This window comes from Paracoccaceae bacterium Fryx2, assembly GCA_032334235.1.
Taxonomy (GTDB): domain Bacteria; phylum Pseudomonadota; class Alphaproteobacteria; order Rhodobacterales; family Rhodobacteraceae; genus JAVSGI01.
Map to the genome: position 1 here is coordinate 675,188 of JAVSGI010000003.1, position 112,197 is coordinate 787,384.

Below are 112,197 nucleotides of genomic sequence, written 5' to 3' on the forward strand. Positions count from 1 at the left end.
TTCTGCCACCCCGACGGCTACATCAAGATCACCGACCGCGCCAAGGACATCATCATCTCGGGCGGCGAGAACGTCTCGTCGGTCGAGGTCGAGGGCGTGCTGATGCACCACCCGGCCGTGCTGCTTTGTGCCGTGGTCGCCAAGCCCGACGCGAAATGGGGCGAGGTGCCCTGCGCCTTCGTCGAACTGAAACCCGGCCGCATGGCAACCGAAAGCGAACTGATCGGTTTCGCCCGCGACCGGCTGGCGGGGTTCAAGACCCCAAAGAACGTGGTGTTCTGCGACCTGCCGAAAACCTCGACCGGCAAGATCCAGAAATACGAGCTGCGCGCCGTCGCCCGGCTGATCGGGCCGGATTGAGATGGGATGGCACCGGAATGGCGAAAAAGTCTGCGCGCGTCGGCGATTGTGACCCCGCACGCGCTGCGCTATCGTCGCCCCAGACCGGCGAAAGGCCCTGACCGCCCATGACGGCGCTGAAGAAGTATCTGAAGCTGGAAAGCAACGGCCTGTGGCGCGATGCGCCCGAGGCGCAGCGCCGCGAGGTCCTGGTCAGCTTCGGCGAGGCCACATTGGTGCTTTCCGATCCGCGCAGCGAAGACGCGCTGTCGCACTGGTCGCTGCCCGCGGTGGAACGGCTCAACCCCGGCGAAATGCCTGCCCTGTTCGCCCCCGGCGCCGATGCCGATGAAACGCTGGAAATCGACGACCCGGTGATGATTGCCGCGCTTGATACCGTGCGCGGCGCGCTGGCGGCGGCGCGGCCGCACCCGGGGCGGCTGCGCAACAGCGTGCTGATCGGCTCCACCTCGCTGGTGCTGGCGCTGGCGCTGTTCTGGATGCCGGGCAAGCTGGTGGAACAGACCGCCCTGGTGGTGCCGCCCGCCACCCGGACCGAGATCGGCCTGATGGCACTCGACGACCTGCGCCGCGTCACCGGCGCGCCCTGTGCGGGCGATCTGGGCCAGCGCGCGCTCGACGCCCTGTCCGAACGCCTGTTCGGCAGCCCCAAGCCGCTGATCCTCGTGCTGCGCGACGGCCAGTCCCCGGCGCTGCACCTGCCCGGCCAGATCGTGCTGGTGAACCGCGCCCTGCTGGAAGACCACGACGGCCCCGAGGTGCTGGCCGGCTATGCCCTTTCCGAAATGGCGCGCAATGCCGAAGAAGACCCGCTGCTGCCGCTCTTGCGCCACGCCGGGCTGACCGCGACCTTCCGCCTGCTGACCACCGGGGTGCTGTCGCCCGACGCGGTGGCGGGCTATGCCGAGGTGATCCTGCGCCAGACGCGCGAACCGCTCGACGCAGGCCTGCTGCTGCCAAGGTTCGAGGCGGCGGGCGTGCCCTCGACCCCCTATGCCTTTGCGCTGGACCCGAGCGGCGAGTCGGTGCTGCCGCTGATCGAGGCCGACCCCTTCCGCAGCGGCGCGCCCCGGCCAGTGATGGCCGATGGCGACTGGGTCAGCCTGCAGGCGATCTGTTCCGAATAGCCGCCCCGAGCGGCCAGAAAAAAGCGCCCCCCTGCTGCTGCAAGGGGGCGCAAGGTCGCGTCCTGCCCGACGTCTTGTCTGCTGGTCTTCCTGATCTACCGGATGAAGGCATCCCCGAAACCCGACTGCCGCGCCGCGGCCAGCGCCGCCTGCGCCTGCCCGGCCGAGGCGAAGGGCCCGGCCAGCACGGTCTGCAACGCCTTGCCGTTGCGGCTTTGCCGCTGCGAGGCCACCGGCAGGCCAAGCCCCGCCAGCCGCGCCCGCGCGCCTTCTGCATTCGACGGTTCCCCGAAACTGCCAACCTGCACGTAGAACCGGCCCGCAGCGCCGGTCGCGGCTCTGGCGGGCGGCTCCGACCGGGTCGATACATGCACCTGCGGCTTTGCCGCCGACCGGGTTGAAACCACAACGCGGCGGGTCACCGGCGCGGCCACCAGTTCGGCAGGCACGTCGCGCGTCCAGACCTGATCCTGCGCTGCCTGCCCCGACAGCGTGCCCAGCCCGCGCTGCGGGTTCAGGCGGCCGTCGGTCCAGGCCTGTTTCCAGCCTGCGGGCGCGGGCGGAATGACCGCCACCACCGCCTGCCGACGCGTAACCGTCTGCACGGGCTGGCGATACTGCCCGGCGACCACCACCGGCTGCCCTGCCCCTGCGGCCACGGTGCGGCTGCCCAACGGCTCGGGATAGGGCGCGCAGACAAAGGTCGTGCGCCCGTCGGTCAGTTGGGCGCGCTGGCCATAGGGCGAGGACGCGGGGCAGCCTTCGGTCGCGGGCACCGTCTGCGCCCGCACCACCGGCCGCGTGACGATCACCGGCGGGGGCACCTGCGCCGGGCGCGGGGCGATCACCACCTGCATCCGCGGCGCGGGCATCACGACCGGCGGCGGGGCGTAGCTGGCCGCCGGCACCCGGACGCCGGTCGGCTTCTGCCGGATGGTGGGCGCTGTCGTCAGGCTGGCAACAGTGTCGATCGGCGCACCGACGGCGCGCGGCGCGGGCATCGGCGTCGGCGCGGGCGCCTCTGCCATCACCGGCGGCGCGACCCGCCTCGCCCCGGCCGTGGGCGGGTAGCCGCACAGCACCTTGCGGTCGCGCGACACCCTTGGCACCCAGTTCACCTGACCGCCATAACCGGCCCGCAGGAACACGCAGCCCCGGCTGTCCACGAACATCTGGCCCTGGTAGCCTGCGGGCGGCAGTTCGCGCGGGCCTCCGATCCGGTCAATCGTCTGGGCGTTGGCCGCGCAAACACCCGCAACGGCGGCCCATACGGCAACCGACAACACCTTCAACAGCATGACTACCCCCATGTAGCGTGGGCCGAATCATGCAATGGGATTGTTTCCGAGTAAAGCGGAATGTCCCTCTATTTTGTGCCAAACATCCGGTCGCCCGCATCTCCTAGGCCCGGCACGATGTAACCGTGCTCGTTCAGGTGACTATCCAGCGCCGCGGTGACGATGGGAACGTCGGGGTGCGCCGCCTGCATCCGCGCCACACCTTCGGGCGCGGCCAGCAGACACAGGAAGCGGATGTTCTTCGCACCAGCCCTCTTCAGCAGGTCGATCGCCGCGACCGACGAATTGCCGGTGGCCAGCATCGGGTCGACCACGATGCTCATCCGTTCGTCCAGCCCGTCGGGCAGCTTGCAGTAATACTGCACCGGTTGCAGCGTCTCGGGGTCGCGGTAAAGCCCGACAAACCCGACCCGCGCCGCCGGGATCAGCTCCAGAATCCCGTCCAGCAGCCCGTTCCCCGCCCGCAGGATGGAAATCAGCGCCAGCTTCTTGCCATCCAGAGTCGGCGCGTCCATCTCGCAGATCGGCGTCTCGATCCGCATCGTGGTCATCGCCAGTTCCCGCGTCACCTCGTAGGCCAGCAGCAGGCTGATCTCGCGCAGCAGGCGGCGGAAGCCCGCGGTCGAGGTTTCCTTCTTGCGCATGATCGACAGCTTGTGCTGCACCAGCGGGTGGTCGACGATGGTCAGATGGTCAAGCATGGGCGGGCTCCAGACGGCTGAGGATGCGGGCGCGGGTATCGGCGTCGCAGAAGGCGGCGTCAAGGCTGGTGCGGGCAATGGCGCGGAACATCGGTTCGTCCCAGTCGAAGGCGTCGTGCAGCCGATCATATTCCAGCGCCATGCTGGTGTGGAAGAACGGCGGGTCGTCGGTCGAGACGGTGACCTTCACGCCACGCCGGTGCAGTTCGGCAATCGGGTGGTCACGCCACGACGGGTAAAGACCCAGTGCGATGTTCGACCCGGGGCAGACCTCCAGCACGATGCCGGTTTCGGCCAGCCGGTCCACCAGCGCCAGATCCTCGATGGCGCGCACGCCGTGGCCGATCCGTTCCGGGCGCAGCGCCGCCAGCGCGTCGCTGATGCTCTCGGGCCCGCCCCACTCGCCGGCATGGGCGGTCAGGCGAAGACCCGCTTCGCGCGCCATGTCAAAAGCATAGGCGAAGTCCTTGGGTTTCCCTACCTTTTCGTCCCCGGCAATGCCGAACCCCACCAGCCAGTTCCCCGCCGTTTCCGCCGCGCATCGCGCCGTTTCGCGCGCTTTTTCGGGGCCGAAATGCCGGATGCAGGTCACGATGCCGCGCAGCGTGATGCCATGCGACCGCTCGGCGCTTTCGGCCGCCTCGCGGATGGCGTGCAGGTATTCGCTCCAGGCCCCAAGGTCGCGCCCGCCGCAAAAGTCGGGCGACAGGAAGGTTTCGCAATAGATCACGCCACTTGCGGCAGATTCCTCCAGCACCGCCAGCGTCAGGCGGTGATAATCCATCGGGGTTTTCAGCGTGCCGGTCGCGGCTTCGTAAACCTTCAGGAACTGCCCGAAATCCGTGAAGGCATAGCCGCCCCTGTCATTGAACAGCCCGCCGAGGTCCATGCCCTTTTCCCGCGCCAGCCCGCGGATGAAGGCGGGCGGGGCGGCCCCTTCCAGATGCAGGTGCAATTCCACCTTCGGCAAGTCCTTGATCGTCAAAGGAAAGACCTCCCCGGCCCATGGGCGGGCACGCCAAGATGCGCCGCAATGCTGGCCGCGACATCTGTGAAACCGACGATCCCCAGACTGCCCGTCCCGGCCCCCGCCACCAGCACCGGCACCCGTTCGCGGGTGTGTTCGGTGCCGCGAAAGGTCGGGTCGTTGCCGTGATCGGCGGTAAAGATCGCCAGATCGCCGGGCCGCAACCGCGCCAGAAACCCCGCCGCGACCGCATCGAACCATTCCAGCGCCCGCGCATAGCCCGCCACGTCGCGGCGGTGGCCATAAAGGCTGTCGAACTCGACAAAGTTGGCAAATGTAAAGGAACCGGGCTCGGCATCATCCGCCAGCGCCATCAATTGTTCGAAAAGTGCAGCGTCGGATGTGCCCTTGTGCAGCGTGCCGATGCCCTGCATCGAGAATATGTCACCGATCTTGCCCACCGCATGGGTCGCGCGGCCGGCATCCTGCACCCAGTCGAGCAGCGTCGGCGCTGGCGGCGCGATGGCGAAGTCGCGCCGGTTGGCGGTGCGCCGGAACGCGCCCTCAACCCCGGTGAAGGGGCGCGCGATCACCCGGCCGACCCGCATCGCGTGCAGCGTCGGGGCCAGATCGCTGCACAGCGCAATCAGCCGGTCCAGCCCGAACGCCTGTTCATGCGCCGCGATCTGGAACACGCTGTCGGCCGAGGTGTAGCAGATCGGCCAGCCGGTCCGCAGATGCTCCGGCCCCAGCCGGTCGATGATCGGCACGCCCGAGGCATGGCAGTTGCCAAGGATGCCATCGGTCCCCGCCAGACGGCAGACCTCGGCCACCAGCGCGTCGGAAAAGGCGGGCGTCGTGTCGGGGAAATAGGTCCACTCCCACGGCACCGGCACCCCCGCCAGTTCCCAGTGGCCCGACGGCGTGTCCTTGCCGCGCGACACCTCGGTGGCCGCCCCCCAGCGCCCGGTCGGCACGGCATCGAGCCCCGGCGTGGCATCGCCCGAGGCCAGCCGCACCGCCGCCCCCAGCCCCAGCGCGTCCAGCACCGGCAGGCGCAGCGGCCCGGCGCGGCCCTTGTCGGCCCGGCCCGCCGCACATTCGGCGGCAATGTGGGCCAGCGTGTTGGCACCTTCGTCGCCGAACGCCGCCGCATCGGGCGCACCGCCGCAGCCGACACTGTCCATCACCACAAGGAAGGCGCGGGGCATCTCAGGCGATCCTCTTGTGAACCAGCGGCGGGTCGGGCGGGGCGGTCGCGGCCAGATGGTAGGCGGCCTGCACAGCCCGCACCGCCGCCGCCGCATCGTCTTCGGTCGCGGCATGAACCATCGCCAGCGGCAGGTCGGGATGCACCTCCTCGCCGATCCCGGCCAGATCGGACAGCCCTACCGAGGGGTTGACCCGGTCGCCCTCGCGCAGCCGCCCGCCGCCCAGCCGCACCACGGCCAGCCCCAGCGCCGCGCCGTCGATCGCCTGCACGAAGCCGGTGCCGGGGCAAGGAACCTCGCGCATCACCGGGGCCGAGGGCAGCCGGTCGGGCCAGCGTTCGACGAAATCGGCAGGGCCGCCCTGCGCCGCGACCATGCGTCCGAACCATTCCGCAGCCGCCCCGCTTTCCAGCGCCTGCACGATGCGCCCCGCCCCGTCCTCGGCATCGGCGGCCAGCCCGCCCAGCGCCAGCGCCTCGCCGCCCAGCGCCGCCGTCAGATCCCAGAGGGCGGCGTTCACCGAAGTGCCGGTCAGGGTCTCCATCACCTCGATCACCTCCAGCGCGTTGCCTGCGGCGGTGGCCAGCGGCTGGCTCATGTCGGTGATCAGGGCGGCGGTCATGCAGCCCGCCCCCTGTGCCGCGGAAACCAGCGCCCGAGCCAGCGCCTCGGCATCTTCCATGGTCTTCATGAAGGCGCCCGAGCCGACCTTCACATCCAGCACCAGCGCCTCCAGCCCCGCCGCAAGCTTCTTCGACAGGATCGAGGCGGTGATCAGGTCGATGCTTTCCACGGTGCCGGTGACGTCGCGGATCGCATAGAGGCGGCGGTCGGCCGGGGCGATCTGCGCGCTGGCCGACACGATGGCGCAGCGGGTGTCGCGCAGCTGGGCGCGAAGCTGGTCTTCCGATAGCGCGGTGCGAAAGCCGGGAATGGCTTCCAGCTTGTCGAGCGTGCCGCCGGTATGCCCCAGCCCCCGCCCCGAGATCATCGGCACATATGCTCCGCAGGCCGCCAGCGCCGGGGCCAGCAGCAGCGAGATGCAGTCGCCCACACCGCCGGTGGAATGCTTGTCGAGCACCGGGCCGGGCATGTCCCAGGCAAGCACCTGGCCGGAATCGCGCATCGCGCGCGTCAGCGCCACCCGCCCGGCCTCGCCCAGCCCGCGCAGGCAGACCGCCATGGCGAAGGCCCCGGCCTGCGCATCGGTCACCGCACCCGAGGCCAGCCCCTGCGCGAACCAACCCAGTTCATCGGCATCGGGCGGCGTGCCGTCGCGCAGTCTGACGATGATGCTGCGGGCATCCATCTACGCGCGATCCATGTGCGCGGCGGTGAACACGCCGGGCAGCAGGTCGGCCACGGTGGTCTGGCGGGTCTTGCCGTCGGTGGTGCAGAGGGTGACGACCACGCCGGGGGCGGCAAACTCGGCCAGCTTCTGGCGGCAGCCGCCGCAGGGCGGCACCGGGTCGGGGCTGTCGGCGATCACCAGCACCTCGGCGATGCGGCTGTCGCCCGCGGCGATCATCGCGGCAATCGCCCCGGCCTCGGCGCAGGTGCCTTCGGGATAGGCCACGTTCTCCACGTTGCAACCGGCATGGACCGCCCCCGAGGTCGCCCGGATCGCCGCCCCGACCTTGAAGCGCGAATAGGGCGCATAGGCGTTTTCGCGCACGGCGGTGGCGGTTTTCAGAAGGGACATGCGGGGCCTCCGGGCGATCCTGACCAATTGGTCACGAGTGTGCTGCGCGGTCGGGCGGGATGCAAGCGGGGTTTGGCGCGGGCCCCGGCGCCGGTCACGCGGCCGGCGCCGGGGCGGGGGCTGTCTGCCCCCGCCCCGGACCCCACCCCCGAGGGTATTTGGACCAATGAGAAGGGGTCAGGGCAGACGGGTCGCGAAACGGGCGGGAAGGGAACGGTCCGCAGAGGCGACGCGGCATCATGCGGGGCCTTGCGGCGGCCGCCACATGGTTTGATATTGACCCGGATTGCGGGAGGGCGGAATGGACGAGGCTCGGCACGACACGACGCGGCAGGCGGCGCTGGACTATCACGAATTTCCCAAGCCGGGGAAGCTCGAGATCCGCGCCACCAAGCCGCTGGCCAATGGCCGCGACCTGAGCCGCGCCTACAGTCCCGGCGTGGCCGAGGCCTGCCTCGAGATCAAGGCCGACCCCGGCACCGCCAGCCGCTACACCGGGCGCGGCAACATGGTCGGCGTGGTGACCAACGGCACCGCCGTGCTGGGCCTGGGCAACATCGGCCCGCTGGCATCGAAGCCGGTGATGGAGGGCAAGGCGGTCCTGTTCAAGAAGTTCGCCAACATCGACTGTTTCGACATCGAGTTGAACGAGCCCGACCCCTACCGGCTGGCCGACATCGTCTGCGCGCTGGAGCCGACCTTCGGGGCGATCAACCTCGAGGACATCAAGGCGCCCGACTGTTTCATCGTCGAGGCGCTGTGCCGCGAGCGGATGAAGATTCCGGTGTTCCACGACGACCAGCACGGCACGGCGATCGTGGTGGGCGCGGCGGCGACCAATGCGCTGCACGTCGCGGGCAAGCGGTTCGAGGACATCCGCATCGTTTCCACCGGCGGCGGGGCGGCGGGAATCGCCTGCCTGAACATGCTGGTGAAGCTGGGCGTGCGGCGCGAGAACATCTGGCTCTGCGACATTCACGGTCTGGTCTACCAGGGCCGGACGGAAGACATGAACCCGCAGAAGGCGGCCTATGCGCAGGCCTCCGACAAGCGCCACCTGACCGAGGTGATCGACGGGGCGGACCTGTTTCTCGGCCTCTCCGGCCCCGGCGTGCTGACGCCGGAAATGGTGTCGCGCATGGCGCCGCGCCCCATCGTCTTTGCCCTGGCCAACCCGACGCCCGAAATCACCCCCGACGAGGTGCGCTCGGTTGCCCCCGATGCGATCATCGCCACCGGGCGGTCCGATTTTCCCAACCAGGTCAACAACGTCCTCTGCTTCCCGTTCATCTTCCGCGGGGCGCTGGATGTGGGCGCGACCATGATCAACGACGCGATGCAGATCGCCTGCATCGACGGCATCGCGGCGCTGGCCCGCGCCACCACCAGCGCCGAGGCCGCCGCCGCCTACAAGGGCGAACAGCTGACCTTCGGTGCCGACTACCTGATTCCGAAACCCTTCGATCCGCGGCTGATCGGCGTCGTGGCCTCGGCCGTGGCCAGGGCCGCGATGGAAACCGGCGTCGCCACCCGGCCGATTGCCGACCTCGATGCCTACCGGCTGAAGCTCAACGGGTCGGTGTTCAAGTCGGCGCTGATCATGCGTCCGGTGTTCGAGGCCGCCCGCCACTCGACCCGCCGCATCGTCTTTGCCGAAGGCGAGGACGAGCGCGTGCTGCGCGCCACCAACGCCATGCTGGAGGAAACGACCGACAACCCGATCCTGATCGGCCGCCCCGAGGTCATCGCGCACCGCTGCGAACGCGCGGGCCTGCCGATCCGGCCCGACCGCGATTTCGAGATCGTGAACCCCGAAAGCGACCACCGCTACCGCGACTACTGGGGCAGCTATCACGACCTGATGGCGCGGCGCGGCGTGACGCCCGACATCGCGCGGGCGGTGATGCGGACCAACACCACCGCCATCGCCGCCGTAGCCGTGCATCGCGGCGACGCCGACAGCATGATCTGCGGCACCTTCGGGCAATACCTTTGGCACCTGAACTACATCCGCCAGATTCTCGCCCGCGGCGGCCTGCATCCGCAGGGCGCGCTTTCGCTGATGATCCAGGAAGACGGGCCGCTGTTCGTGGCCGACACCCAGGTGAACGCCGTGCCCACCCCCGAACAGGTCGCGACCACGGTGATCGGCGCCGCCCGCCACGCCCGCCGCTTCGGCGTGACGCCGAACGTGGCGCTGTGCTCGCATTCCAACTTCGGCAACCTCGACACCGACTCGGGCCGCCGGATGCGCGCCGCAATGGAGATTCTCGACGACCGCGAGCCGGATTTCTGCTTCGAGGGCGAAATGTCGATCGACGCGGCGCTCGACCCCGAGCTGCGCGCCCGCGTCTTTCCGCTGTCGCGGATGCAGGGGGCGGCGAACATTCTGGTCTTCGCCTATACCGATGCCGCCAACACCGCGCGCAACATGCTGCGCTACAAGGCCGACGGGCTTGAGGTCGGGCCGATCCTGATGGGCATGGGCAACCGCGCCCATATCGTGACGCCTTCGATCACGGCGCGCGGCTTGCTGAACATCTCGGCGCTGGCGGGCACGCCGGTCGGGGTCTACGGCTGAGACTCCGGGCACGGTCACGCCGGGGCCGCTGTTGCTTCCCTGTGATGTTTCCGCTATGCAACCGCCAGTGCAACTCCGTGCCCGGCATCCGTGCGGGGTGACCGGCAGGCAACACCCGGGCAGGCTCATCGGTTCGCGCCGTTGCCGCCCATGTTGCCGCAACAGGATCATCCATTGCAGCGTTCTGATCTGCCTTCCGGTCATCTGACCGACACCGTTTCCCCCTTGTGGGCTTTCCTTCGGCGTTCGGGCGAGGATGGCCCGGTCGAGGTTCTTGGTGCGGTGGCGCTGGCCGTTGCCGCCGTGGCATGGCTGATGATGTCGCTCAGAAGCGCCAGGGTCAGGCCAGACCATGCGGCGACCTATCTTTCCTTCGGACTGGTCGTCGCCGCCGGTGCCCTGGCCGGCTTCTGCCGTGAGCTTTCGTGGGGCGGGATCTTCGGCTGGTCGGTCGATTCCGTGGCGCAGGCCAAGGTCTTGTCAGCCTGGGTCGTCGGCGCCCTGGTGCTCGTCGCCCTGGTCACCTGGGTGAAGCGCGAGGGGGACAAGACAGCCGGGCTGCGCGCGGTCTTCGGGGCCGATTTCCGGTTGATCCTGCTGGCCCTGGGCATTTTCGCCATGGCGACCCTGGCGGAAAAGCACCTGCTTCCGGTGCCGAACGCGCAGCTTCTGGAGGAGGTTCTCGAACTGCTGGCCTATGGAACACTGGCTGCCGCCGCCCTGAGAATCCGGGCAGAACGAAGGGCTGTCTGACACCGCTCGAACCGCCCTGCACCTGCCGCGCCCCGGTCGGCGCAGATCAGCCGCGACCAACCGCCGCAGGCCTGCGGCAAAACACCCACGCAACAATCTTGTGTAAATGCCTTCCCCGGCGTAACACGACGTAACGTGACCGGGGAGGTATACATTGGCATACGCAAAGATCTACGCAGGCTGGAAAGCCGATCCCGAAACCTTCTGGATGCAGGCCGCCGAAGGCATCGACTGGGTGGAGCGTCCGACGCGCGCGCTCAACGACGAAAAGGCGCCGCTCTACGAATGGTTCAAGGATGCAAAGGTCAACGCCTGCTGGAACGCGGTTGACCGGCATGTGCTGGCCGGGCGCGGCAAGCAGATCGCGATCAAGCATGTCAGCCCGATCACCCATTCGACCAAGGGCATCACCTACGCCGAATTGCAGACCCGCGTGGCGAGCCTGGCCGGTGCGCTGCGCGCGAAGGGCGTCGAAAAGGGCGACCGCGTCATCATCTACATGCCGATGGTCCCCGAGGCGCTCGAGGCGATGCTGGCCTGCGCCCGGATCGGCGCCATCCATTCCGTGGTGTTCGGCGGCTTTGCCGCGCACGAACTGGCGGTGCGGATCGACGACTGCACGCCCAAATGCATCATCGCCGCCTCCTGCGGGCTCGAACCCGGCCGGGTGGTGCATTACAAGCCCCTGCTCGACAAGGCGATCGAAGAGGCGGCGCACAAGCCCGACTTCTGCGTGATCTTCCAGCGCGAGCAAGAGGTTGCCAAGCTGATCGAGGGCCGCGACGTGGCGTGGCTGACGTTCCAGTATGGGGTAGAGCCTGCCGAATGCGTGCCGGTCGAGGGCGACCACCCGGCCTACATCCTCTACACCTCGGGCACCACCGGCCAGCCCAAGGGCGTGGTGCGCCCGACCGCGGGCCATCTGGTGGCGCTGAACTGGACGATGAAGGCGATCTACGATGTCGATCCGGGCGACGTGTTCTGGGCCGCCTCGGACGTGGGCTGGGTCGTGGGGCACAGCTACATCTGCTACGGCCCGCTGCTGGCCGGGGCCACCACCATCGTCTATGAAGGCAAGCCGGTCGGCACCCCCGACGCCGGCGCCTTCTGGCGCGTGGTGCAGAACCAGCGCGTCAAGGTGCTGTTCACCGCCCCCACCGCGCTCCGCGCCATCAAGCGCGAGGACAGCGAGGGCAAGCTGATCGAAGACTACAACCTGCGCTCGCTGAAGACCCTGTTCCTTGCGGGCGAGCGTGCCGACCCCGACACGATCCACTGGGCCCAGCGCCACCTGAACGTGCCGGTGATCGACCACTGGTGGCAGACCGAAACCGGCTGGGCCATCGCCGCCAACCCGATGGGAATCGAGCCGCTGCCGGTCAAGATCGGCAGCCCCTCGGTCGCCATGCCGGGATACGACGTGCAGGTGCTCGATGAAGGCGGCCACCCGGTATCGCCCGGCACCCTTGGCGCGATTGCCGTCAAGCTGCCCCTGCCCCCCGGCACCCTGCCGACGCTGTGGAACGCCGAGGATCGTTTCGTCAAAAGCTACCTCACCCATTTCCCCGGCTATTACGAGACCGGCGACGCGGGCTATGTCGATGCCGACGGCTACCTCTACATCATGGCGCGCACCGATGACGTGATCAACGTCGCCGGTCACCGCCTGTCCACCGGCGCGATGGAAGAGGTGCTGGCGGGCCACCCCGACGTGGCCGAATGCGCGGTGATCGGTGTTGCCGACGCGCTGAAGGGCCAGTCGCCGCTGGGGTTCCTCTGCCTGAACCGCGGCTCGAACCGCGAACCGGCCGAGGTCATCAAGGAATGCGTCGCCCTGATGCGCGACCGGATCGGCCCTGTGGCCGACTTCAAGCGCGCCTGCATCGTGGACCGCCTGCCCAAGACCCGGTCGGGCAAGATCCTGCGCGGCACCATGGTCAAGATCGCGGATTCCCAGCCGTTCAAGGCCCCTGCCACCATCGACGACCCGGCGATCCTCGACGAGATCCGGGCGGCGCTGCAGGCACTGGGGCTGGCAAAGGCATAGGGCGCGCCCGCCCCGCATGACGTTGCGGCATTGGCCCGGGCCCCCCCGCCCAGGCCAATGCCTGCTGGACTTTGCCGCCCCCGCGGGTAACCTGCGGCAGTGATGATCGTCGTGCCCTACCCCGGTCAGCCGACCGACGCCGCCCCCGGGAGCACCGGATGACCCCGAGCCGCCCAGCACCCGCCGACCCGCACTGGCAGCCCCCTGCCGGCCCCGTCCCGCCTGTGCCCGACCCGGGCACCCCGCGCGATGCGGCGGCGCTGGCGCTCCTGGGTCACGACCTGCGCGCCGCCCTGTCCGACGTGGTCGGCGGCCTGCGCCTGATCGCGCCCGAAAAGCTCGACGCCGCGACCCGCGGGCATCTTGACCGGGTCCGGGCCGCGGGCGAGGTTCTGGCCCGCCTGCTGGAAGAGGGCCTTGCCGAGATGCTGGGCGACGGCGGCCGCACCGGCACGACACAGGCCAACCTCCAGATCGCCCGCTTCCTGCGTGATGCCGAGGTGCGCTGGTCGGGCCGGGCGCGCGAAAAGGCGCTGGATTTCCGGCTGACCGTCGCCCCCGACGTGCCCGGCGTGGTGACCGCCGACCGGATCGGGCTGGAACGGGCGCTGTCGAACCTGCTGGCCAATGCGATCAACTACACCGACCGCGGCGCGGTGTGCTGCACGGTCAGCCGCGCGCCCGACGGGCGGCACCTGTGCTTTGCCGTCACCGACAACGGCCCCGGCTTTTCCGATGCGGCGCTGGCGCAGCTGTTCCGCCTTGGCGGCCGCCCGACCGGCACCAACAGGCCCGGCACCGGCATGGGCCTGCACATCGCCAAGGAAATGGCCGACCGGATGCAGGGCCAGCTCAGGGTGCGCAACCGCCCCGAAGGCGGGGCCGAGGTCACGCTGACCCTGCCGCTGCTGCCCGGCTGCGCAAGCCCTGACGAGGGCCCCGACGGCGCGCCCGACATCATGGCCCCCCTGCCCGACCTGTCGTCGGTCAAGATCCTGCTGGCCGAGGATTCGGTGACCAACCAGATCCTGATCAGCCGGATGCTGACCCGGATGGGCGCCGAGGTCGTGCTGGCCCATGACGGGATCGAGGCCCTGCAATGGCTGGAACGCGAGACCTTCGATCTGGCGCTGATCGACATCGAGATGCCGCACCTGTCGGGCATCGAGGTGATCCGCGCCCTGCGCGCCCTGTCCGGCCCGACCGGGCAGATGCCCGTGCTGGCCGTCACCTCCTATGTGCTGCGCGCCAACCGGGCCGCGATCCTTGCCGCCGGGGCCGACGGCGTGCTGGAAAAGCCGCTGGTCTGCCCCGCCATCCTTGGCCAGGCGATCGCGCAGGTGATCGGGCGCAACCTGCTTCCGCCCCAGTCCCGGCCGCCCGCCGCCACCGCCGATCACCTGCCGGTGATGGACGAACAGCGGCTTGACCGCCTGCTGGAGATCGCGGGCCACGACACCGGCCGCGAACTGGTGGACCGCCTGAACACCGACCTGCGCGATGTCGAACGGGCGCTGGTCCGGGGCTTCGCCGGCCCCGACTGGGACGCGCTGCGCGCCCAGACCCATGTCCTGATCGCGCTGGCCGGCGCCGTGGGGGCGCTGCGGCTGCAACACCTGTCCGAAAGGCTCAACGCCATGGCCCACCAGCGCGACCCGACCGGGCTGGCGGCGCTGCGCCATGACCTGCTGGCCCTGCTGGACGCCCTGATACACTTCGTGGCCCGGAAGCGGGCTAAAGGGCCGGGTGACGTGCCATGACCACGCCGCCCCGCCGCACCACCCCGCCGCCGCCCGTGCTGCTGATCGAGGACACACCCTCGCTTCAGATGGTCTACCGCTCGGTCCTGACGGCGGCGGGGCACCGGGTGGCGGTTGCGGGCACCGCCGCCGAAGGGCTGGCCCTGTTCGTCGAGCTTGGCCCGCAGGTCGTGCTGCTCGACCTGGTGCTGCCCGACCGCGACGGGCTGGACCTGATGCGCGACATGCTGGACCGGCACGCCGAGGTCAACGTGATCGTCATCACCGCCAACGGCTCGATCAACAAGGCGGTCGAGGCGATGCGGGCAGGCGCGCACGAGTTTCTGGTCAAGCCTTTCGACGAACAGCGATTCCTCGGCGCCGTCGAGAACGCGGGCGCCCCGGCGGCCACGCATCGCCCCGCCCCGCGCAGGCCCGCGCCGCAACTGCCCGCGGCACCGCCGCCGCCGGGGCCCGAGCCCGCCTTCATCGGCTCGTCCGAACCGATGCAGCGCATCCAGGGCAAGATCGCCTCGGTGGCGCGTTCAATGGCCACGGTGTTCATCACCGGCGAAAGCGGCACCGGCAAAGAACTCTGCGCGCTGGCGGTGCATGAAAACTCGGCCCGCGCCTCGGGGCCGTTCATCGCGCTGAACTGCGGCGCGATCCCGCAGGATCTGCTGGAATCCGAGGTGTTCGGCCATGTGAAAGGCTCGTTCACCGGGGCGATTTCCGACAAGCCGGGGGCGGCGGCGGCAGCCGATGGCGGCACGCTGTTTCTGGACGAGGTCTGCGAGATGGCCCCCGCCCTGCAGACCAAGCTGCTGCGGTTCCTCCAGACCTCGACGGTGCAGCCGGTCGGCACCACCCGGCCGCGCAAGGTCAACGTGCGGATCGTCTGCGCCACCAACCGCGACCCGCTCGATGCGGTGCGGCGCGGGCAGTTCCGCGAAGACCTGTATTACCGGCTTTACGTCGTGCCGATCCACATGCCCCCCCTGCGCGAACGGGGCGGCGACGTGATCGAGATTGCCGAGGCGGCCCTGCACCGCTTTGCCGCCGAAGAGGGCCGCCACTTCGACGGGCTGAGCGCCGAGGTCCGCGCCCAGTTCCGCAGCCTGCCCTGGCCGGGCAACGTGCGGCAGGTGCTGAACGTGATCCGCAATGTGGTGGTGCTGAACGAGGGCGGGCTCGTCACCCCCGACATGCTGCCGCCCGGTCTGGCCGGGCAAAGCCGGCCCGCCCCTGCACTGTCGGCCCCGCCCGGCGCCCCGTCCGACGGGCTGGCGCTGGAAGGGCTGATCGGGCGGACGCTGGCCGAGATCGAACAGATGGTGATCGAGGAAACCCTCGCCCGGCAGGGCGGATCGGTGCCCAAGGCGGCGCGGGTGCTCGATGTGTCGCCCTCCACCCTCTACCGCAAGCTGGAAAGCTGGGGCAAGAGCGCGGGCAAGGGCTGAAATGCTTGACAAAGGGTTGATGCGCCCCGGAATGTCATTTCAAAACAGCATCTTGCCTGCATTTTCACGCGTGAAAACCGCCCCCTTCCCGCCCGGCTTGCGACCGGCAGGGCTTTGCTGGGCCGGTCCTTTCGGCTAGCGTGCCGAAAACCCGCAAATACAGGATGGGCAGGCAGAATGCAGGCAACCAGACGGACAGTCACACTCGGCCTCGCGGCGGCGCTGCTCGCGGCCTGCAGCGGCGGCCCCGGCGGGGGCATTTCGGCCCGCCGGCCGGAACCGCAGATGCGCGCCGTTCCGAACGCCGGCTTCGACGCCTGGGTGGCGAGCTTCCGCGCCCGCGCCGCCGGCAAGGGAATCTCGGCCGGCACGATGGACCGCGCCTTCCGCTCGGCCGGCTTCCTGCCCGATGTGATCCAGCGCGACCGCAACCAGACCGAGTTCACCCGCAGCACCGAGGATTACCTCGCCATCGCCGCTTCCGACGAGCGGGTCTCGAAAGGCCGCGCCGCGCTGGCACGGCAGTCTTCCGTGCTGGCGGAAATCGAGGCGCGCTTCGGCGTGGAAAGCCACGTCGTGGCCGCCGTCTGGGGGCTGGAAAGCTACTTCGGCGAACGCCGCGGCTCGGTGCCCGTGATCTCGGCCCTCTCGACGCTGGCCTACGACGGCAGGCGCGGCGCCTTCTTCGAAAGCCAGCTGGTCGCCGCGCTGAAGATCCTGCAGAACGGCGATGTCGCCCCCGAAGGCATGGTCGGAAGCTGGGCCGGCGCGATGGGCCACACCCAGTTCATCCCGACCTCGTATCTGGCCTACGCCGTCGATTTCCGCGGCGACGGGCGGCGCGATATCTGGTCGGACGATCCGACCGACGCGCTGTCCTCGACCGCCGCCTACCTTTCAAAGTCCGGCTGGACCCGCGGCCAGCCCTGGGGCGTCGAGGTGCGGCTGCCTGCCGGGTTCAACGGCCCCACCGGGCGCGGCACCACGCGCAGCCCGGCCGACTGGGCGGCGGCAGGGGTGCGCGACATGGACGGGCGGGCGGTGCCGAACCATGGCGCGGCCTCGATCCTGACCCCCTCGGGCGCATCCGGCCCGGCCTTCATGGTGTTTCGCAACTTCACCGTCATCACCCGCTACAACAACGCCGAGAATTACGTCATCGGCGTCGGCCACCTGTCGGACCGGCTGCGCGGCGGGCCTGCGATCCGGGGCGCCTTTCCGCCCGACGCGCAGGGCCTGACCATCGCCGACCGGCAGGACCTCCAGCGCCGCCTGACCGCCGCGGGGTTCGACACCGAAGGAAGCGACGGGGTGATCGGGTCCAAGACCGAGGCCGCGATCCGTGCCTATCAGGCCAGCGTCGGCCTGCCGGTCACCGGCGCCGCCACCGCCGCCCTGCTGGCCCGCCTGCGCTGAAAGGCGAACACCGCGCTTTCATCTTGGCCCAAATATCCCCGCCGGAGGCACCCGCCCCCAACGCAGGCACCGCCTCCGGTCAGACGAACTGCTCGTTCAGCAGCCGTTCTTCCAGCCCGTGCCCCGGGTCGAACAGGATGCGGTGCCGCACGCCCGGCTCCGACCTGATTTCCACCGACACCACGTCGCGGACAGACCGGCCGTCGGCATCGGCCATCACCGGGCGCTTGACCGGGTCGAGCACGTCGAAGCGCACCACGGCCGTCTTGGGCAGCAGCGCGCCGCGCCAGCGCCGGGGGCGGAAGGCGGCCATCGCGGTCAGCGCCAGCACGTCGGACCCGATCGGCAGGATCGGGCCGTGGGCGGAATAGTTGTAGGCGGTCGAGCCGGCCGGGGTCGCCACCAGCGCGCCGTCGCAGACCAGTTCATCAAGCCGCACCCGGCTGTCGATGCTGATACGCAGCCGGGCGGCCTGCGGGCCCGCGCGCAGCAGGCTGACCTCGTTGATCGCCAGCGCGTGATGGGACTCTCCGCTCGCGGTGACCGCAAGCATTGCCAGCGGGTTCACCACCTCCTCCACCGCCGCGGCCAACCGTTCGCGCAGGCCCTCGGCGGCATAGGCGTTCATCAGGAAGCCGATGGTGCCGCAGTTCATGCCATAGACCGGCAGGTCAAGCGCCTGGGTCTCGTGCAGGGTGTGCAGCATGAAGCCGTCGCCGCCCAGCGCTACGATCACCTCTGCCTGCCCCAGCGGCGTCTGGCCGTAGGCCGCCGTCAGCACGCCAAGTGCCGCCGCGGCCTCTGGTGCGGTGCTGGCGGTGAAGCCGATCCTCAAGCCTGTCATGGACGTTCCCCCCGATGTGGCGGCAGTCTTGACTGCCGGGGCGGCCAAACTCAAGCCGTCGCAGCGACGATTTCGCGCATTCCCGGACAAGGGTCGTTTTCGGGCCTTTCTGACGCCGCCCCCATGCTCTAGATAACGGTCATCCCCTTTCCTGCTCAGGAGCCTTCCATGGACGCCCCGCACCGCGACTCCGGTTTCTTCACCGAACCGCTTTCCTCCCGCGACCCGGCGCTGTTCGGTGCCATCACCGCCGAACTGGGCCGCCAGCGCGACGAGATCGAGTTGATCGCCAGCGAGAACATCGTCTCGCGCGCCGTGATGGAGGCGCAGGGGTCGGTGATGACCAACAAATATGCCGAGGGCTATCCGGGCAAGCGTTACTATGGCGGCTGCGAATACGTCGATGTGGCCGAGACCCTGGCGATCGAGCGGGCGAAGGAACTGTTCGGCTGCGGCTTTGCCAATGTGCAGCCGAATTCCGGCAGCCAGGCAAACCAGGGCGTGTTTCAGGCGCTGATCAAGCCGGGCGACACCATTCTGGGCATGAACATCGCGGCGGGCGGGCACCTGACCCATGGCGCGGCGCCCAACCAGTCGGGCAAGTGGTTCAACGCCATCCAGTATGGCGTGCGCCCGCAGGACAACCGGATCGACTATGACGAGGTCGAGGCGCTGGCGAAACAGCACCAGCCCAAGCTGATCATCGCGGGCGGGTCGGCGGTGCCGCGCCAGATCGACTTCGCGCGCTTCCGCGAGATTGCCGACATGGTGGGCGCATATCTGATGGTGGACATGGCGCATTTTGCCGGGCTGGTCGCGGGGGGCGTGCATCCCTCGCCCTTCCCCCATGCCGACGTTGCCACCACCACGACGCACAAGACCCTGCGCGGGCCGCGCGGCGGGATGATCCTGACCAACTCGGAAGCGCTGGCCAAGAAGTTCAACTCGGCGATCTTCCCCGGCATCCAGGGCGGGCCGCTGATGCATGTGATCGCGGCCAAGGCCGTGGCCTTCGGCGAGGCGCTGCGGCCCGAGTTCAAGGCCTATGCCGCGCAGGTCATCACCAACGCGCAGGCGCTGGCCGATCAGCTGATGAAGGGCGGGCTGGACATCGTCACCGGGGGCACCGACACCCATGTGATGCTGGTTGACCTGCGCCCCAAGGGCGTGAAGGGCAACGCGACCGAAAAGGCGCTGGGGCGGGCACACATCACCTGCAACAAGAACGGCATCCCGTTCGACCCGGAAAAGCCGATGGTGACCTCGGGCGTGCGGCTGGGCACCCCGGCCGGCACCACGCGCGGCTTCGGTGAGGCCGAGTTCCGCGAGATCGGTGACTGGATCGTGGAAGTGGTGGACGGGCTGGCCGCCAATGGCGAGGACGGCAACGGCGCGGTGGAGGCCGCGGTGCGGGCCAAGGTCGAGGCGCTCTGCGCCCGCTACCCGCTTTACCCGACGCTGTGAGACTTGCAGGCCCCGGGTCAGACCCGGGGCCTGCCTACAGAAATCCGCGCCAGAGCAGCACGCCGATCACCAGCGCCGCCACCGCCATCAAGGATGCGGTCGCCGACGAGGCCATGCCCAGCAGTACGCCGTAGCGGTTGACGCTGCCGAGGTGCCTCACGCAGATGTCGTAGGCTTCGGCCACCTGTTCCTCGTCGATCTGGAGCAGCAGCTTGGGGTTCTGCGCCATGTGTGCCGACTGCGCCAGACCCTCGGCGGCGGTGCGGACCCGGCGGGGCAGCAGCCTGCCGCCGCGCCTGACCTTTTCGCCCAGCCCGCGCCCCTTGACGCGCAGCCGTTCCTCCATCAGGGCCGACACGCGGTCGGCCATCTGCTGTATCGTCACTGCTCCCATTCAGCCACTCCCTGCCGTTGGCGGACTGTAATGCCGGGTGCTGCGGGCTTCAACTGCTCTGGCATGGGGCGGCGCTGCGGGGTAAGGCTGGTGACATGCTGAACACGGTCCTCCACCCCGCCACGGCGCCCGATGGCGCACCCCCCCTGCTGATCGCGCATGGCCTGTTCGGGTCGGCGCGCAACTGGGGGGTGATCGCCCGCCGTCTGGCCGACACCCGCGACGTGATCGCGGTCGACATGCGCAACCACGGCACCAGCCCGCGCGAAGAAAGCCAGAGCTACCCCGACATGGCCGCCGATCTGGCCGAGGTGATCGGCACGCTGGGCGGATGCGCCGATGTGCTGGGCCATTCGATGGGCGGCAAGGCGGCGATGGTGCTGGCGCTGACCGAACCTGCGCTGGTGCGCCGACTGGTGGTGGCCGACATAGCACCCGTGGCCTATGACCACGACCAGACCCGCCACATCGACGCGATGCGCGGGCTTGACCTGACCGGAGTCACGACGCGCAGAGAAGCCGACCGGCGGCTGGCTCTGACCGAGGACGACCCGGCCCTGCGCGCCTTCTTCCTGCAGTCGCTGAACCTGAAGGCCCATCCGCCGCGCTGGCGGCTGAACCTGGATGTGCTGGAGGCCGAGATGCCGAAGATCGTCGGCTGGCCCGGCACGCAAGGGCGGTTCGAGGCCCCCGCGCTGTTTCTGACCGGGGCCGACAGCACCTATGTGCTGCCCGAACATCGCGAAGCCATCCAGCCGCTGTTTCCCGTGGCGCGCTTTGCCAGGCTGATTGGCACGGGGCACTGGCTGCACGCCGACAAGCCCCGCGCCTTCGAGGAGACGGTCAGGGCCTTCCTGACCGCCTGAGACCGATCAGGGGCGCATCCGCGAGATCAGGTTGTCCTTCAGCTTGAACTGGTGGTAAAGCGCCGCGCCGATATGCAGCACGATCAGCACCAGCAGCACGGTCGTCAGAATCTCGTGCGCTTCGCCGGCGGCACCGATGCCGAAACCCCAGGCAAGGATGCCGGAAACCGGGATCAGCAGCATGGTGCCGTAAAGCGACCAGTGCGTGACATTGGCGATCATGCGCTGCCTGGGCGTGTCGGTGGCGGGCAGCGGCGGCACGCCCAGCGTGAAGCGCAGTTTCAGCCGCCAGATCACCAGAGCGAACACGGCGAGGCCGCCGAACACATGCCAGCCGACCAGCGGGCTGTAGGTGTAGGAGCCGGTTTCAACCCAGGACCCGAACGCCTTGGACATGGATTCGTTCAACAGGAACTGCATGAGGATCAGCAGGGCGACGCCCCAGTGCAGGGCAATCTGGATGCGGGAATAGGCGTTGGTAACGGGCATGAAACCTCCGGTGGTTGGGCTGACCCGATAACGCGGGCTGGCCGGATACGTTCCGCCCGGCCGGGGGGCCGGTCAGGCAATCTGCTTCGCCACATACCAGCTTGCGGGGAATGCCAGAAGAAAGCCGATTGCCGCAGCGATCAGGATCGGTTGCAGTGTCGTCATGCCCGACACGAGGGCAATCACGATGCCGCTGCCCATCAGGGTGACGGAAACTATTGAAAACAAAAGCATCATCAGGCGGGTCATGTGCCGTTTCTCCGGGCAGTGCGAACAACTGTCCGGGACCGTGCGCCGCGCGGCCGGGGCGTGCCATGATCCGAATCAAGCGGGGCGCGGTGCGACGATCTGCCCGCTCCCTGCCGGCCGGTCAGTTGCCTGCCGGGGCCGAGGCTGGCGGGGTCGTGGCTGGCGGGGTCGTGGCCTCGGGTGTGGCGGCGTCGGGGGTTGCGGTCTCGGGGGTGGCGGCCTCGGGGGTGGCGGGGCCGGTCAGCACGCCTTCGGACCACTCGCCGCTGGATGCCTGCCCGGTGGCGTAGCGCATGACGCCCTGACCCTGGCGCTTGCCCTTGCGGAAGGTGCCTTCATAGAAATCGCCGTTGGCATAGGTGGCAATGCCCGCCCCGTCGATCTCGCCCGCCGCCCAGTCGCCGCTGTAGCGGAAGCCGTCGGGCATCACGATCTCGCCCTTGCCCTCGCGCTGGCCGCGCACGAACTGGCCGGTGTAGACGGTGCCGTCGGCGTAGGTGGCAACGCCTGCGCCGTGGCGCTGGCCGTCAAGCCATTCGCCCTCGTAGCGGTAGCCGTCGGGGTAGGTCATCACGCCCCGGCCGTTGTTGCGGGCGTTCTTGAACATGCCGTCATAGACGAGGCCATTCGCATAGGTGGCGCGGCCCGGGCCTTCGATCACGCCGGCCTTCCATTCGCCTTCGTGGGTGGCGCCGTCGGGATAGGTGATCTTGCCGGTTCCTTCGGGCTGATCGGCGCGGAAGGCACCGACATAGACCGACCCGTCGGGATAGGTCACCTGCCCCTGCCCCTCGATCCGGCCCTGCACCCAGTCGCCCTCATAGACGTAGCCGTCGGCGCCGGTGAACTTGCCCTTGCCGTGGCGGCGGTCGCCCTCGAAGTCGCCTTCGTAGACGTCGCCGTTGGCATGGGTCACCCGCCCCTTGCCCTGCCGTTCGCCGTTGACCAGCGGGCCTTCGTAAACGTCGCCGTTGGGCTGGGTCAGCTTGCCCGTGCCGTTGATCTGGCCCTCGGCCCAGGCGCCGACGTAGGTCAGCCCGTCGGGCATCGTCAGGGTGCCCTGCCCCGCGCGCTGGCCGAGCACCAGACCGCCCTCGTAAACCGCGCCGTCGGGGTAGGTGATCTTGCCGGTGCCATCCTTCACGCCGTTGACCCAGGTGCCGGCATAGGACGACCCGCCGGGGCTGGTCAGGGTGCCGGTGCCGTGGTGCAGCGCATTCAGAAAGCCGCCGGTGTAGACAGAGCCATCGGCATAGCGCGCCTCGCCCTGACCGGTCATCTGGCCATCCAGCCAGTCGCCGTCATAGGTGCCGCCATCGGAAAAGGTGATCTTGCCGCGCCCTTCGGGCTTGCCCGCCGCGAAGGCGCCCACATAGACCGAGCCGTTGGGAAAGCGCGCGGCTCCCTGGCCGCGGATTTCGCCCTCGACCCAGTCGCCGCTGTATTCATAGCCGTTGGGCAGGCGGTAGGTGCCGGTGCCGTGCTGGCGGCCATCCTTGAACGTGCCCTCGTAGACGCTGCCGTCGTCATACTGCTTGGCGATCACGTCGCCCTGCGCGAAGGCCGCGCTGGCCGCCAGCGTCAGGGCAGCGCCCAGAAGTCCCGCCCGGATAACCTGTTGCAAGCCCGTCTCGATCCGCCGCATCCGCACCGCCCCATTGCCGCCCCGCCGCTGCTTGGCGGGGTCCTGACCCCGGGCAAGACTATCCGCCCGGCCGGGGCGTGACAAGCACCGCAGGCCCCGGCCGGGCGGCACAGGCGGCTGGCAGCGCAGGGGGGGGCGGCGCAGGTGGGGCGGCGCAATCGGCTTTTCCTCGGGCGGCGTTCTGCTAGATGTCGGGGACCGCTCCGCAACCCCACGCCAGCATGAGGCAGACATGGCCGACACCTTCCGCCTGACACTGGCGCAACTGAACCCGGTGGTGGGGGCAATCGCGGCCAATGCGGCGCAGGCGCGCAAGGCCTGGGCTGCGGGGCGGGATGCCGGGGCGCAGATGGTGGCGCTGCCCGAGATGTTCCTGACCGGCTATCAGACGCAGGATCTGGTGCTGCGCCGCGCCTTCGTGGTCGAGGTCGAGGCCGCGCTGCACGCGCTGGCCACCGCCTGCGCCGAAGGCCCGGCACTGGGCATCGGCGCGCCCTGCAGGCGGGGCGGGCGGCTTTACAACGCGTATCATGTGCTTGAGTGCGGGCATGTCGCCGCCGTGGTTCTGAAGCACCATCTGCCGAATGACGGGGTGTTCGACGAAAAGCGGGTGTTCGCGGCCTCGGACGTGACTGGCCCCTACCGCATCGGTCCTCTGCGCATCGGCACCCTGATCTGCGAGGACAGCTGGCACCCCGACGTGTGCGAGACGCTGGCGGAATCGGGGGCGGAGATTCTGCTCGTGCCGAACGGGTCGCCCTACCACCGGGGCAAACGCGACCTGCGGCTGAACCTGATGGTGTCGCGCGTGGTCGAGACCGGGCTGCCGCTGGTCTATCTGAACATGGTCGGCGGGCAGGACGACCAGGTGTTCGACGGCGGGTCTTTCGTGCTGAACCCCGGCGGGCGGCTGGCGGTGCAGATGCCCGCCTTCGACGAGGGGCTGTGCCACGTCGATTTCACCCGGGGCGCCGACGGCTGGCGGGCCGAACCCGGGGATATGGCGCCGCAACCGGGGGAATGGGAGGCGGATTACCGCGCCATGGTGGTGGGCCTGCGCGACTACCTTGGCAAGTCGGGGTTCCAGCGGGTGCTGCTGGGCCTGTCGGGCGGCATCGATTCCGCGATTGTCGCCTCCATCGCCGCCGACGCCATCGGGCCGCAAAACGTGCGCTGCGTGATGCTGCCGTCCGAGTTCACCTCGGACGCGTCGCTGGAGGATGCGGCGGCGGTGGCGGCGGCGCTGGGCTGCCGGCTGGACAGCGTGCCGATTTCCGGGCCGCAGGCGGCGGTGGGGGCGGCGCTGACGCCGCTGTTCGCGGGCACCGAACCGGGGGTGACAGAGGAGAACATCCAGAGCCGCCTGCGCGGGCTGCTGCTGATGGCGCTGTCGAACAAGTCGGGCGAGATGCTGCTGACCACCGGCAACAAGTCCGAAGTCGCGGTGGGCTATTGCACGATCTATGGCGACATGAACGGCGGCTACAACCCGATCAAGGACCTTTACAAGACCCGGGTGTTCCAGACCTGCCGCTGGCGCAACGCCAACCACCGGCCGTGGATGCTGGGGCCTGCGGGCGAGGTGATCCCGCCACGGGTGATCGACAAGCCCCCCAGCGCCGAGTTGCGCGAAGGCCAGCGCGACGACGACAGCCTGCCGCCCTATGACGTGCTCGACGCCATCCTGGACGGGCTGGTGGACCGCGACGCCTCGGTGGCCGAACTGGTGGCGGAAGGCTTCGATCAGGCCACGGTCAAGCGGGTGGAGCATCTGATCTATATCAGCGAATACAAACGCTTCCAGTCCGCCCCCGGCCCGCGCCTGACGCCGCGCGCCTTCTGGCTCGACCGGCGCTACCCGATCGTCAACCGCTGGCGCGACGGGGGCTGAGCCGTGGTGGCCGCACTTTACGGGCTGGCGGCGCTGGCCGAGATTGCGGGCTGTTTTGCCGTCTGGGCGTGGTGGCGGGGGCAGGCGTCGGTTCTCTGGCTGATCCCCGGCGGGGCGGCGCTGGCGCTGTTTGCCTTCGCGCTGGCACTGACGCCGCCTGGCCTGGCGGGGCGCAGCTTTGCCGCCTATGGCGGGGTCTACATCGTGGCCAGTCTGGGCTGGATGTGGGCGGTCGAAGGCGTGCGCCCCGACCGGGCAGACCTGCTGGGCGCGGCGCTGGCGCTGACCGGGGCGGCGGTGATCGTGTTTGCCGGGCATCCGCGGGGCTGAAAGCAACGTCCAACAAGCGGGGGCCGCCAGATCAACGGGCTGTAGCGGAGATCAGACCGGGCTTACCGGGCATTCCGCGATCAGCCGTTCGGCATCCTCGCGGCGGCAAAGCTCGGTCGCTTCGGTCATCACCGCCCCGCTTGCGGCGGCGACTCCACGAGAAAGGGCCTCTGCCGGGGTCATCCCCCGCGCCCGCGCGAGCACGAAGGCGCCGACGAAGGTATCGCCGGCCCCGACCTTGCTGACCACCGGCACATGCGCGGCGGGCGAGAACAGCCGCCCCTCTGCATCGGCAAGAACCGACCCGTCGGCCCCGCGTGCCACAATCACCGCCCGCGCCACGCCACGCGCCACCAGACCGGAGGCGAAGTCGGCCGTCTCGGCGCGCGAGGCCAGGGGGTGACCCGCCAGCCCCTCGGCCTCTTCGCTGTCCATGCGCAACAGTTCGATCCCCGGCACGGGCGTCGACACGATCGCCGCCAGAGGGCCGCCAGAGGTATCGACGAACAGCCGCGCCTTGCCCGCCAGATGCCCGGCCAGATCGCGCGGAAAGCTGTCGGGCACGCCGGGCGGCTGGCTGCCGCTGAGCACGACATAGCCGCGCGCCTCGGCCAGGATCAGCGCCATCGCCGCCGCCACCAGTTCGGGCGGCCAAGGCTCGCCCGGCAGCACGAAGCGGAACTGGCGGCCGCTGTCTTCGGTGACGGCCAGGCTCTGCCGCGTCTCGCCGGGGGCGGTGCAGGGCAGCAGGGCAATGCCCTGCGCCGCGACCAGGCCCGCCACCCGCTGCCCGGTGGTGCCACCCAGCGCCACCAGCGCCCGGCTTTCGCCCCCAAGGATATGGATCGCCCGGCTGACGTTGATGCCGCCACCGCCGGAATCGACCCGGGGCGGCGCGCAACGCAGCTTGAGGCCGGGCAGCACCTCGGGCACTGCGGTCGACAGGTCGAGCGCCGGGTTCAGCGTGAGGGTCAGAATCGGAATCACGGCGACGGGCGTCCTTTGGTCGGGGCTTTTCGGGTGAAAGGGGCCGGGGTCGGCCCGGCGCGACCCTGCCAGAGCGGGCCGACAGGCGCAACCATCCAGGCAGCAGGCCGGCATTGCGCGCCAACGCACAAAGCGACTGCTGATGTGCGTAATTGTCCGGCAGGGGGAAGGCCGCTAGGTAAGGCGCACCCCTCAGGAAGGAATCCCGATGAGCACCGTCAAACTCGCCGTCATCTTCTATTCGACCTATGGCACCAACCACCGCATGGCCGAAATCGCCGCCGGGGCCGCCCGCGCCGCCGGGGCCGAAGTGCGCCTGCTGCGCATCTCAGAAACTGCGCCCGAGGCGGTGGTGAACGGCCAGGACGGCTGGAAGGCGCAGGTGGCGCGTGCCGCCGACCTGCCGGTTGCGACGCCGGAAGACATGGAATGGGCCAACGCCTACCTGTTCTCGGCCCCGACCCGGTTCGGCACCGTGCCGTCGCAACTGCGCGCCTTCATCGACACGCTGGGCGGGCAATGGTTCAACGGCAAGCTGGCCAACAAGGCGGTCAGTGCCATGACCAGCGCGCAGAACGCGCATGGCGGGCAGGAATCGACGCTGCTGGGGCTTTACACCACTTTCATGCACTGGGGATCGGTGATCGCGGCCCCGGGCTACACCGACGCCGCGATCTTCGCGTCGGGCGGCAACCCCTACGGCTACAGCCATACCCAGGGGGCAGAGTTCGACGACAAGGCGCAGGCGTCGATCGCGCATCAGGCCAGGCGCCTGGTCGAGATCGCGGCGAAACTGGCGGCGTGAGGACGGGCGGAGTTTCCGCCTCCAGGCAACGGGCCGGGGGGCGTCAGCCTCCGGCAGCCGGGACGGGCCGGGGGGCGGGACTGGCCTGCCCCCCGGCGTTCGTCGCGTGATTTTTCGTAGAAAAATCGCGGGTGCTCAGCCGTTGAGCATCATCTGATAGCTTGCGGGCACATAGCGAAACCCGTCGTCGCGCGTCTCGACGAATCCCAATGCGGGAAACGGCATGTGGTAGCCGATGAACGGCACCCGGTCGGCGGCGAGCATCCCCAGCACGGTGCGGCGCGCGGCGGCGGCCTGCGCCTTGTCCATGTCGAAGCGCACCTCCCAGTCAGGGTAGGCCAGCGACCAGACATAGTGGTTGGCCAGATCGGCGGTCAGCAGCAGGTTTTGTCCGCCATTTTCCAGCATGAAGGTCATGTGGCCCGGCGTGTGGCCTGGTGCCAGCATCGCGGTGATGCCCGGGGCGACAGTGCCGCCGTCATCGACGAAGGTGATCTTGTCGTTCAGCGGGCGGACAGACTTGTCGAAGCCTTCGTTGCCCGCCGCCATCCAGTGGTTGTGTTCCGCCGATCCGGTGACGTAGCGCGCGTTGGCGAAGGTGGCGCCGGCCTCGCCCATCAACCCGCCGATGTGGTCGCCGTGCATGTGGGTCAGCACCACCACATCGACCTGATCGGGGGTGTAGCCTGCGGCGGCCAGCGCGGCCGTGATGCCTTCGGGGTTCACGCCGGTGTCGAACAGCACGAGTTGCGTGCCGGTGTTGACCACGGTCGGCGTGAAGAAGAACTGCGCCTTGTCGGTGGGCAGGAAGGCCGCTTCCGAGACGGCGGCGAATTCGGCCGGGTCGGCGTTCAGGCCGAAGATCTCGGTCGGCTTCTCGACGGTGCGGGTGCCGGCCAGCAGGGCCGTCACCTCGTAGGCGCCGAGCTTGAACCGGTTGAACGGCGGCGCGGCCGTTCCCAGCATGTCGGCGGCGGCCCGGGCGGGGCGCGGGGCCAGGCCGGCGGTGAACGGCAGCGCGGCGGCGGCCATGAGGGCGTGGCGGCGGGTCAGGGTCGTCATGGGGCTCCTCCGGGTTTTTTCAGGCGGCAAGGATACCCCGGGGCCGCAATCGCACCAGTCACGCTTGGGTCATTGATTGTGCATCCGCGCACGAAGCCTGTGCGCCGCTTCGGGAAGTGCCGCCTATTCCCACCACGGGTCGATGGTGGCGATGTCGTCATCCGACCAGCCGAAGTGGTGCGCCAATTCGTGCACCAGCACATGCGCCACCAGTTCGCCCAGGCTCACGTCGCCCCGGTCGCACCATTCGTCGAGGATCGCGCGGCGGAACAGCCAGATCATGTCGGGCTGCTGCGGCTGGTCCATCACCGACTTGTCGGTCAGCGGGATGCCCTCGTAAAGCCCGGTCAGTTCGAACGGGTCTTCGATCTCCAGCGCCTTCAACACCTCGTCGGGCGGGAAATCGACGATGCGCAGGGCGATGGCCATGGCGGCATCACGGTAGGGGCCGGGCAAGGTGCTGATGGTGTCATGCGCCATCTGTTCGATCAGCGTCAGGTCGGGGGCGATGGCATCGGCGGGAACATGGGTCATGGCGGCACCCTAGCGTGGCCGCGCGCGAACGGAAAGCCGGGGTCTGCCGCCCTGCCCCGCGATATGGACAATTCTGCCCGGCTGTGACACAGGGTCGGGGTTCAGGAGAACCCCAAATGACCGCTGATGTGCCCACCGTCACCCGCTTTGCCCCCTCGCCCACCGGCTTCATCCATGTCGGCAACCTGCGCACCGCGCTGATGAACTGGATGATCGCCCGCAAGTCGGGCGGCACCTTCATCCTGCGGCTGGACGATACCGACCAGGAGCGCAGCACCCAGGAATATGCCGACGGGATTCTGGAGGATCTCGACTGGCTGGGCCTGCACTGGGACCGGATCGAGAAGCAGTCGCTGCGGATGGACCGCTACCGCGAGGCGGCCGACCAGCTGCGCGCGGCGGGGCGGTTCTACGAATGCTTCGAAAGCCCGGTCGAACTGGACCTCAAGCGCAAGAAACTGCTGAACATGCACCGCCCGCCGGTCTATGACCGCGCCAGCCTGGCGCTGACCCCGGCCGAGCGCGACGCGATGCGGGCCGAGCGCGACGGCTACTGGCGCTTCCTGCTGGATCAGCAGCGCATCGAGTGGACGGACGGCATTCTGGGGCCGATCTCGATCGACGCGGCCAGCGTTTCGGACCCGGTGCTGATCCGGGCCGACGGGCAGGTGCTCTACACCTTCGCCTCGTCTGTCGACGACATCGACATGGGGGTGACCAGCATCGTGCGCGGCGCCGACCATGTGACCAACACCGCGACGCAGATCCAGATCATGCAGGCGATGGGGGGCAAGCCGCCGGCTTTCGCGCACCACAGCCTGCTGACCGGGCCGCAGGGCGAGGCGCTGTCAAAACGGCTGGGCACGCTGTCCCTGCGCGACCTGCGCGCGCAGGGGGTGGAGCCGCTGGCGCTGTTGTCGCTGATGGCGCGGCTTGGGTCGTCGCATCCGGTGGAACTGGCGGCGAGCCATGACGACCTGATCGCGGGGTTCGAGCTGGGCAGTTTCGGCGCGGCGCCGACCAAGTTCGACAGCGACGACCTGTTCCCGCTGACGCGCGCCCATGTGCAGGGGCTGCCGTTCGCCGCGGTGGCCGACCGGATCGCGGGGCTTGGCGTGCCCGCGCATCTGGCCGAGGGGTTCTGGAAGGTCGCGAAGGAAAACATCACCGTGCAGGCCGATCTGGGCGGCTGGTGGGAGCTGTTCAGCACCGGCGCCGAGCCGATGATCGACCCCGAGGATGCCGCCTTCGTGGCCGAGGCGCTGGCGCTGCTGCCCGAACCGCCCTTCACCGCCGCGACCTGGGGCGAGTGGACCGCCCGCGTCAAGGAGGCGACGGGGCGCAAGGGCAAGGGGCTGTTCATGCCGCTGCGCAAGGCGCTGACCGGCCAGGCACACGGGCCGGAAATGGCGGACGTGATGCCGCTGCTGCAGGTGGTGCGGGCGAAGGGCTGAGCGCGGGATCGCGGGCGCCGGGGCGGGCTTGCCAGCGCCGGGACTGACGCATTTGCGCGGTGTCGCGTCGCTTGCGGTTTCCTCTTGCAAGCCGCGCGCCGGGCGGGCTAGAGCTTGCGCGTCAGGATCGGGAGAATCCGGCCAGGGGGCGACCCCCGTCCGGTGCCGAAGGAGCAACCGCCCCGGTAAACTCTCAGGCGCAAGGGACCGTTCTGGCAGACAGACTCTGGAGAGTGGCCACCCCGCAGGGGGTTGCCCGCCGAAGGGATAACAATCTCAGGCGCCCCGTCGCGGGGTAGGGACAGAGGGGGCATCGTGGGGCAGGGATTGGCCTGCCCGGGCGGTGCCGGGCTGTGCGGTTTCCGGCGAAAGTGGAAAGGGCGGGATTTGACCGACCATGATGACGCGGGCCTCAAGCGGCTTGGCCTGCACGACCTTCACCTGGAACTGGGCGCCAGGATGGTGCCCTTTGCCGGTTACGAAATGCCGGTGCAATATCCGACCGGGGTGATGAAGGAGCATCTGCAGGTGCGCGCCGCCTGCGGGCTGTTCGATGTCAGCCACATGGGGCAGGTGATCCTGCGGCCGCGGGCCGGGATGGCGGCGCTGGCGGCGGCGCTGGAGACGCTGATGCCGGTCGATGTGGCGGGGCTGGCCGAGGGGCGGCAGCGCTATGGCCTGTTCACCAGCGAGACCGGCGGGATACTGGATGATCTGATGTTCGCCAACCGCGGCGATCATCTGCTGGTGGTGGTCAATGCGGCCTGCAAGGCGGCCGACCTCGCGCATATGACGGCGCATCTGTCGGAGGTGGCCGAAGTGGAGCCGGTGACCGACCGCGCGCTGCTGGCGCTGCAGGGGCCGCGGGCCGAGGCTACGCTGGCGGGCCTGCTGCCCGGGGTGGCGGCGATGCGGTTCATGGATGTGGCGGTGCTGGCGTGGCAGGGGGTTGAGGTCTGGGTTTCGCGCTCGGGCTATACCGGCGAAGACGGGTTCGAGATCTCGCTGCCCGACGCCCGCGCGCTGGAGTTCGCGCAAAGGCTGCTGGCGCAGCCGGAGGTGGCCCCGATCGGGCTTGGGGCCCGCGACAGTCTGCGGCTGGAGGCGGGCCTGTGCCTTTACGGCCATGACATCGACACCACCACTTCGCCGGTCGAGGCCGGGTTGACCTGGGCGATCCAGAAGGTGCGGCGCGCGGGCGGCGCGCGGGCGGGCGGCTTTGCCGGCGATGCCCGCATCCTGCACGAACTGGCCGAGGGGCCCGAGCGGCGCCGCGTCGGCCTGCGCCCGGAGGGCCGCGCGCCGATGCGCGAGGACACCGAACTTTTCGCCCCCGACGCCACGCCGGTCGGCCGGGTGACCTCGGGCGGCTTCGGCCCCTCCTGCGAGGCACCCATCGCGATGGGCTATGTGGCCGCCGCCCATGCCGCCCCCGGCACCGCCCTGCTGGGCGAAGTGCGGGGCAAGCGCCTGCCCGTCACCGTGGCCGAGCTGCCGTTTCACCCCACCACCTACAAGCGCTGAGGAGCGTTCCGATGAAATACACCGAAGATCACGAATGGCTGCGCGTCGAGGGCGATCTGGTCGTTGTCGGCATCACCGAACATGCCGCGACCCAGCTGGGCGACGTGGTGTTCATCGAACTGCCCGAGATCGAGACCGTGGTGGCGGCAGGCGACGAGGTCGTGGTGATCGAAAGCGTCAAGGCGGCCTCGGACATCCTGGCGCCGGTGGATGGCGAGATCGTCGCGATCAACGACAAGCTGATCGATGCCCCGGGTCTGGTGAACGAAGACCCGACCGGCACCGCCTGGATCTTCAAGATGAAGCTCGACGACCTGTCGGTGCTCGATGTCTTCATGGATGAGGACGAGTATCTGGACATGATCGGCTAGGCCGCCGCCGGCCGGGAGGCGGCAAGAGTATTAAGTAAAACTCTTGCAAAATCCTTTGAAGGATTTTGGACGGGCGCGCCTGCGCCCGCGTATATTTCTTGGTATCCGAGGACGGATCATGACCTACACCCCCACCGACTACAATCCCGACGATTTCGCCAACCGCCGCCACATCGGCCCCTCGCCCGAGGAAATGGCCGAAATGCTGAAGGTGGTGGGGGTGGCAAGTCTGGATCAGCTGATCGAGGAAACCGTTCCCGCGGGCATCCGGCAGGCCGAACCGCTGGACTGGGCGCCCCTGTCGGAACATGCGCTTCTGGCGCGGATGCGCGAGGTGGCGGGGCGCAACCGGGTGATGACCAGCCTGATCGGGCAAGGGTATTACGGCACCAACACCCCGCCCGCGATCCAGCGCAACATCCTGGAAAACCCGGCGTGGTATACCGCCTACACTCCCTACCAGCCCGAAATAGCCCAGGGCCGGCTGGAGGCGCTGCTGAACTACCAGACCATGGTGGCAGATCTGACTGGCCTGCCGGTGGCCAATGCCAGCCTGCTGGACGAGGCGACGGCGGCGGCCGAGGCGATGACCATGGCCGAACGCTCGGCCCGCAGTAAGGCGCGGGCGTTCTTTGTCGACCGGGGCTGCCACCCGCAGACCATCGCGGTGATCCAGACCCGCGCGGCTCCGCTGGGGATCGAGGTCATCGTCGGCGACCCGGCGCGGCTGGACCCTGCCGCGGTGTTCGGCGCGATCTTCCAGTATCCGGGCACCTACGGCCATGTGCGCGATGTTTCGGCGCAGGTGGCGGCGTTGCACGAAGCGAAGGCGATTGCCATCGTGGCGACCGACCTTCTGGCGCTCTGCATGTTGAAGGAACCCGGCGCGATGGGGGCCGACATCGCCATCGGGTCCAGCCAGCGTTTCGGGGTGCCGATGGGCTATGGCGGGCCACACGCCGCCTTCATGGCCTGCCGGGATGATCTGAAGCGCGCGATGCCGGGGCGGATTGTCGGCGTGTCGATCGACGCGCGCGGCAACAAGGCCTACCGGCTGGCGCTGCAGACGCGCGAGCAGCATATCCGGCGCGAGAAGGCGACCTCGAACGTCTGCACCGCGCAGGCGCTGCTGGCGGTGATGGCCAGTTTCTACGCGGTGTTCCACGGACCGCTTGGCCTGCGGGCGATTGCGGAGCGGGTGCATTTCAACACCGTCCGTCTGGCCGAGGCATTGCGCGCTGCGGGCGCCAAGGTCAGCCCCGAGGCGTTCTTCGACACCATCACCGTTCAGGTCGGCGTCGGGCAGGCGGGCATTCTGGCCGCCGCCCGGCACGAGGGCATCAACCTGCGCAAGGTCGGGCGCGACCGGGTGGGGATCAGCCTGGACGAGACCACCGACGCGGGCGTGATTGCCCGGGTGCTGCGTGCCTTCGGCATCAGCGATCCGGCGCCGGTGCGGGTGGGTCTCGGCTTTCCGCAGGAAATGGTGCGGCAGTCGCCCTATCTGACCCATCCGGTTTTCCACATGAACCGGGCGGAATCCGAGATGATGCGCTACATGCGCCGCCTGTCGGACCGCGATCTGGCGCTGGACCGGGCGATGATTCCGCTGGGCTCCTGCACCATGAAGCTGAACGCCGCCGCCGAGATGATGCCGATCACCTGGCCGGAGTTCGGCAGCCTGCACCCGTTTGCCCCGGTGGAACAGGCGGCGGGCTATACCGAGGCGATCACCGACCTGTCGGCCAAGCTGTGCCAGATCACCGGCTATGACGCGATGTCGATGCAGCCCAACTCTGGCGCGCAGGGCGAGTATGCCGGGCTGCTGACCATCCAGGCCTGGCACCGCAGCCGGGGCGAAGTGCGCGATGTCTGCCTGATTCCGGTTTCGGCGCATGGCACCAACCCGGCGTCGGCGCAGATGGCGGGGATGAAGGTGGTGGTGGTGAAATCGGCGCCGAACGGCGACGTGGATCTGGAAGATTTCCGCGACAAGGCGCAGGCGGCGGGCGACCGGCTGGCGGCCTGCATGATCACCTATCCCTCGACCCACGGCGTTTTCGAGGAAACCGTGACCGAGGTCTGCCGGATCACGCACGAACATGGCGGGCAGGTCTATATCGACGGGGCCAACATGAACGCCATGGTCGGCCTCGTGAAACCGGGCGAGATCGGCGGCGATGTCAGTCACCTGAACCTGCACAAGACCTTTGCCATTCCCCATGGCGGCGGCGGGCCGGGGATGGGGCCGATCGGCGTGAAGGCGCATCTGGCGCCGTTCCTGCCGGGGCATCCGGAAACTGGCGGTCTGGAAGGGCCGGTGTCGGCCGCGCCCTATGGGTCGGCGTCGATCCTGCTGATTTCCTGGGCCTATTGCCTGATGATGGGCGGGGCCGGGCTGACGCAGGCGACCCGCGTCGCGATCCTCAATGCCAACTACATCGCCGCCCGGCTGCGCGGCGCCTACCCCGTGCTGTTCATGGGCAACCGTGGCCGCGTCGCGCACGAATGCATTCTGGACACGCGGCCCTTCGCCGAGGCCGGGGTGACGGTGGATGACATCGCCAAGCGCCTGATCGACAACGGCTTCCATGCGCCCACCATGAGCTGGCCCGTGGCCGGCACCCTGATGGTGGAGCCGACCGAATCCGAAACCAAGGCCGAGATCGACCGCTTCATCACCGCCCTGCTGGCGATCCGCGAGGAGATCCGCGCGGTGGAGGACGGCGAGATTTCCGCCGAAGCCAGCCCCCTGCGCCACGCGCCCCACACCGTCGAGGATCTGGTGGCCGACTGGACGCGGGCCTACCCGCGCGAACAGGGCTGCTTTCCGCCCGGGGCCTTCCGGGTCGACAAATACTGGCCGCCGGTGGGCCGGGTGGACAATGTGTTCGGCGACCGCAACCTGATCTGCATCTGCCCGCCGGTCGAAAGTTATGCCGAGGCCGCCGAATAAGCGCCCTGCCCTTGCACAGGGGTCGGGGGTTCCCATATATTCGATAACTCGAATATGAAGGAGGCTGCCATGGCCGATGCCGTGAAACTGATCTGCACCACCTGCGGGCAGGCCAATCGCGTGCCGGTGGACAAGCTGTCGCTCGGCCCGAAATGCGGCAGTTGCGGCGACCCGCTGGCCGACGGCCGGGTGGCGGAACTGGAACCTGCCAGCCACGACAAGGCGACCCGCAGTGACGAGCTGCCGCTGCTGGTCGATTACTGGGCACCTTGGTGTGGCCCCTGCCGGATGATGGCACCCGAATTCGCCAAGGCTGCCAAGTCGCTGAAGGGCCGTGCACGCTTTGCCAAGATCAACACGCAGGACCACCCGGCAATTTCGGAACGCCTGGCAATCAAGGGCATACCGCTGCTGATCCTCTATGCCGGCGGGCGCGAGGTGGCGCGGCTGCCCGGTGCCCGCCCCGCCGCCGAGATCGAGGCCTTCGTGGAGGCCCGGCTGGGGCGGACCTGACCGCCCGAGTCTTACCGCCGCAGCCTGACCGCAGCCTGACCGCAGAACATCTTTTCTGTTTCGCTCGCCCCGGCAAAATGATTATTCTGCCGCAGGCAACATGCCACCGGGAGAGCCGCCCTGACCACCCTTCGCGAACTGCGCGCCATGTTCGACTGGCACAGCGGCCGGGCGCGCTGGATCTTCATTCACATCCCCAAGAATGCCGGCGTGGCAATCCGCAAGGCGCCCGAACTCGCCGGAAAGATCGTCTCGGCCGACCCCTATTTCCACGTCAGCCGCACCTATACCCGGGCGCTGGCCGACACCATGCGCGCCAAGGGCGAGCATCACGGCTTTCAGCACGCCCGCTGGCGCGACCTGAACCCCAGGGTGACCGCGCGGTTGCAACCTGTCGCCGTGCTGCGCAACCCCTGGGCGCGCACGGTGTCGCGGTGGCGCTTCGCGCAACTGGCGGCCAGCCAGGGCAAGGCCCCGGCTCAGTATGCCACCCAGCCGCTGGAAGCGTTTCTGGAGGAACGGCACATCTTTGGCGCCGAGCCATTCTTCTGGCACCGCGCGATCCACGGCTGGTATCCGCAGGCCGATTACGTGACCGACGACACCGGCGCCTTGCGCGTGGACCTGCTGCGGCAAGAGGCGCTGAGCGCGGAATCGCAACGCTACTTCGGGCTGACCCGGCCGGTGGCGCGGCGCAATGTCAGTTCCGCCACGGGGTTCGACTACCGCACCGCCTATGACGCCCGCACGATCCGGATCGTCGCCGACTGGTATGCCCGCGACATCGACCTGTTCGGCTTCGACTTCGATACGGCCGCGACGCGGAACACCTTTTTCCCGCCCGAAGACTGCGCCGCAACGCCACAGCCGGACCCGGCAAAAATTCCGGCGCAGGCCGTCGGGGTCGCTTGACATCGCCGCGCCCATGGGCCAAATCGCTTGCAGTGGGGTCGTAGCTCAGTTGGGAGAGCGCGTCGTTCGCAATGACGAGGTCAGGAGTTCGATCCTCCTCGGCTCCACCAATTTACCAATGATATATCTCTCCATGCTCGGCTGGTGGCCGGGGCCGGAGTGTGCGGGGTCTGTGCCGTCAACAGGCTGATGCGGCGATGCGCCTGCGGTCGTAGGACGACGGAATACCCAGCGATTCCCGGTATTTGGTTACGGTGCGGCGGGCGAGCATCGCCCCGGCCTCGCGTGCCAGCGTGACGATGGCGGCATCGCTCAGCGGGCGGGTGCGGTCTTCGGCGGCGACGATTTCCCCCACCAGCGCGATCAGCGCATCCTGCGACTGTGCCCCCGAGACGGTTTCGGCGGCGACCGAGCGGCTGAACAGCGCCTTCAGCGGCAGCGTGCCGCGCGGGGTTTCGATCAGGCGGGTGGCGGTGGCGCGGCTGATGGTGCTGGGGTGCAGCGACAACTCGGCCGCCACATCCTCCATCGACAGCGGGCGCAGGTGGCGGGGGCCGTGTTCGAGAAACGCCGACTGGTGGCGCACCAGACAGGCGGCGGTGCGCAACAGGGTCGCCTGCCGACGTTCCACCGCCCGCACAAGCCAGCGCGCCTGACCTGCGGCCTGCGCCAGATAGGCGCGGGTGGCGGCGTCGGGTGCGGGCAGCGTGTCGTCGGTCAGCCGCAGGCGCGGCAGGTGCGAGCGGTTCAGGTCGACCTCCCATGCGCCGTCGCGGTGGCGCACGCAGAGGTCGGGCGGCTGGACCGGCGCGCGGACGTCGCTGAAAGCCTCGCCCGGCTTGGGATTCAGGCTGCGGATCGTGGCGCGGGCGCGGCGGATGTCGTCGGGGTCGGCATCGCAGAGCGTGGCCAGCGCGTCGATCCGGCCTGCGGCCAGCAGGTCGAGATGGTCGAGGATCGTCTCCATCTCCCAGGTCAGCAGCCCCTGGTCGCAGAGTTGCAGGCGCAGGCATTCGGCCAGCGACCGGGCGAAAAGGCCTGCCGGTTCAAGGCCCTGAAGCCGGGCTAGCACCGCCTCGGCCGCGGGTTCCGGCACGCCGCAGGCCGCCGCGATTTCGGCCACAGGGGTGCCAAGCCAGCCCGAAGGCTCCAGCGCCCCGGTAAAGGCCAGTGCGATGGCGTGGTCTTCGTCGCGGTCGAAGGCCAGCGGAAGCTGCGCCGCGACATGGGCGTAGAGGCTGGGCGGCGCGTCCTGCAACGCGCCGATCTCGTCCCAGTCGATCGCCGGGCCGGTGCGAACGGGGCCCGGCGGGTTTTTCGGGGGGCGCAGGTCGAGGCAGGGATTCTCCAGCGCCTGTTCGGTCAGGTAGGCGGTCAGGTCGGTGTTGCTCATCTGCAGGATGCGCAAGGCGGCCTGCATTTTCGTGGTCATGGCCAGCGATGTCGTCTGGCGCTGGAAGCGATTCATTTCCATCGGATCAGCCTAACAGGGACGCGGCATTCGCCGCATCGCCACATCGTCGCGCCGGCGGCCCGCCCGGTTCAGCCGAACTTGAACAGGATGCCGTAGCCGCCGCGCGGGTAGGACCATTCGATCTCGCCGGTGGCCTGGCACAGGATGCGGCACGAGCCGCATTCCATGCAGCCGTCGGCCACGACCTCGACCCGGCCGGTCTCGCCGGTGCGGTAGCAGCCGGCCGGGCAGATCTGGGTCAGCGACTGCAACGCCGGGCTGTCGCCGCCGGGCTGCGGGTGAATGGTGACATGCGGGTTGCCCTCGTCCACCAGGTAGCGGTTCTGGTAGAGCCGCTCTTCCATCTTGGGCGACGCGGTTTCGGGTTTCTTGTCGGTCATCTCCAGGCCCTCGCGAATTTGAACAGATCGGTTGCCACACGCCACCAGCCGCCGCGCGCGCGTTTCAGGTCGCGCATCGCCTCGGCCTCCTTGCTGCGCTTGTCGGTGCCGTCGACACGCAGCATCGCCTGCATCGCGCGGTTGAGCGCAGCCGGATAGATGTTGAAGAACTGGCGGTTCTTTTCCAGCAGGTGCGGCACCTTGCGGTATTTCTTGAGGTCTTTCATCACGAAGCTGTCGGCCAGCTTGTCGCGGTAGAGCTTCAGGTTTTCCTCGGTCGGCTGTTTGCCTTCGGCGCGAAGCTGGATGATGGTTTCCGCCGCCAGCCGACCGGAGGTCATGGCAAGGTTCGACCCTTCGCGGTGGACCGCGTTCACGAACTGCCCGGCGTCGCCCACGATCAGCCAGCCGTCGCCGGTCAGGCGCGGAATGGCGTCATAGCCGCCTTCGGGGATCAGGTGGGCGACGTATTCCTTCATCTCGGACCCCTTCAGCAGCGGGGCGACCGAAGGGTGTGACTTGAACTTGTCGAGCAGGGCATAGGGCGCGATCCTGGTTTCGGCGAAATCGGCCAGCAGGCAGCCGACCCCGATCGAGATCGATTCCTTGTTGGTGTAAAGGAACCCGGTGCCGACCATGCCGGACGACACCGACCCCAGCACCTCGATCACCACGCCGTCATCCTCGCCCGCCAGGTTGAAGCGTTCGCGCACGGTTTCCTCGGGCAGGAAGTGGGTTTCCTTGACCGCAAGTGCCACGTGGTTCGCCTTGATTTCCGGGCGCAGGCCCGCGCGCTGGCCGACCATGCCGTTGACGCCCTCGGCCAGCACCACGATGTCGGCATGGATCTTGCCGCCATCGCGGTCGGTGACGACGCCGATCACCTTGCCGGACTCGGTCTTGATCAGATCCTTCACCGTGGTTTCGGTGATCAGGATCGCACCCGCCGCGCGCACCTGGCGCGAGAACCACTTGTCGAACTGCGCGCGCAGGATGGTGTAGCGGTTGGGCTTTTCCTCGTTGAAATCGTCCGACCGGTATTGCGCCCCGGTGTGCGAGCGTTCCGAGAGCATCCAGAACCGCTGTTCGATCACATGGCGTTCCAGAGGGGCGCTGTCACGGAAATCGGGGATGATGCGTTCCAGCGCGTCGGCGTAGAGGATGGCGCCCTGCACGTTCTTCGATCCGGGGTATTCGCCACGGTCGATCTGAAGCACGTTCAGCCCGGCCTTGGCCATCACATAGGCGGCAGCGTTGCCCGAAGGCCCCGCCCCCACCACGATCGCGTCGAAATGGTCTGACATCGCGGGTCTCCTCAGCTTGCCAGCGCGCGCACGCCAAGGCGGCGGGCGAAGGCATCGGTCAGCGCAGGCAACAGGCTCAGCGCATCGGCGACGACGCCCAGATGGGCGAACTCGAAAATCTTGGCCTCGGGGTCGGTGTTGATCGCCACGATCAGGTCGGCGCCCTCGACGCCCACCCGGTGCTGGATCGCCCCCGAGATACCGGCGGCGATGTAAAGCCGCGGCCGGATGGTGTTGCCGGTCTGGCCGATCTGGCGGTCGGCCGGGGCCCAGCCCTTCTGCACCACCGGGCGCGAACAGCCCCAGTCGCCGCCCAGCGTTTTCGCAAGGGTCCGCACCAGATGGAAGTTCGCTTCCGATTTCAGCCCCATGCCGCCCGCCACCACGATGTCGGCATAGGCGAGGTTGGAATCTTTCTTGGTGTTGTCGGACACGAATTCCAGCACCTTGGTGATGATGTCGTCCTCTTTCATCCGCAGCGATTCCCAGACCATGCGGCCCGCGCGTTTCGTGTCGGGTTCCGGCATCGCCATCACACGGGGGCGCACCGTCGCCATCTGCGGGCGGAAGTTCAGGGTGTGGATGGTGCAAAGCAGCGTGCCGCCGAAGGTGGGGCGGGTGGCGGCAAGGCTGTCGTCGCTGTCGATGGCAAGCTCGGTCGCATCCGCCGTCAGGCCGGTCTGCAGCGTGGTCGCCACCGACCCGGCCAAGTCGCGGCCCAGCGGCGTGGCACCCAGCAGCAGGATCTCGGGCTTGTGCTTGTTGACGAGGTCGGTCAGCACCTGGGTATAGGGTTCGTTGCGGTAGTCGGTCAGCGCCGCATCCTCGACGACGTAGCAGACATCGGCGCCGTAGTGGTAGGACTGTTTGCTGGCGCGCTTGGTGGTTTCGCACTTCGGGCCGATCACAACGGCGGCAAGCTGGCAGCCCAGCCGGTCGGCCAGCTTGCGGCCCTCGCCCATCAGTTCCCACGACACCGGATGCACCCGGCCACGTTCGATCTCGACGTTGACCCAGACGTGCTTGTAGTCGCGGAACCGCTCGGGCAGTTCCTTCTTCATGCCGGCGCGGCCGGCGGGTTTGGCGGTGGGTTCAGTGGCCATGTCGCGCTCCTTTCAGGTGGCGGTGGCGGCGATAACCGCTTCAAGCTTGGGGTCACGGGCGAACAGCAGATCAAGCAGCGCATCGCCGACCTGATCGGGTTTCTTGCCCTCGACGGTGACCATCTGGGCCTTTTCGGCGCGCGGGGTCGGGGCGAACACCCGCTTGACCACGGTGGGCGAGCCGCGAAGGCCGCATTTCATCGGGTCTTCCACCCCGGCATCCTCGGCCGACCAGATCAGCACCGGGGCTCGGGCGGCGCGCAGCAGGTCCTGGATCGAGCCGCGGCGGATGGTGTTGCTGTCTTCCAGCATGGTGATCAGGCAGGGCAGGCGCGAATGCAGCACCTGCACCCCGCCTTCCGACCGGCGCCGCACGATGATGCTGCGCTCTGCCAGATCGAGCGAGTCGATGGCGGAAACATAGGTCAGCTGGGTCAGCGACATGCGGCGCGCGATGCCGGGGCCGACCTGTGCGGTGTCGCCGTCGATGGTCTGCTTGCCGGTGAAAACGATGTCGATGGGCCGTTCCTCGCCGATCTTGGTCAGGGCCGTGGCCAGCGCAAAGGAGGTCGCCAGCGTGTCCGACCCGGCAAAGCGGCGGTCGGTGATCAGCACCGCCTTGTCGGCCCCCAGCCCCAGTGCGCGGCGCAGCGCATCCTCGGCCATCGGCGGGCCCATCGACAGCACCGTGACCTGCCCGCCGTATTCGTCGCGCAGCCGCAGCGCCTCCTCCAGCGCAAAAAGGTCATAGGGGTTGATGATGGTCGGCACCCCCTGACGCATGATGGTGTTGGTCACCGGATGCACCCGGATCTGCGCCGAATCCGGCACCTGCTTGATGCAGACCACGATGTTGAGGCCGGTCGGCGCAGGCTTCGGCGGCTCCAGGCCTTCGATCACGGGCTCTTCCATGGGGGGCTCCTTTCTGGTCATTCTGCGACCTCGGATGCGGGTGTGGTGGCGGCGGGGGCGATGCCGATGCCCGACAGCGGCACGAAGGCGGGTTTCTGCGGGGTGCGGGCATTGGCCAGCACCTTGAAGACCTTCTGTTCCAGCGGGGTGCTGGTCTCGAAATCCCGGTGCGCGCGGCGCAGGGCGGCGGCGGCGGCGGCGTAGACCGCGGCCTCAGTCTGGCCTGCAAGGCTGGTCGCGGACAGGTATTGCCCCATGCGCTTGAGGATGTGCAGGCGGGCGACGTTCAGCACCTCGGGGCTGTAGGGCACGCAAAGATAATCGAAGATGGCTTCCGCCGAAGGCTGGGCCGCGATCCGGGAAAGGACAGAGGGGTTGGTCATTGCGGTCTCCTGTTGCGGGTCGAAAGGGTGAGGTCGGCCAGCAGGGCGGCCAGGTCGCCCGGCCCGGCCCAGCGTTTCTCGCGCGCGGCCCACAGGCGCAGGCCGGGCAGGATGGCGCGCACCGTGGGCTCGTCGCAGGGCAGTCCGGCCTCGGCCAGCGCGCGTGCAAGGCCCGCAAGGCCGGAATGTTTGCCCGCCACCATGCGGTGCGCGCGGCCGAAGCGTTCGGGCGGCAGGGCCGCGCTTTCGTAGGTGGCGCGGTCCTTCAGCAGCGCATCGACATGGATGCCCGCCTCGTGGGTGAAGACCGCATCGCCGACGATCGGCTTGGCGGGCGGCACCGGGCGGCCCGAGGCGCGCGCCACGAGTTCCGACAGCGCGCAGAGCCGGTCGAGCGCCACGCCGGTCGGGCGGCCCGCGGCGGCCAGCACCGCCGCCACCTCCTCCAGCGCCGCATTGCCTGCGCGTTCGCCCAGACCGTTGACCGTGACCGACAGGTGCGTGGCCCCGGCCCGGGCGGCGGCCAGCGTGTTGGCGGTGGCCATGCCGAAATCGTTGTGGGCGTGAAACTCCAGCGGCAGCGTCAGGCGCGGCATCAGCCCCGCCACCAGATCATGCGCGGCAAAGGGGTCGAGGATGCCCAGAGTATCGGCCAGCCGGAAGCGCATCGCCCCTGCCTTCGCCGCAATCGCGGCCAGTTCGGCCAGGAATGCCGGGTCGGCGCGCGAGGCATCCTCGGCCCCGACCGACACGGCAAAGCCCATCTGCGTTGCCTGCCCCACCCAGTCTGCCAGGGTGCGGCGCAGCCAGTCGGCATCGACACGCAGCTTGCCCGCCATCTGCCGGTCGGACGCGGGCGCGGCCACGTGCAGCCGCTGCACGCCGCAGGTCGCGGCCTGCGCCAGATCCTCGGGGCGCAGACGGCACCAGACCACCGGGGCGGCGCGGGTCAGGCTTGTGGCCATGCTGCGGATGTCGGCAATCTCGGCCGGGCCCATCGCGGCGACGCCAAGCTCGATCTCCGCAAGGCCGGCGGCATCAAGGGCTGCGGCAATCGCGTGTTTCTCGGCGCTGCTGAAGGCGACGCCCGCAGTCTGTTCGCCGTCGCGCAGCGTGGTGTCACACAGGATCAGGGGGGCGCGGGTCATCATGGCACGGCCTCGCCTGCAAAGGGCTGGCCCGCGCCGAAGGGCGACATGTCGCGCAGCCGGGAAATGATGCCGGGCAGCACCGCCAGCAGGTGATCGACCTCGGCCGCCGTGGTCTCGCGCCCCAGCGACAGGCGCAAGCCACCGTGGGCGGCGGTGAACGGCACCTTCATCGCGCGCAGCACATGGCTCGGCTCCATCGCGCCCGAGGCGCAGGCCGACCCCGACGAGGCGGCAATGCCCGCGCGGTCGAGCAGCATCAGCACCGCCTCGCCCTCGACGAAATCGAAGGCCAGCGCAGATGTATTCGGCAGCCGGTCCAGCGGGTCTCCCAGCACCTGCACCCGGTCGATGGCGGCCAGCACGCCCTGTTCCATCCGGTCGCGCAGCGCCCGGATCGGGGCCACGTCCAGCCCCAGCGCCAGATCCGCCGCGCGCCCGAAGCCCGCGATGCCCGGCACGTTCAAGGTGCCCGCCCGCCGTCCGCGTTCCTGGTGCCCGCCGCGCAGCAGCGGCTGGAACGGCACGCCCTTGCGGACATAAAGCGCGCCAACCCCCTTCGGCCCGTGCAGCTTGTGTGCGGAAACCGAGAGCAGGTCGATATCGGTGCAGCGCAGGTCGATGGCGACCTTGCCCGCCGCCTGCACCGCATCGCTGTGGAACAGCGCGCCGGCCCGGTGCGCCAGTTCGGCCAGCCCTTCCACCGGAAAGATCGTGCCGGTCTCATTATTGGCCCACATCAGCGTTACCAGCGCGGTCTGCGGCCCGAGCGCGGCGCGGCAGGCGTCGATGTCGAGCCGCCCGTGACTATCGACGCCGATGCGGTGCACCACGACTCCGGCGGTCTTTTCCAGCCAGGCGCAGAGCGACAGGATCGCGGGGTGCTCCACCGTCGAGGTCACGATCTCGCGCCGCGCCGGGTCGGCTGCCAGTGCCGACAGGATCGCGGTGGTGTTGGATTCGGTGCCGCCCGAGGTGAAGACGATCTCGTCCTCGGATGCCGCCCCGAGCAGGGCGCGCAGGCTGGCGCGGGCGGTGCTGACGGCCCGTGCCGCCGCCCCGCCTTCGGCGTGCATCGACGCGGGGTTGCCGTAGCTTTCCGACAGATGCGGCAGCATGGCCGCGACGACCTCGGGCAGAACCCGTGTCGTGGCGTTGTTGTCCAGATAGCTGCGGATCATCTTGCGCCCCTTCAGCTTTTCGCCACGGGGATGACGCGGATCGGGCGGCCCAGCGCATCTGCGATGCGCTTTTGCAGGCCCCCCAGCGTCAGCGAGGCCATCTGGCAGCCCTTGCAGGCGCCGGTCAGATGCACCTGCACCCGGTTGCCGGAAAACTCCATCAGCTCGACATCGCCGCCATCGGCGCGGAACACGGCGCGCATCTGCTCGAGGATGCGGGTCACTTCCGCCAGTTCCTCGGCCGCCGACAGCGGCACGTCGCGCGCTACTTTCGGGTTGGAGGGGTGGGTGGGCGCAATCGGCACGAAGGACTGGCGCGGCGAGACCGTCAGCGGCACGGCGGCAATCACCGGTTCCGGCTCGCCGGTAAAGGCCGCCAGCGCCGCCCCCAGCGCGCGCCGCCCGGTTTCGGGGCTGGCCATCCGGTCGGAGGGCAGCCCGCCCAGCGCCTGCGCAATGTCGTGCCCTGTCAGGCGGCGGGCCTCGTCGACCGACTTGCCCTGCACCAGTTCGGTCAGCGCCGAGGCCACCGCAATCGCGGGGCCGCCGCCGATGCCCTGGAACCGCGCCGCCTCGATCACCTGCGTTTCCGGGTTGACCCGCAGCATCAGCCGCAGCGCGTCGCCGCCATGCAGCGACCCGGCCTCGCCCACCGCATTGGCATCGGCCAGCGAGCCCACGTTGCGCGGGTTGAAGAAATGGTCGCGGACCTGTTCGGAATAGCCCCACATGCCGCCGCCCCCCTAGCAGAAGGATTTGCCGCAGCCGCAGCTGCTGGTGGCGTTCGGGTTTTCGAACACGAAGCCCGCACCTTCGAGGGTGGAGACGAAGTCGATGGTCGCCCCTTCCAGGTGCGCCTGGCTGTCAGGGTCGACCAGCACGGTCACGCCGGCGGTTTCGATCACCGTGTCGTCGGGGGCGCGGGTCGGCTCCAGCGCCATGCCGTATTTCAGGCCGGCACAGCCGCCGGTCTGCACCATGACGCGCAGGCCCGCGACGGGCTGGGCGGCCCCGGCGATCGCGGTGCGGATGGCGTCCTGGGCGGCGGGGGTGATCTCGATCATCGGGCTCTCCTGTCGTGGCGCAGAGGGTTCACGAGGGGAGAAGCAATCAGCGTGCCAAGTTGCGTTTCAGGGGGAAATCAGCGGCTTGGCGGGGTCTTGTCGGGTGTCATCCAAGGGGATTTCGCGACAATGGCGGGTTTGCGACAGAGGATTACGCGGTTTCCGGGCCGAAGCAGACCGGCCATTCCGGGCAATCGTCGCAGTTGGGCGACAGGCACATCGCAGCCCCGCTGTCAGAGCATATCTGGCGGTAGAAGAACCGCTTCCAGCGCATGTTGCGGCTGTTGGCGGCGTGAAGCTTGGGAAACTCGCGCGCGATCAGGCGGCCGAGGGCGGGCCGGTCGGGCAGGCCTAGGTCTTCCCACAGATGGCGCGGCTCCATCGCGCGGCGGGCGAGGATCTGCGCCAGCCAGAAGCTTTCCTCGGAAATCGCGCCACCGCGCCAACGGATCATCAGCGCGATGTCGGTCTGGTCCTGCGGCACGGGTGCCAGCGGCTTGTCGAGATCGGGCAGCGCCGCGCAGGGCAACCAGCGCGCACCCAGCCGCGCCAGCGCCTTCGGCTCCAGCCCCAGGAGGTCGGGCAAGGCCCCCCTGCCCCGGTCGCGTTCGGCCAATGCATGAGCGATGATCGCGGCCAGATCGGCGCGCAGTTCGTTTGCCACGGGTGCGGGCTCAGGCCGACTCATGGGTCTGGCAGTCCTTCGGGCAGACGCGGTTGCACGCCCCGCAGCCGACACAGGCGCCGGCATTGACCATCACCATGATCTTGCGCAGGATTTCCTCGTCGTCGTCATCGTCTTCCGACACGTCGACCACGTCGCCTTCCTCGGTCACGCCCTTAAGGGTCATCACCCCGCGGCCGCAGACCTTGTAGCAGCGGCCACAGCCGATGCACTTTTCGGCGTCGATGGCGCTGAGGAACAGCGGGACGTATTCGGTTCCGTCGCGGGAGAAGGCGGTCTTCGGCATGGCTGTCCCTTTCAGGCGCGGGCTGCGTCGGGGTAGGTGGCGATGGTGGCGACAGCATCGGCGGTCAGCTTGTCGCCGGCCTCGGCCAGTTTGGCCCAGGTGGGAAAGCCAAAGCGGTGGATGTCGCGCAGGTGTTTCGACACAACGACCAGCCGGCCTGCGATCAGCACCATGCGGCCAAAGCCTTCATGGCTGAACTTGCTCATCGGTGTGGCCATGCAGCCGGTCTGGCGTTCGATCAGCAAACCTATGGCATCATAGAACTTTTCCAGCCGCCACACCGTGTCGGGGTCGGGGTCGCCCATGATCGGCATCTCGCGCCGTTCCTCGGGCGTCAGGATGAATTCGGCCAGCAGGTCGGCGTCGGACTTGTCTTCCCAGCTGCCATGGCCATCCTCGGCGCGCACCACGGCCACCAGTTGGCGCAGGAAGTCGCTTTCGGGCCAGTCGCCGCCGCGCGGCGTGGTCAGGGTGGTGGTATCGGTCACTGGCTGATCTCCTCGTCGAGAAAGCTGGGGTCGAGAAAGCTCGGGGCGGCGCTGCGGCCCATGGCCTTGCGCAGGAAGGGGGGCGGGCCGTCGCGCAGCATGTCGCGGACCTGGGTCAGGATGGCGCTGATCGGTTCGGGGTCTTTCCGCTTGATCGGATGGACGCCCGCCCGCACCACCCGCGCCGCCGACGGCCCGCCGATGGCCAGCACGAACAAGAGTGCGCAGCCGTTTAGCGCCGCGATCTTCGGCCCGATGCGGTCGGCCTCGTCATCGTGGCGGGCGGTCTGGGCGGTCACGTCGTCGAACCCCACCGCCTCGACAAAGCGCGAGGCCGTGGCGCTGACCTCATACACCGCAAAGCTGCGCGCCGACCCGAAATGGGCGTTCAGGTTTTCCATGTCATTGGTGGCAATGGCGATTTTCAGGGCGTGGTCGGTCATCGGGGGCTCCGGGTCAATGAGGCGCAGGCGGCGGGGGGGCATGATCGAACTCCGCATCTGGGGGGCGGCGCCGAAATCCTCGGGCCGGGGGCGGTGGGAATGGGACAGCACGGCGTTGGCAATCTCGTAGTAGAACGCCCGCGTGCCGACATAGCCGGTGCGGCAGACATCCTGCGCGCCCAGCCGGTCGAAGGTCGGAAACCCGGCGCGGACATGGGGCAGGTGCAGGCGGGCGGCGGCCATCCGGCCATGGGCATGGGTCAGGATCAGCTGCGCATCGCCCGCCTTGGCCCCGCGTTCAAGATCGCCCAGATCGCCCAGGATCACCTCGGCCGCCGGGATCAGCGCCGCCGCCGGGTTCAGGGACGAGGTGCTGACAGCCGTCACGATTTCGGCCCCTAGCGCGGTCAAGGCGGTGCCAAGGGCGAAGGCCAGATCAGGGTCGGCCCCCAGCGCCACGCGCAAGCCGCCGATCTGGAAATGCGCATCAAGACAGGCATCGGCCAGCCGCGCCCTGTCGCGGCGGACAAGGGCGGGGGCGGGGTTGCCCGAAAGCTCCATCAGCGCCGTGACAAAGGCATCGACTGCGCGCAGGCCGGTCAGCGACGGGATCACCCGGGCGGGCACCCCGCGCGCTTCCAACAGGGCCGCCGCCGGGCGCATCGCCTCGCCGATGGCCAGCGTCGCCACGCTTTGCGCCATGCGCGGCAGGTCGGCCAGCGGCGTGCCGCCGAGCGAGGTGCCCGACCAGTCGTCGGACAGATGGCCGTCAAGCGAGGTCGAAAGATCGGGCAGGATGATCGGGGTCAGCCCGAAGGCGCGGATCATGCCGGCGGTGGCCTCGACCTCGGCGGGGGTCAGGTGGCTGCCCGCCAGCAGGTTGACCTGGCCTGCGACGCGCGGGCCGGTGTGGGCCGGAACGGTTGCGGTGATGATCGCCTCGACTGCCCGCGCCCAGCCATCCTCCAGCCCGCCCGCGAAATCGGGGGTGGCGGCGTAAACCACCGTTGTGCCGACAAAATCGCTGCGCCGCGCCAGCATCTCGCGCAACTCGCCCGCGACATCCTCGCCCCGGGTTTCGGTCAGCGCGGTGGAGGCGATGCCGATGAACTTCGGGTTCGACCGCTTGCGCAGGTTCTCGATCGCCTCCTCGATCTGCTCTCCGCCGCCGAGGATCGCCGAGATTTCGTTCATCGCGGTGGTTTGCAGCGGGATCGCCTCGCGGAAATGGCGCACCAGATGCACCATGGCGAAGGCGGTGCAGCCCTGCGCGCCGTGGAACAGAGGGATGGCGCCCTCGATGCCGAGATAGGCCATCGCGGCCCCCAGTGGCGCGCTGGATTTCAGGGGGTTGGTCGACAGGGCGCGGTGCGGGTGCGTGAGGCGGGCCATGTCAGCAATCCTCGAAATCGGCGGCGGAACCGGGGACGAGCAGCAGCGGTGCGGCGGCCATCGCTGCGGCGGGCGCGTCCCAGGGTGCGGGGGCGCGCAGGTCGGCCCACATCGGGTTGTTCATCTCGCGGTCGATGGCGCGCACGAGGTTGATCATGCCCATGTAGCCGGCATAGGGTTCGTGCTTTTCCTGATTGACATCGACCCACGGCACCCGGGCCTTCAGCGCCACGAACTGGCTGCGCCCGCCCGACATCAGCACGTCGGCGCGGGCCTCGCGCAGCAGGGTATACATCTCACGCGGGGACATGTTGTCGAACATGTGGCTGTCGTCGCCCATGATCTCGACCACGCGGCCCTTGTCCTCCTCGGTGGCCTTGCGGACCGAGGTGCCGACGACCACCATCCCCAGTTCCTGCAAGGCGGACACCACCGACCAGCTTTTGTGCCCCCCGGTATAAAGCAGCACGCGCTTGCCCGCGACCGCGGGGCGGTAAGGTTGCAGCGCGGCCCAGGTCTTCGCCTCTTCTTCCGCAATCAGCGCCTCGCAGCGGGCGGTAAGGTCGGGCGGCGCGCCGCGGTCCACCAGCATGGCGCACAGGGTGCGCAGCGCGGCCGAGGTGTCGGAAATGCCGTAGAACGATCCTTCGAAGAAGGGGATGCCGTAGCCTTCCTCCAGATGCCGGGCGAGGTTGATCAGCGCCTTGGAACAGACCAGCATCGTCACCCGCGCGCGGTGGGCCATTGCGACCTGCGCGTAGCGCGCATCGCCCGAAATCGATCCGAGGATGCGGATGCCCAGCCGGTCGAGCAGCGGTTTCACCTGCCACAACTCGCCCGACAGATTGAAATCGCCGATGATGTTGATGTCGCACAGGCCCGGCGCCTTGGGTTCCATGGTGCCGATGACATGGGCGTAAAGCGCCTCGCCCGCCAGCTTGTTGCCAAGGTTTTTCGAGCCGACATAGCCCGGCACGTCGATCGGGATCACCGGCGTGCCGAAGCGTTCGGCGGCGGCCTTGCAGACGGCGACGATGTCATCCCCGATCAGGGCCGACACGCAGGTGGCGTAAACGAACACCGCCGCCGGGTTCTGCTCGGCGATCACCTCGCGGATGGCGCGGAACAGCTTTTTCTCACCGTTGCCCATCACGATATCAAGCTCGGTCAGGTCGGTGGTGAAGCCGGTGCGGTAGATCTCGGGGCCGGAGGAGGCGGAACCGCGGTTGTCCCAGCCGTTGCCTTCGCAGGCCAGGGGCGCGTGGACCAGATGCGCCACGTCGACAATCGGTTGCAGGGCGATCTTGGCGCCGTCGAAAGCGCAGCCGCCCGCCGCAGCCCCGGGGGTCAGTTGCTTGGTGCAGCCCTTGCGGCGTGCGCTGTCGTCCTTGGCGCGGTTGGTGTCGCAGGCCGGTTCGTTCAGAACACCCGCGATCTGCGCTTTCAAAGCCTCGGCCATCGCCCGTCCCCTTTCGTCATGCGGCTGCGGCCCCGGCGGGATGCCGGGGCCGCCCGTGATCAGCGGGTCAGGTCGAACGAGATGTCGCCTTCACCCGCGCCGGTGGCGGTGCTGTCCAGCTTGTCGAAGATGGTGTCGAGCAGCTTGACCAGCACGTTGATCGCGCCCTGATAGCCCCAGGTCGGGAAACGGTGGTGGTGGTGCCGGTCGAAGATCGGGAACGACAGGCGGACCAGCGGCGTGTCGGTGTCGCGCTGCAGATACTTGCCGTAGGACGACCCGATCAGCATGTCGACTGGCTCGGTCGCCATCAGCGAGCGCATCGCCCAGAGGTCCTTGCCCGGCCAGACCTTGCAGTTGGCACCAAAGGGTGAGGAGGCGAGCAGCGCCTTCATCTTCTCTTCCCAGTCCTTGCCGCCGTTGGTGGCAAGGCAGTGGATCGGCTCGCCGCCGGTTTCCATCACGAAGCGCGCCATCGAATAGACGAAATCGGGATCACCGAAGATCGCGTAGGTCTTGCCGTGCAGGTAGGACTGGCTGTCGGCCATCGCGTCGATCAGGCGGCCGCGTTCCAGCCGCAGGCTTTCGGGAATCTCCTTGCCGGTCAGTTCGCTGATCTTCATCAGGAACTCGTCGGTGCCCGAAACGCCCATCGGATAGTGGAAGGCCGCCGTGTCATGGCCATGTTCGGCGCAGAACGCCAGCGTCTTGCGCGAGCAGTATTCCTGCATCGAAATCGTCGCCTTGGCGTTCAGCGCGGCCTTGATCTCGTCCTGCGTGGTGCCGCCCGAATACATGCGGAACTCGCCATCCGAGGGCGTGTCGTAAACGTCAGACACATCCGACAGGATGGTGGCCTTCACATCCATCAGCGCCAGCATCCGCTTCATCTCGCGGATGTTGCCCACGGCGAAACCGTCGAAGCCCGGGATGATGTTGATGCCGTCATCGGCAACCCGCACGACATCCTTCCAGAACGGCGTCAGGATGCCCTTCTGCATGTTGTCGTATCCATCGACATGGGAGCCGACAAAGGCCGGGGTATGGGCGAAGGGCACCGGAAAGCCTTCGGGCACCGATTCCTTCTCGCGCGCCTTCAGGATGAAGGAGTTGAGGTCGTCACCGATCACTTCCGCCATGCAGGTGGTCGAAACCGCGATCATCTTGGGGGAATAAAGCGTGTAGGTGTTGTTCAGCCCTTCGACGAGGTTGTTCAGCCCGCCGAACACCGCCGCATCCTCGGTCATCGAGGATGACACCGCCGACGCCGGTTCCTTGAAGTGGCGGGCAAGGTGCGAGCGGTAGTAGGCCACGCAGCCCTGGCTGCCATGCACGAAGCTCATGGTCGATTCGTAGCCTGCGGCGGCGAACACCGCGCCCAGCGGCTGGCACGCCTTGGCGGGGTTGATCGTCACGCATTCGCGGGCGAGGTTCTTTTCGCGGTAGTCCCACGACTTGGTCCATTCGCCGATCTCGGCGACCTTCTCGGCCGAGTGGCCGTTCTCGTAGGTGGCGCGCTTGTTGTCGAGCATCGCCTTGTATTCGGGTTCGTTGAACAGGTCGGCGTGGTCAAGCACCTTGTCTGCCGATTGGGGCATGGTCGGATTCCTTCTGCTGGCCGTCCGCATTCCGGGACGCGCCGCGAGGGTGGAGGGGATGGGGGCAGGCCCGGGAGCGGGGCCGCCCCCCGAAGGGGATCAGGCCGATTTCTTCCACGGCGCGTCGAACAGGCCCCAGACCGGGTTGTTGATCGCAAGGTCCATGTCGCGGGCGAAGATCGCGAAACCGTCGTAGCCGTGGTAGGGGCCGGAATAATCCCAGGAGTGCATCTGGCGGAACGGGATGCCCATCTTCTGCACCGGGTATTTTTCCTTGATGCCCGACCCGACCAGATCGGGGCGGATGGTCTCGATGAACTTTTCCAGCTCGTAGCCGGTTACGTCATCATAGATCAGCGTGCCTTCCTTGACGTATTCGCCGGTGCGCTTGTAATCGTCGCCGTGGGCGAATTCGTACCCCGTGCCGGTGATCACCATGCCGAGGTCTTCGTAGGCCGTGATGACGTGGCGCGGGCGCAGGCCACCGACGTAGAGCATGACCGTCTTGCCTTCGAGCCGGGCCTTGTACTTGGCCTTCACGGCCTCGACCAGCGGCTGATACTTGGCGATCACCCGTTCGGCATTGGCCTGAATGGTTTCGTCGAACTTGGCGGCAATGGCGCGGAGCGAGGCTTCGATCTGGCTGGGGCCGAAGAAGTTGTATTCCATCCAGGCGACGCCGTGCTTTTCCTCCATGTGGCGGCAGATGTAGTTCATCGACCGGTAGCAGTGGATCAGGTTCAGCCTGGCCTTGGGTGCGCGCTCGATCTCGGCAAGCGTCGCGTCGCCCGACCAGTTGCCGATCACGTTCAGACCGATTTCCTCCAGCAGGATGCGGCTCGACCAGGCGTCGCCGCCGATGTTGTAGTCGCCGATCACGTTGACGTCGTAGGGCGTGCCCTCATAGCCCGCCCGCGCGCCTTCGCCCGCTTCCAGCACCCAGTCGCGGATCACGTCGTTGGCGATGTGGTGGCCCAGCGATTGCGACACGCCGCGGAAACCTTCGCAGCGGACCGGCACGATGGTCTTGCCATATTCCTTGTGCTTCTTGCGCGACACCGCCTCGATGTCGTCGCCGATCAGGCCGATCGGGCATTCCGACTGGATGGTGACGCCGTTCAGCAGCGGGAACAGGGTGTTCAGCTCGTCGATCGACTTTTCAAGCTTCTTGTCGCCGCCGAAGATGATGTCGTTTTCCTGGAAGTCGGTGGTGACCTGCATGGTCACGAAGCTGTCGATCCCGGTGGCGCCGGTGTAGTAGTTGCGGCGCTGGCTCCAGGAATACTGGCCGCAGCCGACCGGGCCGTGGCTGATGTGGACCATGTCCTTGATCGGGCCCCAGACCACGCCCTTCGAGCCGGCATAGGCGCAGCCGCGGATGGTCATCACGCCGGGGACCGACTTGATGTTGGATTTCACCGTGTCGCATTTCGACAGGAGTTCGGTTTCGCCCTCTTCCACGGCTCCGGCCACGCCCAGATGGCGGGCGCGCTTCTTCGCGGTCTTGGCGGGATAGGCGGCAAGCACCTCTTCGATCATCTTGGCGTGCTCGGCGGCGGTGTCGGCAATGTCTTTGGGCATCGGACGGGCTCCTTGAGGGATGGGGGGACCGGTGACAGGCACCGGCCCCGTTCGGTCAGGCGCTGGCGGCGGCCGCAGCCTCGGTGGCGGCGATGGCGGCCAGACGGTCGTCCTCGGATTGCATGATGCCGAAATCCATCAGCATCTGCTCCAGCTCGTCCATGGTGATCGGGGTCGGGATCACGCCCTTGCCCGAGTTGGCATGAATCTTGCGGGCCAGTTCGCGGTATTCGGCAGCCTGCGCGCTTTCGGGCGCATACTGGATCACGGTCTGGCGGCGCAATTCGGCGTGCTGCACGATATTGTCGCGCGGCACGAAGTGGATCAGCTTGCAGCCCAGCTTGGCGGCCATGGCTTCGGCCAGTTCCAGTTCCTGGTCGGTCTGGCGCTCGTTGCAGATCAGCCCGCCCAGACGCACACCGCCGGTGTTGGCATATTTCAGGATGCCCTTGGCGATGTTGTTGGCGGCGTAAAGCGCCATCATCTCGCCCGACATGACGATGTAGATTTCCTGCGCCTTGTTCTCGCGGATCGGCATGGCAAAGCCGCCGCAGACCACGTCGCCCAGCACGTCGTAGGACACATAGTCCACGTCCTCGTAGGCGCCGTTTTCTTCCAGGAAGTTGATGGCGGTGATCACGCCGCGGCCGGCACAGCCAACCCCGGGCTCCGGCCCGCCGGCTTCGGTGCACTTGATGCCCTTGTAGCCGATCTTCAGCACGTCTTCGAGTTCGAGGTCTTCGACCGAGCCCATTTCGGCGGCCAGGTGCAGCACGGTGTCCTGCATCTTGGTGTTCAGGATCAGGCGGGTGGAGTCGGCCTTGGGGTCGCAGCCGACGATCAGGATTTTCTGGCCCATTTCGACCAGCGCCGCGAGGGTGTTCTGCGAGGTGGTGGACTTGCCGATACCACCCTTGCCGTAGAAGGCGATCTGCCGGAGTTTGCTCATCTTGGTGTCCTTTGCATCTGGATCAACTGTCAGGAGTAAGGCGTCTCCGCCGATCTCGATGAGAGTGAAGCAGGCAGCGTGCCAAGTGGGGTCTTGTCGGTGGATCTTTGCGTTTACAGCATGTTAGGGGGATGGTGCCGCAGGTGTGTCGGCTGCCGCGCGATGTGGCGAACCCGACAATTCCCCGACAATCGCCCCTGTCGCGCTGAAAACCTGTCGTGCCCCCGGAAACGGCAACGGCCCCCGGGGGTCCGGGGGCCGCCGGCCGCGCGGGGCTTGCGTTCAGGCGGGCACGCCGGCGGGCAGTTCCGCGACCACCGCCGACAGCGGCAGGTTCAGCCGGGTGATGTCCAGTTCCGCCATGAAAAGCCGTTCCATCCGGGTCAGATCACCGTCGATCACCGCGACATGGCCGCCGCCCGATCGTTTGGCGATCTGGCGGGCGAAGGTGCGCAGGGTCTGGTCGTCAAACCGGCAGCCGAGGAACAGGAAGCCCCGGTTTGCGCGCCGCGCCTGCACCTCGTCGGGGATCGGGGTCTGGATGTCGATCTCGGTCAGCACCTCGACATAATCGGAATCCGAAATCAGGAAAGACTGGCCGGGTGCCGCCAGCCCGTGCGGCTTGTAGACCAGCGTCTGCCAGTGACGGTCGGCGCCTTCGGGGCGCAGCGCGCCACCCGCGTCATAGGCGCGGTGCCAGATTTCCGACCATTCGCCGTTGCGGCTGACGCCCTGCACCCAGCCCCAGTTGCCCGGCCCTTCGCGCATCGCGGCGATCAGGTTGCCGTCATACCAGGCATCGACGATCATCGGGCAGCCCAGACCCGCCAGCCACTGGTGCAGCGGGTTCGGCCCGGCGGGGTTGGCAAAGGCGCGGCGCACCAGCGCCTCCAGCGTGGCGCGGAACCGCCGACTTTCGACATATTGCGCCACGGCCCACAGGTTGCCGCGCGCCCGTTTCGGGGCCCGCACCTCCGCTTCGATCAGCGCGCACAGGCCCTGCGGTTCGGTCGGGCCACCCCCCTGCCCCAGCGCCGACACCGACGGCCCGAGGTAGGGCACCAGCCCGCCCCCTGCCACATCGTCCAGAGCGGCGCGCAGCCGTGCATGATCGTCCATCGCCTAATCCTCCGCGCCGGGGCGCTTGCGGGCCTCGACGGTGACGGGCAGCGAGGGCGGCACGTCATAGGCGGGCAGGTCCAGCACCCAGCCGTTGCCCAGCCGCGCCCAGCCGCCCCAGATCGCCGGGGTTTCGGTTTCCACGATCATCTCTTCGAGATCCTTCTTGGGCACATAGCATTCCAGCCCCTTCGGCGTCTGCCGGATCATCACTTTCACAACCCATCCCCTTCGCTTTTCAGTTCGCGCGCGCGCATCCCCACGATGCTGCCCCGGTCGACGAATTCGACCGCATAGACGTAGAATTCCTGCAGGAACGTCCCGATGTCGCGGACATAGCCGATGTCGCCCTTGGTCACGACGACATGGCCGACCTCGACCCCCGGGATGGTGCCATCGTTGCGGATGGTCTTGGTCGAGCGCACCTTTTCGCCGGGGCGGAACGCGGGCGGCCCATAGATCTCGATCGGGCGGTCATCGGTCTGCATCGTCCTCGTCCTTCATCAGGGCCAGCGCGGCAAGGCGCTCGGCGGCGGTGTCGCGGATCTGCGGGTCGGGGTCAGCCTGCATCGCGCGGGCCAGATCGGCGGGCGCGCGTTCGGCCACGGCATGGCGCACGCGAATGTCGGAATCCCGGGCCAGCACGTGCAGCCGCTTGCCGGGCAGGCGCAGGACGGCGGCGCGGCGGACCATCGGTTCGGGGTCGGTCACGCAATGCACCAGCCAGCCCGGCGCGATGCGGGCAGCGACCAGCGCGCGGATCTCGGGGTCGGGGTCGCGCAGCATCACCGGCAGCGCGCCGGGGTCGATGCGGCGCACCGCGATCAGCCGCACATAGGGGTCTTCATCCGACAAGAGCGGCAGCAGATCGTCGGGCGCCAGACGGTGCGCCACGGCGATCCGCACGGTGCGGTCGGGGTCGTGCAGGCGGCGCAGCGCGTGGCGGGCGGGCAGCCGCAGGATCGCCACGGCGCGCACGCCGGGGTCGGGGTCTTCCAGCAGCGGCGGCAGGCGGAACAGGGTCGCGGCCCGTGCCGCCTGGGCGCGGGCCTCGAAATACGGCAGGGTCAGGCAATCGTCGGCCAGATCGGGGTTCAGAAGGAAGAACCGCTCGATCCGCCGGGCATAGCGGTCCTGCACGCAGGCCCAGCCCGGCCCGCATTGACCGGAGGTCTGGCGGGCGCGAAAGCGGCAGGTGCCGCAGTCGATCGTCGCGCCAAGCCAGTCAACCGGGTCCGGGCCATCGGGCATGGCTCAGGCCGGAACGCAGGTCTTGGGCACCGGGCAGACCGAGACGCATTGCGGAGTGTCGAATTCGCCCGCGCATTCGGTGCATTTGACGGGGTCGATCTTGTAGGTTTCACCCTTGAACTTGATCGCGGAATTCGGACATTCGAATTCGCAGGCACCGCAGACGGTGCATTGCGAAACGATGATCTTGTAAGCCATGGTCGGATCTCCTTGAGGCCATTGGGAAAGTGTCAGGCGGTTCTGGCCGCCAGATCGGGGTTGCGGTCGCGGAAAACGGCCGCGATCGCGGTTTCGATGTAGTCCTGCGCGTGGGCGTCGATCACGTCGATGCCCGCCTGCGCCATGCGGGCGCGGGGCGCCTCGCCGATCCGCGCGCACAGCACGACCGGCACGCCGTCGAGCGTGCGGATGATCTCGGCCAGACGGTCATCCTCGCCGTGGCCGCCGAGGCAGTAGTTGTCGGCGCGGCGGTGGGTGACGAAACGCACGCCCGCGCCGTCAACCTCGTAGATCTGGAATTCGGTCGCATGGCCGAAATGCTGGTTGATCCGCCCGCCGCCCTTGGTCGCCACGGCCACCAGCAGCGCCGCCCGGGCGGCAGGCAGGTCGGCGGTGGCAAGGGCGGTCGCGGCGCGGCGGTCCTCGCGTTCGCGCGCGACCCAGGTGCGATAGGCGGCGCGGGCTTCCGGGGCGTCTTCCACCACTTCGGGCAGCTGGTCCAGATTGAACTCCTGCCCGCGGTCCTCGCCCAGCAGGCCCACGGCATCGGCGCGGCACTGGCGGCAATGGCGCATCAGGTTGGCGCCACCGGCGCAGGCATCCTGCACCGCCTTCAGTTCCGCCGCCGTCGGGCCGCGCTGGCCGGACAGGCCGAACACCGTGCCATGCGCCGGGTCGGAAATCAGCGGCATGATGTTGTGCAGGAAAGCGCCCTTCGCCTTCACCGCCTTGTTCAGCGCCAGCATCCCCGCATCGTTGATGCCGGGGATCAGCACCGAATTGACCTTGACCAGAATCCCGTTTGCCACCAGCAGATCAAGGCTTTGCATCTGCCGTTCGATCAGGATAGCCGCCGCCTCGACCCCGGTGTGGCGCTTGCCGCGAAAGAAGATCCACGGATAGATCTGCGCGCCGACCTCCGGGTCCAGCGTGTTGATCGTCAGGGTGACGTGATCGACCTTCATCGCCACCAGTTCGTCGATATGGTCCGGCAGGGCCAGCCCGTTGGACGAGAGGCACAGCTTGATGTCGGGCAGGCGCGCCGACACCAGATCGAAGGTCGCCTTGGTGTTGCGCCAGTCATAGGCGGCATCGCCCGGCCCGGCGATGCCCAGCACCGAAAGCTGCGGCACCTCGGCGGCCACCGCCATCACCTTGCGCGCCGCCTGGTCCGGCGTCAGCCGTTCCGACACCACGCCGGGGCGGCTTTCGTTCGAACAGTCGTATTTCCGGTTGCAGTAGTTGCACTGGATGTTGCAGGCCGGGGCCACCGCGACGTGCATCCGGGCGAAGTAGTGGTGCGCCTCTTCGGAATAGCAGGGGTGATCCTTGACCTTGGCCCAGGTGGCCGGGTCCATGTCGGCGGGGCCGGCCTTGGAGCCGCAGGATGACGCCTCGCAGCCGCCATCGGCCAGCGCCTTGCCCAGATCGTCCCGCGATGCAACCTGAAGCCCACCCAATGCAATGATGTTTGCCGCCATGGAACTTGCCCCTTCGCTTGTCCGTCTGGAGAGGAGAAGCAAGCAGCGTGCCAAGCGCCGGACACCTGTCTTTGCAGGGGGCCGGCGCAGGGAGACATCCGACAGAAGGTCGCAAAGCCGACAAAGCGGGCGGGACTGTCGCAAACGCCACCGCCGCGACAGAGTTGCGCCGGGCACGGCCAGTGGCACGGCCCGGCGCGGGCAGACCTCAGAAACGTTCGATGGTGACGCCGTGCTTTTTCAGCGCATAGCCGATCTGGCGGGGGGTCAGTCCCAGCAGGCGCGCGGCCTTGGCCTGCACCCAGCCCGCGCGTTCCATCGCATCGACAAGCGCGGCGCGTTCGGCGGCATCGCCGGTGGGCACGGGCGCCGGTGCGGCAGCGACCGGGGCAGGCGCCGACTGTGGCGCGGCGGCGGGCATTGGATCAGGCGCCACATCAGGCACCGCCTGCGGGCGGCGGGCCAATACCGGCAGCACCACCGCGCCCGGGGCGAGCCCACCGATCGGTGACCGCGCCCCGCTTTGCAGCCGCCACAGGTCGGCCGACAGGCACTGGTTGGAATGGCAGGCCATGTCGCCGGGGCGGATCAGCGCATCGGGCGACAGGGCCGCCACCCGGCTGATGCAGTTTTCCAGTTCGCGCACATTGCCGGGGAAGTTGCAGTTGCGCAGCGAATCCAGCGCCTCCTGCGACAGCCGCTTGTCCATGCCGTTGCGCTTGTTGAAGCGCTCGAGGAAGCCCTTGGCCAGCATGTCGATGTCGGACCGGCGCTCGCGCAGCGGCGGCAAGGTGATCGGCACGACGCAGATGCGGAAGTAGAGGTCGGCGCGGAAGGCGCCACTGGCCACCGCCGCCTCAAGATCGCGGTTGGTCGCGGTGACCAGACGCACATCGACCCGCAGGGTTTTCGAGCCGCCGACGCGCTCGAACTCGCCCTCCTGCAATATCCGCAGCAGCTTGGCCTGAAACTCGGGGCTGATCTCTCCGATCTCGTCAAGGAACAGCGTGCCGGTGTCGGCCAGCTCGAACCGGCCCTTCTTCTGCGCCAGCGCGCCGGTGAAGGCGCCCTTCTCGTGACCGAACAGCTCCGATTCCAGCAGGCTGGCACTCAGCGCGGCGCAGTTGACCTTGACGAACGGGCGGCCCCGGCGGGCGCTGAGCGAATGCAGGGCGCTGGCGAACAGCTCTTTCCCGGTGCCGCTTTCCCCGCGCAGCAGAACCGGGGCCTGGGTCGGGGCGACGCGGCGGATCTGGGTGATCACCTGCTTGATGGCGGGAGAATCCCCGATGATGCCCGAAATCGGCTCGGCCGGCGGCAGGGTGGTCTGGGTGGCCACGTCGGCGGCCGCATGGATCGCGGCGCGGGCCTCCTGCAGCAGCCGGTCACGGTCGCGCGCCACCACCCGGCGGAACCGGATCGACTGTTCCAGCACCGAGGCGACCATGTTCAGCACCCGCAGATCGGTGTCGAGATGGCGCACGCCGCCGCCGCGCGTGTCGCGGTAGACGCACAGCGCGCCCAGCACGAAAGGCGAATGCATCTGGTCGCGGATCGGCACCGCGATCAGCGCCAGCCGCCCCTGCGTCGCGCCGGGCGGCAGGGCGCCGGAGCCGAATTCCTCGACCACGTCGCGCGACACCAGCGCCACGCCGGTGCGCAGCACATGGTTGGCCGCGGCGGGCGGAATGGCGTGGCAACTGGCGGGCCGGGTTACGCTGCCCTTGGTGGTGGCGGCGATGACATAGGGGTTTACCACCGGCGGGCGCTGGCCGACGGGGGCCGGCCCTTCGCCCTCTTGCAGCAGGGCAAGCGCCGCATGTTGCAGCCCCATGCAGGACGCCAGCACCTGAAACACCGAAGGCATCGCCGCGATAGGATCGGTGGCGCCGGTCAGGATCTTGGCGGCTTCGCACAGCGCGTGCATCGGGTGGTATTCGTCGTCCGCAGGCGGCGGGTCGATCTGGTCTGACGGGACGCTGGCGAGACGGTGCTGCATCTTTCCCCCACGGTTGTAATCCCAGCATGAAGGCTTCGGAAGGAAAGTCCAGCCCGTCGCGGGCGCAGGGGTGCCGGGACGTGGCGCATCGGGCATGGCCGCAATGCTGCGGTGCAGAAAGTAGCAGTTCCGCCGGTGTCGCCACAAAATGATGCAGATTCTATATCGCCAATCCGGCGGGCGCAGCCTTGGGAACCGGGCGCGATTCCGTCCCGGCCCGGGTGGCGGCGCGGGCAACCGGCCAAGCCGCGCGGGTGGCCGCGCCGCGGCAGGCGACACGCGCACCGGCCACGCCGCACCGGGCCCGGGTTTCGGCACGGCAGGGCTTACAACGCGGCCCTTTCCATCCATATAACATCCATGTGGATGGTAAGAGGAGGTCGAGATGGCCGTGGCGAAGACGCCTGACAGCGAAAAGATCACGATCAATCTCGGGTTCGTCGACCTGGGCCAGATCGAACTGCTGGTGCAGGAAGGCTTCTATGCCAACCGCACCGATTTCATCCGGACGGCAATCCGCAACCAGATCGAGCGCCACGCCGACACCGTGCGACAGGTCGTGACGCGCAAGAGCGTCGATCTGGGGCTGCGCACCATCACCCGCGCCGAACTGGAGGCCGCAAGGGACGCGGGCCAGATGCTGGAGATCCGGGTGCTGGGCCTCGCGGTCATCGCCCCCGATGTCGGCGCCGAACTGGCGCGCGCCAGCATCTTCACCTTGTCGGTGCTGGGCGGGTTGCAGGCGGGCGATGCGGTGAAGGCCGCGCTGGCCGACCGCATCACCTGACCTGCCCCGCCCAAGACCCATACATTCACGCATTCCAGAGGTTACAGATGACCAACATGTTCTCGGCCGGCATGGCCAAAGCGACAGAACTGACCCGGCAGGGCAAGCTGCAGGAGGCGACAGACCTGATCCGGGCGTTGCTGCACGGCGGCCCGGCACCGGCCCCCGGCCAGCCGGAAGGCGACGTGATCGACGGCACCGCCACCCGTCTTGACGCGGCCCCCAAGGCCCCGCCGACCGCCGCACCCGACCCGGCGCCGGCACGCGCCGCGGCCCCCCGCAGCGGCCTGCGCGAAACCCTGCGCCGGATCGCGGCCGGGGGTATGCCCGCCGCGGCCTCCGGCCCGCGCCCGCAGGCCGATACCGGCCCCGGGCGGTTCGTCACGCTGACGCATGCCTCGGCGCAGGGTCGGCGCGACTACCGGCTTTACACCCCCGTCGCGCACAAGGCAGAGGGCAAGCCGATGCCGCTGGTGGTGATGCTGCACGGCTGCACCCAGTCGCCCGACGACTTTGCCGCGGGCACCGGCATGAACGCGCTGGCCGAGGAATTCGGCTGCATCATCGCCTATCCGGCCCAGCCAACCGGCGCCAATGCCAACAAGTGCTGGAACTGGTTCAAGCCGGAAGACCAGCGGCGCGACGGGGGCGAACCCGCCCTGATCGCCGGCATCGCCCGCGACATCCTGCGCGACCATCCGGTGGACCCGGCGCGGGTCTACATCGCGGGGCTGTCGGCGGGAGGGGCGGCGGCGGCCATTGTGGCTGCGGCCTACCCCGAGCTGTTTCATGCCGTGGGCGTGCATTCCGGCCTGCCGGTCGGGGCGGCGCGCGACGTGCCCTCGGCCTTTGCCGCCATGCAGCAGGGCGGGGCGGGCAGCACCGCGATCCGCACGCAGCCGACCATCATCCTGCACGGGCTGGCCGATGCCACGGTGCATCCGCGCAATGGCGATGCGGTGGCGCGGCAGGTGCTGTCGGGGCGGCCGGGGCTGGCAAAAACGGTGCAGCGCGGCACCTCGGCGGGCGGGCGCGGCTGGCGCCAGACCAGCCACAGCCTGCCCGATGGCCGCTCGCACTGCGAGCATTGGGAGATCGAGGGCGCGGGCCACGCCTGGGCCGGGGGCAAGGCGGCAGGCAGCCACACCGACCCGGCCGGCCCCGACGCCTCGCGCGAGATGCTGCGTTTCTTCCTGCAGCACCGCGGCGACTGAGCCTTGGGCGAAGGCCGCCCTTCTGCCAATCAGGCAGGCATTGACCGCCCCGTTGTGCTGCAGCGCGGCGACAATGGCGGGGAAAGCGCCGCCCTTGCCTTGACATCGGCCCTGCGGGTTCCGCAATGGCCGCAATACCGGCGCCTGCCTGCGGCAGTCCCGGGCCAGTCCACCAATTGAAAAGGACAGACCATGGATGTCGCGGTGTTCAGCGCCAAACCCTATGACCGGCAATTCTTCAAGGCGGCCAATTCCGGGGGCAATCACCGGTTGACCTTCGTCGATGCCCGCCTGTCGACCGAGACGGTGGGGATCGTGACCGAAGGCGCGGCGATCTGCGCCTTCGTCAACGACGATCTGGGTGCCGGGGTGATCTCACGTCTGGCCGACAAGGGCGTGCGGTTGATCGCGCTGCGCTCGGCAGGGTTCAACCATGTCGATCTGGCGGCGGCCGCGGCGGCGGGCATCGCGGTGGGGCGGGTGCCCGCCTATTCGCCCCATGCCGTCGCCGAACATGCGGTTGCGCTGATGCTGACCCTCAACCGCAACACCCACCGCGCCTACAACCGGGTGCGCGACGGCAACTTCGCGCTGGACGGGCTTCTGGGCTTCGACCTTTACGGCAAGACGCTGGGCATCGTCGGCACCGGCCTGATCGGGCAGGTGCTGGCGGGAATCATGATCGGTTTCGGCTGCAAGGTGCTGGCGTTCGACCCCTACCCGAACAAGGTCTGCCTGGACCTTGGCGTGCGCTATGTGACGATGGACGAGTTGCTGACCTCAAGCGACATCATCAGCCTGCAATGCCCGCTGACCCCGTCCACCCGCCACCTGATCGACGATGCCGCCGTGGCGCTGATGAAACCCGGCGTGATGGTGATCAACACCAGCCGGGGGGGGGTGATCGACACGCAGGCGGTGATCCGCGGGCTGAAAAGCGGGGTGATCGGGGCGCTGGGGCTGGATGTCTACGAGGAAGAGGCCGGGCTGTTCTTCGAGGACCAGTCGGCACATGCCATCCATGACGACGTGTTTGCCCGGCTGCTGACCTTTCCCAACGTGCTGATCACCGGGCATCAGGGCTTCTTCACCGCCGAGGCGCTGACCGCGATTGCCGCGACCACCATCGCCAACATCACCGCCTTCGAGGCGGATGGCGCGCCGCTGCATCCGGTGGTGGCACCTCGGGCCGACTGACCGGGTCAGGAGGGGGCCGCCGCCGCTTTTGCGGTGGCCGCCGCGACCAGCGCGCCACGGGCCGCGATCACCTTTGCGGCCAGCGCCGCACCTTCGGCCATTGCCTGCGCCAGTGGCCGCCCGGTCAGATGGGCGGCAAGGAAGCCGGCGTTGAAACTGTCGCCCGCCGCCGTGGTATCGACGATGGCGGGCACCGGATCCGGCTGAAGGGTCGACAATGCGCCGCGGTCCAGTGCCGTCATCGCCCCGGCTCCGTTCTTGACGACGACCAGCGGCGCCCCTGCCCCGGCATAGCGCCGGGCGGTGGCCTCGGGGTCGGCATCGCCGAAATGCGCGGCCTCGTCGTCATGCGAGGGCAGCAGGATGTCGGCCCGCGCCGCCGCCTGCATGACGGCCCGGCACATCGTCGCACTGTCGGGCCAGAGGCGCGGGCGCAGGTTGGGGTCGAAGGCCACCAGCGCGCCCCCGGCCCGCGCGGCGTCAAGCGCGCGCAAGAGGGTGTCGCGGTCCCCGCCTTCCAGAATGGCCAGCGTGATGCCGGACAGATATACCAGCCCGGCGCCATGCAGCATCCGCGCCAGTGCCGCCGGATCGTCGGCCAGCAGGCGGGCCGCGCTCTGGCCGCGCCAGTAGGCAAAGCTGCGCTCGCCCGCGGCAAGCTCGATCAGGTAAAGCCCGACGCTGCGGCCCGCCAGCCGCCGGATGCGGCCGGTGCCAAGCCCTGCCCCGGCGATGAAACCGGCCATCCGGTCCGACATCGCGTCGGTGCCCAGCGCCGTGGCATAGTCCACCTGCCAGTCAGCCCCCAGCAGGCGGCGCAGATACCAGGCGGTGTTCAGCGTGTCGCCGGCAAAGCCCAGCGCAAAGCGGTCGGTCTGGCCGGTCGGGGCCAGTTCGACCATGGCCTCGCCCAGCGCGACAATCAGATGCGAACGGATCGGGAGTGCGGGCATCAGTTTTCCTCGGTGAAGAAGGCGCGGTTCTCGGCCCGGATGCGGGTGATCTGGTCGCGGATGCGCGACAGGTGCCCGCGCATCGCCGCCGTCGCCGCCTCGGCATCGCGGGCGCGCAAGGCGGCGCAGATCGCCACGTGGTCGTCATAAGCCTGCCGCGAGGCGAACGACAGCGACAGCACCCGCACCCGGTCCATGTGCGCCTTGTTGTCGCTGATCATCTCCCAGGCGAAGCCGAGGTCGGCCCGTTCGCAGATCTCGCGGTGAAAGCTGTCGTCCAGCCGGTGAAACAGCGCGTGGTCCCCGGCATCCGAGGCGGCAAGCTGGGCCTGCAACAGCGCCTCCAGCGCCTGCAGATCGGGTTCGGTCAGACAGCCGCAGGCGGCGCGGACCGTCTCGATTTCCAGCGCGGTGCGGATGAAGCGGGCGCGCATCACCGCGCCGGGGGAAATCTGGCTGACGGTGGTGGCGCGCTGCGGGCGGATCGACAGGAACCCCAGTTTCGACAGGCGGTAGAAGGCGTCGCGCACCGGCTGGCGCGACACGCCCATCTGCCGGGCAACCTCGATCTCCGACAGCTTTGCGCCGGGTGGCAGTTCCAGCGTCAGCACCTGGGCATGGAGCATGTCGAAGACCTGATCGGTCACCGAAGGCCGGCTGATCGGCGCAAGGGGCAGCAGCTGGACAGGATCGGACATGATTGTTCCTCGGGGTCGCCTTGAAGCGCCGACATACTAGCATATTAGCTTATCACAATGGGCTGCACCACGAAAAACCGGCCAACATGGTGGCGAAGCTGCGCGGCCTTTCGGACAATCCGGTCGTGATCCTGCTTCTGATCAATGTCGCGCTGCCGATTTCGGGTACGTTCATGGCCATGTCGCCGCTGATCGTGATCACCACGCCGATCTTCCTGCCGGTCGCAGCGGCCTTCGGCATCGACCCGGTGCATCGCTGGGTGATCGTGATCCCGAACCTTGTCCTCGGGCTGTGCGCGCCGCCGACGGGGGCGGTGCCGTGCGTCCGCTGCGCGCTGGGCAAGATCACCATCCGGCAGGCGATGCCCACGAAGTGGCCGTTCTGCGGCGCGCCGCTGCATCGAGGCGGGGGGGCTGATCGACTGGCCTGCCCCGCGCCGTGACGGTTTCCCCTGACCCATCCGAAAGGCCCTGCCATGCTTGATGTCGAAATCCGCCACGCCATCGACCCCGAAACCGCAAGGGGGCTGGATACCGACGGACTTCGCCGCCATTTCCACCTGGGCGGGATGTTTGTCGGGGGCGAGATCCGGCTGTGCTACACCCATTACGACCGGATGATCATCGGCGGCGCGGTGCCCGACGCCGACCCGATGGTGCTGGACCATGTGCCGCAATGCGGCACCGCCAGCATCCTTGACCGCCGCGAGATGGCCATCGTGAACATCGGCGGCCCCGGCACGGTTTCGGCGGGCAAGACCTATCGGCTGGAACGGGCCGACGTGCTGTATCTGCCGATGGGGTCCGGGCCGGTGACCTTTGGCGGCAAGGGGCGGTTCTACATACTTTCGGCCCCGGCGCACCGCGCCTGTCCGGCCCGGCTGATCCGGATCGGCGAGGCGAAAAGGGTGCAGATGGGGGCGGCCGAAACCTCGAACCTGCGCACCATGTGCCAGTTCATCCACCCCGACGTGATGGAAAGCTGCCAGCTGGCGGTCGGCTACACCCAGCTTGCTCCGGGGTCGGTGTGCAACACCATGCCCGCCCACCTCCACGACCGCCGGATGGAGACGTATCTCTATCTCGACCTCGCCCATGATGCCTGCGTCTTTCATTTCATGGGCAGGCCCGACGAAACCCGGCATCTCGTGATGCGCAACGAAGAGGCCGCGGTGTCGCCGCCGTGGTCGATCCACTGCGGCGCGGGAACCGGGGCCTACAGCTTCGTCTGGGCGACAGCGGGCGACAATGCCGATAACCGCGATGTCGAAATGGTCGCCGTTTGCGCGATGCGGTGACGCCGTTTCCGCTGCACGGCCGCCGAGCGCCGGTCACCGGGTCCGATACCGGAATCCGCGACGCGCTGGCACCGCAGGGCTGGTTTGCGACGAACTGCGCGCCGCTTGCCGCCGCTTGCCGGCCGAAGTGGAGCCCGCCGCCGAGGGTCTGGGCATCCGGCTCTGTGTTCACCCCCAGGCAGCCTCGAACTCCCGCCATTCGCCCTTGCTCATGCCAGAGCTTTCCTGCGTCACCACCTCGCCTGCCAGCCGCCGCTTCAGCACCGCCGCAGCCTTGGCCGACAGGGTCATCCCGTCCTTGCGGTAATCCTCGAAGGCGGCATAGGCGGCGGGCACCCAGTCCCTGACGCAGGCCGCAATCGCCTCGGCATAGACGCGGATTTCGTATTGGGCGTGGATGTCGGCCCGCAGCCGCAGGAAATGGAACAGGTTGTGCAGGTCGGTCTTCCAGTACCACTGGGTATAGGTGTTCATCGGCAGGTTCATCCGGGCCAGTTCGCGGGCAAGGCCCTGCTGGCCATCCTGCGACAGCATCGCCTCGTAGTTGTCGAAGGCGCGGCCCGCATCGGCTTTCAGGGTTTCCAGCACGCGGGCCGCTTCCTCGCCTTCCAGCAGCGCGCCCCGGCCCTGATTGTTCACCGTGGACTGCGCCGCCAGCTGCGACGGGTGGGGAATGTAGAACTCCCGGTCGAGGATCGAATAGCGGGCCGAGTATTCGTTGACGTTGGCGGTGCGGTGCCTGATCCACTGGCGCGCCACGAACACCGGCAGCTTGACGTGCAGCTTGATCTCGCACATCTCGAAGGGGGTCGAATGCCAGTGCCGCATCAGGTAGCGGATCAGACCCTCGTCGTTCTGGACGTGCTTCGTCCCGGCCCCGTAGCTTACCCGGGCGGCCTGAACGATGGCGGCATCGTCGCCCATGTAGTCGATAACCCGGATGAAGCCATGGTCCAGCACCGGATAGGGCCGGTAGAGATGTGCCTCCATTCCCGGAGAGGTGGCACGCAGCGTCTGCTGCGGCTGGGCGCGGGCAGCCTCGATTTCGGCGGTCTGGTCTGGGGTCAGGGGCATCGGTCTGTGGCCTTTCGCGGCAGGGGCGAGTCGGCCGACACAATATCTGGCAAATGCCGCATCCGGAACCGCGATATGCGGCGTGATGCACCTTTGCATCATACATCCGACTGAGAGGCGGATTCCCGGAGTTCCATTGACTATCAAAGGGTTTTCGGACAGTTATCACAGAAAAATGACTGGCAAGAGTGAGCAGACCATGTCGATACGAAAGCTGACGCTGAGCGCCTTGCTGCTGCTTGCTGCCTGTGGCGGCAACCCGTTGGGTCCGAATGATCCGGTTGGCCCGGTCGATCCCGACGACCCGATGGCGGTGCCGGAAGAAGTCGCCGTGAACCTGCGGTCCATCACCTACAACCCCGCCGGTGCGGGCACGCTGAGCGTCAACATGTTCGGGCTGACCGGGTCGGCCCAGACCGTGGACTTCGTGCGCTCCAAATCGCTGGATATCGATGGTTATCAGGCGTTCACCTATCAGGAAACCGGGCTGCAGCGGTCGCATCTGGCCTTTGTCGCCGACAGCCTGCGCGGCAACCTGCGGGCGGGGGTGGTGGCCGACGGCGGGCAGTTCAACCAGCACTATGGCGGCGGCACCTATTCCCGCATCGATGTCTACACGCCGCCGGTGGTGCGGCCGGGCAAGGAGACCGGGCAGTTCAGCTATGCGGGCACCTATGCCGGGGTGTTCCTGCCGGGCCCGGCGACGCATCCGTCGCTGCCCCCCGGACTTCAGCCCTACCAGCCGATGCGGGTGAAGGGCGAAACACTGATCAACGCGAACTTCGCCAACAACCAGGTGAACGGCGGGGTCGAGAACCGCTGGCTGCTGGATGACAGAGGACGGCGGATAGACATGAACGCCGACGGCGTGCTGGATGCCACGGACCAGCTTGAAGCCATCGTGTTCCGCGCCAACACGATCGACGAGAACGGCATGTTCCTCGGCAACGTGGAATTCTCCGGGGAACCGGATTCGCAGATCGGCAGCTACGGGGGCATGTTCGGCGGCGAAGGCGCCAGCGACATTGCCGGGGCCATCGTGCTGAACCCGATCCCGGGCGAAACCGGGATCTGGGAATACGGCGTGTTCAACCTGCCGCGCTGCGATCTGGCGGGTGCCTCGCCGTTGTGCGTTCCCCGTTGATGCGCGCTCTGCGGCGGGTGCTTCTGGCACTGGCGCTGCTGGTGGCGCAACCCCTTGCGGCGGAGCCGGTCGAACTGACGCTGGATCAGGCGCGCATCGTGGCGCGGCAGGCCTATGCCGCCGGCGAATACGGCGTGGCCAACGCGCTGGCGCGGCGGCTGCTGGAGGCCGACGCGCAGGACGCGCAGGCGCTGCTGATCCTCGCCGCGACCGAGCCTGCGCTGGGCAATCCGGCGGCGGGGCGGCGCGCCGGGCGGGCGGCCTGGGCGGCGGCGGGCGACGCGCCGGTGCTGCGCTATGAAATCGCGCGCCACACCTCGGTCGCGGCCTTTCGCGAAGGGCGGCCCGGGCTGGCGCAGTTCTGGCTCCGCCGCGCGGCCGACATGGCGCCCACGCCCGCGCACTACGCCCAGACCGTGGCCGACTACCGCCGGGTGCAGGCGCGCAACCCGGTGCGGCTCGGCTTCGATCTGGCGGTGGCGCCGACCTCCAACCTGAACGGCGCCGGTCAGGGCGGTGTGCTGGAGATCGACGGGCAGGTGCTGGACGGGTTCTACAACCGCTCCCTGCCGCCCCTTTCCGGCGTGCGCGCCGAAGCGCAGGCGCGGCTGAGCTACCGCCTTGCGGCCTCGGAACGCGGCCAGACCACCCTGGGGGCGCAGGTTTACGGCAGCCTCAACATGCTGTCGGAAGAAGCGCGCGCCCTGAACCTCGATGTCAGCGGGTCGGAGTTCAACCAGTTGACGGCCGAGGGCAGCCTGACGCGGGATTTCCTGTGGCCCGGCACGCGGCACCCGGTGCAGCTTGGGCTGACCGCCGGGCAGAACTGGACCGGCGGCGAGGTGCTGGGGCCGCACCTGCGCCTTGGCGGCTCGACCTCCCTGCTGTCGCGCGACCGGGCCGAGATCCGGCTGGCGTCCTCGGTCGAGCGGCAATGGCAGGATCAGGGGCCGGTGGACACGCTGAGCCTGGCGCTGATGGGGCGGCGGCTTGACGCGGCCGGCGGGGAATGGGGCGCCGGGATCTATCTGCGCGAGGTGCAGGGGGCAGCGGTCAATCAGGATTTCCGCGATCTTTCGGGCATGATCAGCTATGCCCTGCCCAGGCCGGTCGGCCCGGTGGCGCTGAGCGCGCGGCTGACGGCGGGCCTGCGCGACTACGACATCTACCGGCTGGGCTTCGTGCAGGTCACCGACGGGCGCCACGACCAGCGGCTGGGCCTGTCGCTTGACATGACCTTTCATCAGGTCAGCCTGTGGGGCCATTCGCCAAAGGCCAGCATCAGCGGCACGCAGACCCTGTCGAACGTCAGCTGGTTCGAGTCGCGCCAGATGGGGCTATCGCTGGGGTTCGAATCGCGGTTCTGACGGTTCGCCTTCGCTGCGGGCTGTGCTAGGTTCGACCCTGCAAACAGGAGACCGCAATGACGATCAGATATCTGCACACCATGGTCCGCGTGCTGGACCTCGACGCCTCGCTGGCGTTCTACAAGCTGCTGGGGCTGGAGGAAACCCGGCGGATCGACAACGAGGGCGGGCGCTTCACGCTGATCTTTCTCGCCCCCCCCGGCCAGCCGGAATGCCCGGTCGAGCTGACGTTCAACTGGGATGGCGACGCGGGCCTGCCGTCGGACTCGCGGCATTTCGGGCATCTGGCCTATGCGGTGGACGACATCTATGCCACCTGCGCGCATCTGCAGGCCAATGGCGTGGTGATCAACCGTCCGCCGCGCGACGGGCGCATGGCCTTCGTGCGCAGCCCCGACAACGTGTCGATCGAGCTGCTGCAGGTGGGCGAGGCGAAGGCCCCGGCGGAGCCTTGGCTGTCGATGGGCAACACCGGGGTCTGGTAAACCTGCCGCCGGGGGCTCTGGCGGGGAAGCCGGAGCCTCCGGCGGGGATATTTGGGCCAAGATGAATGGGTCAGAAGGCCCAGCGGGTGAAGGTATCTTCGCCGCTGGTTCCGGCGGAAAGGCGGCGCAGGCGCGGGGCATCGGCGAGGGATGTCAGGTTCAGCGGGCCAAGGGCGGCGACGCCATCGCCGCCGATCAGCGCGCCCGCGGTGAACAGGGCGAGTTCGTCGACCAGCTTGTCGCGAACCAAGGCGGCGGCCAGCGCCGCGCCGCCTTCGCACAGGATGCGGGTCAGGCCGCGCTGTGCCAGGCGTTGCAGCGCGTCGCGCAGGTTCAGGTGGCCGTGGTCGGTCGCACAGGCGATCAAGGTGGCGCCGGTGGCTTCCCAGGTGGCGCGGGCTTCGGGCGGGGCGGCGTTGCCGTGGCAGATCCAGACCGCGGAGCCTGCGGCGGTCTGGCCAAGGCGGCTGGCGGGGCTGTGGCTCAGGCGGCTGTCGATCACGATGCGGACCGGCTGGCGCGTGGCGCCGAGATCACGCACCGTCAGGTCGGGGTCGTCGGCGCGTGCGGTGCCAGACCCCACCATCACGGCATCATGGCTCAGGCGCAGGGCGTGGGTGGCGCGCCGGGCCTGCGGGCCGGTGATCCAGCGGCTTTCGCCCGCGGCGGTGGCGATGCGGCCATCGAGCGTGGTGGCGAGTTTCAGCGTGACGAAGGGCAGGCCCTGCATCACGCGCTTCAGGAAGCCCGCGTTGGCGGCGGCGCCGTCGGTATGCAGCACGCCTTCGGTCACCGCGATGCCCGCGCCCCGCAGCATGGCGTGCCCCTGCCCCGCAACGCGGGGGTCCGGGTCGGTCAGCGCGGTGACGACGCGCGCGACGCCTGCCGCGATAAGGGCTTCCGCGCAGGGCGGGGTGTGGCCGTGGTGGGCGCAGGGTTCAAGGCTGACATAGGCGGTGGCCCCGCGCGCCGCCCCCCCCGCCTGATCCAGCGCGCGGCGTTCGGCGTGGGGGCGCCCGCCCGGCTGGGTCCAGCCGCGCCCGACGATGCGGCTGCCCTGCACGATCACGCAGCCGACCGCCGGGTTGGGCCAGGTCTGCCCCAGCCCGCGCTGCCCCAGCGCCAGCGCATGGGCCATGAAGCGGCGGTCGGTCTCGGCGTCGCTCACTCTTCCGGCGCGCCGCCGGGCCGCAGTTCGGACACGAACTTGTCGAAATCGTCCGCCGCCTGGAAGTTCTTGTAAACGCTGGCAAAGCGCACATAGGCCACCGTGTCGATCCGGGCCAGGCTTTCCATCACGATGTCGCCGATGGTGCGCGACGGGATGTCGGTGTCGCCCAGGCTTTCCAGCCGCCGCACGATGCCGGAAATCATCTGGTCGATGCGCTCGGGGTCGATCGGGCGTTTCTGCATGGCGATGCGGATTGCACGTTCCAGTTTGGTGCGGTCGAAATCCTCGCGCTTGCCCGATGACTTGATCACCACGAGGTCGCGCAACTGCACGCGTTCGTAGGTGGTGAAGCGGCCGCCGCAGGCCGGGCAGAAGCGACGCCGCCGGATGGCAACGTGGTCCTCGGCGGGCCGACTGTCTTTCACTTGCGTGTCGATGTTGCCGCAGAATGGGCAGCGCATGGCTTCCCCCCTTGTTTGTTCGTGTCCTGCCTCGGGATCAGGGGTTGTTCCCCCATGTTATCCACAAGACTATAGGTCGGGGTCGATGGGTTGAGTAGCGGATTTTCGCAGCCACCAGATAAGGGGGCCGACTGTGGCGCGGCGGACTCACGTCGCGATGACGCGTCCGTGATCCGGCTTTGCAGTCGGCTGCGCTATCCTTGCCGGGAAGCCCACGGCCAACAGGAGGCGCAGATGACCCGGCTGACCGCGAAGGATTTCCACCCCGAACTGCTGGAACTATATGATTTCTACGCCCACGGGCGCATCACCAAGCGCGAGTTCCTTGAAAAGGCGGGGAAATACACTGTCGGCGGCATGACGGCGGTGACGCTGCTGGGGCTGATGAGCCCCGACTATGCGCTGGCCGAGCAGGTCAGCTTCACCGACCCCGACATCGTGGCGGAATATGTCACCTACCCCAGCCCCAACGGCCATGGCGAGGTGCGCGGCTACATGGTGCGCCCGGCCGCCGCCACCGGCAAGCTGCCCGCCGTGGTGGTGGTGCACGAGAACCGCGGCCTGAACCCCTATATCGAGGATGTGGCGCGGCGGGTGGCCAAGGCGGGCTTTCTGGCGCTGGCGCCCGACGGGCTGACCAGCGTCGGCGGCTACCCCGGCAACGACGAGAAGGGGCGCGAGCTGCAATCCTCGGTCGATGGCACCAGGCTGATGAACGATTTCTTCGCGGCGGTGGAATGGCTGCTAGCGCACGAGGACTCGACCGGCAAGGTCGGGATCACCGGCTTTTGCTATGGCGGCGGCGTGGCGAACGCGGCGGCGGTGGCCTACCCGGAACTCGGCGGCGCAGTGCCGTTCTACGGCCGCCAGCCCGCCCCCGAGGATGTGGCAAGGATCAAGGCGCCGCTGCTGATCCACTATGCCGAACTGGACACCAGGGTGAACGAGGGCTGGCCCGCCTATGAGGCCGCGCTCAAGGCCGCGGGGGTGACCTACGAGGCGTTCATCTATCCCGGCGTGAACCACGGCTTCCACAACGATTCAACGCCCCGTTACGATCAGGCGGCGGCGGAACTGGCGTGGGAACGCACGGTGGCGTTCTTCAAGGCCAATCTGGGTTAGAGTGGCGATGGCGGCCATAGCACACCGCGTCCGGCACGACCGGGAAAGCGGCGCTACAGCCACGGGTGGTCGAAGCTGACATCGTAGGTTTCGACGCCGACCCGAATACGCGCCCGGTCGACAGGCGTGTTCAGGAGTGCGGCAATCTCCTTGCCAATCAGCCAGAAATGACCCGGTCTTGCCGTGCCGTTCGTTTCATCGCACATGATGGATCGCGCGTTGTTCGTGGCGTTTCGTCCCTTGAAGGTGCACGTGCCATATTCGTCCGGATTGCCGATGAGGTGGCCGAATTCATGGGCGATGGCCGCGCCGGTATGCCCCCCGTCATCGACACCCCAATAAAGCGTGTTGATCGTTCCGTCAGCCGGAGAGGTCGGAGAGGATGTCTTGACCGCCACCACAGTGTAATCAGCGGTCGTGCTGTCGGTGACCCAGGTGAAATCGAACTCGATCTTGTATTGTTCGAGCGGATCGCCGGTGCCGTCCACCGCCACGAACCAGGCGGCACTCCAGCGTTCCTCGATGCGCGACTTCCAGTTCAGCTTCACGTCTTCCGTCACGCTTGCGCCGACATGCGTGTTCGGGATCGCGGCCGCGGTCATCCGGTTCAGATAGGCGTTGTGCTCGGCGCTTCCCCCGGAAAGCGCACAGAAGGTCAGGCTGACCGCAATCGATCTGTCCTGCTTGCCCACCCCGGCGTGACCGACCCGGAAAGAGGTCGGCCAGTCGTAGGGCGTGCCGTTGTGAAACTGCTGGATCCTGGCGTTCACCGGGCGGCTTGCCGCGACCCGCCGCATCTGGGCCATGCCGCCTCTCTGCGCAGCCGCCTGCACGATGTTCGGGGGAATGACGGGGGGCGGTTCTGGGCGGGACCGCCGCGCTGCATCGGGGCCGGGTTCACCTGGCGGACAGTCGGCTGAACCGGCGTCGGCATCGCGACGCCCTGCGGAAAGAGAATGCCGTTCGCATATTGCCATGCGTTTGCATACTGGCCCTTTTTTCCGGCAGGGACGGCATCCCACGCCGCCTTTATCCGCGCAAGGAACAGCGGGTTGTTCTGGAAGTTCTTGGGTTTCAGGCAATGGGTCAGATTGTGGATCGAGCTTTTGCTCGCCCGTTCATATTGCGGGTTGGCCGCCCGGACGGCCGCCATGTAGGTATTGAACTCCGGCTGCGCCCAAGTGACCATGGCACCCTCCCCAAAATCCCCGAAAAACATGGGCGAAAGGATAGGCAAGGGTGGCGGATTCGGCAAGCGCGGCGATCGGGCCGCCTCTTGCCGGGCCAGAAGACCCTGCGGTTTCCGGCGTCGCGACGGGTGGCTTGGTTCCGCGGGAGCCCGGCTACACCAGCGCCAGCAGCAGCGCGCCGCCGCCCAGCACGCAGGCCAGACAGGGAAGCAGGGTCTGCGAGAGGATGCGGCCCTCCTGCCCTTTCAGGCCGACGGTGGCACAGCCGGCGATGATGTTGTGCGGGGCGACGATGTTGCCGATGCCGGCACCGAAGGTCTGCCCGGCCAGCATCACCGGCACCGGCAGCGCCAGCGCCGTCGCGGTCGTTGCCTGGAATTCGGAAAACAGGATGTTCGATGCGGTGGCCGAACCGGTGACGAAGGTGCCCAGCACGCCGATGCTCGGCGCCAGCAGCGGCCAGGCGGCGCCGGCATGGGCCGCAGCCTCGGCCAGGGTGACGACCATGCCGGAATGCACCATGATCCGCGCCAGCCCCAGCATCACCAGAAGCGCCAGCCCCACCGGCAGCAGGCGGTGCAGCGCCGCCGCGATGGCGGGCAGCAGATAGCCGCCCCGCCCGGTGGCCAGCGCCCCGGCGATCAGGCCCAGCGCAAGGATGGTGCCGGGATGATAGAGCGGCTGGAACGCGCCGCTGAACCCGCCCGGCAGCGCCCAGCGCAGTGCGAGCGAAGACAGCGGTTCCTGCAGCGCCGGGACCAGTCGGCTGACCAGCACCAGACCGAGGATGCAGGCATAAGGCGCAAGGTCGGCTAGGTGGGTGCGCGACAGCGGCACGGTTTGCCGCGACGGGTCGCGCCGGCGCAGCACCAGCACGAAGGCGCCGCAGCCGATCAGCGCGCCGCCCAGCGTCGGCAGTTCCGGCCCGACCAGCGCCGCCAGCGCGACCGACGGCACGAAGAAGCACAGGGCCGCCAGCGCGCCCCAGCCCAGATCGGCGCGGCGCAGCGGTGCGTCATCGGCCAGACGCAGCAGCGTCAGGATCAGCACGATGCCCACCGCGGCGGGCAACACCGCGGCCCACAGGGCGATGTCGGCGGCAGCGACGCCCGTGATGGTCGCCTGCGTCAGCACCGGCGTGCCTGCCGCGCCAAAGCAGACCCCCGCCGCATGGCCGACCAGCGCCAGCACCACCGCACGCACCGGGGTGAAGCCCAGGCCGACCAGCAGCGGCGCGCCCAGCGCCACCGGGGTGCCGAAGCCTGCGGCCCCTTCCATGAACAGCCCGAAGAACCAGGCGATCAGCAGCACGAGGATGCGCCTGTCATCGGCCAGCCCGCTCAGCAGGCTGCGGATGCGGTCGATGGCGCCCGAGCGTTGCTGCACCTCGTAGATCGCCAGCGCGGGCAGGATGATCCACAGGATCGTGGCCGCGGCATGCAGCGCCTCGGCGGCGGTGCCCACGGCGGCCTGCGGCACGCCGATGGTTCCCCCGGACCCCGCGGTCAGATCGAAGGCGGTCGTGGCCAGCAGCAGGGCCGCAGCCAGCCCCGCCCCGCCCGCAACGGCCGCCGACAGCCGCAGAACCCCCATGCCCAGCAGCACGACAAGAATGGGAAGCATCGCCAGCAGAACGGGAATGACGGCAACCTCCGGTTACGGGTGCCCGGGCGCCGGGCTGGGCCGCAACCGTGCCGGAGGATGCGGGGCTTGTCGAGGGCTGCGCGACATTGCGGCGGCGGGTCCGGCTGCTCTGTCGCAGGCGGGTGCGCGGCCCGGACCGCGTCAGGCCCGCGCGGCCTATTCTCCCTGCACCGCCAGCAGGTCGGTGGCGCACAGCCGGTCAAGCGCCAGCAGCCCCGCCCCGAACACCTCATCGGCCCCCGGCGCGCCGATGTCGCGCACCATCACGCCAAGCGCCCCGGCCATCGCCGCAGGCGTCGGCGCCGGGGCACGCGACGCCAGCACCGCCGCCGCCGCCGTGGCGAAGGGCACCGCGAACGAGGTGCCGGTCTTGGCCTTGACCCCGGTCAGCGAGGTGGCGCTCCAGATCCCGACGCCGGGGGCGGCCAGATCCAGATGCGGTCCGCGCTGGGCGCGCCGGTAGATCCGGTCGCGCCCGTCCACCGCGGTGACCGCGACGACCGGGCCATAGCCTGCCGGATAGGCCGGCCCCGCTTCCGGCCCGCCATTGCCCGCCGCCGCCAGCACCAGCGCGCCCCCCGGCCCGGTGATCCGCATCAGCGCGGCCTCCAGCGCGACATTGGGCGGCCCGGACAGCGACATGTTGATCACCCGGACCGAGCGCGATGCCAGAACGTCCAGCGCGCGGATCAGCGCCACCACGCCGGCCCGTTCGTCGCCGCCCGCGCGCCCGAAGACATCGACCGCGATCAGCGGCGCCTCGGGAACAAGCCCCGGCGCCCGCCCGTCCGCCCGCCCCGCCAGCAGCGACACCACCGCCGTGCCATGCACCGCAAGCGAGGGGTCCAGCGCATCATCGGCAAGCCGGATGACCTCGATCCGCGCCGCCGTCAGGTTTTCGTGGTCGCGGTTGATGCCGGTGTCGATCACGCCGACCGGCACCGTGACGCGGCACCCTTCCAGCGCCGCCCGGTCGGCGGGCCAGCCGATCTGCGCCAGTGCGCGGCAGTTCAGATGCGTGCAGGGTTCGGCCACTGCCGCCTCGGGCCCGGCCTGCTCGCTGCGGTAATAGTGGTTGAAGTCGCCCGTGGTGCCGCTGGGCTGCGCCCGCACCCGGTCGCGTGCCGCGATCAGGGTCAGGCCGGGGGGAATCCGCAGCCGGTGCAGCGTCAGCGCCACCTCGGTCAGGGTGAAATCCTCGATCACCGCGAAGCCCTCGGCCAGCAGCAGCGCCAGATCGGCGGCGGCAAGGTCGGTCACCACGATCTCGTCCGGGGCGTTCGCGGGGCGCGGGGCCGCGTCCGGTGCCGCCGCCATGCGCCGCGTTGCTGCGGGGTTTGCCGGGCGGGGCGCGCGCATCTGGCGGTCACGGTCACCGCCGCTCCGGACCGACCCGCCGTCATCATCGTCGTCGCCGTCGTCATCGTCATCGTCCTGCGCATGGGCTGCCCCGTATTGCGCAAACCCGCCGTCGCCAAACCCCGGAGGCAAGCTGCAGGCGACCAGCACCGACAGCAGCAGGATCAGACCGGAACGGCCAAGGCATGGAAACATTGGTCCTTGTCCTTTCTTCAGGGGCAGTCCGGGCGCACGGCCGGGCGTCACCCGTTCGACCTGCAGCAATAACGCGCCACGGAATGACCTATTCCACGGATCGGCCGCCGGGGCGAGGATTCCCGTCGGCAAAAGGTTGCAGCGCCGCCCGCAGGATGGGCGGCCCCATGCGTGATCGCGGTGCGGCACGAACCTGATTTCGCCTTGTTTATGCGCAAGAGTTCGCCATACTGCCCGGATTGGCGGCGTCTTGGCGCGGATCCGGCCCTGCCGGGCCGCGGGGCCTTGGTGCCGCGCCTGCGGCCGCTACGGTCTGCAAAAGACACCTTCAGCGGAGTTTCCTGCCATGTTCCGACCCGCCCTAGCCAGCCTCGCCGCCGCCCTGCTGATCGGCAGCGCCGCCGAGGCCCAGACCGCCATGCCCTTCGCGCTCGACTGGAAGTTCGAAGGCCCCGCCGCGCCCTATTTTGTTGCCATCGACCAGGGGCTGTTCGCGGCCGAAGGGCTGACGGTGGAAATCTCGGAAGGCTCGGGCTCGCTCGACGCCATTCCGAAAGTGGCCACGGGGGCCTTTCCGATCGGCTTTGCCGACATCAACAGCCTGATGAAGTTCCTCGACCAGAACCCCGGCGCGCCGGTCACGGCGGTGATGATGGTCTATGACAAGCCGCCCTTCGCCGTGGTCGGGCGCAAGTCGCTGGGCATTTCGGCCCCGGCCGACCTTTCGGGCAAGGTGCTGGGCGCGCCGCCGCCTGATGGCGCCTGGGCGCAGTTTCCGATCTTTGCGGCCGAGAACGGCATCGACATGGCAACCGTCACGGTGGAACCCGTGGGCTTCCCGGTGCGCGAACCGATGCTGGCCGAGGGCAAGGTGGCCGCCATCACCGGCTTCAGCTTCACCTCGTCGCTGAACCTCAAGCGGCTGGGCGTGCCCGCCGACGACATCTCGGTGATCCTGATGGCCGATCACGGCGTGGCGCTGTACGGCAACGCGATCATCGTCAACACCGATTTCGCCAAGGCCAACCCCGAGGCGGTGACCGGCTTCCTGCGCGCGGTGGCAAAGGGCTGGAAGGCGACGGTGGCTGACCCGGAGACCGCCATTGCCAGCCTCGTGCAGCGCAACCCCGCCGCCGATGCCGCGCTGGAAACAGAACGGCTGCAGATGTCGATCGCCGACAACGTGATGACCGACTGGGTGCTGGCCAACGGCATGGGCGGCATAGACGCCGCGCGGATGGAAAAGGCGATCGAGCAGACCAAATCGGTCTACACCTTCACCAACACCCCCGATGCCGCGCTTTACTTCGACGCCACATGGCTGCCCGCCGACGGCAGCCTGACGATGCCCTGAGCCAAGCGGCTGCCCGGCCCGCCGGGCGGCCCCGCCACGATGCAGAACCTGATAGAAATCAAGGGCGTGAGCCACGCCTACCGCACCCCGACCGGCCCGCTGCCGGTGCTGGACGGGCTGGACGTTTCGGTGCCCGAAGGCGAGTTCTGCGCGGTGGTCGGCCCTTCGGGCTGCGGCAAGTCCACCCTGACCCGGCTGATCGCCGGGCTGATGAAACCCGACCGGGGCGAGGTCTGGCTGCATGGCGAGCGCGTCACCTCGCCGCGCAAGACGGTCGGCATGGCGTTCCAGAACCCGGTGCTGCTGGAATGGCGGACCATCCTTGAAAACGTCATCCTGCCGCTGGAAATCGTCGCCCCCAACATGGCTCGCAAGGACCGGGTGGCCCGGGCCATGCAACTGCTGGAAATGGTCGGGCTGAAGGGCTTCGAGACCAAGCGCCCCAGCCAGCTTTCGGGCGGGATGCGCCAGCGCGCGAGCCTCTGCCGCGCCATCGTCCACAAGCCCGACGTGCTGATCATGGATGAACCCTTCGGCGCGCTGGATGCCTTCACGCGCGAGGATCTGTGGCAGACCATGCGCGACCTGCGCGCGGCCGAACCCTTTACCTGCGTTCTGATCACCCATGACCTGCGCGAAAGCGTGTTTCTGGGGGATCAGGTGATCGTGCTGTCGGGCCGCCCGGCGCGCACCCAGCATGTGCTGGACGTGACCCTGCCCGCCGACCGCACGCTGGACGTGCTTTTCACCCCTGCCGCGCAGGACATGCTGCACCTGCTGCGCGACCAGATCCGGATCGCGCAGGGCCGCGACGGGGGGCATTGATGGACATCCTGCAGAAGATCCTCGTGCCGATGGCCGCGATACTGCTGTTTCTGGGCCTGTGGGAGGCGCTGGTCTGGGTGAATGGCTGGCCGAATTACAAGATGGCCTCGCCCTCGGACCTGCCGCCCGCCTTCTGGAAATTCCGCTGGCTGTTCCTGGAAATGGGCTGGCAGACGCTGTGGCGCACTGTGCTGGGGCTGGGGCTGGCGGTGCTGTTCGGCACGGCCATCGGCATGATCATGGGCTTTTCGCGCATCGCGCGCGACGGGCTTTACCCGCTGCTGGTCGGCTTCAACGCGGTGCCCAAGGCGACGCTGGTGCCGGTGATCTCGCTGCTGTTCATCGGGCAGCACGATTTCAACACGGTGCTGATGGCCTTTCTGATCAGCTTCTTCCCCATCGCGGTGTCGGTCGGCATCGGGCTTTCGACGCTGGAGCCGGAGTATCGCGACATCCTGCGCAGCCTTGGTGCCAGCCGCCTGACCATCTTCCGCAAGATCGCGCTGCCGAAAACCCTGCCGGAGTTCTTCGGGGCGCTGAAGGTTTCGGTCACGCTGGCCTTCATCGGCACCAATCTGGTGGAAATCGTCAGCCCGCACGGGCGCGGGCTTGGCGCGCTGTTCAAGTCGGGCGAAACCAACGGCGACTACCCGCTGATGTTCGCCGTGCTGATCGCGCTCGCGGTGCTGGGGATCGTGCTCTACTACGCGGTTCTGGTGCTGGAACGCATCTTCGCGGGCTGGGCCGAACGCCCGCACGGCTGACCCCGCAAGCCCCTGCGGGCCAGCCCGGAACCGAGGATTGCACGCAGCGCATGGCTACCATGTTATCTGCTCTTGTCATGCATGGTTGCGTTGATGCCTGAAGGGGTGCAGGCCAATCCCGTGCCAGCCTGTCAGCGGAGACCCAATTGACCCAAACACGCATCGCCAACCACGCCCTGCGCGCGCGCATCATGTCGGCCGAGGATGCCGCCGGGCTGATCGGCCCCGGCTCGGCCATCGGGATGAGCGGGTTCACCGGCTCGGGCTACCCCAAGTCGGTGCCGCTGGCGCTGGCGCACCGGATCGAGGCGGAACGCGCGGCGGGCAACCCGTTCCAGGTGCGGGTCTGGACCGGGGCCTCGACCGGACCGGAGCTTGACGGGGCGCTGGCGAAGGCCGACGGGATCGAGTTTCGCCTGCCCTACAATTCCGACCCCATCGCGCGCGAAAAGATCAACTCGGGCCAGATGAGCTATTTCGACATGCACCTGAGCCAGGTGGCGCCGATGGCATGGCAGGGGTTTCTGGGCCCGCTCGACACCGCGCTGATCGAGGTTTCGGGCATCACCGAAGATGGCGCGCTGATCCCGTCGTCGTCGATCGGCAACAACAAGACCTGGCTCGACCAGGCCAGCAAGGTGATCCTCGAGGTCAACCGCTGGCAGTCGCCGGCGCTGGACGGGATGCACGACATCTACTATGGCACCGCCCTGCCGCCCGACCGCCAGCCGATCCCGCTGACGCACCCGAACGACCGGATCGGCCAGCCCCATTTCCGCGTCGATCCGGCCAAGGTCGTCGCCATCGTCGAAACCGACGCCCCCGACCGCAACCTGCCCTTCGCGCCGCCCGATGCCGTGGCCGAGGCGATTGCCGGGCATCTGCTGGACTTTTTCCGTCACGAGGTCGCGCGCGGCCGCCTGCCCCGCAGCCTGCTGCCGCTGCAATCGGGGGTGGGCAATGTCACCAATGCGGTGCTGGCCGGGTTGCAGCACGGCCCGTTCGACCGCCTGACCGCCTTTACCGAGGTGATCCAGGACGGGATGCTGGAAATGCTGGAGGAGGGCAAGCTGGTCATGGCCTCGGCCACCGCCCTGTCGCTGTCGCCCGACGTGGCCGAGCGGTTCAACGACGAGGCGCACCGCTTTCGCGGCAAGATGGTGCTGCGCCCGCAGGAAATCTCGAACCACCCCGAACTGGTGCGCCGCCTTGGCTGCATCGCGATGAACGGGCTGATCGAGGCCGACATCTACGGCAACGTCAATTCCACCCACATCATGGGGTCGCGCATCCAGAACGGCATCGGCGGGTCGGGCGATTTTGCCCGCAATGCCTATGTCTCGATCTTCATGACGCCCTCGACCGCCAAGGGGGGCAAGATTTCCGCCATCGTGCCGATGGTGTCGCATGTCGACCACATCAATCAGGACGTGCAGGTGATCGTCACCGAACAGGGGCTGGCCGACCTGCGGGGGCTGGCACCGAAACAGCGTGCCGCGCTGATCATCGACACCTGCGCCCACCCCGATTTCCGCCCCGCGTTGCAGGACTACTTCGACCGGGCGCTGCGGGGCTCCTATGGCCGGCACACGCCGCACCTGCTGGGCGAGGCGCTGGCCTGGCACGGGCGCTATCTGGAAACCGGCACGATGCGGGTCCGGTGATGACCGGTCCGGAGTCGGCCCGCAGCGCCCGGCCGCCTGTTCGCCATGCTACATTGCAGCAATCGGGAGAATCATCGTGACGACACGGATCGTGGTGCTTGGGGGCGGCTTTGGCGGCATGTATGCCGCGCGGGCCCTGCAAAAGCGGCTGGGGGCCAGGGCCCATATCGAACTGGTCAATGCCGAGAACTACTTCGTCTTCCAGCCGCTGCTGCCAGAGGTGGGGGCAGGTTCCATCACCCCCGCCCATGCGGTTTCGCCGCTGCGGTTCCTGCTGCGCGATGTGGCGGTGCGCAAGGCCCTGGTGGAAAGCGTCGATTTCGACCGCAAGGTGGTGACGGTGTTCCAGGGCATCCAGAAGCGCCCGACCGAAGTGGCCTATGACCATCTGGTGATCGCGCTGGGGCAGTCGGTGGACCTGTCGCGGATGCCGGGGCTGGAAGAACACGCGCTGAAGATGAAGACGCTGGAGGATGCCCGCCGCCTGCGCGGCCATGTCATCGACCAACTGGAACATGCCCAGATCACCCAGTTGCCCGAGGTGAAACGCGCAGCCCTGACCTTCTGCGTGGTCGGCGGCGGCTTTTCCGGCGTCGAGACCGTGGGCGAGATGAAGGAGCTGATCGACCGGTCGCTGAAGTTCTACCCCGAGATCGACCCTGCGGAGGTGCGCGTCGTGGTGCTGGAGTTTGCCCAGCGTATCTTGGCCGAAATGCCGGAAAAGCTGGCGAAATACGCCGCCGACACGCTGGCGAAGCGCGGAATCGAGGTCAAGCTCGGCACCGGCGTGGCCAGCGCCACCGGCACCCAGCTTGTCACCTCGACCGGCGAGGTGATCGACACCCGCACCATCGTCGCCACCATCGGCAACGCGCCCTCGCCCGTGGTGCGCCGCATGGCGCTGCCGTTCGAGCGCGGCCGCATCGCGGTGGAACGCACGCTGATGGTCAAGGGCCGCCCGGATGTCTGGGCGCTGGGCGACTGCGCGCTGATCGCCATGAAGGACGGCGCGTCGGAACCGAGCGACTATGCCCCGCCGACCGCGCAGTTCGCGGTGCGCGAGGCGCAGCTTGTGGCCGACAACATCGCGGCGGGGATCGAAGGCGGCACGCCCAGGCCCTTCGTCTACAAGTCGCGCGGGGCGCTGGCCTCGCTCGGCGCGCAGCGCGGCATTGCCGAGGTGATGGGGGTTCAGCTGACCGGCTTTCCGGCCTGGCTGCTGTGGCGCCTTTACTACCTGGCATTCCTGCCCGGCATCACCACCCGGATTCAGGTGCTGCTGAACTGGTTCATGGACGGGATCAGCCCGCGCAGCGTGGTGATGCTGCGGTCCTACACACCGCCCGCCGCGCGCTATGTGCATTTCCGCGCAGGCGACCGCATCTACGAGGTCGGCAACCGCTCTGACGGGTTCTACACGGTGGTCACGGGTGCGGTGGAAATGACGCGGCCCGACCCCGCGACCGGCGCGCCGGTGCTGCGGCGCATCGGGCCGGGCGAACATTTCGGTGAAAGCATGATCCTTGGCGCCACCCGCCGCCAGACCAGCGTGCGCGCGCTGGAAGATACCAAGGTGCTGGTGCTGCAGCGCGACGAGTTCCTGCGGCTGGTCGGCAGCTTCTCCGCCCTGCACGACTATTTCGAGCCCTACATGGCGCGTCACGGCAGCAAATGGCCGCCCGCCGACCTTGCCGGGCCGCAGGCGGTTCAGCCCGCCACGGCCACGGGCCAGGTGGCGGACAGGCGGTAGCCGCCGGGCCAGGGATCGCCGGGGGGCAAGACATGGCTGCTGCGCCCCGGCGATCCGGACGCGGCCGTTCGCCCTCGGCATGGCGGTTGATGATGTGGACCGACCGGGTGCTGCGCATGGGATGCCTTTCTGGCCGCTCAGGGCTGGTTGCGCCGTTGCAGCAGGCTGAAGCCCGCCAGCAGCGCGCCCGAAAAGACCACCAGCAGCACCGCCGCCGCCGCGATGGCCGGGCTGATCGATTCCCGCACGCCCGAAAAGATCATCCGCGGCAGGGTGCGCTGTTCGGCGGTGGTCAGGTAGGTGGCGATCACCACCTCGTCGAACGAGATGATGAAGGCGATCACCGCCCCCGCCACGACACCGGGCGCGATCATCGGGATCAGCACGCGGCGGAACGCGGTCAGTGGCGGCGCGCCCAGCGACGCCGCCGCCCGCATCAGGCCACGGTCGAAGGCCTGCAGGCTGGCCAGCACCGTCGTCAGCACCACCGGCGCCGCCAGCCCGGCATGGGCCAGAATCAACCCGAAGCGCGACCCGAGCAGTCCCGACCGGGCCTGAAAGCTGAACGAGGCCACCGCGAGGATCACGATCGGCAGCACCAGCGGCGTGGCGATCACCGCCATCAGAACGCCCCGGCCGGGAAACCGGCCCCAGGCAAGGCCCACCGCGGCAGGCGTCGCCAGCGCCACCGCCAGCGCGGTCGACCCGGCCCCGACCAGCAGCGAGTTGCCCAGCGCTGCCGCCCAGCGCGGGTCGGTCAGCACCACCTCGAACCAGCGCAGCGACCAGCCCGGCACCGGGAAGGTCAGGTTGGTGCCCGAGGTCAGCGCCATAGGCACGATCACGAACAGCGGTGCCACCAGATAGGCCAGCACCAGCGCGGTCAGGCCGAACGCGGTCCAGCGGTGCAGCGTCTCGCCCCGCATCACGCCACCCTGCCGCTGGCCAGCCTGCGGATCGCCGCCACCCCGGCCGCCGCCAGCGCCAGCACGGCCAGCAACTGGACCGACAGCGCCGCCGCCAGCCCCCAGTTCAGCGTCTTGTCGGTGTAGAACACGATGAAACTGCTCAGCATCTGGTCGCCCGGCCCGCCGATCAGCGTGGGGGTGATGTAGTAGCCGAGGGCAAACACGAACACGATGCCAGACCCGGTCAGGATGCCGGGCAGGATCATCGGCAGTTGCACGCGCCGCCAGGCGGTGGCCCAGGGCGCGCCCAGCGACCGCGCCGCCCGCATGTAGGTCGGCGGGATGCGGCGCAGAACCGACAGGATCGGCAGGATCATCAGCGGCAGCAGCACCTGCACCATGGTGACCATCAGGCTGCCGCGGGTATAGACCAGCCGCAGCGGCTCTGTCACCGCGCCAAGCCAGATCAGCGTGGCATTCACCGGCCCCTCGCCCTGCAGCAGGATGATCCAGGCCACGGTCCGCACCAGGAGCGAGGTCCACAGCGGCAGCAGCACCATCGCCAGCAGCACCGAGGCCAGCCGCGCCGGGGCGGCCGCGATCACATGCGCCACCGGCAGCGCCAGCACCACGCAAAGCGCGGTCACGGCAAGGCTGATCGAGATTGTCCGCCACAGGATGGTCAGGAACAGCGCCGACTGCGGCGGCACGCGGCCGATGGTGCCATCGGCGCGGCGTTCCAGATCAAGGCTGGTCAGCAGGTAATAGGACGTGAACCGGCCCCGTTCATGCGCGATGACCGACCAGAGCGCGGGGTTTTCCCACCCTTTCGCCTCGGCCAGCACGGCGGGGCGGGTCTCGCCCGCCGCAAAGGCCCCGTCGGCGGCAAGGCGGGCGGTTTTCAGCACGAAGGTCCGCGTGCCCGGCACCGCCTGGTTGAGCCGCGCCGCCAGTCCCCCCGCGCGCCCGGCCGCCTGCGCGGCGGCAAGGTCGGCGACAAGCGCGGCAAAGGCCGGTTCGGGCGGCAGGCCATCGGCCACCGTCCAGCCCGCAAGGGCGGCAGAGGTGGCCGCGAGGTTGGTCTGCAGATCGCGGTTGTCGATGGCGCGGAACAGGAACAGCGCCACCGGAATGATGACGGTCACCACCACGAACAGCACCAGCGGTGCGACCATCAGCAACCAGGGAAGCTGCCCCCGGAGTGCCGCGCTGCGGCTTGCGGGGGCAGCGCCCGGCATTACTGCGACAGCCAGGTCTTGAAGCGTTGTTCCAGAACCTCCTGATTTTCGGCCCAGAAGGCGGAATCATAGGCCGCGCCATAGCCGATCCGGTCGGGCGAGGTCGGCAGGCGGTCGCGCTGTTCGGCGGTCAGGAGGTCATAGACCCGGGAATCGCCGGTGCCATATCCGTAAAGCCGCGGGAAGCCCGCCTGGTTTTCCGGCACGGCAAAGAATTCCATGAAGGCGCGTGCGGCCTCGGCGTTGGGGGCGCCGGTCACCACCGCCCACATGTCGGTGCCATAGAAGAACCCGGCCTCCCAGGCGATCTTGTAGTTCTTGCCGTTGTTTTCATTGTCGAAAGTGATGCGGCCGTTGTACATGTCGGTCATCACGACCTCGCCCGCGTCAAGGTTCTGCACGGCGGTCGAGGAACTGGTCCACCACACCACATGCGGCTTGATCTGGTCGAGCCGGGCAAAGGCGCGGTCAACGCCTTCGGGGGTGCGCAGCACGGTATAGACATCGGCAGGGGCCACGCCGTCGGACAGCAGCGCGTTTTCCAGTGTGTAAAGCGCCTGCCCCAACATGCCGCGCTTGCCGGGGAACTTCTCGACATCCCAGAAGTCGGCCCAGCTTTTCGGGCCATCGGCCAGCCTGTTGCCGTCATAGACCAGCACCGTGGCCCAGGTATCCGAGGCGATGCCGCAGGGGTGGAAGGTGCCGGGCAGGTAGTTGCCCTCTTGCGCCGCGACCGCTTCGGGCAGCTTTTCGAACAGCCCCTCGTCGCAGCCGATGGCCAGCTGCGGCGCCTCGACCGAGACCACGTCATAGCTGACACTGCCGCTTTCGGTCATGGCGCGGATGCGGGCCAGCGATCCGTCCCATTCGTCGATCGTCACCGCCGCGCCGCCCTGCGCGGTGAAGGGGTCGTATACCCCCGCCTTGTAGGCATCGTTCCAGCTTCCGCCCCATCCGACGATGGTGACAGTGCCTTCGGCCTGGGCGCCGGACGCAGCGCCCGCCAGGGCGATCGTGCAGAGCAATCTTGAAAGCCGCATCGGAAGACCTTTCTGTTGGATGAATCGTTTCTGGTTTTCTGGAAATAGTTGATCAACTTACATGGCCTGTCAATCATCCGTTTCGAACCGGGTGACTGCGGGCGACTGCGGCCCGCACTCTGGCAATTTTCACTGCAGTATCGTTCGATTGCCGGTGATGACAGGCATTCCGGCCCCGGATCGCCCGTCCTTTCAGCACATTCCGTTTGACAGGCCCGCCACCCGTTGCCATGATTTGATCAACTTCAGTGAAGGATCGGCCGACATGCTGCGCAATGCCCACCTTGACGACGCCATCGCCGACGCGACCGCCCGCTACATCGCCGCCAACCCGAAAAGCGAAGCGCGGCATCACAAGGCGTGCGAAAGCCTGCCGGGGGGCAACACACGGTCGGTGCTGTGGTACGAGCCGTTTCCGGTAGCCGTGGTGAAAGGCGAGGGCGTGTATCTGACCGACCTCGACGGGCACCGCTATGCCGATTTCGTCAGCGAGTATTCCGCCGGGCTTTATGGCCATTCCGACCCGGTGATCATGGCGGCGATGATCGAGGCGGTGCAGAACGGCGTGGCGCTCGGCGCGCCGAACATCCGCGAGGCGATGCTGGGCGAGGAACTGGTGTCGCGCTTTGCCGCGCTCGACCGGGTGCGGTTCTGCAATTCGGGCACCGAGGCCAACATCATGGCGCTGTCCACCGCCCGCGCCGTGACCGGGCGCGACCGGATCGTGGTGTTCCGCGAAGGCTATCATGGCGGCGTGCTGACCTTTGCCCACGGCGGCTCGGTCCTGAACCTGCCGTTCCCCTGGCTGTTCGCAGACTACAACGACGTGGAGGGTACCGAGGCGCTGCTGCGCGCCAACAAGGACAGTATCGCCTCCGTCATCCTGGAACAGATGCTGGGCGGTGGCGGCTGCATCAGGGCGACGCCGCCCTTCCTTGCGATGCTGCGGCGGGTCACGCAGGACATCGGCGCGCTGCTGATCTTTGACGAGGTGATGACCTCGCGGCTGCACTTCAACGGAATGCAGGCCATCACCGGGGTCACGCCCGACCTGATGAGCCTGGGCAAGTACATCGGCGGCGGCGCCAGTTTCGGCGCCTTCGGCGGGCGGGCCGACATCATGGCGCGGTTCGACCCGGCATCCGATCACGCCTTCGGCCATGGCGGCACCTTCAACAACAACATCATCAGCATGACGGCGGGCCATGCCGGGCTGTCGCAGGTGCTGACGCGGGAAGCCTCGGCCCGGTTCAACGCGCTGGGCGACCGGCTGCGCCTTGCCATGCAGGCGATGATTGATGCCCACGGCATCGCCGCCTGCATGACGGGCTGCGGGTCGCTGTTCAACCTGCACTTCCTGCCCGCCGATCAGGTGACCCCCGCCGCCGTCGAACACGCCGACCCCCGGCCCGGCAAGCTCTGGCATCTGGAGATGATGCTGGCGGGCCAGTATGTCACCCCGCGCGGCATGATCGCGCTGGCGCTGCCGCATGGCGAGACCGAGGCCGACGCGTTCCTTGCGGCGTTCGAGCGGTTCCTGACCGACCACCGGACGATCCTGCCGGGGGTGGCGGGGTGATGCGGCCGGTCATCATCACCTGTGCGCTGACCGGCGACAGCGACACCCCCGGCCGCAGCCCGCATGTCCCGGTCACCCCGTCGCAGATCGCCGCCGATGCGCTGGCCGCCGCCGCGGCCGGGGCCGCGATCGTTCATGTCCATGTCCGCGACCCGATCAGCGGCAAGGGCAGCCGCGATCTGGCGCTGTACCGAGAGGTTGCCGAGGCCATCGCCGCCGCCGGGTCGGATGTGATCGTCAACCTGACGGCCGGCATGGGCGGCAAGCTGATCTTCGGCGGCGAGACGCCGCTGCCTGCCGACCCCGGCAGCGATCTGATGGGGCCCGCCGCCCGGATGGCCCATATCGAGGCGCTGCGCCCCGAGATGTGCAGCCTCGACTGCGGCAGCTTCAATTCCGGCATGGGCGACGAGGTCTATGTCAGCACCGCGCCGATGGTGTTGCAGATGGCGGAGAGGATGCGCGATCTGGGCGTGAAGCCCGAGCTGGAGGTGTTCGATTTCGGCCACATGCGCCTTGCCTGCCATCTGGTGGCGCAGGGGCTCGTCGCCCCGCCACCGCTGTTCCAGTTCGCGCTTGGCCTGCGCTGGGGTGCGCCGTCGGATGCGGCCACGCTGTTGCAATTGCGCGCCATGCTGCCCGCGGGCGCGCAGTGGGTGGCCTTCGGCGCCGGGGCCGAACAGTTCCCGGTGGCGGCGCAGTCGGTGCTGCTGGGCGGCCATGTCCGCGTCGGGCTGGAGGACAACCTGTTCCGGCGGCGCGGGGTGCTTGCCAGCAATGCCGAACTTGTCGAAGATGCGGTCCGTCTGGTGGAAACGCTGGGGAATCGGGCGGCCTCTTCATCGGAGGCGCGGGCGATCCTCGGGCTTGACCGGCCGTCGCGCTGACCTGCAAACGAAAGCCATCCGATGCCCGACGAGCACGCCGACCCCGGCACCACCCACAGCTTCGAGCCGGTCTACCATGCGCTGCGCCGGGCGATCATGTGCGGCGACATCATGCCGGGAGAGCGCATGGTAGTGAAGCGTCTGTCCGAGCGCTTTCACACCAGCGCCCTGCCGGTGCGCCAGGCACTGCAACGGCTGGTGGCCGAGGGGGCGCTGATCGACCGGCCCTACTACGGTGCCGAAGTGCCGGTGCTGGATGTCGAGGCGGTGATGGACCTGCGCCGCGTGCGTTGCGCGCTGGAAGGCCAGGCCGCCGAATGGGCGGCGCAAACCATCACGCCCACCGCCCTGGACCAGTTGCACCAGCTTCAGGCCCGGATGCAGGCCACGACCGACCCGGCCCATGCCGAAGCCTATCTGGCCTGGAACCTCGAATTCCACTTCACGGTCTACAAGGCAGCCGGGTCGCCGCTGATCCTGCCGTTGATCGAAAGCCTGTGGCTCAGGGTCGGCCCCTGCCTGAACGTGATGCGGACAGAGACCACCCTCGGCCTTGGCCTTGACCATCATGACGATGTGCTGGCCGCCCTGACCCGCGGCGACGGCACCGCCGCCCGCGCAGCCGTGGTGGCCGAACTGACAGAGGCCGCCGAGGTCATGGCCCGCTCGCTGCGCAGCTACACGCCGGACCCGGCGCTGCGCCGCCGCAGCGGCCGCAGCCGGGCCGAATGACCGTTGGTGAACCGGCCGGCCACGGCATTGCGCCATGGCCGGGACCGATGCCTCTACTGGTCCAGGAAACTCCGCAGCTTCCGTGACCGGCTCGGGTGCTTCAGCTTGCGCAGCGCCTTGGCCTCGATCTGCCGGATGCGTTCGCGGGTGACCGAGAACTGCTGGCCAACCTCCTCCAGCGTGTGGTCGGTGTTCATCCCGATGCCGAAGCGCATCCGCAGCACGCGTTCCTCGCGCGGGGTAAGGCTCGCCAGCACCCGCGTCGTGGTTTCCTTCAGGTTTTCCTGAATGGCGCTGTCCAGCGGCAGGATGGCGTTCTTGTCCTCGATGAAGTCGCCAAGCTGGCTGTCCTCCTCGTCGCCGATCGGGGTTTCCAGCGAAATCGGTTCCTTGGCGATCTTCATCACCTTGCGGACCTTTTCCAGCGGCATCTGCAGCTTTTCGGCCAGTTCCTCGGGCGTGGGTTCGCGGCCGATCTCGTGCAGCATCTGGCGGCCGGTGCGGACCAGCTTGTTGATCGTCTCGATCATGTGCACCGGGATGCGGATGGTGCGGGCCTGGTCGGCGATGCTGCGCGTGATGGCCTGACGGATCCACCATGTTGCATAAGTGGAAAACTTGTAGCCGCGGCGGTATTCGAACTTGTCCACGGCCTTCATCAGGCCGATGTTGCCTTCCTGAATGAGATCAAGAAATTGCAGGCCGCGGTTCGTGTATTTCTTGGCAATCGAGATCACGAGGCGAAGGTTCGCTTCCACCATTTCCTTCTTGGCCTGCCGCGCCTCCTTCTCGCCCTTCTGGACCTGGTTGACGATGCGGCGGAACTCGGAAATGTCGACGCCGACATACTGGCCGACCTGGCTCATCTCGGCGCGCAGCTCGTCCACCTTGTCGCGCGACTTTTCCATCAGCGCCTGCCAGCCGCGCCCGGCCTTGGCGGCCATGCGGTCGGCCCAGGTCGGATCAAGCTCGAACCCCTGGTATTCGTCGATGAATTCGCGGCGGTTGATCCGGGCGGCATCGGCGATCTTCACCATGCCGGAGTTGATCGCCATGATCTTGCGGTTGATGCCGTAAAGCTGGTCGATCAGGGCTTCGATGCGGTTGTTGTGCAGGTGCAGCTCGTTGACCAGCAGCACGATCTCCGAGCGCAGCTTCTGGTAGGCGGCTTCTTCCTCGGGTGAAAAGCGGCTGGAATCGCCCATTGTGGCCGACATGCGCAGATCCTGCATCTCGGCCAGTCTGGTATAGTCGCGTGCGATGATGTCGAGCGTTTCCAGCACGCGCGGCTTCAGCGCGGCCTCCATCGCGGCCAGCGACATGTTGGTGGCCTCGTCGTCCTCGTCGTCATCCTCGGCGCGCGACAGCGGGTTGCCGTCGGCATCAAGCTCGGGCTCTTCCGAGGCGGGGCGGCGCGGGGCGGCGGCAACGTCCACCTCGTCGAGGCCGGGGCCTTCCAGGTCTTCCTCGCCGTCGAGGCTGCGCCCGAAGGTGGCCTCCAGGTCGATGACGTCGCGCAGCAGGATGTCTTCGTTCAGCAGTTCGTCGCGCCAGATGGTGATGGCCTGGAATGTCAGCGGGCTTTCGCAGAGGCCCGCGATCATGGTGTTGCGCCCGGCCTCGATGCGCTTGGCGATGGCGATCTCGCCCTCGCGCGACAGCAGCTCGACCGAGCCCATCTCGCGCAGATACATCCGCACCGGGTCGTCGGTGCGGTCCAGCGCCTCGGCACTGGTGCCCGATACCGTGATCTCGCGCGAGGACGACGAGGTTTCGACCAGCTCGCCCGCCGGTTCGCCCTCTTCGGCCTCATCGTTCTCGATGACGTTGATGCCCATTTCGGACAGCATCGACATCACGTCCTCGATCTGTTCCGACGACACCTGTTCGGGCGGCAGAACCGCGTTGAGCTGGTCGTAGGTGATGTAGCCACGCTCGCGCGCGTCCGCGATCATCCGCTTGACGGCGGCCTGACTCATGTCGAGCGAGGCTTCGGCCTCCTGCTCTTCGGGTTTGCCGTCGTCGGTGTCTTTGAGTGCCATGGATGCTCCTCGGGGGCCGGTGGGCGAATCAGGTGGGCGCGTTCCGAATCAATAGCGCGAATCACGGGAGGGGGAAGGGGTCAGCCCTTCTTCTTCACCCAGATCTGACCGTCGATCAGGTTTTGCAGGTGTTTTGACAGGGCGGCGCGGTCTTCGCCAAGGTCGGAGGCGTCGTCCATGTTGGATTTGTCGGCACGGTGTCTGGCCTCGGCTGCCTGGCAGAGACGCCATGTCAGCCCTTCGTCGGCCAGGCCTGAAAGATCTTCCATGGCATCCTCGATTTCCTGTCGCGCCCCCCGGCGGGCTTCCAGCTTGGCCAGTTCCTCGGCAAGACACATCATGGCAAGGTCGCTGTCATGCGGGTTGCGCAATGGTGGGGCGATCTGGACATGGGTCAGCGCCAGAAGGCTGTCAAGGGCAGCGCCCGCTGCTTGTCCGATGGCCGAGCGGGCCTCGCCCGCATCCCGCAGGTCGGCATGGGCCAGCAGCACGGCGCGCAGGTGGCGGTGGGCGTCGTCGGTCAGATCCAGCAGTTCCAGCGCGGATTCGAAGCGGCGGATCAGGCCGGGGTGGGTCGCAAACCCGGCCAGGATCACGCAAAGGCGCAGGTGTTCGGTGGCGGCGTCGTCGGGCGCGCGGGCCAGCATCGAGGCGCGGGTGGCCGGTGCCGGGGCCTCGGCCATCGGCTTTTCGCCCTTGCGCCACGGCATCTGCTTGGCGCTGCGCGCGACCGTCTTGCCACCGGAACGGCCGAACTGCTCCCAACTCAGGGACTTGATCGCGCTGTCGTAGTGTTTGCGTATATTGGGATCAGTGATGCGGTTCAGCGTATCCTGCAACGTCTTGTCCAGCGCAGCCAGGCGTTCGGGGCTGTCAAACACCTTTCCTTCGGTTTCGCGCCGCCACAGCAGGCTGACCATCGGCTGTGCCTGATCCAGCACCGCCTGCATCGCGGGTGCGCCTTGCGCGCGGATCAGGTCGTCCGGGTCCATCCCGCCCGGCAGCACGGCAAAGCGCAGGCCCTGCCCCGCCTCCAGCAGCGGCAACGCGAGGTCGATTACCCGCAGCGCGGCGCGGATGCCCGCGGTGTCGCCATCCAGCGCGATGACCGGCTCGGGATGGATGCGCCACATCAGGCGCAGCTGGTCTTCTGTGACCGCAGTGCCAAGGGGGGCCACGGCACCCTGAAAGCCTGCTTCCGAAAGGGCGATCACGTCCATGTAGCCTTCGGCCACGATCAGCGGCTTGCCCTTGCCCGCCGCCTCGCGCGCGGGGGCATGGTTGTAGAGGTTGCGCCCCTTGTCGAACAGTTCGGTTTCGGGGCCGTTGAGGTATTTGGCCTTTGCGTTGGGGTCCATTGCGCGGCCGCCAAGGCTGATGGCGCGACCCCGCCCGTCGCGGATCGGAAAGATGATGCGGCCACGGAACCGGTCGTAGGGCGCGCCGCCATCCTCGGGGCGGGCGCAGAGCCCGGCATCCACGATCAGGTCGGGGGCGATGCCCTTCTGCGTCAGCGCGTGGAACAGGCCCTGCCGGGCGTCGGGGGCAAAGCCGATGTCCCAGCGGTCCTGCGCGGCGGGGGGAAGCTTGCGCTTGGCCAGATAGTCGCGCGCGGCGGCGGCGGCGCCGGTCTGCAATTGCAGGCGGTAGTATTTCACCGCCTCGTCCATTACCTGCACAAGCTGGCTGCGGCGGTCGGCCTTCTGGGCCGCCTGCGGGTCGCGGGCGGGCATCGGCATCCCGGCCTCGCGCGCCAGAATCTCCACCGCCTCCATGAAGCCGACGTTTTCGGTTTCCTTGATGAAGGTGACGGCGTCGCCCTTGGCGTGGCAGCCGAAGCAGTAGTAGAACCCCTTGCGGTCATCGACGTGGAAGCTGGCCGACTTTTCCTGATGGAACGGGCACGGCGCCCACATGTCGCCCTTGCCCTGGTTCGACTTGCGCAGATCCCACGTCACCTTGCGCCCGACCACCTGGCTGAGCGAGGTGCGGGTTCTGAGGTCTTCAAGGAATCCGGGCGGCAGGCTCATCACCCCTTTATCGGGTCTGGCGGCGCGCGAGTCCAGACGCGGTGCGGGCCGATGGGCCGAGCCTCCGGCGGGGATATTTGGGCAAAGATGAAAGGGTCAAGGCAGCGGGCGCATCTCGGGCAGGAAAGCCTGCATCATTCCGGGCAGTTGCGCCCGGCCGGGGCCAGCGACGATGACCACCATGCGGCCGGGGAGCGCCGGGCCCGGCAGCGGCTGCGGCGGACTGGTCAGGTGCTGCACGGCGTGAAAGGCGGTGGAGGTCTGGCGGCCGGTCAGGGTGACGATGGCCTTCAGGCGCAGCAGGTCGGGGCCGAAGCTGGCCTGCAAGGCGCCGATCGCCATATTGACCACCCGTTCCTCGATCGGCGTGTCGGTGGTGAAGCCGAAGGCGGTGATGTCGCCGTGGCGGTTGGGGTCGTGGTCATGGTGGTGGTGCGGGGCAAAGCGCAGCCAGGCCGCGGGGTCGGGTGCGGCAAGGGTGAACAGGTCGGCGGCGGTCACATCGGCAGTGGCGATGACCCGGGCATTCGGCGCCATGCCGGAAAGCCGGGCGGTCAGGGCTGCGGTGTCGGGCGCAAGGTCGGTCTTGGAGAGGATCAGCAGATCGGCCACCCCGACCTGACGGCGTGCCTCGGGAAAGCGGTCGAGCGTGGTTTCGGCGCTGGCGGCATCGACCACCGTCGCCACGCCGTTCAGCGCGAAACTCGCCAGCATGATGTCGTTCGTCATGAAGGTCTGCAGGATCGGCGCGGGGTCGGCAAGGCCGGTGGTCTCGATCACCACGCGGGAAAAGCGCGGGCCGGTGCCGCTGTCGGCCGCCTCCTTCAGACCCAGCAGCGTCAGGCGCACGTCGCCCGAAACCGTGCAGCACAGGCAGCCGGTCGAGGTGGCAAAGGCCCGCTCGCCCGCCGGTTCGACCAGCGCGCCGTCAACGTCCACCGCGCCGAATTCGTTGACGATCACGGCGGTGTCGCCAAAGCCGGGACTGGCGATCAGCCGGTTCAGGAGAGTGGTCTTTCCGGCACCAAGGAAGCCGGTCAGGATGGTGACGGGAATGCGCGTCATGAGCGGCCTTTCAGCGGGCAAGGGCCAGCAGGCCCGCCACGTCGAGATGGGTTTCCAGATGGGCGGCGAGCGCGTCGAGCACGGTCTCGACCCCCGCGCCGTAGCTTTGCCCCGAGGCCGCCGCCCCAAGCCCCGCCAGCCAGGCGGCGCGGAAGGCATCGGCGCGGAACAGGCCGTGCAGGTAGCTGCCGCTGATCCGGCCATCGGCCGAGGTGGCGCCCTCGGGCACGCCCGCGACATGGGCGAAGGGGCGGGCGCGGGCCGGGCCTTCGGTGCGGCCGATGTGGATTTCGTAGCCATCGACGCAAAGGCCGGTGGCGGCGTGAATCGCGGTGGTGCGGGTCAGGCGCTTGTCTGGGGTCATGGTGGTTTCGACATCCAGCAGACCAAGACCCGCGGTCTCGCCCGGCGCGCCCTCGATGCCCTCGGGGTCGCGCACCACATGGCCCAGCATCTGGTACCCGCCGCAGATGCCCAGCACATGGCCCCCGCGCCGCACATGGGCGGCAAGGTCGATGTCCCAGCCCTGCGCCCGCAGATAGGCCAGATCACCCCGGGTCGACTTCGACCCGGGGAGGATCACCAGGTCGGTGTCGCCGGGTATCGGCTGTCCCGCGCCGATCATCCGCAGCGACACGCCGGGTTCCTGGCCCAGCGGGTCGAGGTCGTCGAAATTGGCGATCCGCGACAGGGCGAGGCAGGCCACCTTGAACGCACCGCCGCCGCCGCCTTTGGGCAGATCCAGCGCATCCTCGGCGGGCAGGCGCGACGCATCGGCAAAAAACGGCAGCACGCCGTAGCCGCGCCACCCGGTCTGTGCCGCGATCAGCCGGTAGCCATCATCGAACAGCGAAACGTCGCCGCGGAACTTGTTGATCAGGAACCCGGCGATCATCGCGGCGTCTTCGGCCTCCAGCACTACGCGCGTGCCCACCATCTGCGCGATCACCCCGCCCCTGTCGATGTCGCCCACCAGCACCACCGGCACGTCCGCCGCCCGGGCAAAGCCCATGTTGGCAATGTCGCCGCGGCGCAGGTTGACCTCGGCCGGGCTGCCCGCCCCTTCGACGATCACCAGATCGGCCTGCCGCCTCAGCCGCGCGAAGCTGTCCAGCACCGGCGCCAGCAGGCCGGGCTTCAGCGCCGCATAGTCGCGCGCCTTCACAGTCGCCACCCGCCGCCCCTGCACGATGACCTGCGCACCGACCTCGGACTCGGGCTTCAGCAGCACCGGGTTCATGTCGACCATCGGCTCCACCCCGCAAGCCAGCGCCTGCAGCGCCTGCGCCCGGCCGATCTCGCCGCCGTCCGCCGTGACGGCGGCATTGTTCGACATGTTCTGCGGCTTGAACGGCCGCACCTCCAGCCCGCGCAACCGCGCCGCGCGGCACAGCCCCGCCACCAGCAGCGACTTGCCGACGTTGGAACCCGCCCCCTGGATCATCATTGCCTTCATCGCGCCCCCGCCCGTCCTGCCCCCGCCTCACCCGGCTTCAAGACCGGAGCCTCCGGCGGGGATATTTGAAAACAGAAGAAAGGCAAAGTGCGCCTGCACCTTCTTCTGTTTTCAAATATCCCCGCCGGAGGCTCCTGCTTTTCCGCCAGACCGGCCTCAGAATTCCACGCCCTTCTGTGCCTTGATGCCCGACCGGAACGGATGCTTGACCAGCGTCATCTCTGTCACGAGGTCGGCGGCGGCGATCAGGTCGTCCTTGGCATTTCGCCCGGTCAGGCAGACGTGGGTCAGGGGCGGCTTTTCGGCTTGCAGGAAGGCCACCACCTCGGCCACGTCGAGGTAGTCGTAGCGGAGCGCGATGTTGATCTCGTCGAGCAGCACGAAACGGATGGCGGGGTCGCGGATAAGGGCCTTGGCCTTCTCCCACCCCGCCTGCGCCAGTTCGATGTCGCGGGCGCGGTCCTGCGTTTCCCAGGTGAAGCCCTCGCCCATGGCGTGGAACTGGCAGAGGTCCGCGAAATGCGTCTCGATCAGGCGACGCTCGCCGGTGACCCAGGCACCCTTGATGAACTGGACCACCGCGCAGGGCATCTCGTGCGCGATGCAGCGCAGGATCATGCCGAAGCCGGACGACGACTTGCCCTTGCCCGCCCCGGTGTGGACGATGATCAGCCCCCGGCCGTCTTCCTTGGTCGCCATGATCCTGTCGCGCGCCGCCTTCTTCTTGGCCATCTTGGCGGCATGGCGCGCGTCGGGATCGGGGGCGGCGGCGGCCCCGGCTGAGGCCTCGGGAGGGTCGTTTTCCGGCAGGGTGTCGTTTCCGTCCGTCATGTGACGTCCTCCATCCTTGACAAGGGGGGGCTGGTGCCTCAGGTGAGGCTGCGCTGGTGCCTGTGGTATGACAGGCGAAGAGGGAATGCGACAGGGTTTGCGACACATCGTGCCGGAAACCTCAAGCGCAGCCGCCCCCGCGACCGTGACCGGAGAGGTCCCCATCCACTGACCGCAAGGTTGGGAAGGCGGGGTTCCGTTGGGCGCCCCTGCCCTGATCCGCAAGCCGGGAGACCTGCCAGCGTCGACGACTGAACGGGCGGACGGGGTGTTCCGCGACCGGCAGGGGTGCGTGGCGCAGGCTGCAGCCCCCTTCTGGCGCTGCCCCTTTCCGCCGCAATACCGGAAAGACCGCCATGGCCCCGCGCGCCACGCTGCTTGTCTGCACCACCTGCCGCCGGGGCGACCCGGCCGATGCGGACGCGCCGCGCCCCGGGGCTGCGATGCTGGCCGCGCTGACGCAAGGCCCCCTGCCCGAGGGCGTGGCGCTGCGCGGCGTCGAATGCCTGTCGGCCTGCACCAATGGCTGCGCCGTGGCGCTGTCGGCCCCGGGCAAATGGGCCTACGTGTATGGCAACCTCGACCCCGACCTGCATCCTGCCGCGATCCTTGACGGGGCGGCCCGCTATGCTGCCAGCACTGACGGCATCGTGGTCTGGCGCGAGCGGCCCGAGATCTTCCGCAAACAATCCATCGCCCGCATCCCGCCACTGGAGGCCCCCCATGACTGACCTTGCGAAAATCCCCGTCACCGTGATCACCGGCTTTCTGGGCTCGGGCAAGACCACGCTGATCCGGCACCTGATGGCCAATCCGCAGGGCAAGCGGCTGGCCGTGCTGGTCAACGAATTCGGCACGCTGGGGGTAGATGGCGAGATCCTGAAATCCTGCGCCGATGCCAACTGTCCGGTGGAAAACATCGTCGAACTGGCGAACGGCTGCATCTGCTGCACGGTGGCCGACGATTTCATCCCGACGATCGAGGCGCTGATGGCGCTGCCGGTGCGCCCCGACCATATCCTGATCGAGACCTCGGGGCTTGCGCTGCCCAAACCGCTGCTCAAGGCGTTCGACTGGCCCGCGATCCGCTCCAGGATCACGGTCGACGGCGTGATCACGCTGGCGGATGCCGAGGCTGTGGCGGCGGGGCGCTTCGCCCCCGATCTGGCGGCGGTCGAGGCGCAGCGCCTGGCCGACCCGTCGCTGGACCATGAAACACCGCTGTCCGAGGTGTTCGAGGATCAGATCGCCTGCGCCGACATCGTGCTCTTGTCCAAGGCCGATCTGGCGGGCGTGGCGGGGCTGGCCGCGGCGCGTGCACTGATTTCGGCGGAAAGCCCGCGCCGGGTGCCGATGATCGAGATGACCGACGGTGTCGTTGACCCGAAGGTGATCCTCGGCATCAACGCCGCCGCCGAGGACGACATCGCCGCCCGCCCCTCGCATCACGACGGCGACGACGATCACGAGCATGACGATTTCCTCAGCGTGGTGATCGACCTGGCCGAGGTGGCCGACCCCGACGCGCTGCAGGACGCGATCCGCCGTCTGGCGCGCGAGCAGGACATCCTGCGGGTCAAGGGCTATGTCGCGGTGCAGGGCAAGCCGATGCGGCTGCTGGTGCAGGCGGTGGGCGAGCGGGTGCGGGCGCAGTACGACCGGCCGTGGGGCGACACCCCGCGCCAGACCCGGCTGGTGGTGATCGCCGAGCATCACGACATCGACGAGTCCGCGATCCGGGCGGTTCTGGAGGGCTGAACCATGCACGTCGTCTTCCGCGAAAGCCATGGGCTGGAGGAGACCGGCACACCGTTCGACCTGGGGCAGACCCCGGCCGATCTGGTGGTGCTGTCTTTTTCCGACAGTGACCTTGGCGCTTTCGCGGCGGGATGGCAGCGCGGGCGCGCGGGGCTGCCGACGCTGCGGCTGGCCAATCTGGTGGCCCTGAAGCACCCCCTGTCGGTCGATACCTATGTCGAGGCGACGCTGTCGGCGGCCAAGGGCATCCTGATCCGGCTGATCGGCGGCGAAAGCTACTGGCCCTACGGTCTGGCGCAGGTGCAGGACATGGCGCGGCGGCGGGGCATCGCGCTGGCGGTGCTGCCCGCCGACGGTCGAGAGGATGCGCGGCTGGACGAGCTTTCCACCCTGCCGGTATCGACCCTGCGCCGGTTGCAGGCGCTGTGCGATGCCGGGGGCGCGGTGGCGGCACAGGCGGCGCTGGCACAACTGGCGCTGGCGGCGGGGCTTTATGCCGGGCCGGTCATGGGCGACAAGACGGTGCCCGACTGCGGCTGGTATGATGCTGCGCCCGGCGATGGCCCGACCGTGGCGGTGGTGTTCTACCGCAGCTACCTGACGGCCGCCGATACCGGGCCGGTGGACGCGCTGCTCGGGGCGCTGCGGGAGCGGGGCTTCCGCGCGGTGGGGCTGTTTGCGCCGTCGCTGAAGGCGCCGGGCGCGGGCGACTTCCTGCGCGGTGCGCTGGCAGGGCTTGCGCCCGTCGCCATCGTCAACGCCACGGCGTTTTCGGCGAAGGGCGCGGATGGGGCGACGCCACTGGATGCCCCCGGCTGCCCGGTGTTCCAGGTGGCACTTTCCACCGCGCGCCGGCGCGACTGGGCCGGGTCTGACCGTGGCCTGTCGCCTGCCGACCTTGCGATGCATGTGGTGCTGCCAGAGGTAGACGGGCGGATCTTCGCGGGCGTCGCCAGCTTCAAGTCGCCCGGCGCGCGCGACCCCGACCTGCAATTTTCCCGTTTCGCGCACCGCGCCGATGCGGGGCGGATCGCGGCGGTGGCCGACCGGGTGGCGGGCTGGCACCGGCTGGCGGCCGCGCCTGCGGGTCAGCGGCGGCTGGCGCTGGTGCTTTCCACCTATCCCGGCAAGGCGCACCAGCTGGCCCATGCGGTCGGGCTGGATGCGCTGGAATCGACCGAGGCGATCCTGCGCGATCTGGCGGCGGAAGGGTATAACGTGGCAGCGGGCGAAGGGCTGGGCGCGGCGCTGCTGCACCACACCCTGCACTGGCCGCTGGCGGACTACCGTTCGGCGCTGGAAAACCTGCCGCAGCCCCTGCGCGACACGCTGCACGCGGCATGGGGTGCGCCCGAGGACGACCCCGATTGCCGGGATGGCCTGTTCCGCTTCAGGGCGCTGCGACGGGGGGCGGCGATCGTGGCACTTCAACCCGAACGCGGCGAGGTGGCAAGCCGGGACGCCGAATACCACGACCTGTCGCGCACCCCGCGCCATGCCTATGTGGCCTTTCACCTCTGGCTGCGGGCGCAGGGCGTTCATGCGCTGGTGCATGTCGGCGCGCATGGCACGCTGGAATGGCTGCCGGGCAAGTCGGTCGCGCTGTCGGCCGACTGCTGGCCAGAGGCGCTGCTGGGGCCGCTGCCGGTGATCTACCCCTTCATCGTCAACGACCCCGGCGAGGCGGCGCAGGCCAAGCGGCGGATCGGGGCGGTGACGCTGGGCCACCTGCCGCCGCCGCTGCTCGATTCGGCCACGCCCGAGGGGCTGCACCGGCTGGAACGGCTGCTCGACGAATATTCCACCGCCGACGGGCTGGACCCGCAGCGCCGCGACCGGCTGATCGCCAGCATCCGCGCCGAGGCGCAGGGCGCGGGCGTCGAGGATGATCTCGGCCTGCCCGCCGACGCCAGCCCCGCCGAGGCGATCACCCGGATCGACCGCTTCGTGTGCGACATCAAGGAAAGCCAGTTCGGCGACGGGCTGCACGTCTATGGCGCGGGGATGGGCGAGACGGCGGGGCTGCTGGCGGCGCTGGCCGGGCGGCGGGTGGCGGCAGGGCCTGCGGGTTCGCCCTACCGGGGGCGGACGGACGTGCTGCCGACCGGGCGGAACCTCTATTCGGTCGATCCGCGCGCGGTGCCGTCGCGGGCGGCCCACGCGCAGGGCGTCAAGCTGGCCGAGGAACTGCTGCGGCGGCATCTGCAGGATCAGGGCGACTGGCCGCGCGGGCTGGTGATCGACCTCTGGGGCTCGGCCACCATGCGGACGGCGGGCGAGGAGTTTGCGATGGCGCTGCATCTCGCGGGCCTGGCACCACGCTGGGATGACGGGTCCGACCGGGTGTCGGGGTTCGAGATCGTGCCGCTGCCCCTGCTGCGCCGCCCCCGGATCGACGTGACACTGCGGGTTTCCGGCCTGTTCCGCGACGTGTTTCCGGGGCTGGCGCAGATCTTCGAGGCCGGGGCGGCGGCGCTGTCCCGGCGCGAGGAGGCCCCCGACGACAACCCCTATCTGGTCCAGGAGTCGCGGGTGTTCGGGCCGCAGCCGGGGCTTTACGGCATGGGCATGGCCGAGGCGCTGGAAGACTATTCCGACGCGGGCCGCGCGGCGGCTGGCGAGGCGTGGCTGAAGGGCTCGGAATGGACGATCGACGCGGAAGGCGGGGCGCGGCAGGACCGGGCTGCGCTGGAGGCGCGGGTGCTGGCGGCCGACGGCTTTGCCCATGTGCAGGACCTGACAGAGACCGACCTGCTGCTCGCCTCGGACTATGCGGCGCACGAGGGTGGCTTCGCGGCGGCGGTGGCGGCACTCGGCGGGGCGGCCCCGGCCCTGTATCATATCGACGCAACCCGCCCCGGCGCGCCCCGTGCCCGCAGCCTGGCCGAGGAGATCGCCCGCGTGGTGCGCGCCCGCGCCGCCAACCCGGACTGGGCCAACGGCATGATGGCGCACGGTTTTCGCGGCGCGGCCGAGGTGGCGGCTACGCTGGATCACCTCGCCGCCTTCGCCCATCTGACGCGTGCGGTTCCCGCGCACCTGTTTGATCTGTATCATGACGCGACCATGGGCCGGGATGATCTTGTCGCGTTCATGGAACGGGCGAACCCCGACGCGCTGGCCGCCATGCGCGCGCGGTTCGTCGCCCTGCGCGATGCTGGCCTGTGGGTCACGCGGCGCAATTCGATTGCGGCGGCAATGGAGGTTGGCGGATGACGTCGACACAGTTCAGGGTGCCCGGAGTCCGGGCGCCGTCGCAGGGCGTGAATGGCCCGGCTCCTGGTCCGGTTGGCGGTCCGGTGATCCAGGGCTGGTGCCCCGGGGCGCTGCGCCCGATGCTGTCGGGCGACGGCTATGTGGTGCGGGTGCGACCGCAGGGCGGGCGACTGACGCAAGAACAGGCCGCGGGGATTGCCGCGCTGGCGCTGGCGCATGGCAACGGGCTGATCGACCTGTCCGCCCGGGCCAACGTTCAGCTTCGAGGCGTGACCGAAACCAGCCACGCGCCGCTGATTGACGGCTTGCGCTCGCTGGGCCTGATCGACGACTGCGCAGAGGCCGAGGCGCGGCGCAACATTGTCGTGACGCCGTTCTGGTCGGCCTGCGAGGTGACGCCGGTGCTGGCGGCGGCGCTTGCGGCGGCGTTGACCGCGAAGGATGCGCCCGCCCTGCCCGGCAAGTTCGGCTTTGCAGTCGATACCGGGCCGATCCCGGTGCTGCGGGCGGTGTCGGCCGACATCCGGCTGGAACGCGGGCCGTCGGGGCTGATCTGCCGGGCAGATGGCGCGGGTTACGGGGCGGCGGTCACGGCAGAGACGGCGGTGACCACGGCGCTGGCGCTGGCCCGCTGGTTCGCCGCGAATGGCGGGATACGCGAGGGCCGGGGCCGGATGGCGGCGCATCTGGCACGCGGCGCGGTGCTGCCCGAGGCGTTCGCCAGATCCGAGGCGACGGTGGTCGAGACCTATCAGCCGGTGCCGGGGCGCCTGACCCGGGGCACGCTGGTCGGGTTCGAGTTCGGCCAGATGCGGGCAGAGACGCTGGCTGCACTTGCGGCGCTTGCCCCCCTGCGCGTCACGCCATGGCGGATGCTGTTCGTCGAGGGTGCCGAGGTGCCCGCCATGCCGGGGATCATCCGCGAAAGCCGCGACCCGATGCTGCATGTGCTGGCCTGCACCGGCGCACCGGGCTGCGTGCAGGCGTTGCAGCCGACCCGGGCGCTGGCCCGCGCGCTGGCGCCGCATGTGCCGCTGGGCGACCTGCTGCATGTCGCGGGCTGCGCCAAGGGCTGCGCCCACCCCGAACCCTGCGCCGTCACGCTGGTGGCGCGGGCGCGCGGCTTTGCCGTGATCCGCAACGGTGCGGCGGCGGAAGCGCCCGATGCGCCGGTCTTCCCGGCTGCCACGCTGACCTGCCACCCCGAAACCCTGTTCGACCCCACCCCGACCGACCTGAGCTGACCGACCTGACCTGACCCCGCCACCTGACCCCGCCACCTGAATCGAGACCCGATGCCCCACTTCTACGAAACCGATGGCGCAGCCATTTACCTGCGCTCTTTCGCGATGATCCGCGCCGAGGCCGACCTTGCCCGCTTCACCCCCGAGGAGGAGGTGGTGGTGGTGCGGATGATCCATGCCGCAGGCATGGTGGGGCTGGAGGCGCATGTGCGCTTCACGGACGGTATGGCCGTGGCCGCGCGGGCGGCGCTGGAGGCGGGCGCGCCGATCCTGTGCGACGTGCGGATGGTGTCGGAAGGCATCACCCGGTCGCGGCTGCCCGCGGGCAACGAGGTCATCTGCACGCTGCAGGATGCGCGGGTGCCCGACATGGCGCGGGAAATGGGCAACACGCGCTCGGCCGCGGCGCTGGAGCTGTGGCGGCCGCATCTGGCGGGCGCCGTGGTTGCGATCGGCAATGCGCCCACGGCGCTGTTCCACCTGCTGAACATGCTGGAAGACCCGGTCTGCCCGCGCCCGGCGGCGATCATCGGCTGCCCGGTCGGGTTTGTCGGTGCCGCGGAATCGAAAGAGGCGCTGATGCAGGATGCGCCGGTGCCTGCGATGGTCGTCTCGGGCCGACTGGGCGGGTCGGCGATCACGGTGGCGGCGGTGAATGCCCTTGCCAGCCGGAAGGAATAGCGCATGGCACGGGTGATCTGCGCGGGGCTGGGGCCGGGTGACCCGGATCTGATGTCGGTCCGGTCGGACCGGCTTATCCGGGGGGCGGCGCAGGTTGCGCATTTCCGCAAGGCCGGGCGGGCCGGGCAGGCACGGCGCATCGTCGAGGGGATGCTGATGCCGGGGGTGGCCGAATACGCCATGGAATACCCGGTGACGACCGAACTGCCCTTCGCGAGCCCGGAATACAACGCCGCCCTGTCTGCGTTCTACGACCTCTGGGCCGACCGGCTGGTGGCCTTGCCCGGCGAGGTGGTGGTGCTGTGCGAGGGCGACCCGTTCTTCTACGGCAGCTTCATGCACCTTTACACCCGCCTGCAGGGCCGGGTGGAGATGGAGGTGGTGCCCGGCATCACCGGCATGGCGGGCTGCTGGCACGCCACCGGCCAGCCGATCACCTGGGGCGATGACGTGCTGTCGGTGCTGATGGGCACCCTGCCCGAGGATGATCTGGTAGCCCACATGCGCGGCGCCGATGCGCTGGTGGTGATGAAGACCGGCCGCAACCTGCCGCGCGTGCGCCGCGCGCTGGACCGGGCCGGGCGGCTGGGCGATGCCTGGCTGGTGGAGCGCGGCACCATGCCGGGGCAGCGCGTCGTCCGACTGGCCGAGGTTGACGGGGCAGACTGCCCCTATTTCGCCATCGTGCTGGTGCATGGTCACGGCCGTCGGCCCGAGGGGGCGGAATGACCGGCTGGCTGGTGATCGCGGGCCTTGGCCCGGGGGCGGATGCGATGGTCACGCCCGAGGTTTCGGCGGCGCTGGCGCAAGCGACCGATATCGTGGGCTACATCCCCTACGTCGCGCGCGTGGCACCCCGCCCCGGCCTGACGCTGCACCCCAGCGACAACCGGGTGGAGCTTGACCGGGCGCTGCACGCCCTGCAGATGGCGGCGGCGGGCGGGCGGGTGGTCGTGGTGTCCTCGGGCGATCCGGGGGTATTCGCCATGGCCTCGGCGGTGTTCGAGGCGCTGGAGAAGGCGCCGGAGTTTCATGGGCTGGAGATCCGCGTGCTGCCCGGCATCACCGCGATGCTGGCGGCGGCGGCGCGGGCCGGGGCGCCGCTGGGGCATGATTTCTGCGCCATCAACCTCAGCGACAACCTCAAGCCCTTTGCCGTGCTGGAAAAGCGGCTGCGGCTGGCGGCGCGGGCCGATTTCGCCATGGCCTTCTACAACCCGCGCTCGGTATCGCGGCCGCACCAGTTTACCCGGGTGCTGGCGATCCTGCGCGAGGAATGTGAACCGGGGCGGCTGATCACCTTTGCGCGGGCGGTTTCAACCTCCGAGGAGCGGTTGCAGACCGTGACGCTGGCCGAAGCCGTGCCGGAAATGGCCGACATGCGCACCGTCGTGCTGGTCGGCAATTCTGCGACGCGCCGCGTGGCGGGGCATGTCTATACCCCGAGGTCGGCGGAATGACCGAGCCAATCCAGCACCTCTGCCACCGTGCCCGCCACCGCACGGGCGGGCAGCTTCGGTCGGTCGATCAGGATCACCGGCAGGTGCAGCGCGCGGGCGGCCTGCAGCTTGGCCTCGGCCCCGCTGCCGCCCGCGTTCTTGGCGACGATGTGGCTGATGGCATGGGCCTGCAACAGCGCGGTGTCGCCCGCCTCGGTGAAGGGGCCGCGCGCGATGATGGCCGTGGACTGCGGCAGGGCCAGGTCGCCGGGGGCATCGACCAGCCGCAAGAGGTAATGGTGCTGCGGCTTTGCGGCGAATGCGGCGAGGTTCTGCTTGCCGATCGCCAGAAACACCCGCGCCGGGGCATCCGGCAGGGCAGCCACGGCGGCGTCGATGTCGGGAACATGGGTCCAGCGGTCGCCGCGCTGCGCCTGCCATGGCGGGCGCTCGAAGGCCAGCAGCGGCGTGACGGTGGCCCCGCAGGCGGCGATGGCGTGGCGGCTCATCTGCGCGGCGAAGGGGTGGGTGGCGTCGATCACATGGCTGATGCCTTCGGCGCTGAGATACGCCACCAGCCCATCCACCCCGCCAAAGCCGCCGGTCCGGGTCGGCAGCGGCTGCGGCACCGGGCTTTCGGTGCGCCCGGCGTAGGAGAAGACCGCATCCGCACCTGCCCCGGCCAGCGCGCGGGCCAGAAGGCTCGCCTCTGTCGTGCCGCCCAGCAGAAGGATGCGTGTCATGGCTGACCCCTGGCTTGCCCTGATCGGCATCGGCGAGGATGGACTGGCGGGCCTGACCGGCGCAAGCCTTGCCGCGCTGGCGGCGGCCGAAATCGTGTTCGGCGGGCCGCGGCATCTTGAACTGGCGGGCGCGGGCGACCGGGGGCGGCCCTGGCCGGTGCCGTTCTCGATCCAGCCGGTGCTGGCGTGCCGGGGGCAACGGGTGGCGGTGCTGGCCTCGGGCGACCCGTTCTGGTTCGGCGCGGGCGGGTCGCTGATGGCCGACCTGCAGCCGGGGGAGTGGGTGTCCCACCCCGTGCCCTCGACCTTCTCGCTTGCCGCCAACCGTCTGGGCTGGCGGCTGGAGGAGGTGACCTGCCACGGCCTGCACGCTGCCCCCTTTGCACGACTGCTGCCGGTGCTGGCGCGGGATGCGCGCATCCTCTGCCTCGTGCGCGACGGTGCTGCGGCGGGCGCGCTGGCGCAATGGCTGACGGCGCAGGGCTTCGGCGCCTCGCGCCTCTGGCTGATGGAGTCGCTGGGCGGGCCGCACGAGCGTTTGCGCGAAACGACGGCGGCGGGGTTCGACGCGGGCGACCTTTGCGCCCCGGTAGCGGTGGCGGTGCAGGCGGCCGGGGCGCGGGGCCTGCCACGGTCCTGCGGCCTGCCCGACGACGCCTTCGCCCATGACGGCCAGATCACCAAGCGCGCGGTGCGGGCGCTGACCCTGTCGGCATTGGCCCCGCGCGCGGGCGAACGGCTGTGGGACATCGGCGCCGGATCAGGCTCGGTCTCGGTCGAATGGTGTCTGGCGGGCGGCCACGCCACGGCAATCGAGGCGCGGGGCGACCGGGTGGCCAACATCCGCAGCAACATTGCCGCCTTCGGGCTTGGGCACCGCATGGTGGTGGTCGAAGGCGCTGCCCCGGGCGCGCTGGCGGGTCTGCCGGCCCCGGATGCCGTATTCATAGGCGGCGGCGGCGATGATGCGCTGCTGACCGCGCTCTGGGCCTGCCTGCCGACGGGCGTGCGGCTGGTGGCAAATGGCGTTACGCTGGAAACCGAGGCGCTTCTGGCGCGTTGGCATGGCTCCAGGGGTGGTCACCTGCTGCGCATCGATCTGGCGCAGGCGGCCCCGCTGGGGCGGATGCGCGGCTGGACGGCAGCGCGCCCCGTGGTGCAATGGAGCGTCGAGACATGAGAGTTGCGGGTATCGGGTTCCGCCGGGGGGCAACGCTGGCCTCGCTGCGCGATGTGCTGGTGGCGGTGGGCGGCGACGTGGTGGCGCTGGCCACCGCCGAGGACAAGGCCGATGCGCAGGTCTTGCGGGTGTTTTCCGCCGAGATCGGCGTGCCGATCCTGTCGGTCGCGCTGGCCGAGTTGCGCGAACAGGCCACGCCGACCCTTACGCAGCGACTTCCGGCGCGCTATGGGGCGGGCAGTCTGGCCGAAGCGGCCGCCCTTGCCGCCGCCGGGCCGGGCGCGCGGCTGACGGTGACGCGGGTGGTATCGGCCGACGGCATGGCTACGGCGGCGATTGCGGAAGGAGATTGGGCATGACGGTGCATTTCATCGGCGCGGGGCCGGGGGCGGCCGACCTGATCACCCTGCGCGGGCGCGACCTGATCGCGGCCTGCCCGGTCTGCCTTTACGCAGGCTCGCTGGTGCCCGAGGCGCTGCTTGCCCATTGCCCGCCCGGCGCGCGCATCGTCAACACCGCCCCGCTGTCGCTCGACCAGATCATCGCCGAGATCGCGGCGGCCGATGCGGCGGGGCATGACGTGGCGCGGCTGCATTCGGGCGACCTGTCGGTGTGGTCGGCGATGGGGGAACAACTGCGTCGGCTCCGCGCGCTGGGCATCGCCTATGACGTGACGCCGGGCGTGCCCTCGTTCGCGGCGGCGGCGGCGGCGCTGGGGGCGGAACTGACGCTGCCCGGCGTGGCGCAGTCGGTGATCCTGACGCGCACCTCGGGCCGCGCCTCGGCGATGCCGGAAGGCGAGACGCTGGCGGCCTTTGCCGCGACCGGGGCGACGCTGGCCATTCACCTCTCGGTGCATGTGCTAGACCGGGTGGTGGCGGAACTGGTGCCGCATTACGGCCCCGACTGCCCGGTGGCCGTCGTCTGGCGGGCAAGCTGGCCCGACCAGCGCATCCTGCGCGCCACGCTGGCGACTTTGGAAACCGCCATCGGGGCGGAACTGGAGCGCACGGCGCTGATTCTCGTGGGCCGCGCGCTCGCCGCCGAGGGCTTCGACGAAAGCCGCCTTTACGCGGGCGACTACGACCGCCGCTACCGCCCGGTCGGCACCAGCCCGCGCTTCCCGGACGCGACATGATCCCGAAAGGGCTGATCATCTCCGCCCCGTCATCAGGGGCCGGCAAGACCACGGTGACGCTGGGCCTGCTGGCCGCCTTCCGGGCGCAGGGCGTCGCGGTCCAGCCGTTCAAGAGCGGCCCCGACTACATCGACCCCGCGTTCCACACCGCAGCCTCGGGCCGGGTGTCGGTCAACCTCGACAGTTGGGCCATGACGGCGGGCCGGATCGGCGCGCTGATTGCGGCGGCGTCGGGGGCAGAGCTGATCCTTGCCGAGGGCTCGATGGGTCTTTTTGACGGGGTTGCGGTGCGCGGGGCGTCCGGCAACGGCTCCAGCGCCGATCTGGCCGCGCTGACCGGCTGGCCGGTGGTGCTGGTGCTGGATGTCTCGGGGCAGGCGCAATCGGCGGCGGCGGTGGCGCTGGGCTTTGCCGCCCTGCGCCCCGATGTGGCGGTGGCGGGCGTGGTGCTCAACCGCGTCGCCAGTCCCCGGCACGAGGCGCTGGTGCGCGCGGGCATGGAAGCCGCCGGGGTGCGGGTGTTCGGCGCCCTGCCCCGCCGCGCCTCGATCACCCTGCCCGAACGCCATCTCGGTCTGGTGCAGGCCGAGGAGCAGTCGGGGCTGGGGGAACTGCTGGCCGAGGCGGGGGCCTTCGTCGCCGCTCATCTCGACCTTGACGCGCTGCGCGCAGCGGCTGGGCCCACACGGCTGATCCCCGGTGTTTCCCGCCCCCTGCCGCCCCCCGGCCAGCGCATCGCCCTCGCCCGCGATACCGCCTTTTCCTTCGTCTACCCGCACCTGCTGGCCGACTGGCGTGCGGCTGGCGCCGAAATCATCCCGTTCTCGCCGCTGGCAGATCAGGCGCCCGACCCCGCCGCCGATGTCTGCTGGCTGCCCGGCGGCTACCCCGAACTGCACGCCGGACCGCTCGCCGCCGCGCTGCGCTTCCGCGCCGGGCTGCGCGGCTTTGCCGAAACCCGCCCGGTGCATGGCGAATGCGGCGGCTACATGGCGATGGGCGCGGCCCTGATCGACGCCCATGGCGTGCGGCACGAGATGGCCGGGCTGCTGGGGCTGGTCACCTCCTACGAAAAGCGCCGGATGCACCTCGGCTACCGATTGGCAACGCTTGACGCCCCGATGCCCGGCCTCGCACAAGGCGCGCACCTTTGCGGCCACGAGTTCCACTACTCGACCATCCTCGACCAGCCAGACGCGCCACTGGCGGCGGTGACCGACGCGGCGGGCACGCCCGTGGCCGAAACCGGCTCGCACCGCCTGCACCCCGGCGGCGGGCGCAGCACCGGCAGCTATTTCCACCTGATCTCCGAGGCGCCATGACCGGCTTTGTCTCCTTCGTCTCCTCCGGCCCCGGCGACCCCGAGTTGCTGACCCTGAAGGCGGTGGCGCGTTTGCAGGCCGCCGATGCCGTGCTGTTCGACGACCTGTCTTCCGGGCCGATCCTGGCCCACGCCCGGCCCGACGCCGATCTGGTCGGGGTGGGCAAGCGCGCCGGGCGCGCCTCGCCGAAACAGGATCACGTCAGCCGTCTTCTGGTCGACTACGCCCTGACCGGCGCGCGGGTGGTGCGGCTGAAATCCGGCGACGCGGGCATCTTCGGCCGGCTGGAGGAGGAGATCACCGCCCTGACCGCCGCCGGGATCGGCTACGAGATCATCCCCGGCGTCACCGCGGCCTCGGCGGCGGCAGCGGCGGCGGGCATCCCGCTGACCCGCAGGCTGACGGCGCGCCGGGTGCAGTTCATCACCGCCGCCGACGTGACCGGCGGCCTGCCCGAAGAAATGAACCTTGCCGCCCTCGCCGACGCCGGTGCCACAACCGTGGTATACATGGGCAGGCGCACCTTCGCCGCCCTTGCGCGCCTCCTGATGCGGCACGGCCTGCCGCCCGACACCCCCGCCCTGCTGGCCGAGGCCGTCTCGACCCCCGATCAGCGGCTCCTGCGGTTCACCCTGGACACACTCGCCCAGCACCTCGAACAGGCCGACAGCGGCGCCCCGGCGCTGATCCTCTACGGCCCGCTGGCCCCCGAGGTCGCATCCCGCCCCTGACGCGTCACATTTGCCCCTTGACCAGCCCCCCCATCCCCCGGCAAATGAAACGGCATGGTGTCCGTCAGCGCAAAGCGCCCGGACTGAAACGGGAATGGGGAAAGGGCGGACCAAAGCGGCGCCCCAAGCCCCAACCGCCCCCGCGACTGTATGCGGAGAGCGGCCTTCCAATTCGCCACTGGCCCCCGGGCCGGGAAGGCGGAAGGTCGCCACGACCCGCGAGTCAGGAGACCGGCCAGGCACGGGACAGAAACAGCCGCCGTCGGGTGTGACGGCAAGGAGAGACCATGCATATCGAACCCGGCATCGTTACAGGTGCCAAGATCCTGCTCAGCTACGGCACCGCTGCCGCCGTCGGCGGCTACACCCTGAAAGTGGCCTATGACGCGCTGCGCGAAAAGGGTGCCGCCTCGCTGGCCCTGCGCGCGGTGATCGCCACCGTCGCCACCTTCACCTTCTTCCAGATCCTGCCGCATTACCCGGTCGGCGTGTCCGAGGTTCACCTGATCCTCGGCTCCACCCTGTTCCTGCTGCTGGGCGCCGCCCCCGCCGCGATCGGCCTGGCACTCGGCCTGCTGATCCAGGGCATGTTCTTCGCCCAGACCGACCTGCCGCAGTTCGGCATGAACGTCACCACCCTGCTGGTGCCCCTGTTCGCCTTGTCCGTGCT

Annotated in this window: 106 protein-coding genes, 1 tRNA gene, 1 pseudogene and 3 riboswitches (2 of these 111 only partly in view); of the genes and pseudogenes, 50 read left to right on the forward strand and 58 right to left on the reverse strand. The window is 68.8% G+C overall.

Features of this window, described 5'->3' with window-relative positions:
- A protein-coding gene (locus RNZ50_04200) for an AMP-binding protein (protein MDT8854251.1) crosses the window boundary here: on the forward strand, positions 1-360 show its end. It extends 1,275 nt beyond the left edge of the window; 360 of the gene's 1,635 nt are visible here — the last part of the coding sequence; its start codon lies beyond the left edge, outside the window; it ends in the stop codon at positions 358-360.
- A gap of 107 nt (positions 361-467) precedes the next feature.
- The gene (locus RNZ50_04205; GenBank protein MDT8854252.1) at positions 468-1,487 is read left to right on the forward strand and encodes a hypothetical protein; all 1,020 of its coding nucleotides are present in this window, start codon (positions 468-470) and stop codon (positions 1,485-1,487) included.
- Positions 1,488-1,582: 95 nt separating this feature from the next.
- Here RNZ50_04205 and RNZ50_04210 read toward each other — a convergent pair whose 3' ends face one another.
- The 6 genes from RNZ50_04210 to RNZ50_04235 form a co-directional block, all read right to left on the reverse strand.
- Positions 1,583-2,785 carry an SPOR domain-containing protein gene (locus tag RNZ50_04210; protein ID MDT8854253.1) on the reverse strand — a complete coding sequence of 401 codons (1,203 nt, stop codon included), beginning with the start codon at positions 2,783-2,785 and terminating at the stop codon, positions 1,583-1,585.
- Between the two features lie 68 nt (positions 2,786-2,853).
- Positions 2,854-3,486 carry a uracil phosphoribosyltransferase gene (gene upp, locus RNZ50_04215; GenBank protein ID MDT8854254.1) on the reverse strand — a complete coding sequence of 211 codons (633 nt, stop codon included), beginning with the start codon at positions 3,484-3,486 and terminating at the stop codon, positions 2,854-2,856.
- The gene (locus RNZ50_04220; protein ID MDT8854255.1) at positions 3,479-4,471 is read right to left on the reverse strand and encodes an adenosine deaminase; all 993 of its coding nucleotides are present in this window, start codon (positions 4,469-4,471) and stop codon (positions 3,479-3,481) included. The genes upp and RNZ50_04220 overlap by 8 nt, the downstream gene beginning before the upstream one ends.
- Positions 4,468-5,664, reverse strand: a complete 1,197-nt coding sequence (locus tag RNZ50_04225) for a phosphopentomutase (GenBank protein MDT8854256.1) — start codon at positions 5,662-5,664, stop codon at positions 4,468-4,470. The genes RNZ50_04220 and RNZ50_04225 overlap by 4 nt, the downstream gene beginning before the upstream one ends.
- Position 5,665: 1 nt before the next feature.
- Positions 5,666-6,973: a thymidine phosphorylase gene (locus RNZ50_04230; protein MDT8854257.1), complete on the reverse strand. Its 1,308-nt coding sequence runs from the start codon at positions 6,971-6,973 to the stop codon at positions 5,666-5,668.
- Positions 6,974-7,384: a cytidine deaminase gene (locus RNZ50_04235; protein ID MDT8854258.1), complete on the reverse strand. Its 411-nt coding sequence runs from the start codon at positions 7,382-7,384 to the stop codon at positions 6,974-6,976.
- A gap of 283 nt (positions 7,385-7,667) precedes the next feature.
- Here RNZ50_04235 and RNZ50_04240 point away from each other — a divergent pair, with 283 nt between their 5' ends.
- The 6 genes from RNZ50_04240 to RNZ50_04265 all read left to right on the forward strand — a co-directional run bounded on the left by RNZ50_04240 (position 7,668) and on the right by RNZ50_04265 (position 17,362).
- A complete protein-coding gene (locus RNZ50_04240; protein MDT8854259.1) occupies positions 7,668-9,947 on the forward strand; it encodes an NADP-dependent malic enzyme in 2,280 nt (759 codons plus the stop codon).
- A 174-nt stretch (positions 9,948-10,121) separates the two neighbouring features.
- Positions 10,122-10,700 carry a hypothetical protein gene (locus RNZ50_04245; GenBank protein ID MDT8854260.1) on the forward strand — a complete coding sequence of 193 codons (579 nt, stop codon included), beginning with the start codon at positions 10,122-10,124 and terminating at the stop codon, positions 10,698-10,700.
- Positions 10,701-10,854: 154 nt separating this feature from the next.
- Positions 10,855-12,747 (forward strand): propionyl-CoA synthetase, encoded by a 1,893-nt coding sequence (locus tag RNZ50_04250; protein MDT8854261.1) that lies wholly within the window; start codon positions 10,855-10,857, stop codon positions 12,745-12,747.
- Between the two features lie 158 nt (positions 12,748-12,905).
- Complete coding sequence (locus tag RNZ50_04255; GenBank protein ID MDT8854262.1) at positions 12,906-14,507, forward strand: response regulator; 1,602 nt, start codon at positions 12,906-12,908, stop codon at positions 14,505-14,507.
- On the forward strand, positions 14,504-15,946 hold the full coding sequence (locus tag RNZ50_04260; protein ID MDT8854263.1) for a sigma-54 dependent transcriptional regulator: 1,443 nt from the start codon (positions 14,504-14,506) through the stop codon (positions 15,944-15,946). The genes RNZ50_04255 and RNZ50_04260 overlap by 4 nt, the downstream gene beginning before the upstream one ends.
- A 177-nt stretch (positions 15,947-16,123) precedes the next feature.
- Complete coding sequence (locus RNZ50_04265) at positions 16,124-17,362, forward strand: lytic murein transglycosylase (GenBank protein ID MDT8854264.1); 1,239 nt, start codon at positions 16,124-16,126, stop codon at positions 17,360-17,362.
- A 79-nt stretch (positions 17,363-17,441) separates the two neighbouring features.
- Here RNZ50_04265 and RNZ50_04270 read toward each other — a convergent pair whose 3' ends face one another.
- Positions 17,442-18,206 carry an NAD kinase gene (locus tag RNZ50_04270; protein ID MDT8854265.1) on the reverse strand — a complete coding sequence of 255 codons (765 nt, stop codon included), beginning with the start codon at positions 18,204-18,206 and terminating at the stop codon, positions 17,442-17,444.
- A 168-nt stretch (positions 18,207-18,374) separates the two neighbouring features.
- On the opposite strand from RNZ50_04270, the gene glyA reads away from it, so the two are divergent.
- Positions 18,375-19,670, forward strand: coding sequence for a serine hydroxymethyltransferase (gene glyA, locus RNZ50_04275; GenBank protein ID MDT8854266.1), 1,296 nt, complete (start codon positions 18,375-18,377; stop codon positions 19,668-19,670).
- A gap of 34 nt (positions 19,671-19,704) precedes the next feature.
- Here glyA and RNZ50_04280 read toward each other — a convergent pair whose 3' ends face one another.
- Positions 19,705-20,064 carry a hypothetical protein gene (locus tag RNZ50_04280; protein ID MDT8854267.1) on the reverse strand — a complete coding sequence of 120 codons (360 nt, stop codon included), beginning with the start codon at positions 20,062-20,064 and terminating at the stop codon, positions 19,705-19,707.
- A gap of 95 nt (positions 20,065-20,159) precedes the next feature.
- Between RNZ50_04280 and RNZ50_04285 the strand changes: the two genes are divergently transcribed.
- A complete protein-coding gene (locus RNZ50_04285; protein MDT8854268.1) occupies positions 20,160-20,930 on the forward strand; it encodes an alpha/beta fold hydrolase in 771 nt (256 codons plus the stop codon).
- A gap of 6 nt (positions 20,931-20,936) precedes the next feature.
- Here RNZ50_04285 and RNZ50_04290 read toward each other — a convergent pair whose 3' ends face one another.
- The 3 genes from RNZ50_04290 to RNZ50_04300 form a co-directional block, all read right to left on the reverse strand.
- Positions 20,937-21,419, reverse strand: coding sequence for a cytochrome b (locus RNZ50_04290; protein ID MDT8854269.1), 483 nt, complete (start codon positions 21,417-21,419; stop codon positions 20,937-20,939).
- A gap of 72 nt (positions 21,420-21,491) precedes the next feature.
- On the reverse strand, positions 21,492-21,668 hold the full coding sequence (locus tag RNZ50_04295) for a CTP synthetase (protein ID MDT8854270.1): 177 nt from the start codon (positions 21,666-21,668) through the stop codon (positions 21,492-21,494).
- Positions 21,669-21,789: 121 nt separating this feature from the next.
- Entirely contained in the window at positions 21,790-23,313 is a 1,524-nt protein-coding gene (locus tag RNZ50_04300) for a 2-isopropylmalate synthase (protein ID MDT8854271.1), read from the reverse strand.
- A 232-nt stretch (positions 23,314-23,545) separates the two neighbouring features.
- On the opposite strand from RNZ50_04300, the gene RNZ50_04305 reads away from it, so the two are divergent.
- Positions 23,546-25,204 carry an NAD+ synthase gene (locus tag RNZ50_04305; protein ID MDT8854272.1) on the forward strand — a complete coding sequence of 553 codons (1,659 nt, stop codon included), beginning with the start codon at positions 23,546-23,548 and terminating at the stop codon, positions 25,202-25,204.
- Between the two features lie 3 nt (positions 25,205-25,207).
- Positions 25,208-25,534 carry a YnfA family protein gene (locus RNZ50_04310; GenBank protein ID MDT8854273.1) on the forward strand — a complete coding sequence of 109 codons (327 nt, stop codon included), beginning with the start codon at positions 25,208-25,210 and terminating at the stop codon, positions 25,532-25,534.
- Positions 25,535-25,585: 51 nt separating this feature from the next.
- On the opposite strand, the gene RNZ50_04315 is transcribed toward RNZ50_04310, so the two are convergent.
- A complete protein-coding gene (locus RNZ50_04315; protein ID MDT8854274.1) occupies positions 25,586-26,521 on the reverse strand; it encodes a 1-phosphofructokinase family hexose kinase in 936 nt (311 codons plus the stop codon).
- Positions 26,522-26,729: 208 nt separating this feature from the next.
- Here RNZ50_04315 and wrbA point away from each other — a divergent pair, with 208 nt between their 5' ends.
- A complete protein-coding gene (gene wrbA / locus RNZ50_04320; protein ID MDT8854275.1) occupies positions 26,730-27,326 on the forward strand; it encodes an NAD(P)H:quinone oxidoreductase in 597 nt (198 codons plus the stop codon).
- Between the two features lie 135 nt (positions 27,327-27,461).
- On the opposite strand, the gene RNZ50_04325 is transcribed toward wrbA, so the two are convergent.
- Both RNZ50_04325 and RNZ50_04330 read right to left on the reverse strand, forming a co-directional pair.
- Entirely contained in the window at positions 27,462-28,388 is a 927-nt protein-coding gene (locus RNZ50_04325; protein MDT8854276.1) for an MBL fold metallo-hydrolase, read from the reverse strand.
- A 123-nt stretch (positions 28,389-28,511) separates the two neighbouring features.
- Positions 28,512-28,922 carry a metallopeptidase family protein gene (locus RNZ50_04330; protein MDT8854277.1) on the reverse strand — a complete coding sequence of 137 codons (411 nt, stop codon included), beginning with the start codon at positions 28,920-28,922 and terminating at the stop codon, positions 28,512-28,514.
- A 128-nt stretch (positions 28,923-29,050) separates the two neighbouring features.
- Here RNZ50_04330 and gltX point away from each other — a divergent pair, with 128 nt between their 5' ends.
- The 7 genes from gltX to RNZ50_04365 all read left to right on the forward strand — a co-directional run bounded on the left by gltX (position 29,051) and on the right by RNZ50_04365 (position 36,762).
- Positions 29,051-30,376 carry a glutamate--tRNA ligase gene (gene gltX, locus RNZ50_04335; protein MDT8854278.1) on the forward strand — a complete coding sequence of 442 codons (1,326 nt, stop codon included), beginning with the start codon at positions 29,051-29,053 and terminating at the stop codon, positions 30,374-30,376.
- 118 nt (positions 30,377-30,494) lie between these two features.
- A riboswitch (glycine riboswitch) is annotated at positions 30,495-30,596 on the forward strand.
- Positions 30,597-30,763: 167 nt separating this feature from the next.
- A complete protein-coding gene (gene gcvT / locus RNZ50_04340) occupies positions 30,764-31,900 on the forward strand; it encodes a glycine cleavage system aminomethyltransferase GcvT (GenBank protein ID MDT8854279.1) in 1,137 nt (378 codons plus the stop codon).
- An 11-nt stretch (positions 31,901-31,911) separates the two neighbouring features.
- Entirely contained in the window at positions 31,912-32,271 is a 360-nt protein-coding gene (gene gcvH, locus RNZ50_04345; protein ID MDT8854280.1) for a glycine cleavage system protein GcvH, read from the forward strand.
- A gap of 118 nt (positions 32,272-32,389) precedes the next feature.
- Complete coding sequence (gcvP, locus tag RNZ50_04350; GenBank protein ID MDT8854281.1) at positions 32,390-35,227, forward strand: aminomethyl-transferring glycine dehydrogenase; 2,838 nt, start codon at positions 32,390-32,392, stop codon at positions 35,225-35,227.
- A 69-nt stretch (positions 35,228-35,296) separates the two neighbouring features.
- A complete protein-coding gene (gene trxC, locus RNZ50_04355) occupies positions 35,297-35,740 on the forward strand; it encodes a thioredoxin TrxC (GenBank protein ID MDT8854282.1) in 444 nt (147 codons plus the stop codon).
- A 147-nt stretch (positions 35,741-35,887) separates the two neighbouring features.
- Positions 35,888-36,652, forward strand: a complete 765-nt coding sequence (locus RNZ50_04360; protein ID MDT8854283.1) for a hypothetical protein — start codon at positions 35,888-35,890, stop codon at positions 36,650-36,652.
- Between the two features lie 34 nt (positions 36,653-36,686).
- Positions 36,687-36,762: transfer RNA gene (locus RNZ50_04365), tRNA-Ala, on the forward strand.
- A 68-nt stretch (positions 36,763-36,830) separates the two neighbouring features.
- On the opposite strand, the gene rpoN is transcribed toward RNZ50_04365, so the two are convergent.
- The 26 genes and pseudogenes from rpoN to nifA form a co-directional block, all read right to left on the reverse strand.
- Positions 36,831-38,126 carry an RNA polymerase factor sigma-54 gene (rpoN, locus tag RNZ50_04370; protein ID MDT8854284.1) on the reverse strand — a complete coding sequence of 432 codons (1,296 nt, stop codon included), beginning with the start codon at positions 38,124-38,126 and terminating at the stop codon, positions 36,831-36,833.
- A gap of 68 nt (positions 38,127-38,194) precedes the next feature.
- Positions 38,195-38,506, reverse strand: coding sequence for a ferredoxin family protein (locus RNZ50_04375; protein ID MDT8854285.1), 312 nt, complete (start codon positions 38,504-38,506; stop codon positions 38,195-38,197).
- Positions 38,503-39,810, reverse strand: coding sequence for an FAD-dependent monooxygenase (locus tag RNZ50_04380; protein MDT8854286.1), 1,308 nt, complete (start codon positions 39,808-39,810; stop codon positions 38,503-38,505). Before RNZ50_04380 ends, RNZ50_04375 begins: the two co-directional genes overlap by 4 nt.
- Before the next feature lie 11 nt (positions 39,811-39,821).
- A complete protein-coding gene (locus tag RNZ50_04385) occupies positions 39,822-40,913 on the reverse strand; it encodes an electron transfer flavoprotein subunit alpha/FixB family protein (GenBank protein MDT8854287.1) in 1,092 nt (363 codons plus the stop codon).
- A gap of 12 nt (positions 40,914-40,925) precedes the next feature.
- Positions 40,926-41,825 (reverse strand): electron transfer flavoprotein subunit beta/FixA family protein, encoded by a 900-nt coding sequence (locus RNZ50_04390; GenBank protein MDT8854288.1) that lies wholly within the window; start codon positions 41,823-41,825, stop codon positions 40,926-40,928.
- Positions 41,826-41,842: 17 nt separating this feature from the next.
- The gene (nifW, locus tag RNZ50_04395; GenBank protein ID MDT8854289.1) at positions 41,843-42,208 is read right to left on the reverse strand and encodes a nitrogenase stabilizing/protective protein NifW; all 366 of its coding nucleotides are present in this window, start codon (positions 42,206-42,208) and stop codon (positions 41,843-41,845) included.
- A complete protein-coding gene (gene nifV / locus RNZ50_04400; GenBank protein MDT8854290.1) occupies positions 42,205-43,356 on the reverse strand; it encodes a homocitrate synthase in 1,152 nt (383 codons plus the stop codon). The genes nifW and nifV overlap by 4 nt, the downstream gene beginning before the upstream one ends.
- On the reverse strand, positions 43,356-44,537 hold the full coding sequence (gene nifS, locus RNZ50_04405; GenBank protein MDT8854291.1) for a cysteine desulfurase NifS: 1,182 nt from the start codon (positions 44,535-44,537) through the stop codon (positions 43,356-43,358). Before nifS ends, nifV begins: the two co-directional genes overlap by 1 nt.
- A gap of 11 nt (positions 44,538-44,548) precedes the next feature.
- Positions 44,549-45,268, reverse strand: coding sequence for an iron-sulfur cluster assembly scaffold protein (locus tag RNZ50_04410; GenBank protein MDT8854292.1), 720 nt, complete (start codon positions 45,266-45,268; stop codon positions 44,549-44,551).
- Between the two features lie 12 nt (positions 45,269-45,280).
- A complete protein-coding gene (locus RNZ50_04415; GenBank protein ID MDT8854293.1) occupies positions 45,281-45,601 on the reverse strand; it encodes an iron-sulfur cluster assembly accessory protein in 321 nt (106 codons plus the stop codon).
- A 151-nt stretch (positions 45,602-45,752) separates the two neighbouring features.
- A complete protein-coding gene (locus RNZ50_04420; protein MDT8854294.1) occupies positions 45,753-46,289 on the reverse strand; it encodes a nitrogen fixation protein NifQ in 537 nt (178 codons plus the stop codon).
- Positions 46,276-46,572, reverse strand: coding sequence for a ferredoxin III, nif-specific (gene fdxB, locus RNZ50_04425; protein MDT8854295.1), 297 nt, complete (start codon positions 46,570-46,572; stop codon positions 46,276-46,278). The genes RNZ50_04420 and fdxB overlap by 14 nt, the downstream gene beginning before the upstream one ends.
- Before the next feature lie 11 nt (positions 46,573-46,583).
- Positions 46,584-47,060 (reverse strand): NifX-associated nitrogen fixation protein, encoded by a 477-nt coding sequence (locus tag RNZ50_04430; GenBank protein MDT8854296.1) that lies wholly within the window; start codon positions 47,058-47,060, stop codon positions 46,584-46,586.
- Complete coding sequence (gene nifX / locus RNZ50_04435) at positions 47,057-47,503, reverse strand: nitrogen fixation protein NifX (GenBank protein ID MDT8854297.1); 447 nt, start codon at positions 47,501-47,503, stop codon at positions 47,057-47,059. Before nifX ends, RNZ50_04430 begins: the two co-directional genes overlap by 4 nt.
- A gap of 168 nt (positions 47,504-47,671) precedes the next feature.
- Positions 47,672-48,895, reverse strand: a pseudogene (gene nifN, locus RNZ50_04440) (nitrogenase iron-molybdenum cofactor biosynthesis protein NifN).
- Between the two features lies 1 nt (position 48,896).
- Entirely contained in the window at positions 48,897-50,354 is a 1,458-nt protein-coding gene (nifE, locus tag RNZ50_04445; protein MDT8854298.1) for a nitrogenase iron-molybdenum cofactor biosynthesis protein NifE, read from the reverse strand.
- A gap of 59 nt (positions 50,355-50,413) precedes the next feature.
- The gene (gene nifK, locus RNZ50_04450) at positions 50,414-51,952 is read right to left on the reverse strand and encodes a nitrogenase molybdenum-iron protein subunit beta (protein MDT8854299.1); all 1,539 of its coding nucleotides are present in this window, start codon (positions 51,950-51,952) and stop codon (positions 50,414-50,416) included.
- 99 nt (positions 51,953-52,051) lie between these two features.
- Positions 52,052-53,533: a nitrogenase molybdenum-iron protein alpha chain gene (nifD, locus tag RNZ50_04455; protein MDT8854300.1), complete on the reverse strand. Its 1,482-nt coding sequence runs from the start codon at positions 53,531-53,533 to the stop codon at positions 52,052-52,054.
- A gap of 55 nt (positions 53,534-53,588) precedes the next feature.
- Positions 53,589-54,482 (reverse strand): nitrogenase iron protein, encoded by an 894-nt coding sequence (gene nifH, locus RNZ50_04460; GenBank protein MDT8854301.1) that lies wholly within the window; start codon positions 54,480-54,482, stop codon positions 53,589-53,591.
- Positions 54,483-54,764: 282 nt separating this feature from the next.
- Positions 54,765-55,601 carry an SIR2 family protein gene (locus tag RNZ50_04465; protein ID MDT8854302.1) on the reverse strand — a complete coding sequence of 279 codons (837 nt, stop codon included), beginning with the start codon at positions 55,599-55,601 and terminating at the stop codon, positions 54,765-54,767.
- Positions 55,602-55,604: 3 nt separating this feature from the next.
- Positions 55,605-55,820, reverse strand: a complete 216-nt coding sequence (gene nifT, locus RNZ50_04470) for a putative nitrogen fixation protein NifT (protein MDT8854303.1) — start codon at positions 55,818-55,820, stop codon at positions 55,605-55,607.
- Positions 55,817-56,089: a nitrogen fixation protein NifZ gene (locus RNZ50_04475; protein ID MDT8854304.1), complete on the reverse strand. Its 273-nt coding sequence runs from the start codon at positions 56,087-56,089 to the stop codon at positions 55,817-55,819. Before RNZ50_04475 ends, nifT begins: the two co-directional genes overlap by 4 nt.
- Positions 56,076-56,852: a 4Fe4S-binding leucine-rich repeat protein gene (locus RNZ50_04480; protein ID MDT8854305.1), complete on the reverse strand. Its 777-nt coding sequence runs from the start codon at positions 56,850-56,852 to the stop codon at positions 56,076-56,078. The genes RNZ50_04475 and RNZ50_04480 overlap by 14 nt, the downstream gene beginning before the upstream one ends.
- Before the next feature lie 3 nt (positions 56,853-56,855).
- Positions 56,856-57,050, reverse strand: coding sequence for a 4Fe-4S dicluster domain-containing protein (locus RNZ50_04485; GenBank protein ID MDT8854306.1), 195 nt, complete (start codon positions 57,048-57,050; stop codon positions 56,856-56,858).
- Between the two features lie 32 nt (positions 57,051-57,082).
- Entirely contained in the window at positions 57,083-58,552 is a 1,470-nt protein-coding gene (gene nifB, locus RNZ50_04490) for a nitrogenase cofactor biosynthesis protein NifB (GenBank protein MDT8854307.1), read from the reverse strand.
- 208 nt (positions 58,553-58,760) lie between these two features.
- The gene (gene nifA, locus RNZ50_04495) at positions 58,761-60,551 is read right to left on the reverse strand and encodes a nif-specific transcriptional activator NifA (protein MDT8854308.1); all 1,791 of its coding nucleotides are present in this window, start codon (positions 60,549-60,551) and stop codon (positions 58,761-58,763) included.
- Between the two features lie 385 nt (positions 60,552-60,936).
- On the opposite strand from nifA, the gene RNZ50_04500 reads away from it, so the two are divergent.
- The 3 genes from RNZ50_04500 (at position 60,937) to RNZ50_04510 (ending at position 63,749) form a co-directional block, all read left to right on the forward strand.
- A complete protein-coding gene (locus RNZ50_04500) occupies positions 60,937-61,338 on the forward strand; it encodes a CopG family transcriptional regulator (GenBank protein MDT8854309.1) in 402 nt (133 codons plus the stop codon).
- 47 nt (positions 61,339-61,385) lie between these two features.
- Positions 61,386-62,552 (forward strand): PHB depolymerase family esterase, encoded by a 1,167-nt coding sequence (locus RNZ50_04505; GenBank protein MDT8854310.1) that lies wholly within the window; start codon positions 61,386-61,388, stop codon positions 62,550-62,552.
- Between the two features lie 192 nt (positions 62,553-62,744).
- A complete protein-coding gene (locus tag RNZ50_04510; GenBank protein MDT8854311.1) occupies positions 62,745-63,749 on the forward strand; it encodes a 2-hydroxyacid dehydrogenase in 1,005 nt (334 codons plus the stop codon).
- A gap of 5 nt (positions 63,750-63,754) precedes the next feature.
- On the opposite strand, the gene RNZ50_04515 is transcribed toward RNZ50_04510, so the two are convergent.
- Positions 63,755-64,702, reverse strand: coding sequence for a sugar kinase (locus tag RNZ50_04515; GenBank protein MDT8854312.1), 948 nt, complete (start codon positions 64,700-64,702; stop codon positions 63,755-63,757).
- Positions 64,702-65,400 carry a GntR family transcriptional regulator gene (locus tag RNZ50_04520; GenBank protein ID MDT8854313.1) on the reverse strand — a complete coding sequence of 233 codons (699 nt, stop codon included), beginning with the start codon at positions 65,398-65,400 and terminating at the stop codon, positions 64,702-64,704. The genes RNZ50_04515 and RNZ50_04520 overlap by 1 nt, the downstream gene beginning before the upstream one ends.
- 86 nt (positions 65,401-65,486) lie before the next feature.
- On the opposite strand from RNZ50_04520, the gene RNZ50_04525 reads away from it, so the two are divergent.
- Both RNZ50_04525 and kduI read left to right on the forward strand, forming a co-directional pair.
- Positions 65,487-65,843: a TRAP transporter large permease subunit gene (locus tag RNZ50_04525; GenBank protein MDT8854314.1), complete on the forward strand. Its 357-nt coding sequence runs from the start codon at positions 65,487-65,489 to the stop codon at positions 65,841-65,843.
- 33 nt (positions 65,844-65,876) lie between these two features.
- Positions 65,877-66,698, forward strand: coding sequence for a 5-dehydro-4-deoxy-D-glucuronate isomerase (kduI, locus tag RNZ50_04530; GenBank protein MDT8854315.1), 822 nt, complete (start codon positions 65,877-65,879; stop codon positions 66,696-66,698).
- Between the two features lie 168 nt (positions 66,699-66,866).
- Here kduI and thyX read toward each other — a convergent pair whose 3' ends face one another.
- Positions 66,867-67,772 carry an FAD-dependent thymidylate synthase gene (gene thyX, locus RNZ50_04535; GenBank protein MDT8854316.1) on the reverse strand — a complete coding sequence of 302 codons (906 nt, stop codon included), beginning with the start codon at positions 67,770-67,772 and terminating at the stop codon, positions 66,867-66,869.
- 199 nt (positions 67,773-67,971) lie between these two features.
- On the opposite strand from thyX, the gene RNZ50_04540 reads away from it, so the two are divergent.
- Genes RNZ50_04540 through RNZ50_04550 form a run of 3 tightly spaced genes read left to right on the forward strand, consistent with a single transcriptional unit; the run spans position 67,972 to position 70,768 of the window.
- The gene (locus RNZ50_04540) at positions 67,972-68,916 is read left to right on the forward strand and encodes a hypothetical protein (protein MDT8854317.1); all 945 of its coding nucleotides are present in this window, start codon (positions 67,972-67,974) and stop codon (positions 68,914-68,916) included.
- The gene (locus RNZ50_04545) at positions 68,913-70,283 is read left to right on the forward strand and encodes a hypothetical protein (GenBank protein ID MDT8854318.1); all 1,371 of its coding nucleotides are present in this window, start codon (positions 68,913-68,915) and stop codon (positions 70,281-70,283) included. Before RNZ50_04540 ends, RNZ50_04545 begins: the two co-directional genes overlap by 4 nt.
- Positions 70,284-70,339: 56 nt before the next feature.
- Complete coding sequence (locus tag RNZ50_04550) at positions 70,340-70,768, forward strand: VOC family protein (protein ID MDT8854319.1); 429 nt, start codon at positions 70,340-70,342, stop codon at positions 70,766-70,768.
- A 70-nt stretch (positions 70,769-70,838) separates the two neighbouring features.
- On the opposite strand, the gene ribD is transcribed toward RNZ50_04550, so the two are convergent.
- Both ribD and nrdR read right to left on the reverse strand, forming a co-directional pair.
- Positions 70,839-71,936 (reverse strand): bifunctional diaminohydroxyphosphoribosylaminopyrimidine deaminase/5-amino-6-(5-phosphoribosylamino)uracil reductase RibD, encoded by a 1,098-nt coding sequence (ribD, locus tag RNZ50_04555; GenBank protein MDT8854320.1) that lies wholly within the window; start codon positions 71,934-71,936, stop codon positions 70,839-70,841.
- Complete coding sequence (nrdR, locus tag RNZ50_04560; protein ID MDT8854321.1) at positions 71,933-72,400, reverse strand: transcriptional regulator NrdR; 468 nt, start codon at positions 72,398-72,400, stop codon at positions 71,933-71,935. The genes ribD and nrdR overlap by 4 nt, the downstream gene beginning before the upstream one ends.
- 234 nt (positions 72,401-72,634) lie before the next feature.
- Between nrdR and yghX the strand changes: the two genes are divergently transcribed.
- Positions 72,635-73,522, forward strand: a complete 888-nt coding sequence (gene yghX / locus RNZ50_04565; GenBank protein MDT8854322.1) for a YghX family hydrolase — start codon at positions 72,635-72,637, stop codon at positions 73,520-73,522.
- Between the two features lie 53 nt (positions 73,523-73,575).
- Here yghX and RNZ50_04570 read toward each other — a convergent pair whose 3' ends face one another.
- From RNZ50_04570 to RNZ50_04585, 4 genes are all read right to left on the reverse strand, one after another.
- Complete coding sequence (locus RNZ50_04570; protein MDT8854323.1) at positions 73,576-74,328, reverse strand: hypothetical protein; 753 nt, start codon at positions 74,326-74,328, stop codon at positions 73,576-73,578.
- Positions 74,289-74,759 (reverse strand): hypothetical protein, encoded by a 471-nt coding sequence (locus RNZ50_04575; GenBank protein ID MDT8854324.1) that lies wholly within the window; start codon positions 74,757-74,759, stop codon positions 74,289-74,291. Before RNZ50_04575 ends, RNZ50_04570 begins: the two co-directional genes overlap by 40 nt.
- Before the next feature lie 106 nt (positions 74,760-74,865).
- The gene (locus RNZ50_04580) at positions 74,866-76,335 is read right to left on the reverse strand and encodes an L-lactate permease (GenBank protein MDT8854325.1); all 1,470 of its coding nucleotides are present in this window, start codon (positions 76,333-76,335) and stop codon (positions 74,866-74,868) included.
- A gap of 177 nt (positions 76,336-76,512) precedes the next feature.
- Entirely contained in the window at positions 76,513-77,910 is a 1,398-nt protein-coding gene (locus RNZ50_04585) for a S8 family serine peptidase (GenBank protein MDT8854326.1), read from the reverse strand.
- A gap of 346 nt (positions 77,911-78,256) precedes the next feature.
- Here RNZ50_04585 and RNZ50_04590 point away from each other — a divergent pair, with 346 nt between their 5' ends.
- The 5 genes from RNZ50_04590 to RNZ50_04610 all read left to right on the forward strand — a co-directional run bounded on the left by RNZ50_04590 (position 78,257) and on the right by RNZ50_04610 (position 84,267).
- Positions 78,257-79,264, forward strand: coding sequence for an ABC transporter substrate-binding protein (locus RNZ50_04590; GenBank protein MDT8854327.1), 1,008 nt, complete (start codon positions 78,257-78,259; stop codon positions 79,262-79,264).
- A 39-nt stretch (positions 79,265-79,303) separates the two neighbouring features.
- Complete coding sequence (locus RNZ50_04595; GenBank protein MDT8854328.1) at positions 79,304-80,089, forward strand: ABC transporter ATP-binding protein; 786 nt, start codon at positions 79,304-79,306, stop codon at positions 80,087-80,089.
- Positions 80,089-80,853 (forward strand): ABC transporter permease, encoded by a 765-nt coding sequence (locus tag RNZ50_04600; protein MDT8854329.1) that lies wholly within the window; start codon positions 80,089-80,091, stop codon positions 80,851-80,853. The genes RNZ50_04595 and RNZ50_04600 overlap by 1 nt, the downstream gene beginning before the upstream one ends.
- A 191-nt stretch (positions 80,854-81,044) precedes the next feature.
- The gene (locus RNZ50_04605) at positions 81,045-82,517 is read left to right on the forward strand and encodes an acetyl-CoA hydrolase/transferase family protein (protein MDT8854330.1); all 1,473 of its coding nucleotides are present in this window, start codon (positions 81,045-81,047) and stop codon (positions 82,515-82,517) included.
- A 76-nt stretch (positions 82,518-82,593) separates the two neighbouring features.
- Positions 82,594-84,267, forward strand: coding sequence for an FAD-dependent oxidoreductase (locus RNZ50_04610; GenBank protein MDT8854331.1), 1,674 nt, complete (start codon positions 82,594-82,596; stop codon positions 84,265-84,267).
- Positions 84,268-84,404: 137 nt separating this feature from the next.
- Here RNZ50_04610 and RNZ50_04615 read toward each other — a convergent pair whose 3' ends face one another.
- The 3 genes from RNZ50_04615 to RNZ50_04625 form a co-directional block, all read right to left on the reverse strand.
- Positions 84,405-85,193 carry an ABC transporter permease gene (locus RNZ50_04615; protein ID MDT8854332.1) on the reverse strand — a complete coding sequence of 263 codons (789 nt, stop codon included), beginning with the start codon at positions 85,191-85,193 and terminating at the stop codon, positions 84,405-84,407.
- A complete protein-coding gene (locus tag RNZ50_04620) occupies positions 85,193-86,350 on the reverse strand; it encodes an ABC transporter permease (protein MDT8854333.1) in 1,158 nt (385 codons plus the stop codon). Before RNZ50_04620 ends, RNZ50_04615 begins: the two co-directional genes overlap by 1 nt.
- 62 nt (positions 86,351-86,412) lie before the next feature.
- A complete protein-coding gene (locus tag RNZ50_04625; protein MDT8854334.1) occupies positions 86,413-87,453 on the reverse strand; it encodes an ABC transporter substrate-binding protein in 1,041 nt (346 codons plus the stop codon).
- A 265-nt stretch (positions 87,454-87,718) separates the two neighbouring features.
- Between RNZ50_04625 and RNZ50_04630 the strand changes: the two genes are divergently transcribed.
- From RNZ50_04630 to RNZ50_04640, 3 genes are read left to right on the forward strand one after another with little or no spacing between them, the layout of a single operon-like run.
- On the forward strand, positions 87,719-89,032 hold the full coding sequence (locus RNZ50_04630; GenBank protein ID MDT8854335.1) for an aminotransferase class III-fold pyridoxal phosphate-dependent enzyme: 1,314 nt from the start codon (positions 87,719-87,721) through the stop codon (positions 89,030-89,032).
- Positions 89,032-89,919 carry a 3-keto-5-aminohexanoate cleavage protein gene (locus tag RNZ50_04635; protein MDT8854336.1) on the forward strand — a complete coding sequence of 296 codons (888 nt, stop codon included), beginning with the start codon at positions 89,032-89,034 and terminating at the stop codon, positions 89,917-89,919. Before RNZ50_04630 ends, RNZ50_04635 begins: the two co-directional genes overlap by 1 nt.
- Positions 89,920-89,940: 21 nt before the next feature.
- Positions 89,941-90,651 carry a GntR family transcriptional regulator gene (locus RNZ50_04640; protein MDT8854337.1) on the forward strand — a complete coding sequence of 237 codons (711 nt, stop codon included), beginning with the start codon at positions 89,941-89,943 and terminating at the stop codon, positions 90,649-90,651.
- A gap of 53 nt (positions 90,652-90,704) precedes the next feature.
- On the opposite strand, the gene rpoD is transcribed toward RNZ50_04640, so the two are convergent.
- From rpoD to cobO, 5 genes are all read right to left on the reverse strand, one after another.
- On the reverse strand, positions 90,705-92,693 hold the full coding sequence (gene rpoD / locus RNZ50_04645; protein ID MDT8854338.1) for an RNA polymerase sigma factor RpoD: 1,989 nt from the start codon (positions 92,691-92,693) through the stop codon (positions 90,705-90,707).
- An 80-nt stretch (positions 92,694-92,773) separates the two neighbouring features.
- Positions 92,774-94,723, reverse strand: coding sequence for a DNA primase (gene dnaG / locus RNZ50_04650; GenBank protein MDT8854339.1), 1,950 nt, complete (start codon positions 94,721-94,723; stop codon positions 92,774-92,776).
- A gap of 96 nt (positions 94,724-94,819) precedes the next feature.
- Positions 94,820-95,788 carry a GTP-binding protein gene (locus RNZ50_04655; protein MDT8854340.1) on the reverse strand — a complete coding sequence of 323 codons (969 nt, stop codon included), beginning with the start codon at positions 95,786-95,788 and terminating at the stop codon, positions 94,820-94,822.
- A gap of 10 nt (positions 95,789-95,798) precedes the next feature.
- Entirely contained in the window at positions 95,799-97,244 is a 1,446-nt protein-coding gene (locus RNZ50_04660) for a cobyric acid synthase (protein ID MDT8854341.1), read from the reverse strand.
- A gap of 156 nt (positions 97,245-97,400) precedes the next feature.
- Positions 97,401-98,075, reverse strand: coding sequence for a cob(I)yrinic acid a,c-diamide adenosyltransferase (cobO, locus tag RNZ50_04665; protein ID MDT8854342.1), 675 nt, complete (start codon positions 98,073-98,075; stop codon positions 97,401-97,403).
- 37 nt (positions 98,076-98,112) lie between these two features.
- Positions 98,113-98,333, forward strand: a riboswitch (cobalamin riboswitch).
- A gap of 98 nt (positions 98,334-98,431) precedes the next feature.
- Between cobO and RNZ50_04670 the strand changes: the two genes are divergently transcribed.
- From RNZ50_04670 to cobJ, 7 genes are read left to right on the forward strand one after another with little or no spacing between them, the layout of a single operon-like run.
- Positions 98,432-98,806, forward strand: a complete 375-nt coding sequence (locus RNZ50_04670) for a DUF1636 domain-containing protein (protein MDT8854343.1) — start codon at positions 98,432-98,434, stop codon at positions 98,804-98,806.
- Positions 98,799-99,833 (forward strand): cobalamin biosynthesis protein CobW, encoded by a 1,035-nt coding sequence (gene cobW, locus RNZ50_04675; protein MDT8854344.1) that lies wholly within the window; start codon positions 98,799-98,801, stop codon positions 99,831-99,833. The genes RNZ50_04670 and cobW overlap by 8 nt, the downstream gene beginning before the upstream one ends.
- Positions 99,834-99,836: 3 nt before the next feature.
- Positions 99,837-103,049 carry a cobaltochelatase subunit CobN gene (gene cobN, locus RNZ50_04680; GenBank protein ID MDT8854345.1) on the forward strand — a complete coding sequence of 1,071 codons (3,213 nt, stop codon included), beginning with the start codon at positions 99,837-99,839 and terminating at the stop codon, positions 103,047-103,049.
- Positions 103,046-104,293: a precorrin-3B synthase gene (gene cobG, locus RNZ50_04685; protein MDT8854346.1), complete on the forward strand. Its 1,248-nt coding sequence runs from the start codon at positions 103,046-103,048 to the stop codon at positions 104,291-104,293. The genes cobN and cobG overlap by 4 nt, the downstream gene beginning before the upstream one ends.
- 51 nt (positions 104,294-104,344) lie before the next feature.
- Entirely contained in the window at positions 104,345-104,974 is a 630-nt protein-coding gene (locus RNZ50_04690; protein ID MDT8854347.1) for a precorrin-8X methylmutase, read from the forward strand.
- A 3-nt stretch (positions 104,975-104,977) separates the two neighbouring features.
- Complete coding sequence (gene cobI, locus RNZ50_04695) at positions 104,978-105,703, forward strand: precorrin-2 C(20)-methyltransferase (protein ID MDT8854348.1); 726 nt, start codon at positions 104,978-104,980, stop codon at positions 105,701-105,703.
- Complete coding sequence (cobJ, locus tag RNZ50_04700) at positions 105,700-106,434, forward strand: precorrin-3B C(17)-methyltransferase (GenBank protein MDT8854349.1); 735 nt, start codon at positions 105,700-105,702, stop codon at positions 106,432-106,434. The genes cobI and cobJ overlap by 4 nt, the downstream gene beginning before the upstream one ends.
- On the opposite strand, the gene RNZ50_04705 is transcribed toward cobJ, so the two are convergent.
- Positions 106,410-107,156, reverse strand: a complete 747-nt coding sequence (locus RNZ50_04705) for a cobalt-precorrin-6A reductase (protein ID MDT8854350.1) — start codon at positions 107,154-107,156, stop codon at positions 106,410-106,412. The two genes, cobJ and RNZ50_04705, sit on opposite strands and share 25 nt — an antisense overlap.
- Between RNZ50_04705 and cbiE the strand changes: the two genes are divergently transcribed.
- The 6 genes from cbiE to RNZ50_04735 all read left to right on the forward strand — a co-directional run.
- On the forward strand, positions 107,155-108,336 hold the full coding sequence (gene cbiE, locus RNZ50_04710; protein MDT8854351.1) for a precorrin-6y C5,15-methyltransferase (decarboxylating) subunit CbiE: 1,182 nt from the start codon (positions 107,155-107,157) through the stop codon (positions 108,334-108,336). The two genes, RNZ50_04705 and cbiE, sit on opposite strands and share 2 nt — an antisense overlap.
- Positions 108,333-108,695 carry a cobalamin biosynthesis protein gene (locus RNZ50_04715; protein ID MDT8854352.1) on the forward strand — a complete coding sequence of 121 codons (363 nt, stop codon included), beginning with the start codon at positions 108,333-108,335 and terminating at the stop codon, positions 108,693-108,695. The genes cbiE and RNZ50_04715 overlap by 4 nt, the downstream gene beginning before the upstream one ends.
- On the forward strand, positions 108,692-109,474 hold the full coding sequence (cobM, locus tag RNZ50_04720) for a precorrin-4 C(11)-methyltransferase (GenBank protein ID MDT8854353.1): 783 nt from the start codon (positions 108,692-108,694) through the stop codon (positions 109,472-109,474). The genes RNZ50_04715 and cobM overlap by 4 nt, the downstream gene beginning before the upstream one ends.
- Complete coding sequence (locus RNZ50_04725) at positions 109,471-110,796, forward strand: cobyrinate a,c-diamide synthase (GenBank protein ID MDT8854354.1); 1,326 nt, start codon at positions 109,471-109,473, stop codon at positions 110,794-110,796. Before cobM ends, RNZ50_04725 begins: the two co-directional genes overlap by 4 nt.
- Positions 110,793-111,527, forward strand: coding sequence for a uroporphyrinogen-III C-methyltransferase (gene cobA, locus RNZ50_04730; protein MDT8854355.1), 735 nt, complete (start codon positions 110,793-110,795; stop codon positions 111,525-111,527). Before RNZ50_04725 ends, cobA begins: the two co-directional genes overlap by 4 nt.
- A gap of 38 nt (positions 111,528-111,565) precedes the next feature.
- A riboswitch (cobalamin riboswitch) is annotated at positions 111,566-111,782 on the forward strand.
- 32 nt (positions 111,783-111,814) lie between these two features.
- Positions 111,815-112,197: the 5' portion of an energy-coupling factor ABC transporter permease gene (locus RNZ50_04735; GenBank protein MDT8854356.1), read on the forward strand. It continues 295 nt past the right edge of the window; 383 of the gene's 678 nt are visible here — the first part of the coding sequence; its start codon is at positions 111,815-111,817; its stop codon lies beyond the right edge, outside the window.

Bases quoted from the DNA above. Each gene is read 5' to 3' on its own strand.
- RNZ50_04325 (MDT8854276.1), bottom strand. From the start codon at position 28,388: ATGACGACCCTGACCCGCCGCCACGCCCTCATGGCCGCCGCCGCGCTG.
- RNZ50_04715 (MDT8854352.1), top strand. From the start codon at position 108,333: ATGAGAGTTGCGGGTATCGGGTTCCGCCGGGGGGCAACGCTGGCCTCG.
- nifA (MDT8854308.1), bottom strand. From the start codon at position 60,551: ATGCAGCACCGTCTCGCCAGCGTCCCGTCAGACCAGATCGACCCGCCG.
- fdxB (MDT8854295.1), bottom strand. From the start codon at position 46,572: ATGCCGAAGACCGCCTTCTCCCGCGACGGAACCGAATACGTCCCGCTG.
- RNZ50_04230 (MDT8854257.1), bottom strand. From the start codon at position 6,973: ATGGATGCCCGCAGCATCATCGTCAGACTGCGCGACGGCACGCCGCCC.
- nifD (MDT8854300.1), bottom strand. From the start codon at position 53,533: ATGCCCAAAGACATTGCCGACACCGCCGCCGAGCACGCCAAGATGATC.
- nifB (MDT8854307.1), bottom strand. From the start codon at position 58,552: ATGGCGGCAAACATCATTGCATTGGGTGGGCTTCAGGTTGCATCGCGG.
- RNZ50_04285 (MDT8854268.1), top strand. From the start codon at position 20,160: ATGCTGAACACGGTCCTCCACCCCGCCACGGCGCCCGATGGCGCACCC.
- RNZ50_04375 (MDT8854285.1), bottom strand. From the start codon at position 38,506: ATGACCGACAAGAAACCCGAAACCGCGTCGCCCAAGATGGAAGAGCGG.
- RNZ50_04525 (MDT8854314.1), top strand. From the start codon at position 65,487: ATGGTGGCGAAGCTGCGCGGCCTTTCGGACAATCCGGTCGTGATCCTG.
- cobO (MDT8854342.1), bottom strand. From the start codon at position 98,075: ATGACGGACGGAAACGACACCCTGCCGGAAAACGACCCTCCCGAGGCC.
- RNZ50_04255 (MDT8854262.1), top strand. From the start codon at position 12,906: ATGACCCCGAGCCGCCCAGCACCCGCCGACCCGCACTGGCAGCCCCCT.
- RNZ50_04380 (MDT8854286.1), bottom strand. From the start codon at position 39,810: ATGTCAGACCATTTCGACGCGATCGTGGTGGGGGCGGGGCCTTCGGGC.
- wrbA (MDT8854275.1), top strand. From the start codon at position 26,730: ATGAGCACCGTCAAACTCGCCGTCATCTTCTATTCGACCTATGGCACC.
- yghX (MDT8854322.1), top strand. From the start codon at position 72,635: ATGACCCGGCTGACCGCGAAGGATTTCCACCCCGAACTGCTGGAACTA.
- cobW (MDT8854344.1), top strand. From the start codon at position 98,799: ATGACTGACCTTGCGAAAATCCCCGTCACCGTGATCACCGGCTTTCTG.
- RNZ50_04520 (MDT8854313.1), bottom strand. From the start codon at position 65,400: ATGTCCGATCCTGTCCAGCTGCTGCCCCTTGCGCCGATCAGCCGGCCT.
- RNZ50_04635 (MDT8854336.1), top strand. From the start codon at position 89,032: ATGCGGCCGGTCATCATCACCTGTGCGCTGACCGGCGACAGCGACACC.
- RNZ50_04670 (MDT8854343.1), top strand. From the start codon at position 98,432: ATGGCCCCGCGCGCCACGCTGCTTGTCTGCACCACCTGCCGCCGGGGC.
- RNZ50_04570 (MDT8854323.1), bottom strand. From the start codon at position 74,328: ATGGCCCAGATGCGGCGGGTCGCGGCAAGCCGCCCGGTGAACGCCAGG.
- nifW (MDT8854289.1), bottom strand. From the start codon at position 42,208: ATGACCAACCCCTCTGTCCTTTCCCGGATCGCGGCCCAGCCTTCGGCG.
- cbiE (MDT8854351.1), top strand. From the start codon at position 107,155: ATGGCTGACCCCTGGCTTGCCCTGATCGGCATCGGCGAGGATGGACTG.
- RNZ50_04225 (MDT8854256.1), bottom strand. From the start codon at position 5,664: ATGCCCCGCGCCTTCCTTGTGGTGATGGACAGTGTCGGCTGCGGCGGT.
- gcvP (MDT8854281.1), top strand. From the start codon at position 32,390: ATGACCTACACCCCCACCGACTACAATCCCGACGATTTCGCCAACCGC.
- RNZ50_04515 (MDT8854312.1), bottom strand. From the start codon at position 64,702: ATGCCCGCACTCCCGATCCGTTCGCATCTGATTGTCGCGCTGGGCGAG.
- cobJ (MDT8854349.1), top strand. From the start codon at position 105,700: ATGACCGGCTGGCTGGTGATCGCGGGCCTTGGCCCGGGGGCGGATGCG.
- RNZ50_04270 (MDT8854265.1), bottom strand. From the start codon at position 18,206: ATGACAGGCTTGAGGATCGGCTTCACCGCCAGCACCGCACCAGAGGCC.
- nifV (MDT8854290.1), bottom strand. From the start codon at position 43,356: ATGACCCGCGCCCCCCTGATCCTGTGTGACACCACGCTGCGCGACGGC.
- RNZ50_04625 (MDT8854334.1), bottom strand. From the start codon at position 87,453: ATGCGGCTTTCAAGATTGCTCTGCACGATCGCCCTGGCGGGCGCTGCG.
- RNZ50_04630 (MDT8854335.1), top strand. From the start codon at position 87,719: ATGCTGCGCAATGCCCACCTTGACGACGCCATCGCCGACGCGACCGCC.
- RNZ50_04465 (MDT8854302.1), bottom strand. From the start codon at position 55,601: ATGGACGATCATGCACGGCTGCGCGCCGCTCTGGACGATGTGGCAGGG.
- RNZ50_04725 (MDT8854354.1), top strand. From the start codon at position 109,471: ATGATCCCGAAAGGGCTGATCATCTCCGCCCCGTCATCAGGGGCCGGC.
- RNZ50_04205 (MDT8854252.1), top strand. From the start codon at position 468: ATGACGGCGCTGAAGAAGTATCTGAAGCTGGAAAGCAACGGCCTGTGG.
- RNZ50_04240 (MDT8854259.1), top strand. From the start codon at position 7,668: ATGGACGAGGCTCGGCACGACACGACGCGGCAGGCGGCGCTGGACTAT.
- RNZ50_04480 (MDT8854305.1), bottom strand. From the start codon at position 56,852: ATGCCCGATGGCCCGGACCCGGTTGACTGGCTTGGCGCGACGATCGAC.
- RNZ50_04360 (MDT8854283.1), top strand. From the start codon at position 35,888: ATGTTCGACTGGCACAGCGGCCGGGCGCGCTGGATCTTCATTCACATC.
- RNZ50_04300 (MDT8854271.1), bottom strand. From the start codon at position 23,313: ATGCGGCGGATCGAGACGGGCTTGCAACAGGTTATCCGGGCGGGACTT.
- RNZ50_04420 (MDT8854294.1), bottom strand. From the start codon at position 46,289: ATGAGTCGGCCTGAGCCCGCACCCGTGGCAAACGAACTGCGCGCCGAT.
- RNZ50_04295 (MDT8854270.1), bottom strand. From the start codon at position 21,668: ATGACCCGCCTGATGATGCTTTTGTTTTCAATAGTTTCCGTCACCCTG.
- cobG (MDT8854346.1), top strand. From the start codon at position 103,046: ATGACGTCGACACAGTTCAGGGTGCCCGGAGTCCGGGCGCCGTCGCAG.
- RNZ50_04585 (MDT8854326.1), bottom strand. From the start codon at position 77,910: ATGTTTCCATGCCTTGGCCGTTCCGGTCTGATCCTGCTGCTGTCGGTG.
- thyX (MDT8854316.1), bottom strand. From the start codon at position 67,772: ATGCCCCTGACCCCAGACCAGACCGCCGAAATCGAGGCTGCCCGCGCC.
- RNZ50_04485 (MDT8854306.1), bottom strand. From the start codon at position 57,050: ATGGCTTACAAGATCATCGTTTCGCAATGCACCGTCTGCGGTGCCTGC.
- RNZ50_04415 (MDT8854293.1), bottom strand. From the start codon at position 45,601: ATGATCGAGATCACCCCCGCCGCCCAGGACGCCATCCGCACCGCGATC.
- cobA (MDT8854355.1), top strand. From the start codon at position 110,793: ATGACCGGCTTTGTCTCCTTCGTCTCCTCCGGCCCCGGCGACCCCGAG.
- glyA (MDT8854266.1), top strand. From the start codon at position 18,375: ATGGACGCCCCGCACCGCGACTCCGGTTTCTTCACCGAACCGCTTTCC.
- rpoN (MDT8854284.1), bottom strand. From the start codon at position 38,126: ATGGAAATGAATCGCTTCCAGCGCCAGACGACATCGCTGGCCATGACC.
- RNZ50_04690 (MDT8854347.1), top strand. From the start codon at position 104,345: ATGCCCCACTTCTACGAAACCGATGGCGCAGCCATTTACCTGCGCTCT.
- RNZ50_04600 (MDT8854329.1), top strand. From the start codon at position 80,089: ATGGACATCCTGCAGAAGATCCTCGTGCCGATGGCCGCGATACTGCTG.
- RNZ50_04265 (MDT8854264.1), top strand. From the start codon at position 16,124: ATGCAGGCAACCAGACGGACAGTCACACTCGGCCTCGCGGCGGCGCTG.
- RNZ50_04330 (MDT8854277.1), bottom strand. From the start codon at position 28,922: ATGACCCATGTTCCCGCCGATGCCATCGCCCCCGACCTGACGCTGATC.
- RNZ50_04390 (MDT8854288.1), bottom strand. From the start codon at position 41,825: ATGGAAGAGCCCGTGATCGAAGGCCTGGAGCCGCCGAAGCCTGCGCCG.
- cobI (MDT8854348.1), top strand. From the start codon at position 104,978: ATGGCACGGGTGATCTGCGCGGGGCTGGGGCCGGGTGACCCGGATCTG.
- nifH (MDT8854301.1), bottom strand. From the start codon at position 54,482: ATGAGCAAACTCCGGCAGATCGCCTTCTACGGCAAGGGTGGTATCGGC.
- RNZ50_04590 (MDT8854327.1), top strand. From the start codon at position 78,257: ATGTTCCGACCCGCCCTAGCCAGCCTCGCCGCCGCCCTGCTGATCGGC.
- trxC (MDT8854282.1), top strand. From the start codon at position 35,297: ATGGCCGATGCCGTGAAACTGATCTGCACCACCTGCGGGCAGGCCAAT.
- RNZ50_04510 (MDT8854311.1), top strand. From the start codon at position 62,745: ATGGATGTCGCGGTGTTCAGCGCCAAACCCTATGACCGGCAATTCTTC.
- RNZ50_04500 (MDT8854309.1), top strand. From the start codon at position 60,937: ATGGCCGTGGCGAAGACGCCTGACAGCGAAAAGATCACGATCAATCTC.
- nifS (MDT8854291.1), bottom strand. From the start codon at position 44,537: ATGATCCGCAGCTATCTGGACAACAACGCCACGACACGGGTTCTGCCC.
- RNZ50_04705 (MDT8854350.1), bottom strand. From the start codon at position 107,156: ATGACACGCATCCTTCTGCTGGGCGGCACGACAGAGGCGAGCCTTCTG.
- rpoD (MDT8854338.1), bottom strand. From the start codon at position 92,693: ATGGCACTCAAAGACACCGACGACGGCAAACCCGAAGAGCAGGAGGCC.
- RNZ50_04385 (MDT8854287.1), bottom strand. From the start codon at position 40,913: ATGGCCACTGAACCCACCGCCAAACCCGCCGGCCGCGCCGGCATGAAG.
- RNZ50_04260 (MDT8854263.1), top strand. From the start codon at position 14,504: ATGACCACGCCGCCCCGCCGCACCACCCCGCCGCCGCCCGTGCTGCTG.
- RNZ50_04640 (MDT8854337.1), top strand. From the start codon at position 89,941: ATGCCCGACGAGCACGCCGACCCCGGCACCACCCACAGCTTCGAGCCG.
- dnaG (MDT8854339.1), bottom strand. From the start codon at position 94,723: ATGAGCCTGCCGCCCGGATTCCTTGAAGACCTCAGAACCCGCACCTCG.
- RNZ50_04305 (MDT8854272.1), top strand. From the start codon at position 23,546: ATGGCCGACACCTTCCGCCTGACACTGGCGCAACTGAACCCGGTGGTG.
- nifK (MDT8854299.1), bottom strand. From the start codon at position 51,952: ATGCCCCAATCGGCAGACAAGGTGCTTGACCACGCCGACCTGTTCAAC.
- gcvH (MDT8854280.1), top strand. From the start codon at position 31,912: ATGAAATACACCGAAGATCACGAATGGCTGCGCGTCGAGGGCGATCTG.
- nrdR (MDT8854321.1), bottom strand. From the start codon at position 72,400: ATGCGCTGCCCATTCTGCGGCAACATCGACACGCAAGTGAAAGACAGT.
- RNZ50_04410 (MDT8854292.1), bottom strand. From the start codon at position 45,268: ATGTGGGGCTATTCCGAACAGGTCCGCGACCATTTCTTCAACCCGCGC.
- RNZ50_04210 (MDT8854253.1), bottom strand. From the start codon at position 2,785: ATGCTGTTGAAGGTGTTGTCGGTTGCCGTATGGGCCGCCGTTGCGGGT.
- RNZ50_04505 (MDT8854310.1), top strand. From the start codon at position 61,386: ATGACCAACATGTTCTCGGCCGGCATGGCCAAAGCGACAGAACTGACC.
- RNZ50_04605 (MDT8854330.1), top strand. From the start codon at position 81,045: ATGTCGGCCGAGGATGCCGCCGGGCTGATCGGCCCCGGCTCGGCCATC.
- RNZ50_04290 (MDT8854269.1), bottom strand. From the start codon at position 21,419: ATGCCCGTTACCAACGCCTATTCCCGCATCCAGATTGCCCTGCACTGG.
- cobM (MDT8854353.1), top strand. From the start codon at position 108,692: ATGACGGTGCATTTCATCGGCGCGGGGCCGGGGGCGGCCGACCTGATC.
- RNZ50_04540 (MDT8854317.1), top strand. From the start codon at position 67,972: ATGTCGATACGAAAGCTGACGCTGAGCGCCTTGCTGCTGCTTGCTGCC.
- RNZ50_04280 (MDT8854267.1), bottom strand. From the start codon at position 20,064: ATGGGAGCAGTGACGATACAGCAGATGGCCGACCGCGTGTCGGCCCTG.
- RNZ50_04550 (MDT8854319.1), top strand. From the start codon at position 70,340: ATGACGATCAGATATCTGCACACCATGGTCCGCGTGCTGGACCTCGAC.
- upp (MDT8854254.1), bottom strand. From the start codon at position 3,486: ATGCTTGACCATCTGACCATCGTCGACCACCCGCTGGTGCAGCACAAG.
- RNZ50_04660 (MDT8854341.1), bottom strand. From the start codon at position 97,244: ATGAAGGCAATGATGATCCAGGGGGCGGGTTCCAACGTCGGCAAGTCG.
- kduI (MDT8854315.1), top strand. From the start codon at position 65,877: ATGCTTGATGTCGAAATCCGCCACGCCATCGACCCCGAAACCGCAAGG.
- cobN (MDT8854345.1), top strand. From the start codon at position 99,837: ATGCACGTCGTCTTCCGCGAAAGCCATGGGCTGGAGGAGACCGGCACA.
- RNZ50_04595 (MDT8854328.1), top strand. From the start codon at position 79,304: ATGCAGAACCTGATAGAAATCAAGGGCGTGAGCCACGCCTACCGCACC.
- RNZ50_04615 (MDT8854332.1), bottom strand. From the start codon at position 85,193: ATGCGGGGCGAGACGCTGCACCGCTGGACCGCGTTCGGCCTGACCGCG.
- nifX (MDT8854297.1), bottom strand. From the start codon at position 47,503: ATGACCGACCACGCCCTGAAAATCGCCATTGCCACCAATGACATGGAA.
- RNZ50_04655 (MDT8854340.1), bottom strand. From the start codon at position 95,788: ATGACGCGCATTCCCGTCACCATCCTGACCGGCTTCCTTGGTGCCGGA.
- nifE (MDT8854298.1), bottom strand. From the start codon at position 50,354: ATGGCCGAGGCTTTGAAAGCGCAGATCGCGGGTGTTCTGAACGAACCG.
- RNZ50_04475 (MDT8854304.1), bottom strand. From the start codon at position 56,089: ATGCAGACCGATGACCGCCCGATCGAGATCTATGGGCCGCCCGCGTTC.
- RNZ50_04620 (MDT8854333.1), bottom strand. From the start codon at position 86,350: ATGGTCGCACCGCTGGTGCTGTTCGTGGTGGTGACCGTCATCATTCCG.
- RNZ50_04580 (MDT8854325.1), bottom strand. From the start codon at position 76,335: ATGCTTCCCATTCTTGTCGTGCTGCTGGGCATGGGGGTTCTGCGGCTG.